This is a genomic window from Dyadobacter sp. CECT 9275, from assembly GCF_907164905.1.
GTDB classification, from domain to species: domain Bacteria; phylum Bacteroidota; class Bacteroidia; order Cytophagales; family Spirosomataceae; genus Dyadobacter; species Dyadobacter helix.
The window spans coordinates 2076174-2191516 of the sequence record NZ_CAJRAF010000002.1; the positions used below are offsets into that span (position 1 = coordinate 2076174).

A 115343-nucleotide genomic window follows, 5' to 3' on the forward strand; every position below is an offset into this window, starting at 1 on the left:
CTGGTAAACTTTTCCACTTCGATATAGTCCATCTGAACTCCTAACCTTAACAAGGATGAAGACAAAATCACCCGATCCATCGGTACCTCTGTACGGTTTAACAAAAGCCGGGTATCCGCAATCAGCCTTGACCGGATGGAACGCAGTGGTACCGGGTCAAATGCAGCAATAAGCCGGGCCACATGGTAAATAATCAGCTCGGAACGGGGGTACTGATGCGCGCATCGGAAAGGTACCCGCAAATAATGCCCTTCTTCAATGATGAAACGGATATATTCCAGACTGTCCCGGTCATTTTCATTAAGCTCAGTGCCGTGTTGATAGATGCAGTAAAGTATATTGCTTAATACGCATGCGTCGAATTCAATATACATGTGCTTTCCAAACCAGGTGGAATAAGCCCGTAGTTTCCTGACCTGCGGAAATGTATTTTTAATCCATTGCTTTTCCCCGTTGGCATGCAGCGAAAGTTTGTTTTTCAGCCAGGCTACTTCTTCTTTCCCGCGAGGGCTCGTCAGGTAGATAAAGGCCGTATCATCTACGTCGTCAGGTATGCGGAAATGTTCAAAATGACGGAATATATAACCATTGGGGAAATGCCGCGAAGGCTTTGTCTTCCAGAAATTATAGGTATCCAGGCCATCCTTATTCCTGAAATCGGGATAATTGCCCGCAACTTCCGAACAGATAGCATCAATAACAGCCTGCTGGTCGGAACTTACATATTTCCTTACACAACTGAGCGTAAAAGAGATAATAGCGGAGAAAAAAATCGTGGTATCAGGTCTGCGGTACCATATAATCGGGTTGGACCGGTGGGCCGGAAAAATACCCGCCGGGAAATATTTGTCTCCCGCCGACTGAAGAGACCTGATTTTCCCCAGCAATATGCCCATCGTATCGTTCATGGAGCACAAACTAATGGATTTAATATAAAAAAAGAAACCCCACCCGGTAAAGGCAGGGTTTCAAAACAAATTCCGGTATACTATACTCCTTCGGCTACCACTTCTTTTACATCGGGTACCATCCGGGTAAGTAAGTTCTCAATGCCCGCTTTCAAAGTCAATGTAGAAGAAGGACAACCGCTGCATGAGCCCTGAAGCAGTACTTTTACAACCCCCGAATCTTCATTGAAAGAATGGAAGTTAATGGCGCCTCCATCGGATTCAACCGCCGGGCGAACATACTGGTCCAGCGCCGCTTTAATTTTCTGAACAGTATCAGAATCCCGTGCGTCCACAATCAACGTATTGCTATCGATCGTTTTTTGTTCAAATACCGGATGATTCTCCTCAAAATAGATTTTAATAAACTGCTTCGTATCCCGTAAAACTTCCTCCCAGGCTATCTCCTCATCTTTGGTGATCGTTATAAAATTACTGGCAATAAAAACTCTCCTGACGTGCGGAAACTGAAAAAGATCCGCAGCCAGCGGGGATACCTTCCCTTCTTCCAGAGCTGCTTCCAGAGAAGGATAATCAAAAGACAAACCCTCCGGTACCAATTCAAAGTTAAGTACAAACTTCATTGAATTGGGGTTGGGACTTAATTCGGTATATACAAAAATGGGACGTGATAACATGTGACTGATTTTTCGGCAATGATGGATAGACTTATCTCTCTGCTTCAACAACAATATCATCATTTTGGTTTGACTCAAACTGATATTAATCCGAAAAATGACCTATTCCCATCTAACCACGGCAAAGCTACCTGGTGAAGGGAAAGTCCCTGGATGAAAAAATATTTAAAGCCGTCCCAACCTTTAACTTGCTGGTTGTAGTTAACGATATATGTAGAGTCCCGCTACCGATCCCTGAAGACGAATTCAAGGATCAGTGAGAAGGAAGTACTTAAAAAGGTGGTGATGATTTCGTCACAGGGCCTTACCCCTTAGACAAAAATTAAACAAGTTGTAAAAGCCATTCAGAGATACTTAATGGCTTTTAACTGATGAATGGATCAACAGCGGGAAATATTAGACGGATGCAGGCGCAATGACCGGAAAAGTCAGGAGGAATTGTACTATGCCTTTTATCCGGCAATGTTTTCATTATGCAAAAAGTTTTTTGCCGACGAACACGAGATTCTTACGGCGCTCAACAATGGAATGATGAGAGTATTTAAAAACATCGACCAGTATGATCCGCGCAGAGGGGAGTTATTTAACTGGATGTACACGGTGATCCGTAACGCGTGCCTGACGATGATCCGGGATAAAAAACCTGAAACTACACAGGAATTAAAGGAAAATATGTCGGATATCTCGCAGTACGACCCTTTCCGCAGTTCCGAATGGGACGATATATTTCATTACCTTGACCAACTTCCTCCTGCTACCAGGGCTGTTTGCAGTTTGTTTTATCTCGAAGGCTTTTCAATAAAGGAAATCACGAAGGAAACAGGCATGAAGGATGGTACTGTTAAATGGCATCTGAATGAAAGCAGAAACAGATTAAAAACCATTTTCGTAAAAAGTAAAGAATTGTAACCCTTTGAAAGATAAAAAACGGCATATTGATCAGAAGCCCGGTGCTTACTATCCCGAACCTGAGGTTTCGGCTGGCACTGCATGGCGTAGGATGAAAGATATGCTGGATAATGAATTGCCTCTCACGGAACCCGCTGCCCCCAGTGCAAACAGTTGGCTGAGCTATCTAAAAGTCATTCTGCCGGGAACAGTAATCCTTGGCGCGATTACCCTTTTTCTTTTGTCGGGGTCAGAAAAGAAAGACACAGGGTTAAAATCAGCAGTTCCACACCTGGGTGTCCTTTCACCGCTTAACGAAGCAATAAAAAAAGGTAATCCTGCGGAGCAGGCCTCCGGTAACAGGGCTGAGTCCCCGGAGTTTCCGGAAAAGAACCAACTGCCTGACATCCGCGCTGCTCTTCCTCCTGCCCGTTTGAAAAAGGCAGCCAGAGTTCCTGATGCGTCCGTGGAGCTATCCGCTTCCAGGCCCGCAAACAAATCGGAAGCTGTAAAAGAGTCTGGCCGGAATTCCTCTGATTCTGAATTTTCGCAAAGCACCGGAGAAAGCAGTAGCAAGGGTGAGAGGAACGATCGCACAGGAAACAGACAGTTTATGAACAAAAAAATCACTTCCCTGCTTCCTGCAGGAGCTTTCGACAGGACGGATATTTCAGCATCCCTTCAAAAGGGTGCAAATTTAGGAAGGGAACATTCGTATATACAAAATACCCCCGAAGCACTGGAACTGGCCGGGAATGGGCCTTTTTTCCGGAATAGATTAAAAGATCAGTTCGAAGCCATCCCAATTTCCGGAAGCAGCCCAAAAGCCATATTTTCCCCGAACGCAGTACGCTCCGAAAATAAGCTGAACCGTATTTTTAATAGCAGGAAACTCCTGAAACAGCTTCATGCAGGGGTACAGCTTACTCCTTCCCTTCCCTTAAACGGTTACAACAGATATTTTACCGGAACGGATGGATCCAAATCATTTTACACCCCGTTCATACCCGGAATTTGGGTAAGCAGGGAATTGAAAAACGGCAGTGAAGTACTGGTAAAGTTCAGTCCGTACAACCAGCATTTTGGCAACGATATACAACTGGCGTCTTTCAGGATCACCAAGCCGGACACTGCGGTAATAAATACCAATCTTTCGAAGATCATTGGAATGAGCGCGGGACTGCAGTACAACTATCAGATCGCCGGCAACTGGTCTGTTGGGATCGGAGCCAATATGGCCTGGCAAAGAAAAGCACTCCTGAATACCCTGACCACCAACGACAGCTCTGCCATTGTTACAAATGCTCTTTACGGCATCAACAAAAATGCAACAGACTGGAAATACCTCAGGTCCATATTGATTACCGGCAACACGGAAGTACTGTATTCCTGGCGGAATATTGCCCTGGGTGCGGGAATGATAATCCCTGTCAGCAGCGTCACAACAGGTCAAAAGAAAAGACCCGTGAACGGACAACTGTTATTGCGGTGGAGGATCCGGTGACAAACCGGGACATTGGTTCCAAGTAAAAGAGCCCGCTGGAAAATTTCCAGCGGGCTCCTTTACTTTAACAAAAAATATTATGCTTCTGCAACTGCCTCAACAGCAGGAGCTGCAACAGGTTCGATATGAACGTAAGAACGATTCGCACGGGTTTTACGGAAAACCACATTACCATCTACCAAAGCAAACAAGGTATGGTCACGGCCAATACCTACGTTATTACCCGGATTGTGTTTTGTTCCACGCTGACGAACGATGATACTTCCGGCTTTTGCCAGCTGACCACCAAATAATTTTACTCCAAGACGCTTACTTTCCGAATCACGTCCGTTTTTCGAGCTACCTACACCTTTCTTATGTGCCATGATATCTTAACTTTTAATGTAATGATCTGAATGAGATTAAGCTACGATTTCGTCAATGCTGATCCTTGTCAGATACTGACGGTGACCATTTTTAACTCTGTAACCTTTACGTCTTTTCTTTTTGAAGACGATCACTTTTTCACCTTTAAGGTGCTCTAAAACGGTTACTTTTACAGAAGCACCAGCTACTGTCGGTACTCCTACCTGTACCGTGCCTCCGTTGTCAACGAGAAGGACTTTGTCAAATACAAGTGCAGCGTTCACGTCACCTTCAAGCCTGTGCGTGAAGACTTCGCGACCCTTTTCAACTTTAAATTGCTGACCTGCGATTTCTACGATTGCGTACATTTTAATGAATTATGGATATATTATTCGAAAATGAGGTGCAAAGCTATTAATTTACTTGCAGATGTACAAGTACTTATCTGTTTTATTTATGAAGAAGAAACCCTAACAACCAATTAATTATTGATCAGGTCATCGTTAAAGTATGGCAACTTATTACCTTTATAACGGATATCTGAAAGGGCAACCTCCGGTTCAATTGAAGAATTAACAAACCTTAACAATACAAACGGTTACCTTTATGATAATTAACGTCCTGACGATAAAATGACTTATCCAGACAAAAAAATGAAAATCTATCTGTGGCTTTCAATTCTTTTTATCTCTACCGGCTTGACGGTTACGGATCATTCAGGCTCGTCCGGGATTTTAGGCGATCAGATCACACCAGGTTATCAGATCGGAGACGCGGTATCAAACTTTAGCCTTAAAAGCACAAAAGGCGGTAATGTTTCACTGAACGATTTTCTTTCAGCCAAAGGTCTTATCGTTGTTTTTACCAGCAACCATTGCCCTTTTTCCAAGGCCTATGAGGACCGCCTGCTTGGATTAAGTAATAAATTTGAATCACAGGGTTTCCGGGTTATAGCGATCAACCCAAGCGATCCGGGTATACATCAGGACGATTCTTTTGAAAAGATGAAGGAGCGCGCCAATACCAAAGCTTTTAATTTCACTTATCTCGCCGACGACAATCAGCAAGTGGCAAAGGCTTTCGGGGCGGCTCGCACACCGCAGGCTTTTGTTTTGCAAAAAAACGGAACGAAATTTATTCTCAGATATACCGGTATGATTGACGATAACCCCCAGGACCCGCAAGGTGTTAAGAAATTCTACGTCGATGAAGCGGTGGGTAACCTGCTGGAAGGGAAACCTGTGGTAACAACGGTCACCAAACCCATGGGATGTCCTATTAAATGGAAGAACTAAGTACTTACGCTCAATAATAATCTCAGATTCATGAAAAATTTCCTGTCCATTGTTTCTCTGCTCATGCTGTATGTCCCTATTGTATCAGGGCAGAGTAAGAACTTTACGGCAGAAGGCGAATTTACCAGTAATTGCGAAGGGCCTGCAGTTGATGCTGAGGGTAATGTGTATGCAGTTAATTTCGCCAGGGACGGTACAATTGCACAGGTATCTAAAAAAGGCAGAACCAGCTTTTTTGTTACACTTCCCAAAGGCAGTACAGGCAACGGCATTAGGTTTGGCGACAAAAACACATTTTACGTCGCAGATTTTACGGGTCATAATGTGCTGAAAGTAGACCTGGTTACAAAAGATATCAGTGTTTTTGCTAATGAGCCTAAAATGAACCAACCAAATGACCTGGCAATTACCAGGAGCGGCCATATCTTCTGTTCGGACCCCAACTGGAAAGAGAGTACCGGGCAGATCTGGCACGTTGGACCGGATGGTAAAACCAGCCTCGCTATCACCGGCCTGGGAACTACGAACGGAATAGAAGTAAGTCCCGACGAAAAAACATTGTATGTAAACGAAAGCGTGCAGAGAAATGTATGGGCTTTTGATCTGGCTCCGGATGGCAAGCTCAACAACAAGCGCCTGCTGCATCAGTTCGAGGATGGCGGCATGGACGGTATGCGTTGTGATATTCACGGAAATCTGTACATAGCAAGGCACGGAAAGGGTGAAGTGGCCGTACTATCGCCTCAGGGAAAGATAACCCATACCTATAAAACGATTGGAAAAAAAGTATCCAATATATGTTTTGGAGGAAAAAATGGCAAAACCGTATACATCACGCTTCAGGATCGTGGCTGCCTGGAAACGTTCAAAGTAAAAACCCCAGGCAGAGAATGGGCTATGATGAAAGCTTTTTCCGCAAAAAAATAATTCCGTGCCATCCAAACATTAAGTCCAACTAGATGAGCCAGCTTTATGAAAATAGGGTTGGTTTTATTTTGATATTTTTATTTACTTTGCAAAACAAAGTACTTTAACAATTCACTTATGAAGCCAAATTATCTTGTTCGCTATTTACAAAATAATCAGAAGGTAGCTTTGCTCGCGTTTGTATCTGCAGCAGCTGTTGCATTATTAATTTTCAGATTTATGCTAACGGGCATTCCTGATTTCATTTTTCTCACCTGGAATCTGTTTCTGGCGTGGGTGCCTTTATTCCTTATCAAATGGGTGTGGGAACAGGACAAATCCAACCGTTTACCTTTATGGCTGCTGACCGTATATCTGTCGGTCTGGCTGCTGTTCTTTCCTAACGCTCCCTATATCATCACGGACTTAAAGCACCTGAAAGCAGTGCCGGAAAATATGTTGTGGTATGACGCCATCATGATTTTCACCTTTGCCGTTGCGGGCTTTTTAACCGGGCTTTATTCCATCCGCATTGTTTTCCGTATTTTGACCTCCCGGTGGAGTCACCTGCTGGCTTGGACATCCATTACCTCGGCAATGGTACTGAGCGGCTTCGGGATATTCCTGGGACGCTACGGACGCTGGAACAGCTGGGATGTAGTGACCCAGCCCAGGGCACTTTTACATGGGATCATTCACAGTATCCAGGATCCTTTTGCAATTAAACACACACTTACCTTTTCGTTCGTGCTGATGTTGTTGTACTTTGCGTTCCATATTTTCGCAGAATTAAAACGCCATGAGTCGTCCCATAAATATTGGTAAAGCCCTGCGGAGTTTCCGTTATGCCGGAGCCGGATTGTACGCCCTGTTTCGTCATGAGAACAATGCACGCATTCATCTCATAGCAGCCCTACTGACGGTCGCGGCAGGCATTTTCTTTAATATATCCTCAACCGAGTGGGTTCTGGTGGTAATCCTGATCGGGCTTGTCTGGTCAGCGGAGGCAATCAATACCTCGCTTGAAAAGCTGGCGGACGTAGTTTCACCCGAATATCACCCCGCCATAAAAACAGTAAAAGATCTGGCAGCAGCTGGTGTGCTCATACTTGCAATAACGGCCGTCGTGGGCGGAGCTATCATTTTTATCCCCAAAGTATGCTTACAATTTAATTTTTAAAAACTCAGGAAACTTCATAATGGCAATTGATTTACAATCTTATTAATCATTTATGTCTTCACAACAGGAATCCTTACATACCCTGAGCGAGATCCGCGATCTCATGGAGCGTTCATCCAAATTCCTATCTCTGAGTGGCCTTAGCGGTGTTTTTGCTGGTATTTTCGCACTGGCAGGAGCGGGAATCGCTTACCTTCACTTCAAGACCAACTGGCTTACTGAGATTCTGATCCCCCTGGGGGCTTATCCCAAAACCTCCCGGAGAGAGATCATTTCCTTTCTGATGGTGGACGGCCTGCTGGTACTCATTCTGTCATTAGCCGTTGGTATTTTATTTACGGTCCGAAAAGCCAGACGCCGCGGACTTTCGGTTTGGAACGGGACCTCCAAAAGATTACTGCTGGCCATGCTCATTCCACTGGCAACCGGCGGGATATTTTGCTTGGCAATGCTCTACTATGGTTTCATCTGGCTTGTTTTTCCAGCCACTTTGCTATTCTATGGCCTGGCCCTGGTCAACGCCAGCAGGTTCACCTACCCCGAAGTTTTTTATCTGGGAATCTCTGAAATCGCGATTGGCTGCATCTCCCTTTTCCTAACCGGTTATTCCATTTTCTTCTGGGCTGCCGGTTTCGGTCTGCTACATATCCTTTACGGACTCACCATGCACAACAAATACGACCGTAAAAAGGGCTTGCCGTCTGGGCTTAAGACACCGCTTAAGATGTTGCTTCTGGGAATTGCGATATCGCTTACAACAAAAACAGCTTCGGCCCAGGTAAATCCGGATAGCCTGAAAAGCAAAGTTACCCGGTTATATGAAAAGGAAACGATTTATATGCTGGGCAGCAATACCTATGTCAAAAACAATATGCTGTATCGCGGGCAAAAAGCCCTGAGAAGTGAGTTTATGATTTCTCCCGGAGGTATGGATTTATACCTGAGGTCCCGGAGGAGTAAAAATATTTCTCTTGTAATATCCGTCGCAGGCTCAGCAGGCTCTGTCATTTCATTGATCAGCGGAGACCGTAATGCTTTGCGGAAATTCTTTTGGGTATCTCTGGGGACAGGTGTTGTATCGTCTGTACTCGGTATCCGTGCAAATAATTTAAGAGATCAGGCAGTTTGGCTTAGGAACCGGGATGCAATGGCTTTTAAAGAAGCCTATCAGTAATTCCCGCCTGAATTTATAACTTGCACCACATAATGGAATGGTTAGAAAAATTTAATAAGGTATTCGAAAGTAAAATAAGGCTGGGGCTGATGTCCGTTCTGGTGGTGAATGATGCTATGAGTTTTAATGAACTTAAAGAGCTCCTTCAGCTAACCGACGGAAATCTTGCATCTCATCTGAAGGCACTCGAGGAGACTGAATATATAGAAGTACAAAAACAATTTTTGGGGCGCAAACCACTCACTACCTACAAAGCTACCGAAACAGGCCATAAGGCATTCAGCGACCACCTGCATGTGCTTGAGAAGATGATCAGGCAAAATATGTGATTGCCCGGGGCAAAAAAAACGGGTAACGAAAGAAATCTCCCGCTACCCGCCTTCAAAAAAACCAGTGCATCAGAATTTGGTTGGCACCGAAAATCCTTCCTTGTCCCACTGAAAATCCAGTGAATTATCCTTTACAGTGAAAGTCATTTTCTCTGCCGAAGATGTATATTTTTTAGCAGGCACCGTTACCTTCAAAACATCCTTGCTTTTATTTTTTTCATAATCATAAGCACCAGACTGCCCCAGAACGCTGTTCAGAATAATAGACCATTCTTTCTCTCCCGGAATGGTGAACAGACTGTATGTACCCGCTTTCACACTTTTTCCAGCAAACTGTCCGTCTTTTTTAAAGGTGATTTCGGTGGAGGCATTCGCGCCGGTTCTCCATATTTTCCCATATTTTTCAAGGCTCTGAGACCCCTCAGGTCCAAATAAAACACGGTCTCTTTTGGATGGTTGCCCATAAGCAATGCTGATGTTTTTCCCATCGGTAGTTACCCTAGGGCTTTGAGAACATGCCCAGCTGAAAGCTGCCAGTGTTAGTAATAATGTCAAAAAAGAGGTTTTCATAGAAAGAATTTAATGAATTGGTTGGGTGAAATTTAACTTAAAATCCAACGAAATAAGAGATAGAAAAGTTGTAAATCAAGTCCGTTAGTTCAAATTTTGTACTTTTGGCTCCATACCTGAGATCACTTAACCCGAGTATCAGCTTGATTTTTTTTGATACAAAAATAGAATTCCTGAAAGGTGTAGGGCCGCAGAAAGCCGCTTTGCTTAACCAGGAGTTAAGTATATTCACTTTCGCAGATCTGCTTCAGCACTATCCCTTCCGGCACGAGGACCGTACCACTTTCCACAGGATATCAGGGCTGAATGAAGAGCTTGCGGCAGCACAGATTAAGGGGAGGCTCAGGGAATGGACCATCGTTGGCGAAGGAGGGAAAAAACGGCTTGTAGCTTACTTTACGGACGGCACCGGTATCCTGGAACTTGTGTGGTTCCAGAGTATATCCTGGTTTGAAAAAAACCTGAGGCCCAACTCAGAGTATATCGTGTACGGCAAACCGGTCTTTTTTGGAGGACGCTGGAGTATCACTCATCCCGAAATTGACCTTTTGACCAACGAAAATGAGGCAGGTGGTTATTGGCAGCCTATTTATCCACTTACAGAAAAACTTCGCAGGAAATTTATTGACAGTAAGGCCCTGGGTAAAATGATCCGCAGCCTGCTTGAAATTGCCCGGCCGCAGATCAGGGAAACACTGCCGGCGAATCTGGTTCAAAAATACCGGCTGATCTCTAAAATGGATGCCCTCTGGCATTTCCATATCCCTCAGAACGCGGCTTGGCTGCATCAGGCACAGCGCCGGTTGAAATTTGAAGAATTATTTTATAACCAGTTCAGGCTTATTAAAAACAAGCTTTTGCATAAAACCGAATTTCCGGGTATGGTATTCGGCAAAACTGCACTGGTGAAGGAATTTTATGACAATCATTTGCCCTTCCAACTGACAGGGGCGCAAGCAAGGGTTTTACGCGAAATCCATGCAGATCTGAAAACGGGCAGGCAAATGAACCGGCTGCTGCAAGGTGATGTGGGCTCGGGTAAAACAATTGTTGCCTTTATCACCATGCTTTTCGCGCTTGATAATGACGCCCAGGCCTGCCTGATGGCTCCCACAGAAATCCTTGCCGACCAGCATTTCCAGGGTCTCAAAAAGTTTGCCGAGCTGCTTGGTATTAATATAGGGAAGCTGACCGGTTCAACCAAAAAGAGAGAACGGGAGGGTATTCATGAACAGCTGCGCAATGGGGACATGCAGATTATCGTGGGCACTCACGCACTTATCGAAGACGTAGTGCAGTTCAACAATCTGGGATTGTGCATTATTGACGAGCAGCACCGGTTTGGAGTAGCGCAACGAGCCAAACTCTGGGCCAAAAATCCACGCATCAGCCCGCATATGCTGGTGATGACAGCCACACCTATCCCGCGTACCCTGGCCATGACGTTATACGGCGATCTGGATATCTCTGCCATTGACGAACTTCCTGCAGGAAGAAAACCGATCAAAACCTTACATCGTTATGACGCGCACCGGGCCTCTGTTTTTGGTTTCCTGAAAGAAGAAATTGCCAAAGGGCGCCAGATATACATGGTATATCCTCTGATTGAGGAATCAGAAAAAATGGACCTGAAGGATCTTATGGATGGTTTTGAAAGTGTATCCAGATCTTTCCCCGGCGTCCCGCTCAGTATCCTGCACGGTAAAATGAAAGCGCAGGACAAAGACTATGAAATGGGGCGTTTTGTGAGAAACGAAACCAAAATCATGGTTGCAACCACGGTTATTGAGGTGGGTGTAAATGTACCGAACGCGTCGGTGATGGTCATTGAAAATGCGGAGAGATTTGGCCTGTCCCAGCTACATCAGCTGCGCGGAAGGGTTGGGCGCGGCGCAGAACAATCGTACTGTATACTGATGACGAGTTTTAAAATCAGCAAGGATACGCGCCTCCGGATTGAAACTATGTGCAGGACAAATGATGGCTTTGAAATCTCGGAGGTAGATCTCCAGCTTCGCGGACCGGGTGACCTTTCGGGAACACAGCAAAGCGGCCTGACAGACCTGCTGGTTGCCAACCTTGCCCAGGACACTGAAATATTAAAAGCAGCGCGATCGTCGGCAGAGGAAATCCTCGATACCGACCCGAACCTGCTTCAGCCTGTTAACGCTCCCATACGCAGCCATCTGGAAAACCTGAGAAAAGAGGAAACAAACTGGAGCAGGATAAGTTGATAGACTAAGGCTTAATTTCCCTTATTTCTCCTTTGAATTCAAATGTCTGAGGCCTGGTCACATGCAACGCGGCTCCCAAGGATGTGGCGTAAGGGAGATCTGTTCCGTAAACTTTATGATTTGGGAAATTACGTGCAATTAAACGTGTAAAGATCTCGCTCCTGGCAAAACCTCCATCTATGTAAATGGATTGGACGTCGTCGATACCTACAAGCTGAAGGGATACCTTTAACAAATCCGTAAGTCCTTTGAGCAAATGATGATAGGCCGACTCTGCCGACGCAAACGCACTGACCTGCCATTCCTGAGGACTTGGCTCGGGAAAAGGGCCGTTTCCGGTCATACAAGCAGGATAAAACGGTGGGGTATCGGCCTTTAGAATTTCAGGATCAAAAGATACCTTTTTGTAAAAATCAGGCGCAACTCTGAAATACTCGGCAATACGCGCCGTCTGATAGTCGTGCTCGCGCCCCAGGAATAACCGCGAAGCAGTAACACCGCTTCCCTCGGGTGTGAGGTAATTCATACAATCCCTCTCCAGCTGATAGGAAGTTAATGGCTTGGCAGAGAAAGAATTGAAATTAATACACCACGTTCCTGTAGACAATAGTACAAAGGGTTTCTTGACAGCCATACGGTAAGGTACCAAAGCAGAGGAACTGTCGTGCAAACCAAAACCAGATTGAATACCTTTGTCCTCGTGCCGGTAAATAAATGAAGAAGAAGCCAGAACCGGCGCCAGCTTTTTATGGATCCCTTCGGCTTTTACCCATTCGTGATAATCCCACATTTCAAAACTCCAGAGTGCCGTGTGGCAGCCCAGTGAGGTGTAATCACTGACCTTTCTTCCTGTAAGCAAAAACAAAATATATTGCGGCAAGTGCAGCGTGGTGGCTATGTGGGCGTAAACCTCTGGGCGGGTGTACTTTAGCCAATACATCTGCATGCCCGAATTAAGCATCCCCATAGACGGTGAGCCAGTTTGCAACGACAACCGCGTAGGATCACCATAGGTACTGTAAAATTGGGTTAAAAGCTCTGCAGGAAAAGGTTTCAGATAAGAGTAGAGCGGGGTTAATGGCTTGTTGGAGGCGTCCAGATGAACCAGACTAGCTCCATAAGCTGCTACGTTTACCGCCTTAATGTCGTATTTTGGATTGTTCAGCAAATCAGCCCAACGGTTCTTTACCCAGTTGGTGAGCAGTTCAATATCTTCTGTGGGAAAACCATCCTCGTCCGTAGTTTCAGGAAGCGACTCGGAAAACTCTTCTATTATTTCGTAGTTTTCATCAAAGAGAACATACTTTTTATTGGTCCGGCCAATATCAAAAACCGCTGTTACTTTCATTATTTATGTACGCTATTCACCTTTTAATCCCAAAATATATTTTTCGGTTAATATAGTGACTTTACTTTACAACCGGCACCCTTATGGTCAATTTTTACTAATTATTACTCTATTTTGATCCAACAACGCACTTATGCCTGATCAAGGACAGGCTTAATCACTTTAATCCAGCGGCGGTATCCCTCTTCGTTCATGTGCAGGCTATCTTTGAGAAAAATACTTCCGTCGGGTCGTCCATCTTTCAGCATCACGGGCCACACATCAATGTACTCATGTTTCTTATCGGTTCTGATAAAATCCCGGATGAGTTTATTCGCTTTTAGTGTTTCATCTTTCCGGTTCCAGCGCGAAGGCGATGGTTTCAGCGAAATACCGTAAATCTTTGCCTGGGGCTCATTTTCATGAATCATTTTAGTCAGGGTAACGTAAGCATCCCTCACTTGTTCAGGTGTTTTTGTTTTTTTACCGAACATATCGTTTTCACAATAAATCACCACTACTCTTGGCTTATATTTAAATATCGTCCGATCTGCATAATGAATAACCTCCGGAAGTGTTGACCCGCCAAAACCACGGTTGATAATCGGCAGCGGAGCCAGGTCCTGCGCAGCGCTCTGCCATTTAGTAAAGGATGAACTTCCGGTAAAAACGATACCTCCCGGTGCCGGCATTTTTTCCGCATCCTGTTTTTCAAAAACTTTAATAGCTGCTTCAAAGCGATCAACAGCATAGTCAGGTTCCCAGGGAGCGTCCAACAAGGTATAATTGGGTTTATGGCAACCCAAGAAGGCAATGAAGGCCAGGAAATAGATATATCTTTTCATCACAAAAAATTGGATATACCTATAAGAAGGCATATCCGCGAGGTTTTTAATGTTGAACAGGGAATTATATTCATCGCTTAACTTCAGTAAATGACCTCATTTACATTTATCCTGGATTTACAGATCACAAAAAAAGAGACGACAACGTGCCGTCTCTAAGTATTACCTATACCAAATTTAACCTAACTAACTATCTTGATCGCGGTACGGGTAGGATTAGAAAACACCTATCCAGCTACCGTTCTGATAATATTGTAAAAGTCTTTGCTGCATCAGAAATGCATATTTTGACTTGATGGCGTTCGCCTGCGCTTTCGCCAGGTTCGCCTTCGCCAGTGCGTATTCGAAAATATTGGCTGTTCCTGCGTTCAGTTTGCTTTCAACGAAAGTGAAACTTGCCGAGAGTGATTCCTCCTGCCCCCTGGCCGAGGCATACTGGTCCCGGGTTGCGTTAAGATCAAGCACGGCTTGTTCGATAGATTGCCTTAAAACCTGCCTGGAAACATCCAGCTGATTTTGTGCCAGTCTTTCCTGTACTTTTGCAGCTTCAACGCGCGGCCGGGTAATCCAGCGGCCCATAATGGGTATGGTAAGGCTCAGGTTCATAGATCCGTTCCTGGTAGCGTTGAGCTGGTTAAAGTAATCCAGAGAATTGTTGGTTGAGGCGTAAAAGGCGCCGATGCCAGCTCCCAGGCTCAGTGACGGATAATTGAGTGCCTTGATGGATTTCACCTGATAGGCAAAACTTTGCCTGTACAGCTCAGCGCTTTTCAGCTCAGGAAAAGTTTTTTGAGCGTTATCGTACAGTTCTCCTGCTGCCATAGTGCTCAATTCGTTCTCCAGCGGCAACAGCGCTTCAAATTCTACCTGATCGTCCGGAGCGAGATTCATGCGCTGAAAAAGGGCCAGTCTGGCGGTGCGGTAGCTGTTCAGAGCCGTTACCTCATCAAACTTGTCATTGGCAAGCTGGGCTTTGATCTCAAACAAAACATTATTGCCCACAACCCCAGCGCTCACCTGTTTCTGAACCCTGTCCACCTGTTGAACGGACGACTCAACCTGCTGCCTGGCTGATTCCAGAAGCGCTTTGGTTGCCAGTACATTCACATACCCCTGCATGAGCAATACGGTCTGCGCATTCAGCACGGCGGTCCGGTTTTCCAATGCCGACTCCTTGAGCAAAACATTCTGCCGAATCTGATTCTGTAATTTCCCGCCCTGATATACAGGTAGGTTAAAACCCGTATTCACACTGCTGTAATTGTAGACCTGATCTATATACGCATTGGTATACTGATCAATACTTCTTCCGAGGTTGATACTGTTGTTGGAGCTGATATTGATCTGAGGTAACATCTGGGACCTCACTTGCCTCAGATTAGCCTCCGCCGACTCCGCTTGTAAACTCCCCTGCTTGTATAAGAGGTTATTCTTCGATAAAAGCTCTACACATTCCCGCAGACTGATTGTTTTTTGTGCCACTACCGAAGCAGGAAGCAGAAAAAAGAATAATAATATTTGTTTCATGACCAATAGATTAAAAAAAGACAGGTGCAGTACTCAGGCCATCCAGCCATCTTTAAGCCTTACTACCCTATGCCCGAACGCGGCGTTCGATTCTGAATGTGTTACCTGAACAATTGTTACTTTATCCTCCTGATTGAGTTTCTGAAAAAGTTCCATAATTTCAACAGCCTGTTCCGAATGCAGATTTCCCGTGGGTTCATCAGCAAATATTACTTTGGGGTTATGTACAATTGCCCTGGCCACTCCCACAAGCTGCTGCTGCCCGCCGGAAAGCTGATGCGGAAAAAGGTCTTTTTTCGCAACCATGTTAAAACGGTCGAGGAGCTCGGCTACTCTGCTTTTACGTTCCGAAGACGAGGTACCTTTATATAACAGCGGCGTTTCAATGTTCTCGTATACTGTCAGCTCATCAATGAGGTGATATGCCTGAAATACAAATCCGATATGATGGCGGTGTAATTCTGTCCGTTTTTTCTCGGATAACTTCTGAACCGGCTCATCCAGAAACAGGTACTCTCCTTCTGAGGGTTCTTCAAGCAACCCGAGAATATGCAAAAGTGTAGACTTCCCGGACCCCGAAGGCCCCATGATGGATACAAATTCACCCTCTTTGATATTAAGGTCAATGTGGCGTAATACGTAGGTTTTCCCAAAACCCGCCGGATAATACTTTGAAATTTTGTCTAGTTTGATCATACAATTTGGTATTGAGTTACAGAACACAAGGATAATCACTATTGATCTGGTTTCTGTATCTTCTTCGGATGTTTGTTTTAAAAAGCCTTGCCACAATCACATTTTATTGATATTCAAATAGTTAATATTTAAATATTCAGCGATGACCGTCCGAATTCGCACAAAAGTGTACGGTTCCGAACGTAGGACAGGCCGTTGCATCCGGATGGCCGGGCACAGATACCTCTTTTAAACGTGGAAAAATGCAGATCTGGTTTGCGTAAATTCAGCACATCATCCTAAATCACGGATATACCTATAAAAAACCAGACATTTATAATAAATAGCAGTATTTATGCCCGCATCCGAACATAATCTGAATGTTAAGATGTTACCTTAGTAAATAAAAGGAAACAACAGCATTTGAAAACCGTATCACAACAGGACCCTTACGCGGCACTCCGTTACTCCGACTTCCGTTTTTTTATCTCCAATACCTTTTTGTTTTCAGCCACCATCCTCATCCAGGAGGTGATCGTTGCCTATGAGTTGTATAAAATGACACACGATCCCCTGGCCTTGGGGCTCATCGGTCTGGCAGAGGTAGTACCTTTTATCATCACGTCATTATTCGGAGGGTATGTGGCCGACCAGAAAAACAAAATTACGATTATGCACATCAGCCTGGTGGTCATTATCTTAGGCTCTGTGATTTTGTATACCGTTTTCCAGCCGGGTATTTATAACGCAATGACACGTGGCGAGCACCTGGCAGCCATTTATGCAGTCTTTGCACTCATCGGTTTTGCCAAAGGTTTCTACTCTCCCGCTTCCAGTTCGCTCAAACCTTTTCTGGTACCTCGTACCATTTACCACAATTCCTCCACCTGGAGCAGCTCATTCTGGCAGGCAGGTTCTATTACCGGTCCGGCCATTGCAGGTTTTCTGTATGCGTACATCGGGCTGACACACACATTATTGCTGGTAATAACCAGTTTCATAGTATGCTGGATATTATTAGGAATGATTAAAACCCGGCCCGAATTCCCAAAAATTACCACGCCCATCCTGGAAAGCCTCAAAGAAGGTTTCCGTTTTGTGTTCAGGACCCGGATTGTGCTTTACGCGATATCTCTTGATTTATTCTCGGTACTCTTTGGCGGAGTGGTGGCTATTCTTCCCGTTTTTGCAGAAGATATTTTAAAGGTGGGCCCCGAGGGCCTGGGTGTTTTACGAGCGGCTCCCTCGGTAGGGTCTTTACTGACCATGTTCCTGATGGCCTACTTCCCTCCTACTCACAACGCCTGGCGCAACATGCTGCTTGCGGTGGCTGGCTTTGGGCTTTTTACAGTCATTTTTGCGATATCTACCAATTTTCTTTTATCCTGTGCCGCACTTTTCGCTACCGGCGCATTTGACAGTGTCAGTGTAATTGTCCGCCAGACCATACTCCAGATATACCCTCCGGATGAGATGCGCGGGCGCGTTGCGGCCGTAAATGGCATGTTTGTAAGCTCATCCAATGAGCTCGGTGCGTTTGAGTCCGGTGTAATGGCCAAAGCATTTGGTACAGTACCTTCCGTAATGGTGGGTGGTGTAGTGACAATGGCTGTGGTAACCTGGATCTATTTAAGGTCTAAAGACTTGTTTTCGGTCAGGTTGAGCTGACGTGACACACCATTTGCCAATAATGTAAGAAAAACTAAATATTTGGTTATTTTTGTTATTATCCATCAAGAGACCATCAGGTAAATGATTTCAACGAAAAAAGAATCATCCCCTCATAACAGGCTGAACGACGTTCAGATAAGCTTATTACGTCTTTTTGATCAAAATATAAGCGAACAGGAAACCTTGGAAGTACGGAAATTACTGATGGATTATTTTGACCGTGCATTGCAGGAAGAACTCAAGGAAGTCTCAAAACAAAAAAAATATTCTGAACAGGATTATTATAAAATGCTGTCCGACGATAAGTTTGTCATTGAGTGATGCGGGTGGTCATTGATACAAATTGCCTGAGAGCCTCCATACCGCCCAAGAGTCCTTTCTATCAGCTTTATCTTGATTTTAGATCCGGAAAATTTGACTGGTATGTAAGCACTGAAATATTACTGGAATACGACGAAATACTGTCCCACACCTACTCTTACAGAACTTCACAGTTTATCCTTCATCAACTTGCCGTTGCACCAAATGTAGTATTTGCCGAACCGGCTTATAAATGGAATTTGATCATCGGCGATCCGGACGACAATAAATTTTCGGATTTGGCGATCAGTTGCAATGCGGATTATTTAGTCAGCAACGATACTGATTTTGATATATTTCAAACAATAGACTTCCCTAGGCTAACTGTTGTCACCCTCCCGAACTTTTCTTAAAATTTCACATGCAGGTGAATAATCTTACAAAATGTTGCAGAATTTAATCATTCCTTGCAGATTTGGTTTCTGGTACCATCAGCGGACGGAATGATCTCAGCCACTAAAAGAAGAATTCACAGCAATCAATATCGTTTGACATGCCTCACATTGGCACTGCTTTTGTCAGGTAATACATCCATTAAGGCTCAGCAAAAAAATAGCCGTGTTCCCGAAATTGAGCGGGCTTTAATCGCAAGAGGGTTAGTAAATATTCAAGAAAGAGATCCTACAATTCTGGTTGAGCTGAAATATTCAACTACGGATAATTTTGTAAAAAAGGATGTGTATGGTGATTTATCCAACGCATACCTCCAGCCCGAAATGGCAAGTCGCCTGGCCAATGCCAGCGCCCGCCTCAGAAAAAGCCATCCGGGTTACAGGCTTCTGGTGTATGACGCAGCACGTCCTAATTCGGTCCAGTATATCTTGTGGGACGCGCTGGATGCCCTGAAGATTCCGGAAAGCAAAAAGCCCATGTACGTGGCCGATCCCCAAAAGGGCTCCAACCATAACTTCGGCTGCGCTGTGGATCTGACCATTGCCGATGAAAACGGCCACCCCTTGGATATGGGTACCAGGTATGACTTTTTCGGCCCCCTGGCTTATCCCCGGGCAGAAGCAGAAATGCTTCGCCAGGGAAAGCTGAGTGTTAAACAGCTGGAGAACCGAAAAATCCTTCGAAAAGTGATGACCGAGGCCGGTTTCAGTACTAACACCACGGAATGGTGGCATTTCGACGGCATGTCAAAAAAACAAGCACGTGAAAAGTTTGGTATGATCAGGTGATCTCTTACTCCCGTTTCACGGTGCTACCTCCTGATACCTCTTTTTGTACCAGCGGATCACCTTTGTAACGAAGGCTGCTGGCCCCACTGACATCCACATCCAGCAGTTTGGTAACCCACACCCTCGCGTCGCTGGCGCCTGACAGGTTCAGCTCCGACTCTTCAACGGGGTAATCCAGGCTATTCAGCCGGGAAGCGCCGGAAAGTTCGCCATCCAGGTATCTTCCCTCTCCTGACAGATAAAGATCGGAAGCCCCCGAGACATCTATGTCTATGGATTTTGCAGTACCGTCGAATTCCAGTTTTGACGCGCCTGTTAATCTGATTTTAAGTTCATTAAGATTTTCAAAATCTTCGATATCCGACTTCACTGCACCGGAAAAATCAACTGCGTAAAGATCGGGCATGGTGATATCTATATCCATTCTCCGGCGATCGCTGAACCAGGTATCCTTGTAGCGCACCACCAGCTCATGATTCTGAACAAAAATATCCAAATCATCCAGATCCTTTTGCTCGCCTGTGGCAGATACCGAAAATTCTGAACCATAATTTACATGCACCCGGTAGGCACTTCCCATTTCCAAACGATCAAAATCCCTGAAGTCGAAAGTGCGGGTGCTGGTACTTCTCGGAGGTACGCCATCGGAATCAACATAGACACAGGACTGGAGACTTGAAATTAAAAGTGCTCCGGCAATCAGATTAGAAAATAACGTTTTCATAGCTAATAAATGTTGTTAGACTCTTACGTCCCTTCTTCGGGATCGCTTTTCTCCCAGACAACCCAGATTAAAAATCCCCCTATGAAAAAAAATATTTTTCTTCATAGGGGGCTATGCGGTTAAGGTTGTCATGGATAAAAACCATTAAGACCGTGACGGCAACCGCTTTTGTGCAACCGGCTATCATATTCGAGCGCGATTTTATACTTTTGCAAAAAAAACAAAAGCATAAGAGCGTGCACGCCACCGATCCGGAAATAGTTCAGGCAATAAGACGAGGCGACGAACCAGCTTTTGAGCGGGTTTTCCGCACTTATTACGAACGTTTATGCCATTATGCCGGGTCGTTATTGAAAGACGAGGATGAAGCTGAAGAGGTAGTACAAACTGTTTTCCTTACGATATGGGAAAAACGCGAAGATCTTGAAATTACGCTGTCTCTCAAATCCTACCTTTACCGGGCGGTTCACAATCACTGTCTCAATCGTTTCAAACATACCTCGGTACGGGAAGCACACCGTGAATATACCCATCATTTTGTACCGCAATCCTACGAGTCGGTTACCGAAGCCATATATGCGGATGAATTGCAGCAAAGGATAGAAAGTGCGGTAAGTGAATTACCGGAACAATGCCAGCTGGCCTTCAGAATGAGCAGGTTTGAGGAATTGAAGTACCAGGAAATTGCGGATCAGCTTGGTATTTCCATCAAGACAGTTGAAAACCAGATTGGTAAAGCGCTCAGGATTCTCAGAACCGCACTGGCCGATTACCTGCCGTCCCTCTTAGCACTGATTTATTTTTTTGTTGAACAGCTAATTCTTCTGATACCATGAAAACACCTCATGAAAATATATCGGACGAGTTGCTGGCAAGGTACCTGGGGCAAACTGCTTCCGAAAGTGAAATAAATCTGGTAACAACCTGGCTAAAGGAATCACCACAAAACCAGGCCGAATTGGAGGGTTACAGGATCATCTGGGAAAGTTCTGCCGCCAAAACATCTGCAACCAGGAAAATAGATACCGACGCTGCCTGGAATAAAATTCATTCCAAAATGAAGTATGTGCCCAACAGTCTGGAGATATCCGTTACGGAGATCCCGGTTACCGCATATCCTTCGTGGACCAGAAATTTCCGCAGCATAGGGATAGCCGCTGCGGTTTCATTGCTGGCAATCGCATGTGGATGGTATTTTATACAAATCACCAAATCCCCGGAAATGGTCCTGGTTTCGACCCAAAACGCAACCCAGGAAACCGTTTTACCGGATGGTACCAAAATATTCCTGAATTACAATTCATCAGTTTCTTATCCCGAAGGGCTCACCGGTGACAGCCGTGCCGTGACACTGAAGGGAGAAGCTTTTTTTGATGTAAAACCGGATGCCTCACGGCCATTTTTAATAGAAGCCAACGGCACTACCGTCCGGGTACTAGGCACTTCCTTTAATGTGAAAGCGTATGCAGATAAACCCGTCCGTGTGGATGTGGCCACCGGGAAAGTTGGGGTAAGTAAAAACGGGCATAAAATAGAACTGACCAAAGGAGAAAGTGCGCAGGTAAGCAACGATACCATCCAAAGCCTGCGGGCCAACAGTAACCTCTTCGGTTACCGCACACAGGTTTATGACTTTAATGCTGTTAATCTTGCAGAGGTGGTCAGCTCCATCCGGGAAGGATACCATGCCGACGTCCGGCTTGCCAAATCCAGCTTATCGGAATGCCGCCTAACCATCCGTTTTGAGAAGGAACCGCTGGACGCTACCCTTGCGGTGATTGCGGAAACGCTCGATTTAGAACTCAGAAAAGAAGGCAACACGTATTGGCTGGAAGGAAACGGCTGCAAATAACAGCAGACGTTCTGGTAAATATCTCCTGCAAATCCACTTATCCGATCACAAACTTTGGGAAAAAGCTATACACTTCTTTGTCTGACGCTGCTGGGATTTTTTATACTTACTTTTCAGAAAGCCCGCGGCCAGCAGTTGATTGAAAAAAGGATTTCAATCAGCATAAACAACGAACCTCTGGACAAGGTTTTACAAAAAATAGCGGAGCTGGGGGGATTTAGTTTTTCTTACAGTCCGGATGCGATTGATATCAGCAAAAGGGTTTCCATTCAGGCCAGCAATGAAAGTATCCGCGAAATCCTGACCGAAATTTTCAAAGGGAAAGTTATTTTCAAAGAAAGACGCCGCTATATCATTCTGCAGAAAAACAGTGTTCAGGAAGAGGAAGCAAAGCCCGAAAACTTTCAGCTCAACGGCTACATCATCAATAAAAAAACGGGTGAAAGGTTACCCAATGCCAGTATTTTTGAATCTGTAACGCTGGCTTCTGCCATCAGCAATGAATACGGATATTACAAAATAAGGCTCCCGGCAGCCCCTTCATCCATCCGCCTGGAAGTTCGAAAGGAAGATTTTATCGGTATATCTTTCCCGGTCACCAACCGCAAGGATACTTACCTGCCCATTGCTCTTTTACCCGACACGCTGAGACCTATCCCTGGAACATCTCCCAAAATTATCCGGCGGACAGACTCCTTGCACCATAAAGTGGCGGTACCACAGTACCAGGCGCCTTTTTACACAGTTACCGAAAATGATACTACCTATTTAAGTCAGTACAACAGGATACGCCAAACTTATAAAAAAGTGCAGAATGAATTCATTAACGCATTTGCTTCTGCCAAACAAACCATACACACCCGAAATATAGACGATACGCTATACCGCACTTTTCAGGCTTCCCTGCTGCCGCTCATTGGGACCAATCATCAGCTCAGCGGAAATGTAATCAACGATTATTCCATTAATCTCATTGCAGGATATTCTCTTGGCGTTAACCGAATGGAAGTGGGCAGTTTGATCAACGTGGTCAGAGGCAACGTAAGAGGTTTCCAGCTGGCCGGCGTCAGTAACATGGTGGGCAACAATGTTTACGGTTTTCAGTATGCCAATTTCCTGAACCTCACCCTGGGCACAGTACACGGTTTCCAGGGAAGCAATTTTATTAATTATGCCGGTAGAAATCTGAAAGGTTTTCAGGTAGCTGGTGCAGGCAATGTGGTGGTGGGGTATCTGGAGGGGTATCAGCTGTCGGCTGGCTACAATTATGCGCATACGGTAAGAAGCGGCCATCAGATCGGAGCAGTCAACTTTGCGGATTCTTCTGCCACGGTACCTTTCGGTTTTTTCAGTTTTGTGAAGCGCAATGGCTATCGCCGATATGAAGTCTCTACCGACGAGTTTAATTATTTCAATACCTCTTTCAAAACCGGTATGACCAGGTTTTACAATATCTTCACTGTAGGCTTCAATGCACTGGCCGCGAGAAAGCCGCTGGCAACAATCGGGTATGGCTTTGGCACGGGGCAGCCGCTTGGAAAAGGCTGGGCGGCCAATGCCGACCTCACCGCGAACGCCGTGTTTATCAAAAACCAAAGGTTGGACGAAATCCCTGCCGGGCTGGTCAGGCTCAGCATTGGTATTGAACGAAAACTGGGCAAAACCGTGGCATTTTTTGCAGGGCCTTCCGTCAATATTTTTATCAGCGATCATGCAGGGCTGATTGACAAAGAAGGGATAGCCATCAAACCAACCCCGCTGGATACCCAGCCGGGTGCCGCCGAAACCAATTATGGATGGATTGGGTTTGTGGCAGCTGTTAGGTTTTGCAACCGCTGACAAAATCAGGAGCCGAAAGAAAAGGAAGGGATTTCTTTAAAATCCCTTGCCCTGTTTTGGGTATCGCAATTTGGCTAAAAGCCGATCCGTTTTCGCCCACCCTGAGCAGCCTTGCCTCCGGCATATTCCCTGAGCTCCTCCAGTTCCTTTTCAAACCCTCCTGAAAGTATCGGAAAACGGCACCAGGACCTGGGATCCAGGTTCAGGTCGTCCACATGAAAAGAAGGGGCATATCTTTCACGTTTCCATTGGTTGCGGCTCCATAGTCTGAAAAACCGCTCGGTCCATGACAGTATCTGATTGTCGCTGTACCGGTTTTTATATTGTACCTGAATACTTTTGTAAGCATCCGTTGGAGATTTTTTATCCCGGATAGCAGCACGTTCCAGATCGTTGAGGAAATCGTAGGGCATCAGATCCGCCTCGTCCGTCTGATTCCTTTCCAAAGGTCTCAGCTCTGCTGTCGGCTGGAGACTGTTTACTTTTTTCAGGCCTTCTATCTGAATATGTTTCCCTTTCACTTCGCAGCCTGTTATTTCCAGCCACCGGAGCCACTGGCGCAGGTAGTGCTTATCAATCCCGGCCAGCGGACTGATACTCCCGGAGGTATCCCCATCCATGGTGGCATAACCAACGGCCACTTCCGAGCGGTTGGAAGTTGCCAGCAGCAGATGGTTATACAGGTTGGTCAGAAGCCATACGCCTGGGGCACGTACCCTCGCCTGAATATTCTGCAAAGCAATGTCATCCTGTTCCCAGGTCAGTTTTCTGCCGATCTGCTCTTCTATCAGTCCAATGTAATTTTCGACCAGGCCATTGATACTGATATTATAAAACGTTGAACCGATAGACTCCGCAAGGGAACGGGCTGATTCAAGGGTATCTTCGGAGCTGTTTTTGGTACCCTGATATATATTTTGGATCAGCACACGGGCTATTTCATCCTCCGTTTGAGCCAGCTGAATACCTTTTATATAAGATAGCTTTTTCTTCATCGCCTCAAGACCTATACTTTCATCGGCCAGGCGGATCATCAATCCGCAGAGTGCCGTACAGGCGCAGGAGTCAGCTCCGCCGGATAGCGAAATTGTGAATCCGTTCGACCGGCTTTTACGCAGGTAATCGAAAAGAGCCAGACATACCGCCCTGGCGAATTCTTCTTCCTTCAATGCTCCTCCTTTTTCAAAAGCTTCCAGTGCTGCTATCTGCTGCGGAACGGGATCTATATCCGGAAAATCAAAACGTGCTTTTACCAGCCACGACCTATCCTTCGATAGCTGAGACCTGTTTTGCACCTGGCTCAAACGTGTGAAATCCGTGTCGATCACGGCAGCGGTAATCAGAAAATCCTGGTAACTGAATCGTGAGCTGGTTACCAGCAGCTCGCCGTTGGAGGCAATCATTGCATCTCCGTCGTATATTGCCCTACCCGCTTCATTCCCCAGCAAATTGGTGTAAATGTAACTGCATGCAAAAGATCTGGATCCGTCTATAACCAGCCTTTCACGCGTCAGAAATTTGTGAAACGCAAAGTGGCTTGCACTGGGGTTCAGGATTATATCAACCCCTCTTTCATAATGCCTGCGCCCCGGCCTGTTGGCTACCCAGGCATCCTCACAGATCTCAAAAGCAAGCCTCACTCCGTCGGATGAATTACCAGCCAGGTCAAAAACAATATCCCCGATCGGGTAACTGATCTGGTTCACCTCAATACTTTCTACTGCCCCTGCGGGCCAGGCATGAAACCAGCGGGCTTCATAGTGAATACCATTATTGGCCAGGTTATGCTTACAGTAAAAACCGGCGATCTGCCGGTTGACGATCAAACAGGCAGCGTTATACAGCCGGTTATTATGCCTCAGCGGAAGCCCCACCGAAACCACCATGCCGCCGGTGACGTGCACAATTTCCGACAAACACTGTAATGCCTGTGCAGCCAGGTCGGGTGCAAAGAAGTAATCCTCACAGCCATAACCTGTTATACAGAGCTCTGGTAGACAAAGCAGTGTAATTTCCTGTTTACGGGCTTCCTCAATGGCATGGATGATATTGGCAGTATTCGTTTCCCACGCCATCGGGGTTTGATTAACAACTCCTGCGGCGGCTTTTATTAAAGGCATAATGAATCACTGGAAAAAATATACTAAATTAAATGATCGCAGCAGTAAAGATAGCAATCTGGCGAATCCGCCCACTTTCTCACAATAATTAAAAAAACATGCAACGGTACGCTTTAATTCCGGTGTCTCATTTTTAGAGTGAGGAAAATCGAAAACCTATACTGAACCAGCCATACTATGAAAAAGTATCTCCTGAATTTATTGCTTTTTTGCTCTTCCGTTGGGATCGTATTAACTTCCTGCCATCAGGATGATACATTACCACTCGAACCGGTTAAAACATATACTGAGCAGGAACTGCGGGTAATACTTACCTCAAGATTATGGCGGGTGGATAAAATATTCAAAAAAACAGGTACTGAAACAGTCGAACTGACCAAGGACCCCCTGTTTAATACGAAGTTTTCCTACCGCAAAGCAATTTTTTTTCAATTCCCGGACAAGTACCTGGTTTTTCAGTCGGGTACAATAATAGAGGATCCGGGATTATTTGCTGACTCTGTTGAAACCTACAGCGTCCTGAATAAGATCGTTTATCCAACCAACATGATCTATGAATGGGATGAAAGCCTTCAAACCATCGTGATCAAATCAGAAGACCGGGAGGATTATTATCTCAAAACTCCCAGAAACCTCACCGGTGTGCTGGACCAGTCATCCATCCGCATTTTTGATACCATGGAAACCGCGAAAAATGCTGGTGTAGTTGAAAATATCAGTTTTACCGTTGCAGTTGATGATCCTGAAGAAGGGAAGTCAACCTACATCTTAAATTTACAACCCACTTGGAAATATGGAACTGACCCAATTGATGCACGCTACTTTTACTATGCGATCTTTTAGCAAATTAAGTTTAGGCCTGAAAGCGGCAATCCTGCTGACAGGACTGGCATTTCTGACCTTTTCCTGCCAGAGTGTCAGCGACTTACAACCACAGGACAATGACGAAATTCCGGAATCGGTATTGAATATTTTAAGGACAGAATTCCCCGAATCAGGGCAAATACGGATCAATGCCATAGAAAAAGATAGAGTCTGGAATGCCCGTCTGCAGCAAAAAGCGGATGAATTTGACGTAGTCGTGGACCGGATCATGGTCCTTACCAATTTCAGGCTTGCCGGTGACGCCGTTCCTGCTGGTTACAGGCGGGTTTTTGATTCTCTCTTTATCGGGGGCGGAGCTTATTCAGATTACAGGGAAACACTGGAATTTTCTACTGTAACCAATTCACGTGATTATTCGGTCAAATACAAATGGAACGACAAGAATTATCTGCTGAAATGGTCGGTATCGGGTGCTATTGTCGGCAGCAGGTACGACATCTATCTCTATCCTGATACGGATATGGAATACCTGACTCCAAAACTTAACGACCTCCCTGATAATATCCAGGCACTTATCAATGCCAGACAAGGTCAGGAATTCCGCTGGGCAAATGTATACATCGGATCGGATCAGAAGAAAACTTATAAAATTCATTTGAGCGCCGGTACCCTGGAACTACGGGAAGACGGCTCCATGATATATTCTACCTTAGGGAAGTTTGACAACAACATTGGTAAGGAAAAATTTCCTGCCACAGCTCTGACAGCGATAGCAAACGATCCGTTTGCGGTAAATTTCCCCAGGTTTTTCGGGGAGAAATTTGAAGACAACGGGTTTATTGGATACAGGGCTCTGTTATGGAACGATTCCCAGCAGTATTATCTATATTTTGATAACAGCGGAAATGTAGTGAAAAAATATTACATGGCTTATCCCGAAATGTAAATACCCCTTCATACCCCTGATGAACTTCTTCCGCTCTAAAAAATACAATTCGTTAACCGAACTGGTACAAGCCTGCCAACAGCAGGATACCAGAGCGCAGACGATGTTGTACGAGCGTTATAAGAATAAACTTACAGGCGTATGCCTTCGTTACGCCAGAACCAAGGCCGAAGCTGAAGACATATTCCAGGAGTCGTTTGTAAAGGTTTTCAGGTATATTAATGAAGTGAAAGATCCCGAATCCATTGATAGCTGGGTAAAAGCAGTGGTGATCAGGACAGCTATTAATTATTACAATCGCACTACCAAGCAACAGGAACTTAATTCTTCCCTTGAAATGCATACGTATGATTGGGAAAATGACGATTATGTAAGAATTATTGACCAGTTGAATATTGAAATACTGCTGAAGGTCATCAATCAGTTGCCGGATGGCTACCGGATGATCCTCAACATGCATCTTATTGACGGCTATACACATACCGAAATTGCCGGTATACTTTCCATTGCGGACAGTACCTCCAGATCGCAGTACCTGCGTGGGCGGAATTTGTTATTGATAAAATTACAGGAATTAGGAATTACGCAAAATGAAATCTTCTGACGAACCAATAGACGAGGCATTGCGGAAAGCCCTGAAACGCAAATTTGATGACTTTGAAGTGGTCCCTCATCCTGATATGCTGGACCGGGTGATGGGTGCAATAAACTCGACCCCCTTCGCCGGTAAAGTGCAAAAACCGGTCATTATCATGCTTGTAGTGGCAATCACCATTACTTCCTTGTTGCTGATCCGCTATGAAAACCTCTCGGAAGAACAAAACCCGCTGATTGTTTCCCTGATAAAACCGGGCAAAACAGATACCGACAGGAAGCAGCCTGCAACAGTAACAGGAAGCAGTGAAAAGCATACCGAAACATTCATCAAAAGCTCCCTTGAAACCCCTGCCCAAAAACTGCCTGCGCATGCTTCTGAAAGTAATGCAGAAAAGAAAGCGATAACGTTAGATACAAAACCTTCGGGTATCTTCATTGCCGGTGGAAACAGAGGAACGATCCAGGCAGCTGCCGATCGCAAGTTTAAAGCCGGGCGGGATACATTACAACCAAAAAGTTCGGCTTCTGCAAAAACGCTTCTAGCCGGCAAAACCACGGATAGTGATCTTACTACATTCCAACCTGAAACAAAACCGGGTGTTTCAACCCAAGCCCCGGTCACTGATGTTTCCGCCCAGGAGGAGAAAATTAAAACCATACCTATTGCCGAATCTTTCAGTATGCAGCAATTGCTCCCGAGACCTTATTACACTGCAGGGTTGGGTAAAGTACCTTATGCAGGACCTGATATTGAAAAACCGGATTTCCCTGATAAACCTGCCCCCTATCATTTTTTGCTGTCTGTTACACCCTTAAATACTTTCCAGAAAGTGACTATTCTGCCGCAGACAGATATTAAATACCAGAATTTCATCCTGCCATCCGCCGTTTCGGCACAAACACTGGGTTTCAAAGTTGATGCAGGAATTGAAAAGAAAGGCTTCCAGCTGCTTGTTGATTACAGTCGTTTCAGCCAGGTGATCCACTACGAAATTGCAACAGAAGAGTACAACGTTGAGCCTGCCAAAGGCGGTGATTTCAACATTGTGAGGCAAGGTATACCTGTCAGCGAGCGCACAAATTTCAACATGCTCGGACTATCCCTGCAAAAAGTGGTTTTCTTTAAGTCCCCGGCCCTGAGAGGGTACTTCGGGAAAGCTGGGGTAACCATGAGCCACGCGCTCTCCTCCTCTCAGAACGCCGCTTCCGGGAATATAGGCATTGGGAAAACCTGGAAATTGAGCCGTAACACGCTACTGGTTGCCGGCCCCGAAATAAGTTACAGCTTCACCAAGCTTAAAACCAACAACGAGGCATTTCTTTTCCGGCCCTATCAGCTGGGCCTGTCGGTGGGATTGAAATTTATCAAACATTGATGTTATACACAACTTCGCTAACTGTTCTGAAAATAAATTTTAAGATAAATACTTTCATTAATGGGTAAGTTACTGAATCCCGACTTGCAGCTGCCGGTCGGGATTTTTGTTGCTTCCCACTTTTTTGAAGACACAAGCATTGAAAATAATTTATCCTATTTTTGCCCTATTTCCCATTAAACGTATTCCCTTTTGCAATTTCCTTCTTTCATAGCCGCTCGTATCCGCCATAATGAGGCCGGTTCTTTCTCCGCCACGGTGTCCAGGATAGGCGTTGCAAGTATTGCTATTGGTGTTGCCGTGGGGATACTTGCTTTTGCTGTTTTATTGGGTTTTAAACAAACCATCCGCCAAAAGGTTTTTCTTTTCGGCGCCCATATCAACATCAGTGCATTTGCATTGGGCAATACCTACGAGGAAGGTCCGCTGCCTGTTAAAAACCCTGTGTCAGAAGAATTGCCAAAAATCCCGGAAATTGATCACTGGCAGGCGGTAGCCCATAAATCGGGCATTCTTAAAACAAAGGAGGAAATTAAAGGAGTTGTTTTAAAGGGAGTAGGTAAGGATTTCAATTGGGATTTATTTAAAACGACGCTGGTGAGCGGAAGGCTTTTGGGCTACAAGGATTCTTCGGCCATCAGGTATGGCTATTCCTCCGAAATCATCATCAGTAAAAAGATAGCTTCCCAGCTCGTATTGAAACCCGGTGATGACGTGATCATGTACTCTCTTCAGAACCCACCCCGCCCACGCAAGCTCACCATTGCCGGAATTTACGATACCCAAATGGAAGAATTTGACAACACACTGATCATCGGAGACCTGGCTCTGGTACAGCGCCTCAATGGCTGGGGTGCCGACTCCGTGGGCACCTATGAGATATACCTCAAGGATTTTTCAAAACTGGATCAGGTCGCTTCCAGGTTAAAAGCTGTGTTACCTCCGGCGGTTTATCTGTCGAAAGTGACCGATTCCTTTCGTCCTTTGTTTGACTGGCTGATACTGCTCGACCGCAATACCGCCGTGTTCATGACCCTCATACTGTTTGTAGCCTGCTTTAATATGGTATCCATCCTGCTGGTTATGATCATGGAACGCACACCGCTGATCGGCCTGCTGAAAACGCTGGGCAGCCCGAACCGCCAGATCAGAATGGTGTTTTTCAGAGTTGGAATTTATATGGTGCGAAACGGATTGCTGATCGGCAACGCCACCGGCCTGCTGTTATGCTGGCTGCAGTACCAGTTCAGATTCATTCCGCTTGATCCGGTCAATTATTATATGGATACCGTTCCCATTGTGTTCGACTGGCCCGTGTTTGGGTTAGTCAATGTGATTACCATGGTGGTTTCAGCACTCATTCTTTCGATCCCTACCCTGATCATCACAACCATCCAGCCGGTGAAGGCGCTTTTATTTAAAAAATAAAGCAGAAAAATAAAGTCCCAGATGCTGCACGGGTATCTGGCTACTGCCAGCTTATTTTCCCAAGCCTTTCAGCGGCTTTTAAAAGTGTATCATCATTTTTGGCAAAGCAGAATCTCAGCACTTTGTAGCTGACCGGCGCAGCATAAAAAGAAGAAACCGGGATTGAGGCTACACCTATCTCCCTGGTGAGCCGCTCGGCAAGAGCCAGATCATTTTCTTCAGATAACCCCGCATAACCCGCATTCTGAAAAAAACTACCCTCAGTTGGCCTGATGTCAAATCCGGTAGCTTTCAGGGCATCGTTAAAAAGATCCCGTTTCCGCTGATAGAAAGCCGACAGCTCCAGATAATGCTCCGGCTCATTCAGAAATTCGGCGATGGCGAACTGAAAAGGAGTAATCACGCTGAATACCATAAACTGGTGTATTTTCCTGAACTCCACCATGAACGCCGCAGTAGCCAGACAATACCCCAGTTTCCAGCCCGTAATATGAAAAGTTTTACCAAAAGAACCGCAGATAAACGAGCGTTCTGCCAGTGATTTAACAGAAGAAACCGATAAATGTTTTCGGCCATCGAAGATGATATGCTCGTAAACCTCATCGCTGATCACAATCAGATCATGCCTGCTGGCCAGGGTATCCAGCTGAAGCAGATCTTCCCGGGTCCACACATACCCAGAAGGATTATTAGGCGTATTGACAATAATCGCACGTGTCCGGGTCGATATGCGGGTACTAACCTGTTCCCAGTCAATTTTCTGAAACCGGGGGTCCAGCGTAACGTACACCGGCACACCTCCGCTCATCCGGATGGCCGGTACATAACTATCATAAGCAGGCTCAAATACAATTACCTCGTCTCCCGGACGGACTACCGCCGAGATAGCAACATACAAGGCCTCGGTTGCCCCGCTGGTGATGGTTATCTCCAGGTCAGGATCATAGGAACAATGGTTGTAAGTATTAATTTTTTGCGTAATGGCTTCCCGCAGCGCGGAAACGCCTGCCATGGGAGCATACTGGTTTTTTCCAAGCTTCATATACTTGCTCACCAAAGCCTGCAGGCCAGGCGCACAATCAAATTCGGGGAAGCCCTGAGCCAGATTAATGGCATCAAACGCTCCCGCAAGTGCTGACATTTTGGTAAAAATGGTGGTACCTACCTCCGGAAGCTTGGAAGTAAAAGAAGTGGCAGAATGCGGCATCTGAAAAAAGTAACTAAAAAGACAAAACCCCTGTATCAAAACTAGCTGATAACAGAGGTTTTATAGATATAGGAATGAAGTTATTTTTTGTTTTTGAAATTATAAATCTTTTCAAGTACCCTTTTAACCTGCGGCTGGCCGTCAAAATTTTCGTCCACAAAAGCATACAAAACCTTTCTGTCGCCTCCCACTACAAAAAGAGCAGGCGTAAAAACTTCTTCGGATATCCCCGCAATACGATCCCAGATCGGAGAGGTTTCCGAAAATACCCCGTATGACCGGGCCACGTTGTGATCCTTGTCATGGAAGAATGTCAATTCTGCATCGAGCTTTTTTGAAAGTCTTTCGATCTGCTTAGGCGACTCCGTCGTTAATACCAGCACCTGCCCGCCCAGCGCTTCCACCTGTGGCGTAATTTCCTGCAAAAAGTTCAGATATTTTGGCGCATAACTCCCCCAGCAGGTACAGTAAAAGGTAATCACCAAAGGTTTGGACTGGATCAAATCCATGAGGTCACGGGTGTCACCCGTGACCGAAAAGCCGGTAAGCGACGTCACGGGAAATCCTTCATCCGATTTCAGATAAAACAAAGGGGCTATATCGCCCTCCCTGAGCGACTCCACCGATTCAGAAATTCTTTCTTTCAGTTGGATCGTAGATACATTACCCAGTTCATCTTCAATTTCGTAGTACATAAGTGCCAGGGGGTTGAATACTATAAAATGCAAATATATTATTAGTCTATATATTCTACAAATTTAATAGATTATTATTCTGAACATTTTTAATCGGTATTTTAAGCTATTTTTTGTTAAAATGAAAACCTATCAGTTCTGTGGGAAAGGCTCTTTTGCTGTCTTAGCTTAAAAAGGAGGCGTTTCCAGTTTCAACCTGGAAAATGTAAAATGCCTTACAGTACCTACGTTGGCCAGCATTTCACGCAGAGGAAGTGGCGGATATAGCGGGATTTCGGACAATGCACTCAGTTCGTGCCATCTGCAAAGCAGCTCGCCGGAATCATCATGTACAATCTTGTCCTCTGTATCTTCCAGGTCGGCTATGTCCATCAGATAATAAAATCCGATTTCGTGGTGATCAATACCCTCGTATTCGAAAAAATTTTCAGCAACAGCGATCAGGCTACCCACTTTTGCCCGTTTCCCCAGCTCCTCTGACATTTCACGCTGCAGGGCTTCAGCAGCAAATTCAAACATTTCGACCCGCCCGCCAGGCAGGCTCCAGTAATTATCGGCAGGAGTTTTGTGTAACAATACTTTTTCCCCGACAGTTGCAATACCTGCAACCCGAAAATTAAATAGTGCATTGCTGACATTTACACTGATCGTCTGTCCTCCGTTCATCTGTTGCAGTTAATCACAGATCAAATTTCTTCTTTTATTTCTCCGGTGGTCGACTGCCGGATATCCAGCCTCGTTTGCAGACACCTGGTTTCAAAACCGGATACTCTTTTAGGATTTTCGATCAGCTGAATTAATAACTCGGTGGCCTGTTGGCCCATATCCAGCGCGGGTTGTACCACGGCACTCAGAGGGGGATTGAAAAGCTGTGCTACCGCAATATTGGTAAACCCGATCATCCCGATTTCCTGCGGAATCCTGATCTTATTTTTGACTAAAACAGCCATACAACCTGTGGTAAGCCGGTCGCTGGCAGCAAATATGGCGTCCGGAGGCTCCGGCATATCCAGCAATTGCTGCACTGCCTCCTCGTTCTCACTGGTTACCATTCCCCCATGGTGACAATATTTCACATACGACTCATCGTATACAATACCGTGGTCTTCCAATGCTTTCCGATAACCTCCCAGCCTTTCGGATGTAATCGACAGATACCTCGGACTGGTAATGTGCGCAATCCGCCTTTTGCCGGTTTCAATCAGATGCGCCGTGGCTTTGTAACTTCCTTCAAAATTGTCTGCAATAATCTTATGGGTATTGTCCGTCTGCGGGACCCGGTCAAAAAACACAATGGGCATACCCTTCTCCATCAATTCCTCAAAGTGATTGATATCCGTGGTCAGGCTGGATAGCGACACCAGCAGGCCGTCTACCTTGCGCGACACCAGGTAATGGGTATTGGCCAGTTCCCGCTCAAAGGATTCGTGGCTTTGGAAAATAACCACGTGGTAACCCAGGTTATAGGCAATGGACTCAATACCGTTGATCAGCTGAGAAAAAAAGTAGTTGGCAATTTCAGGGATGATAACCCCAATGGCTCTGCTCTTGCTATCCTTCAGACTCAGTGCTATGGGATTGGGCCGATAATTCATTTTCTCGGCATATTCCATCACCAGTCTTTTGGTCTCCGGATTAATCTCATAACTATTGCGTAGCGCCCGCGACACCGTCGAGGTTGAGAGGTTCAAAGCCTTTGCAATATCTTTTATGGTAATAGTCTCCAAAACAAATGCAGGTTTATTTCAGCCGGTAAGTTACACTTAAAAACGAAATCTGAACCGCCGATTCGTCCATCCCATTCCTTCAGAAGCCGAAACAAGCGGGTCGGCGTATCTCCAGATAGGAGGACTGATAACGTTCCCGATAACGATTGCACAAAAAAAGACAATTCATTATTTGATTTTTATTATTATCTGATCTAAACTCGTCCCAGTACACTCCGATACCCTTGACGCAATATGTGAGGTTACACCCGGAAAATTAACTTAAATCCTGAATGTATTCCCAGAATATTTTTGATCTCCGTGGTAAAACCGCGCTTGTTACCGGCTGTAATAAAGGTATAGGTAAAGCTATGTCCCTGGCGCTGGCCGAAGCTGGTGCAGACATTATCGGTATATCTTCCTCCATCTGGAAAGGAAGCGAAATTGAAACTGAAATCACAGCTCTGGGCCGAAGCTTCTCTGCTTATCAGGTTGACCTGAGCAGCCGTGATTCTCTTTATGCTTTTATCAGACAGGTCAAACAGGATCACCCGGTTATTGATATCCTGATCAATAACGCAGGGATTATTCTGCGCCAGCCCGCTGCCGAACACCCAGACGAGTACTGGGACAACGTGATGAATATCAACCTTGATGCACCTTTCATACTTTCCCGAGAAATTGGCCGCGATATGGTGGCACGCGGATATGGGAAAATCATCTTCACGGCCTCTTTGCTCACATTTCAGGGGGGCATCAACGTGCCGGGTTACACGGCGTCAAAAAGTGCCATTGGCGGCTTGGTTAAAGCACTCTCCAACGAATGGGCGGGTAAAGGTGTAAACGTAAATGCCATAGCACCAGGTTATATCAATACGGACAACACCGAGCCGCTCAGGAATGATCCTGTCCGGAGCAAATCCATTCTGGAAAGAATCCCCGCCGGGCGCTGGGGCCAGCCAGAGGATTTCATGGGGCCGGTAATTTTTCTGGCGTCCAAAGCATCCGACTACGTCAGCGGTACCGTGGTCACTGTGGATGGCGGATGGATGGGCAGATAATTTTTTGCCACCTCCACAATTTTATCAGGTCCGGCCCTTTGAATACAGTTACTCCAGGATTCGCACCAAACGGAAAATAACCCCTAATTATATGAAAATCAGATTTGAAAGCAGTCCCGGAGAAGTAGCACAGATGAATACTTCGTCATTAAGGGAACATTTTTTAATAGAAAACATATTCCATGACCATGCGATCGACTGGGTGTATTCTCATTACGACAGAGTCATGATCGGAAGTGCAATGCCAATCTCCGGAGCTCTTGTTTTAAATACTTTTGATTCCTTAAAAGCCGATTTTTTCCTGGAAAGAAGGGAGCTTGGCATTATTAACATTGCTGGTGACGGCATTGTTACGGCCGACGGAGTATCCTTCGAAATCAGCAAACTGGACTGTGTATATGTTGGGAGAGGAACAAAAGAAGTGACTTTTGCCAGTCTGGACCCAGCAGCACCAGCGGCATTTTATCTGCTTTCTGCTCCGGCGCACCAGCCTCACCCCACACGCTTGTTCACCAAAGAAGACGCCACACCCGTGACGGTGGGCAGCAGTGAAACCTCCAATCTCCGAACCATTTATAAATATATTCACAGAGAGGGTATTCAAAGTTGCCAGCTGGTAATGGGGCTTACGGTACTCAGTGCCGGAAGCGTCTGGAATACGATGCCAGCACATGTGCACGACCGTAGAATGGAGGCTTACTGTTATTTTGATATCCCTGATAACCAGAAAGTCCTGCATCTGATGGGGCAACCCGCCGAAACCAGACATATCTGGATAGGCGACCGCCAGGCTGTCATTTCTCCTCCCTGGTCGATCCACGCGGGATGTGGCACGGCCAATTATTCTTTTATATGGGGAATGGCGGGAGAAAATAAAGATTATACCGATATGGATTCCGTTGCCATCAACGACTTACGCTAAACATAATTCAACTCAAGATGAACCTGACAACAAAAGGAAATCAATTCATTCAGGATGAAAGTATTACCTGGGAAGACCTGGGAGCGGGATTGAAACGAAAAATGATGGCCTACGATGACAACCTGATGATGGTTAAGGTATCTTTCGAAAAAGGAGGGATTGGCGCACTGCACAGTCACTATCATACGCAGATGAGCTATGTTGAAAGCGGAGCATTTGAAATTACGATAGGAGATAAAAAAGAAATACTGAAGAAAGGAGATGTATACCACATTCCGCCAGATATCCCCCATGGCGCATTGTGCCTGGAGGCAGGTATACTGATTGATATTTTCACACCGCTCCGGGAAGATTTTATAACTCGCTAAAGGAAGCTTGAAAACAAGATACAGTACTTTTCAACAATCTATTTTGCGAAATAACGAGGTAAAATGCCATCCAAATGAATCATTTTTTCAAAACGATTGTACGGATTACTTTCCCCCTGTCGGCGATCCTGCTATCCCTTTCCGGTTTCTCCCAGACCAAACCCTGGTCGGTCCGCATGGCGGAATCCTTTATGACCAATCATAAAGACTCGATCCTTGTGGGCAAGAACACTATTACCCGCTGGGATTACGAACAGGGACTGATGCTGAAAGCATTGGAAAAGGTATGGAACCGTACCGGTGATGGTAAATATTTTGAGTACATCAGAAAAGATATTGATCAGTACGTGCGCGGGGATGGCAGTATCCGGAGTTACAGGTTCGATGATTTTAATATAGACAACATCCCCACCGGAAGAGTACTCTTGACCCTTTACCAGCAAACACTGCCGGATAAGGAAAAATACAAAAAGGCATCGGACCGGCTCTGGCAACAACTGGAGCAACAACCCCGAACCAAAGAAGGCGGCTACTGGCACAAAAAGAAATACCCCTATCAGATGTGGCTCGACGGGCTTTTCATGGGTGAGCCCTTTGCCGCAGAGTACAGCCTGCTCTTTAATCACCCCGAACATTTTGAGGATATAGCTAACCAGTTTGCCCTGATTGAAAAATATGCCGTAGATGAAACGACCGGCCTCATTTACCATGCCTATGACGAAAGCCGGGAGCAAAAATGGGCCGATAAAAAGACGGGGCGTTCACCCAGTTTCTGGGCTCGTGCCATAGGCTGGTATGCCATTGCGCTGGTGGATGTACTCGATTATTTCCCAAAAAACCATCCCAGGAGAACCGAGCTGGTTAAATATCTGCAGCGCCTGGCACCGGTGCTGGTAAGGTATCAGGACGGCAAGTCGGGCCTTTGGTATCAGGTGATTGACCAGGGCAACCGGGCCGGTAATTATTTCGAAGCATCGGCATCCTGCATGTTCGTTTACGCACTGGCCAAAGGTGCAAGGATGGGTTATATCACCGAAAATTACGCAGCCGACGCCCGTCGTGGATACAATGCTATTCTTGCCAATTTTATTGAAGAAGAAGCCAACGGCACCATCAGCCTTAACAAAACGGTAAGTGTGGGCGGCCTGGGCGGCAATCCCTATCGTGACGGCAGTTATGCTTATTACCTGAGCGAACCCATCCGCAAGAATGACCTGAAGGGATTAGGCCCCTTTATTTTTGCCAGTGTGGAAATGGAGATAGCAGCCGAATACGGAATTGGAAAAGGGAAAACCGTGGGGCTGGATTATCACTTCAACCATGAATTCAGAAAGGGGCCGGCCGGTACCGAAGAGGCATTCCACTATACCTGGGAAGACCGGCAGCATTCGGGTTTCTGGCTTTGGGGGAATATTTTCAATGAACTGGGAGCAAAAACGACTTCCATAAAAGCTGCACCAGCAAGGGACAATCTCAAAGGAATTGATGTGTACATCATCGTTGATCCGGATACAAAAAAAGAAACAGCCAATCCTCAGTACATTAGCCCGGGTGATATCAAAGAAATTGAAAAATGGGTGAAAGCCGGAGGTATTCTGGTTCTGATGGCCAATGATACCTCCAACTGCGAGATACCCCATTTTAATAAACTGGCCCAGGCCTTCGGGATCCAATTCAGCAACCGGAACCGGAACATGGTACAGGGTATGCAGTTCGAACAGGGAAAAATAACAGTATCGGCCAGCGCAGGGCAAGTTTTCAAAAACAGCAAAAAACTATATATCAAAGAGTTATCTCCGTTGTCTTTAACAAAACCTGCCATCGCTTTGCTCGAAGACGACGGTGATATTATCATGGCCACTTCCAGGTATGGCAAAGGGGTCGTCTTTGCCGTGGGAGATCCCTGGCTTTACAACGAGTATCTGGACGGCCGCAGGATTGATAGCAGTTTTGAAAATTTTGCGGCAGGAAAAGATCTTGCCGTATGGCTGCTCAACAAAGTTCCCAAACGAAATCAGTAGGCTATGAAATCGCATTTGTTTCGTGAAAACCTGCGGTGTCTCCGCAAACACTCCCCCGTAGAGGTGGCCGATGACAGTATTTTTCATTTGCCCGAAAAAGTACTTCAGTTTGGCGCCGGGGTATTGCTGCGCGGATTGCCTGATTTTTTCATTGACAAAGCCAATCGTCAGGGCATATTTAACGGGAGAATTGTGGTGGTAAAAACCACTTCACCCGGCGATATCCGGTCGTTTGAAAAACAGGACAACCTTTATACCATTTGTACCCGAGACCTGGCTGACGGCAAAACCATTGAAGAAAATATTATTTCATCAGCGATCAGCCGGGTACTTTCAGCCAAAAGCCAGTGGTCGCTGGTACTTGATCTTGCCAAAAATCCCAATATCGCGGTTATCATTTCTAATGCAACCGAGCTCGGCATCAAACTTGTACAGGATGATATCTATCAATGGCCCCCGGTATCATTTCCCGGAAAGATACTTGCTTTCCTGTATGCCCGTTATGTTTCCTTTGGCGGTAGCACGGACAGCGGGCTGATCATCCTGCCAACAGAGCTCATCCCGAACAACGGAGCGCGGCTGGAAGCCATCGTTATGGAACTTGCCCACCGCAACGGGCTCGAGAGCGCTTTTATTGACTGGCTCGAAAAACACAATGATTTCTGCAATTCCCTGGTTGACCGCATTGTGCCCGGACTGCCCGATGAGACTGTTAAAAATGAGATAGAAAGTGTTCTGGGATATACGGACGACCTGATGATCGTCACAGAAAAATATCGGTTGTGGGCCATAGAAGGCGATGAGCGTATCCGCCAGAAATTATCGTTTGAACAGGCCGACTCGGGTGTGGTAATCCAACCTGATATTGAAGTTTTTCGTGAGCTTAAACTTTATCTTCTCAATGGCGCGCATACCGCAGGTGCTGCACTGGCTTATCTGTGCGGTTTTCAAACCGTCTCGGAGGCGATGGAAAACACTTCCTTTTCTACCTTTCTGGTCCATCTGATGGAAGACGAAATTGCCATAGCCATACCGTATCCTGTGGAAAGATCCGTTGTTTTGAATTTCACTCAGATGGTACTGGATCGTTTCCGAAATCCTTTTATGGAACATAAGTGGTCTTCCATCGCTCAAAATTATTCAGCCAAAATAGAAGCCCGCGTGCTGCCTGTTTTCTTTCAATATCTTGAAAAACAAAAAGTTCTTCCGGAATACACCACCTTCGCGATAGCAGCTTACCTGCTGTTTATGAAAGTTGTGAGAAAAAACGGAGATGGCTATTTTGCAAAATCCGGCGATACTTTTTATCAAATTCAGGATCCGCAAGCTCCTCTCTTTTATCAGTACTGGCAAACCGGAAAACTTCCTGGGGTGGTGGGTTCTCTGTTGGGAGAGCAGGCTATCTGGGGACAGAATTTAGGCAGGATCGAGGGATTAACCAGGCAGGTAACCTCTCACGTTGAGCTACTGACCAACAAAGATCCGCTGGAAGCACTCGCTACATTTCTAAGCAAAGCCGAGTATGTATAATACCTCCAGGTACTTTTCCATATTTTTACATTAAAACCCAACCTTCCCTTTTCATGCAAACCGAAATGACCCGATACCGCTGGCGTGTAGTAGCATTGCTGTTTTTTGCCACCACCATTAATTACCTCGACAGACAGGTACTCGGTCTTTTGAAACCGACATTGGAAACAGAATTTGGCTGGACAGAATCCGATTTCAGCCATATTGTAATGGCTTTTCAGGCGGCGTATGCTTTTTCACTGATCGGTTTTGGCGCTATTATTGACCGCATCGGCACCAAGCTCGGATATATTATATCGGTGGTGGTATGGAGTATTGCGGCCTTACTACACGCTTTTGCCAACGGTACCATGAGTTTCGGCCTGATGCGCGCCCTTCTTGGTTTGGGAGAAGCGGGCAACTTCCCGGTTGCTATAAAAGCAACGGCGGAATGGTTCCCTAAAAAAGAAAGAGCATTGGCTACCGGGATTTTTAATTCAGGTGCCAATATTGGAGCCGTGGTCGCGCCCATTATGGTGCCATGGATCCTTGGACTCTATGGCTGGGAGCAGGCTTTCCTGATCACCGGTGCGGTTGGTTTTATCTGGCTTTTCTTCTGGATAAAATACTATGAATTACCTGCCCGGCAACCACGAGCAAACGAGGCCGAAATTAACTATATATTAAGCGATAATGAGCCGGATACCAGCAAAGAAAAACCTGTAAAGTGGCTGGAACTTTTTAAGATACGCCAAACGTGGGCCTTTGTTTTTGGTAAAATGCTCACTGATCCCATCTGGTGGTTTTTCCTGTATTGGCTCCCATCCTATTTTGCAGAGGCTTTTAAACTGAACCTTTCCAAACCCAGCATTGAGCTGGTAATTGTTTACACGGCAACTACCATCGGCAGTATTGGCGGAGGATACCTGTCAGGCTTTCTGATCAATAAAGGATGGCCCGTATTCAGAGCAAGAAAAACGTCCATGCTATTGTTTGCAGTCTGTGTGATGCCCATTATGCTGGCCCAGTATACCACCAATATCTGGCAGGCAGTGGTACTGATAAGCCTGGCGGCGGCGGCCCATCAGGCCTGGAGCGCAAATATTTTCACAACAGCGAGTGATATGTTTCCTAAAAAAGCAGTGAGCTCCGTGGTGGGGATCGGCGGGATGGCGGGCTCTGTTGGCGGCATTCTTTTCCCGATGCTGGTGGGTTATATACTGGATACCTACAAATTTGCCGGTAACATAGGAGCAGGTTATAACCTCATTTTCATTATCTGTGGTTTTGCTTATTTACTTGCCTGGATCGTCATGCACTTTTTTGCTCCCAAAATGGAACAGGTAAAGATTTAGATTTACCCATTATATCCAACCTTTCAATTACTTTTAACAGATATCCATTCCGTTCAGCAAACAGTTTTTACTCTGATGAAAAAAACACTCATATTCGCCGCCCTTTTGCTTCTGACAAACCTGGCCGCTTTTGCTCAAACCAAAGATGAAAAAGAGGTATCGGTTTTCATTGAAAAACTTAAGACTGCTATCCTTGCGGCCAATGAAGCCGACCTTTCAAAACTCACCGCTCCGTCGCTGAGCTACGGACACTCCAACGGGCTTCTTGAAGACAAAAAAGCGTTCATCCAGGCACTGGTAAGCGGTGAATCCAAGTTTACCAAAATCGAACTGACCGAACAGACCATTTCCATTTCGGGTGATGTGGCCATGGTACGCCATAAATTATTTGGAGACACCCACAACAAGGGAAAAGATCCCGCACAGGTAAAACTCGGGGTATTTATGGTTTTACAAAAGGTAAAAGGAAACTGGGTACTCCTCGGCAGACAAGCCTTCAAGCTACTTTAGAATTGCTCAGAAAAGCATGAAAAGCCCGCCACAACAGCGGGTTTTTTCGGTTTATGACGGTGGTTCAGCTAACAGGCAAACCTTCGGCCTCCCTAGGATTTACTTCGGCAGCATTGACCCAACTGCTGTAACCGCGGAATTCCTGGATATTGCTTCTGAAACCAACATATCTGGAATAAAAATTGCGTAACAAAAAAGTTACACATATATTTGCGTAACCAAAAAGTTCCGTGTTATGAAACGAGATGTCAAAGTACAATGGTTTTACCCGCATCCTCCCGAAGTGATCTGGGAATGCCTTACCAATCAGGAGTTACTAAACAAATGGACTTTTATCAAGGATTTTAAGCCCGTGGTAGGACATGAGTTTGAGGCACATGCCAAACCCCGGAAATCGCAAGGGTTTGATGGGATCATGTATCATAAGGTTCTGGAGGTAATACCTTTGAAAAAGCTGTCCTATACCTTCAGGGGCGGACCTCAGAAAGGTGTAATTACCCTGGACACCATCGTAACCTGGACCCTGACACCCAAAAACGGAGGTACCGAGCTAAAGGTTGAACAATCTGGTTTTGAGGGTACTAAAAATTACTTCACCAGCTTTATCATGGAACTGGGATGGAAAAAAATCCTATCCAAAAAAATCACAAAGGCGCTTCAGACATTAGACGCATGACCATGCCCATTTATGACCCGTTTCAGGCACTTGCCGACCCTGGCCGCAGGGAAATACTGATGATGATCGCCAAAGAGAAACGGTCTATCAATGCTATTGCGGAGAATTTTGAGATCAGCCGCCCGGCGGTTTCCAAACATATTAAAATCCTCCACGGCGCAGGTTTCATCGTGATGGAGGAAAAAGGCAGAGAGCGCTTTTGCATTCTTAACCAGGCCGGTTTCAGGGAAATACAACACTGGATGGATTTCTTTGAGGCACATTGGAAAGCTCAGTTATTAAGCCTCGATACGCTCCTGAAAACAAATACGATTGTCCCCGAAAAGGACAATCGTACCTGAGATAGATTCGGGAAATTCCAGGAAAGTACCTGTTCAGATCCGTATCAATGGGACGGCCTGTCCTGTGCAGGGGCTGAGGCATGAAAATCTTCCTGAATGACGCTCGCATATTTATCCAGCAAGGCAATCACCTGATCGTGGGATTTGGAACGCACCACCATGCCCACGTGGTAAGGCTCATTCATTCGCCATACAATTTCAGGATCCTGAAAAACGGCTGCGTCCGGCCATTCCTGCCTGGCCAGGGAAATAATGATCCCCGAGTACTCCTTACGTACCGGAGGAAGTTTATAATTTTCACCATTTGCTTCGGCAGTTTCCATTTTTGCCCATTCCTTCCACAAGTTGATCCCCGAAGACGCTTCAACCATTTCAGACAGGTGTGCTCCGCCGACACGGGAGGAAGTTTCCAGGAAATAATATTTACCATCGTCATAACAGCGTATCACCTCCGTGTGTGATGCACTGTGTTTTAAACCAAAGGCCTTTAACAAATCCACGGCCAGTGTTTCCAGCGCATGCTCCTCCGACGAATCAAAAGGTACCGTCACAGAACGGAAGATACCTCCCTCGTGTGCTACTTCAAATGGCGGCGCCAGGTATTTACTGCACCACAGGAATATTACCCTACCATTGTAGGAAATGGAATCAACATGATAAACATCACCTGGCTTAAACTGCTCCACCAGATAACTGTGCCGTTTATCGCCCAGGCGGTGAATCGTTTCCCACAGATCAGCCACGGTGTGGAGCTTTTTGATACCGGTTGCCGAAGCCTCCGACCTGGGCTTAATCATCCAGGGACCGGGATATTTTTCAATAAATCTGTTGATTTCGGCATCATTAAAAAGCGCCGAAAACCCTGGAACACGAATCCCCGACTCCGCAGCCTTGGTACGCATGGCAAGCTTATCACGGAAATACCGCCCGGTGGTTTGCCCCATCCCCGGTATCCTGAAATACTCCCTGATGTGCGTAGCCTTTTCCACATCAAAATCGTCCAGTGCCACCACCCGGTCAATCGCCCTGCTGCGCATTACATACGCCAGGCCATTGATGATCTGGTTCATATCGTACGTTCCGTCCTCCCCTTCTTGTACATAAAAAAAGTCATCGATACATTCCCTCACCCAAGGTTTACCTTCGAGTTTTTTGGCAGTGAGCAGAAGCACCGTATTACCGGCCTCTTTACACGCCTTGAGAAAATCATTGCCTTTAAAATATGTTGAAATGCAGAGGAAGGTCAGAGATCCCGACATAAAATTGTGTGTTGGTGGAAACTATGAAAATGTGGATGGTTCTTTCCTTTTCAAATAAAGCAAAAAGAAGCAATTTGTCAAGACTACGCCCATTTATATTTCAGACGGCATCGCCCTGCCCGGGATGAAAAAACGGATTGAAACCAATCAGCTTATCTGCTCCAGGTATGCCCTCAGCAAACGGATTCCATAGGCCGTTCCGGCTCTCCCAGGGGCATATTCCGTATCTCCGAAAGCCGTTCCGGCAATATCCAGATGTGCCCAGGAGGTATGTTCGTCCGTGAAAGCTTCCAGGAATTTGGCAGCCACAATGGCACCTGCCATGGGTTTCCCGTGGTAATTTTTAACGTCTGCAATGTCCGACGACAGCTCTTCCCGGTATACATCCCACAACGGTAACCTCCATACTTTTTCCCCTGTGAGATCGGCCGCTTCCGAGATGTCCGCCGCCAGTTGATCGTTGGAGGTAAATAATCCGGCTGCTTCGTATCCCAATGTCTGAATGATACTGCCTGTCAGCGTGGCCAGATCAATGACCACATCCGGTTTAAAATTCCTGACGGCGTACGTCAACCCGTCGGCGAGGATCAGCCTGCCTTCCGCGTCAGTATCTATCACTTCAATCGTCTGCCCCGAATACGACTGAATGACGTCACCTGGCTTGGTGGAAGTTCCGTCCACACAATTTTCCGTGGAAGGAATCACACCAACTACGCGCACAGCAAGTTTCAGCTGTGCGGCCAGTTCTACAGCACCCAGCACAGCTGCGGCCCCACCCATGTCACTCTTCATTAAATGCATATTCCCCGACGGTTTGATAGAGATACCACCGGTATCAAACGTTACGCCTTTGCCTACCAGCGCCACGGTATGCCTGTACGCTTCGGGATGATAGTCCGATACGATCAACACCGGAGGCTCCGCACTTCCCTTGCTCACCGAAAGCAACGCATGCAACCCTTCCTTCTGCAGCATTTCCTTGTCCAGGATACGGACATTGTAATTATTTTCGGCGCCCGATTCTATGGCCCATTCTGCCAGGAGTGTCGGGGATTTATGGTTACCCGGCGCGTTCATCAGGTCCATAATGCGCATCTGAACCACAGCAGTTTTCTGAGCCAACCCTATTCCCTTTAAAATTTCTCCGGATTCCTGGGTTACCCAGATCTTCAGCTTCCCGTTATCTCCAAAAAAAATGCTCATCTTTTTTGGAGAGGTTTTATACAACTGGATGTCATACCCCCCAAGTAAAATTCCATTCACCGCAGCCTCAATCCATTCGGCAGATTTCCCTCTGGCATCCAATATAATTTCCTCCGGCCAGCGGTCTTTCCGTTTATAAAAAAGGGATCTGAATATTTTGATCAGCGCAGATGTTTCCTGCACCTTTCCCAGCCCAAGCCATAATTCCCTTGACGAATACCACCAGCTTTCACCCTTTTCTGCCCGGAACATGTCCTGATTTTCTGGCGCCGAATTTTCGTCGTATACCTTTATCAGAAGAATTTCTTCTGCCATTGCCGTTGTCTGTTGAATGTGCATATTATTTAAAGTCGAATTAAAATCAGAACTAAAAGAGTAACATCGCTCAATAAATTTCTTTTGGGCCAGGCCTGATGTAACAGAAAGACCTGGCCAGCTATGCAAACCCGGCAAATTCCGGATTTCCCTATATATAAACCTGACTAAGAAACCTGACACCATGATACGAATTTTTACCCATATTTCGACTTCCGGAACGGCTCTTGCTATTGCTTACCTGCTGGGATCCGCATCAGGCAGCTTTGCACAGCGTAACGAAACCCGGGCCAACGACTCCAACACCCCGCTTCACTTACTCCAACCCGATTACCCGGTTCCTTACGGCATTGTAAAAAAGGAGAATGTCCTTTCGGACCTGAACCGTATTTATAACTACCTGAACCAGGTGACGCCTACCGCCTTCGTGGACTCCAAAACCGGACAGCCGGTTACGGATCTTACAAAAATTGATCAGCATACTGTTTTGCAAAAAGGGGATTACCGCATTGTGAGTTACGAATGGGGGGTTACCTACTCTGCCATGTTGCTGGCCGCCAAAGTGACCGGAGACAGGAAATTCAGGGAATATGCTGATAAGCGACTGCATTTCATTGCGGAATCGGTGCCCTATTTTAAGAAAACCAGCCAGGAACATGCCGACTGGGGAACGGCTGGGCCGCTTCGGGGGCTGGTGGATCCGCATGCGCTGGACGACTGCGGGGCGATGTGCGCAGCGATGATCAAAGCGACACGTGCCGGAAGTACCGGTAATTTTCGTCCGCTGATCAACAGCCATATTGACTACATCCTTCACAAAGAACATAAGTTAAAGGATGGTAGCCTGGCCCGTAATCGCCCGCAACCCAACACGATATGGCTCGACGACCTCTTTATGGGCGTACCAGCCCTTGCCCAGATGGGGAAATTAACCGGAGACAAAAAATATTACGACGAAGCCGTAAAACAGGTACTGCAGATTTCTGACCGGATGTTTAACAAGGAAAAAGGGCTGTATATGCATGGCTGGGTGGAAGGAATGACCGAACATCCGCAGTTTCACTGGGCCCGTGCCAATGGCTGGGCTATACTGACAAAAGTAGAGCTACTGGATGTGTTACCGGAGAACCATCCGGGCCGCGCAAAAATCCTGCAGCTTCTGAAAGCACATATCAAAGGATTGGCAGCCCGCCAGTCGGGGTCAGGTTTCTGGCACCAGTTGCTCGACAGAAATGACTCCTATCTTGAAACTTCGGCTACGGCCATTTATACCTATGCTATTGCCAAAGCCATTAACAGTGGTTGGGTACAAGGGCTAACTTACGCACCCATGGCGCTCCTGGCGTGGAATGCAGTGTCAACCAAAATCAATCCACAGGGGCAGGTAGAGGGCACCTGTGTCGGAACCGGCATGGCCTTTGATCCCGCATTTTATTACCACCGGCCCATCAGCCCATACGCCGCGCACGGGTATGGTCCGGTAATCATGGCGGGTGCCGAAGTATTGCAATTGCTCAACAATAACGCTTTTGAAATAAACGACAGTTCCGTGCAGCTTTTACAGAAAAAATAACCTGGTCAGCGCCGTGTTTTGATTACCGCCAGCCGGTCCATCAGGTCGGTACGGTTCCCTTCTGGAATGAATATCAGCTGATCATAGTCTTTCAGTTTCAGATGGTTTCTCTCAATTCTTTCGATGTAACTCAGGTTGATCAGCAAAGAACGGGAAACCCTGTAAAAATCAGGACCATTGAGAAACTGTCCCAGGTAGCCGATATTCATGGTAATGAGTCTGGGTTTTTCTTTTCCTGCCTCAAAAATATGAACATACGAACCGTTTAGTACCGAATTAACGTAGAGTATATCCGCCTTTACAACTCTTTCGTAACCTTTTTCATAAGGCAGAAATAAATGATCCGGCACATGCTCCTTTTTGGTAGTCGGCTGGAAGTTGAGATGTGCCAGTTTTAATTGCATCACAAGCTCTGTTTGCCGGAAAGGCTTTAAAAGGTAGGCTCTGGGTGACACCATCTGCGCTCTCTGAAAGGTATGGTCTCGTGAATCCGCCGTCAGGAAAACGATCGGTATCCAGTGATGCCGCAGCAGTTCATTTGCCGTGTAGATACCATCAAAGGAATCTTCCAGCTGAATATCTATCAATGCCATGTCGGGAGGTGAATCCCTGGCTGCCTGCAGCGCTTCTTCATAATTGCGGGCAATCCCCGATACCTGGTACCCGGCTTCTTCAAGATTTCTCCTGATATTGCTTGCAATCAAAAGATCATCCTCGACAACCAGCACATTTAAAGATTTCATATATATCAATTGAGTATTGAAGAAAGTGACCAATGCGTGGCAGTAATTTCTGTACTACGCATTTTTTGCCTTTGACCTATTTTAAAATCCATTTCAAAAACAAGTCCGGCTCCCGAACTGAACTTATGCCGGGCTCTGAGCTGGCTGGCCTGCAGGCGGATCAGCGTAACGCCAAAAGAACGGTTGTCGGCAGGATTTTCATTCAATAAAAAGTGACCTGCACTTACCCCACCTCCATTATCCCCGAACACAAATCTGATCATTCCTTTTTCCAGCTTACAGACCATCCTGATTTCCGGGCAGGTATTACGCGGGAATGCATACTTACACGCATTGGTAACAAGCTCGTTCAGGATAAGCCCCAGATGCAGAGCCTGGTTGGCTGGTATTTGCACAGGGTCAATGGCAATGTTCGTTATTATGTTTTCATACCCGTACGATTGCAGCACACCTTCCATCAGTTCGGTGATGAAGTCGGGCAGAAAGATTTCTCTCCCGTTGTCAACCTCAGCGAGTTTTCGGTTCAGCAGGCCCATTGCTTCAATTCTCAGGCGCCCATCTTCAATGATCCGCTTCGTGGTTTCGTCAGGCAGGATATCAGACTGAAGGCTTAGCATACTCGAAACCGCCTGAAGGTTATTCCTGACCCTATGACTCTGCTCCATCATCAGCTCCTCATTTTTAATTCTCAGTCCGCGGTTTTTCTTATATAGCCTAAAAAACACAATACTGGCGCCAAATGTGGCAATCAGCAGGCAGAGAATTGCGTAAGTCCAGTATTCCTGGTTTTGCAGAGTTTGTGTCCGGAGTTTCAGTTCCGCATCCTTCACTTTGAGAAGCACATCTTTTTGCTCGGTTTCATATTCCTTGCTGAGCCGGGTGATGGCACCGTCGCGGTCAGCGAGGTAATTGACTTTATCCAGCTGATGATAGCGGTTATTATATTCATAAGCACTTTTCCAATCTTGTTTCTGCCGGTAATACTTTTCATAGAACTCTGCCAGTAATTTTTCATCCCAAAGGCTGTTGAACAAATTGTTTTTCTTTAATTCCTCGGCATCTTTTACATACTTCAGGGCTGTCTCCCGATTTTTGTTCAGGTAATAAAAGCCAAAGTCAACCATCAGCTGATAAGCCTCAGTCACTTCCTTTTCCCGCAGAAATATTTCCAGCGCATCTTTCCTGAGTTTTATTCCCCGGTCATCGTAACGATAGTGTATCAACAAATTTCCCAGATTGGACTTGCGTGTGGCGATTTCAACGGGATTGTTCTCCGGACTTTGCAAGATGAGTTTTTCGTTCTTTTTGAGAAAATATCCCAAGCTATCCTTTTGTACGGAGGGAAGCCCTGGCTTACGGCCATTTTCGGACCAGTCGTGAGAATAAAAGTTGGTCATCAGGCCGTAGGCCCTTGAAAGACTTAAGTAAGACTGATCAGCCTCTGCATATTTTAAAGTCAGGAATGCGTATCGTCTGGTTTCAGAATAATTTTGAGCACGAAGTCCGAATCCGGCAAGTTTGCTGTATATCCTACAAAGGTGAAAAGCATCCCCGCACCGCTCCTGAATCCGCATGGATTTCATATACCACCGGCATGCCGTAAGATCATCCCCGGTAGCCTCATAGACCTTTCCATACAGATAGTACGACTCGGCCAGCAGCAGTGAGTCCTGTGTTTTTATGGCTTGCCGATATACCGTATCGGCATACAGTATCTTATGACTTTGCAAGGGCAGCAAATCCCTTTTCTGAGCAAAAGCCGAAAAGATACCCAGCAACAATAACTGCAGCAATAGCAAACCTTGAAATTTCTTATTTCTAAAATTTTTCATTGAACAACGCTGACAAAGGTTATTAAAAGTACTAATTATGCTGATTACCGTAAAAAGATGAAAATCAAATTATAAATGCTGCCCCGCCGGAAATGACGGCCCCTTCACCTTCCTTGAGCACTTCCCTTTCTTCCCGGAACAAAACCTGCACTTCGCAGGACAATAGCATACTTTATTACGCCTGGCATATTCTTTCTTGTCATTTGCAGGAAAGACTCTTTTAAAAGGACCTTTGTCCGGGAGGCCCCACCTGGCATCTGCCGATTTCCCTCTTTAAGGATACATCGAATGATCTCCTTTGCTTGACACTTCCGGCCCTTCCACGAGCAAAATACCTTGTTCCCTGCGCACCTCTAATTTAACGTTGAGACATTTTGCAACTTGGTGGTATTAATAAAAAGAATGCTGAAACAGGGGCTCTTGAGATCTGATCAAACCGCTTCTGCTAATGGCTATTTATCCCCGTAAACGGGGAGCAGGTAATGGTATGATCCTGAATTTTTATCAGAACCATACAGACCAGGCGGAGAAATCTTTAAAATTCATTTAAAACAAAACACAACTTACTGATTTAAAGATATTTAAAACACATATCTCATATTCATATTTAAAGTATTCCAGTAAATTATAACCCCAAATCTATGAGCCGTTTATCCCTTGTTTTGTTTGTATTGTTAATGAGTTCTTTTTATTCATTGGCGCAAACTCCCGCCGGCAAAAAGCCAGCTACTGCCAAACCGACTGCTGCGCCTCAGAAAAGCAAAGCACAACCAGCCAAAAAACCGGTTACTCCTGTAAAGACAGACAAGCTGTACCAACTCGACGGTACCACCATTATTCGAGGCACTATTTTCAAAGTGACCGAAGACTCCGTAAGTTACTACACCGTAGGGACCAAGAGGATAAAGAAGACAGTTGCCAAGGCAAAGCTATCCAAAATTGTATATGCCAACGGCACTACAAAAATCATTGAGCAGCCTGTTGTGCAGAAAGAAGAAGTTGTAAAACAGGAGCAACCGGCAGCTGTGATAGAAACAGTTGAAAAAACCGAGGAACCGGTAAAACAAGATCCGGTACTGGATGAAATTGTCCTGAAAACAGGTGATGTGATCAGCGGGAGAATAACCAGCCAGCAAAAATCCAAAGTAGGTTTCCGCCCGGCTTCTGATCCCGAGTCTGGCGCGGAACAATTTGTAACGACCTCCAAAATATGGAAACTCCGGTATGGTGCTACTGCACAGGAAGTTATATTAAATCCGGTAAAAGAGAAAAAGGAACCGGTTGCCAAAACACAGAAGGTTAAAACTCCGAAGGAACCAAAACCGGTTCGGGAAACCAGCTCAGCTGAGCGTATCTACAAACCCTTTAAAGTGGATGTTACCCTTGGATACCCCCAAATGCTCGATAGCGACGGAGATTTTAACTGGGGATTTGTGCTATCCGTTGAGCCGAAGTACAACATCACCGATAACATTGCAGCAGGGTTAAAAATTGAAGCCGCCGGTTTCGTTTCAAGTGAAATAGATTATGGCGTTTCAGGGTTACTTCTGATGAGTTCCTACATGGCTACCGGTGAATACCAGTTTGGCACCAAAAAAGTCAGGCCATTTGTGGGTATTGCGGCAGGTTTGTTCCAGCCCAAGTTATATCTGATGGCCGATGATGAGGAGACCGTTAGCGTAACAATGGACAACATATTTGGTTTTGCACCTCGGGCGGGTGTCCAGCTTGGACATTTCCGGATCGCTGCGGAATTTAACCTGGCGAAGGATTCCAAAAACGATATCAATTACAACTACTTCTCAATCAAAACCGGTGCTACCATTGGCGGGGGTAAAAAGAGAAGGTAATAGTACGGGGATACTTCCGACTTGGAAGTATCCTCGCCAGAAAATGAAGCATCCCTTACAGATCAATTAGAATTTTACCAGCCTTGGTATCTGAATCCGGTCATCAAAGATTTAATCAAAAAAAAGTTATGAAAAATAATATCCTTATGCTTCGGCTGCTGCTGTTTTTCCTGGTTGTGTCATCCCCCTGCTGGTCTCAGAAAGACCCTAAGGTGACCATGGAAAAAATTGCTGAAAAATGTAAAGACCTGCCCCGCGACAAACGGGTAACGGTAAAAGTAGCCCGTTTTAATGTTTCTACCAGAGCCGCTCAGGCTAATGCAACCTTTGGTGATGAACTGGCCACCATGCTTACCTCCGCCATTCAGCAAACCAACTGTTTCAGGGTATTAGAAATGAACCGCAATATTGGGGACGCAACAGGCGAAATGGCCTTTGCACAGGATGGTTTCACCAATGGCTCGGGACCGGAGGCTGGCCAGCAGCTAGGCGCACAGCTGATTGTTACCGGAGAAGTTACCGATTATTCAGAAGGAAAATCTTCCACCACCGTGGCTGTAGTGAGCGTGGGAGGAAACAAGGCAACCGTAGGTTTCACCCTTAAATTGCTGAATCCGCAGACAGGCGAGGTTCTTTTCAGCAGAGATATCAACATGACGGGCAGCTCCTCAGGGTTCACCGGTTTCAAGTTTGCGGGTATTCAGACGGTAGGTACCACCTAAAACAGAGCTGTGCAGGACGCTATGCAAAAAGCCATTATAAAGTCCGTGGAACTGATGGCAGACGAGAAGGACAAGATCGATATTCCTGAGCCGCTGAAACCGAAGGTAAAAAAACAATACAACGCACAGAACTGCACTTTACTGCGCAGCGGATCACCGAAGGTAATTATCCTGGTAACCGAAGCTACAACCGCAGGTACTGCCCGTGACAATACAACAACGACGGATATGAACCGTCGCGAGAGGGAGATGGCGCTGCGAGAGCGGGAAGCGACCGTTGAAATCGTAAAGGGAATTTTTGGAAGAAGAAACGATAACAGCAATAAAACTGAAAATCAGGCAAGCCGTCAGACAAGTGCGTCGGCAGTATACAAACCTGTGGTGATTGAACAGTCGGCCACCGAAACGGAACTCACACGGCATTTTGTTGAAGCTGGTTTCAGGGTGGTGGATCCCAAGGTGTACAGTCGGTTACGGCAGGTAGCCGATTCCACCGGCGATGTTGGCGACATGGCTGCCATGGGTCTTAAAATGGGCGCGCAGATGATCATCACCGGACAGACCATATCAGAACGTACGAATGTTCAGGGAGGGATGACTTCCTGCCGGGCACGTCTGGAAATAAAAGCAATTGCTACCGAAGACGGGTCCATTTTAGCTACTAACGCGATAGCGGGTGGCGGGATTGACGTATCCGAGGCGGTAGCCAATAAAATCGCTATTAAAAATGCTTCCGAAAACATGGCGCAATACCTGATGGAGAGATTATGTTCCATGAATATACAACTGGCCGGAACCGAAAGAGGCGGCAGTTCCGCTGCTGCTAAAACCCAGGGAGCTACTGGTACTACAATGACGGAAATAACGGTTTCAAATGTCAACTATGCAAAGCTGACTGCAGTTGCGAATGCTATTTCCAAAAATTCAAAGGTTAAAAATGTCCAGAAAAAATTACCAGCAGGTAGTACCGAAGGGAAGTTGCAGGTAGAACATACCGGCAGTACCGACGAGTTGATTGATGCCCTTGGCAAAGCGCCTGCACTGAAATTTGAAGTGACCGGAGTGGACAACGGAATCGCCAGTATCACCATGTAAAGATATACGCCCGCCTCTATACACATTTCAACTTGCCCCTAAAACCAGGGGCAAGTTTTTGTTTTTGTTTCTATTCCTCCTTTTACAATACAGCTCATTTAAACATCTTATATTATCCAGAAATAAAGAAATCACCACAACGCTTTTTTCTCCTGTTTTTTTCGCTTGCTTGTTTAATCCTTTCTTGCCAGAAAAGTGAAGACGACCCCGCTCCCGGAGCTGGAAACCTGGTAACAGGCAACCCGGTAATCAATGGAATTTCCGGAGGAACGGCCGTCAAAAATTAGTCCAACCCTCCCCTGCGCGTAGCCTTTCCCTGCGTTGGCCAGGTACCTGGCTCACCTTTGGAATTCAGCGGAAGTATGCTTTTTTCCCGTGACGTTCTGACAGGATCTTCACTGGCCTGATATGCCAGAACAGCCGTAAGAATGGCGTTGCTCCGCACGTCATCAAAGACAATCTTGTCGTAGGTATCCAGATTGGTATGCCAGGTATAAGTTCCGTACGACCAGCTGAGCGAACTCAGTGAAAACGCCGGGGCTCCCACCGCCACAAAAGACGCGAAGTCGGAACCACCGCCACCCGGTATACCCGGAAAGCTCGTTTCCACATTTTTGCGTATATCCTGCGGAACTTTCGAAAGCCAGCGTCCCAGATAGTCGTATGCATTCAGAAAACCCTGACCAGCCAGGTTCACCACCCTTCCTGTTCCATTGTCCTGGTTAAATACTACCTGTATATTATTGACAATTTCCGGGTGATCCTCCACAAAAGCACGCGAACCGTTAAGTCCCTGTTCCTCACTGCCCCAATGTCCCACCAGAATCGTCCGTTTCGGATGGGGGAAAACCTTTTTGAGAATCCGGGCTGCTTCCATCATGGTAATCGTACCGGTTCCGTTATCCGTTGCGCCGGATCCGCCGTCCCAGGAGTCAAAATGCGCGGAAAGGATCACATATTCTTCCGGTTTTTCAGAGCCCCTGATTTCGGCGATGGTATTAAAAGTGGGTACCACACCTGTCTCTTTTGAATCTGCCCGCAAGCTGATCTTTGGCGTATGCCCCGATTCCGCCAGCCTGTACAGCAACCCGTAATCTTCCAGCGCCATGTCTACGGAAGGTATCTTTTTGGTAACTGCACCAAATATCTTATTTGCACCAAAACCCTTTGACCAGTAGGAATTGAGGATTCCCGCCGCTCCGGCTTTCTCCAGTGCCGCCTGTAAGCTGCGTGAAGTATAACCGGTTTTCGTAATTCTTCTGCCCCAGGCAATCGTCAGAGCGTCCCGGTCCTTTTTCATTTTCTCAACAGATTCTTTGGTACCAAACTCATCCCAGTTATAGTCCGGGCGCCCTGTTGGCTGGAGCATTGATAACATCACAAATTTACCTCTTACAGATGGCAGCCATTTTTGAAAAGCCACCGAATCGGGTACATCAGGAATGATCACTACGTCACCGGTAACGGTTTTCCCAGCCATTCCAGGGCTCCACGCCAGCTGCATGCCCTGCAGGGACTTCACCCTGGGTGCAACCATATCAATATGCGTGATACCCCTTTCCCAGCCGCGCCACTCACCCCATTTTTCGTTTCTGGCGCTGATACCCCAGGATTTATATTTCTCCACTGCCCACTCATGCGCCTGTAGCATTTGCGGAGTACCCACAAGCCGCGGGCCTATCACATCCATCAGTTCATGTCCCAGTTTCTCGAGTTGCGAATTTTCAGTCGCTTCCTTTACGATAGCATCAACAACGGGGTCTTTGGTTTGGGCCTGAGCGATTACCGAAACTCCGAGGGTTAATCCCAGCAAAAAACCTGATATTCTTTTCATCATTAGTACCTGTTAGCTTACACTTTCCTGTTTTTAATTTAAGGAATGCCGGGTAAAACCTCCACTGCATTTCCGGAATGTTTCAAATATACTATCAAAATTGTGTCATATTTCTGCTTACCAACCGGATCAATAATTTAAAAACTGTTAATTTTTCCCTAAAATGTGCGCATCATGCCACAAAAATCTGTTAAAACAGGTACTGTTAATTGATCGGAAAATGTCGGAGTACCCCACATTATCATCCATACTAAAACGGAGCGGGCAGCAGCAGATATGAAATGAATTTTACAGGAAAAATTTCCTTTATTCATCCTTTAACCAAAAATAATTTTCATATGAACGAGCAAATCAGAGCCTTGCTGGCTGTTAATTCAGGCCTGCCGTTTACAGCCATTACCGACGAAGCAAACCTTTCCAGAGACCTGGGTTTTGATAGCCTGGATACGGTGGATCTCGTTTTGCAAATGGAGGACCTCTTTCATATCGCTATTCCTGACGAAGATTATCAGCAGCTGCAAACTGTGAAACAGTTTTGCGAATACCTGGAAAACAAAATGGCAGCAGCGGCCTGAGTAATTCCCTAAAAACCCTCAGCGCCTCCGACAACCCGCCGGAGGCGTATTTATATCATTGGCACTGGCTTTCATCCATCCCCGAAACGCTTACATTTGTGAACCGCCACTTGCATGTAAAAATGGGGACAAGAACTGTACAGTTTATTTTTTTCGCTAACTACTTTGTCGGCATTCTCGCAATTGCCCTGTCCGTAGAAACTGTCTTCCAGCTTTCTCTGCCGCTCAATTCACCTGCTTATTACCTGTTGTTATTTTCGGGCACCGTTCTGTATTACACTTATGCCTATGCCGGCCCCGTCAGGGATACTGTTTCTTCTAATCCCCGCACCGAATGGTATCGCACACATCATCATTTTGTACAAAGAAGTCAGCAATTCCTTTTGCTCGTCTGTTGCACGGTTGGTGCGTGGTTTTTCATCAATCATTTCAAGGGTATCGTGGCACTACCCGCGGTATATTGGCTCCTGATCGTACTGATACCTCTATCTGCTGCTTTGTATTATGGCCTGCTCCCGAAGTCACTTTACAGCCTCAACTTAAGGAACACAGGCTGGCTGAAAGCGTTTGTTATTGGTTTTGTGTGGGCAGGTTGCGTGAACATACTACCAGTTGCCATGGCCAGGATCGAATATGGAATCGAAATTGCGGATCCGGGTTTTATGCTCTGGCTTTTTATCAAAAACTGGATGTTCTGTACGGTCAATGCCATTATGTTTGATATCAAAGATTATGACGACGATAATAACCGGCAGCTGAAAACCTTTGTTGTGCGGTTTGGCCTTAACAAAACCATATCCTTGATCCTGATCCCCCTGCTGCTCATTGGCCTGGTTTCGCTCATTACTTTCACTACTTACCGCCACTTCGGGCCAGTCCCTATCCTTCTCAACACCATCCCCTTCCTGTGCCTGCTGGCCGTTGCCTTTTCGCTACATACGCCCAAGCGCATTTTGTACTACCTGATTGTCATTGACGGCCTGCTGCTTGTGAAGGCTCTTTGCGGGATCGGCGGAATATTGTATATCAATCATTTTCAATAGGTTATATGCCAAACAATTATGACAATATCGCAAGTACCTACGATTTCCTGAGCCAGCTGGTTTTCGGGCAGGCACTGAGGAATAGCCAAAAAGTGTTACTGCATCACATTCCTCCCTGCGCCAAAGTATTAATTGTGGGTGGCGGTACTGGCTGGATTCTGGAAGAAATTACGAAAATTCATACGAGCGGACTCGATATTACCTATGTCGAAATTTCAGAAAAAATGATCGCTTTGTCCAGGCAAAAAAATGCTGGCAGCAATGTGGTGAAATTTGTCAACGTACCAGTAGAAAATTTCCGGGCCGGCCAGCACTACGATATCATCTTCACCGCATTTTTGTTCGATAATTTCCAGGTATCACGCATCCAAAACGTTTTCCGGCAGCTTGACCGGCTGCTGGAACCCGGCGGCAAATGGCTGTTTGCCGATTTCCATATCGATCATTATAACGGCAGTTTATGGAAAATCGTGCTTTTAAAAACGATGCTTGTCTTTTTCAAAATCGTGTGCGGTATTGAAGCAGAAAAACTAACAGATATGGCGCCTTATTTTACGGGGAGCGGCTACCTGGTTTTACAGGAAAGTTACCACTTCTCTAGGTTTATCAAAGGGCTCGCTTATCACAAGCCGGTTACAGCGGATATACTTTCATGATCCGGTTGATCCTCTCAAATCACACCTTTTTCCCGTCTAACACAACGAGGCCGGTGGTATCTCAACAGGAACTGAGCCGCCACATATTTCCATTTGCAGGTAAAAAAACGACTTAGGCAAAAGGAGATTCCGACAATCCTGTTTTCCGTTTCATGCTGTGGCCCTTACATCGGCCGATAAACACCGTTCGCTCAAAATTTACAGAGTAAACAGAAATCCATACCGTAAATAGCTCAAATTAACGCTATACATTTGCCTTAACGTAGTGACAAAAACCCATGAAAGCCATAATTATCCAGACACCGGGTGGAGCAGAAAATCTCATCCACACCGAAATAACCGTTCCCGCCATTCAGGACGGAGAAGTACTTGTTAAGGTAAAAGCCATCAGTATCAACCCGATTGACGCCAAAACCAGGTCAGGAAAAGGCATGTACGGGAAATTAACGGGCCAGGATCCTATCATAATTGGCTGGGATATTTCAGGCGAAGTTACTGCTACAAAGTCCGACCTCTTTAAAGTAGGAGATGCCGTTTTCGGGATGGTGAATTTTCCCGGGCACGGAAAAGCTTACGCGGAATACGTTGCCGCACCAGCTTCTCAACTGGCCTTAAAACCCGCCAATATCTCGCATACCCAGGCAGCGGCCACCACCCTGGCCGCTTTAACGGCCTGGCAGGCTTTGATCACACATGGTAAAATTAAAACAAACGACAGGGTATTGATCCACTCGGCTGCGGGCGGGGTAGGTCATTTTGCGGTTCAGATTGCGAAAAATGCCGGAGCATACGTCGTAGGAACTTCATCCGCCGAAAACAAGGATTTTGTACTGGGACTGGGTGCGGACGAACATATCGACTACAAAGCCCGGAACCTGAAAGACGCCACCCGGGATATTGATTTTGTACTAGATCCTCTCGGAGGCGACAATATCGACAAATCTCTCCAAGTCATGAAGAAAGGAGGAACCATCATCAGCCTGCCAACCGGCCTGCGCGAGCTGGTAGGCGAAAAGGCCGAAGCGGCAGGTATGACCGGGTTCTTTATCATGGTTACTTCCAACGGTAAGGACATGAACTCCCTGGCTTCCCTCCTGGAAAAAGGAATTGTAAAAGCGCATGTCTCTCAGGAATTCGGTTTCGATGATATGGCCAAGGCCCATCGGCAGATCGAAAGCGGAAAAACCCGGGGAAAGATCGTTGTAACGTTATAAAACTTTTCAATCTCCGTTTGATTTTCGTAACTTTGATCCATGGAAAAGATGCAAAGCCTGGAAGATTTTTACTTACAGAAATTCAACTGGATGCCTGATAACCTTAAAAAAGAAATCGGGCATTTCAATGTTTTCAAACTGGAAGACTGTTTCCGTCCCGGGGCAGAGCCGGTTCAGTACTCCCGCCGTGATTTTTACAAGATCAGCCTGATCAGGGGAAGGAATATTTATCACTATGCAGATAAAAGTGTTGAAATCTCAGGATCAACACTCATTTTTTTTAACCCGCAGGTACCTTATACCTGGGAATCGGTTTCAGATGACAAAACCGGTTTCTTCTGTATTTTCCGTGAGGCATTTATTACGGAAAAGATCCGCGAAAATCTGTCGGAACTGCCTATGTTCGCACCCGGAAGTAAGCCTTCCTATGTATTGTCCGAGGAACAGGACCACCACGTAAGCGAGCTATTCTCCAAAATGATAGATGAGATCAATTCGGATTACCGGTATAAATACGACCTAATCCGCAACTATACCATGGAGCTCATTCACTACGCCCTGAAAATGCAGCCTTCCGAAGCACTCTATCAGCATACAGACGCCAACACCCGCATTACCTCTGTCTTTACCGAATTACTGGAACGCCAGTTTCCCATAGAATCCCCCGCACAACGGTTTGCACTGCGTTCGGCCAATGATTTTGCGCAACAGCTTTCCGTCCATGTGAACCACCTGAACCGCGCCATTCGTCAAACCACAGGTAAAACCACCACACACCATATCTCCGAAAGAATTATATCGGAAGCAAAAGCATTGCTGAAACATACCAACTGGAATATCTCTGAAATCAGTTACAGCCTCGGTTTTGAAGAACCTGCTCATTTCAATAATTTTTTCAAGAAACAAACCAGCCTAACTCCTTCCTCTTTCCGGACTGTTTGAATTTCGCAATCATCTGTTTGAGTACCGCAATAAGCCATTTGCCCCAAGGCCCTACTTTTGTGTTACTCATTTAAACAACAGAAAGATGAAAAATCAAAAAGTATGGTTTGTTACAGGCGCTTCCAAAGGCCTGGGACTTTCCCTCGTAAAAAAATTACTTCAAGAAGGCTATCACGTTGCGGCAACTTCCAGAAATAAGGATGAGCTTTCGGCGGCCGTCGGTGATTACCATCACTTCCTGCCACTAGAGGTGGATCTAACCAGTGAAGAAAGCATAAACAAAGCCGTGCAGCAGACAACAGAAGCCTTTGGCACGCTGGATGTACTGGTCAATAATGCAGGATACGGCTTACTGGGAAGCCTGGAGGAGCTTTCGGATGAGGAAAGCCGCAAAAATTTTGATATTAATGTTTTCGGCCTGCTGAACGTGATACGCGCCGTAATGCCGGTGATGAGAGAAAACAGGAACGGGCATATCTTCAATATATCTTCCATTGGCGGATATTTCGCCGGCTTTCCAGGATGGGGTATCTACTGTGCAACCAAATTCGCCGTAGCAGGTTTAACGGAGGCACTTGCGGCAGAAATCCGCCCATTTAATGTTCACGCTACGGTGGTATACCCCGGTTATTTCCGTACCGAATTCCTTTCCGGATCCATAGCCGTTTCCAGCCATACCGTTGACGGTTACACGGAGGTACGCAACAGCCAGGAACTGCACAAAAATGAGATCAATGGCAACCAGCCGGGCGATCCCGACAAAGCGGCAGATGCGCTCATCCAACTATCGCTGGAAGAAAATCCCGTTGTACATCTGTTCCTTGGACAAGACGCATTCGACCTTGCCAAAGAAAAAATCAGACAGATAGAAAAGGACATGGAAACGGCAAAAGATATCTCAGTATCCACCGGCTTTGAAGTATCTGGTCTGAGATCAGCGGGATGATCTACACCAGCAAGTGCAGGCACCTCGACAAACGGAGAAACGGACAGCAGTCCTTTCTCCGTTTTTTTATGAGCTTGAGAGCGACAGGGAATTACGGCTCATTGGCATTGGAATTACGACATTAAAACGCAGATAGCGCCGTCCATTACCGTACAACCACGCTCCTTTTTCTCCCAAAAAGATACTGCTCATTAAATACCAGAATAGAAATTATAATCAGCGAATAAGCGACGATCTGATATTGATTAATGGGCTCATGAAAATACAACAAGGCTATTGTAAAGTTAATCAACGGATTGATATACAATAAAATGCCCATCGTGGAAGAATTGACCCCATTTAAAGCATAAAGGTTGAGAAACAAAGGTACAATCGTAAAAAGGACAGCTGTTACCAGTATCAGACCATAAAATACCCCTTCTGTGGGAACGGAGGCGGCGTAGGAAGGGTAAAAGGGTAACAGTATCAAAGCCGAAAATATAAGCTGAAAGGTAAGCACAAGGAACTTGTCAAAACCCGCATTCCGGCGCTGGCTCACCAGATAAAACGCATAGGATGCAGCCACGATCAGACTATAGGCAATATCTGCAATGTTGTTGAACGACAACAGCAAACAGCTCAACACACTGAGGCCCACCGCCACCCACTGCCATTTGCTGAGTTTTTCATGCAAAACAAAAAAAGCGATGACGGTAGTCATTACAGGACAAACCAGATAAGCAAAGGAAGCTGCCTTTACACTGACATTGTTCATTACATAAATAAAAAAGAACCAGTTCGCAGTCAGCAGAACTCCGCCGCTAAATGTCAGGAGCAACATCCGCTGCCTTACCGAAGACGGAAGTTTTTTATACATCTCAACATTTTCCCTTAATACCCTTCTGCGCACAAAAAGACTAATAACAGACATAATCACAGCGCACATAAATACCCGGTAAAATAGAATATCAAGCGAGGCATAACCGTGTAACTGTTTCAGAACCAAACTGAAAAAACCCCAGAGAACGAATGAAGCAACAGCAGAAATGTAGTATTTAGAAAATTGCATGCGTAATGACAGAACTTTAATTAAACTAACAGTGCAGAGAGGATGCGGGTTCAATACGAATATCCAAAATCTGAAATTTGGGCCATTACACCGAAAAGAAAGCTATTTTTGCAGACTTGGCGCCAGAAAATAATTTTTTTATATATGCATTTTTCCAATATCCGCCTCATTGCAACCGACATGGACGGTACGCTCCTGAACTCCCGACATGAGCTAAACGAATCTTTCTATCCGGTTTTTCAACAGTTAAAAAACAGGGGGATCCGGTTTGTTGCGGCAAGCGGAAGGCAGTATTTTAACCTGGAAAAAAAGCTGGAGAATGTGAAGGACGACGTCATTTTTGCAGCCGAGAACGGGAGTTATGTTGTTTTTCGTGATCAGGAATTGCATGTGCAGGCCATTGACCGTTCCATTGTTTTTGACCTCATCACCACCGCGCGTAACATACCGGATACCTATGCCATTATATGCGGTAAGAAAAAGGCCTATGTGGAAAGTACCGTACCCGCTTTTCTGGAACACCTCAGGCTCTACTTCGAAAGATATGAAATTGTGGAGGATCTGCTCGAAGTAAAAAATGATGACTTTCTGAAATTTACCCTTTGCGATCTGGCCGGTTCGGAAAAGAACAGCTATCCGCATTTCAAACATCTGAAAGAGCAGCTGCAGGTGAAAGTTTCCGGCCCGATATGGCTCGACATATCACACAAGCTGGCAAACAAGGGCCGGGCTATGGAAGTACTTCAGGCATTGTTCGGGATATCAGAAAAGGAAACCATGGTATTTGGCGATTATTTTAACGACCTTGAAATGCTCCAGAAAGCTTATTATTCCTACGCCATGGCCAATGCACATCCGGAAGTGAAAAAGGTTTCCAGATTTACAGCCGGCAGTAATGATGAGAATGGAGTGGTGGCGGTATTGCAGGAATTCCTGAACTCAACTGAAGCATTTCATTCTGATTTGTAAATTGATATACCAATTGGTATATTTGCCAAATGGAATTTGTACCCCGATCAGAAAAAACCCGTCAGCTCATTATTGAAGCTACCGCCGGTATCTTCAATAAAAAGGGATATGCAGGTACTTCCATATCCGACCTTACCGAAGCCACCCATCTTACCAAAGGAAGTATCTACGGAAATTTCAGAAATAAAGAGGAAGTAGCCCTGGCGGCATTTGATTACAACCTGAAACTCTGGCAAAGCATCATCCGGTCAAAAATCCGGAAAGCGAGCACGCAGAAAGAAGCCTTGATTATCCTTGCAGATATCTTTAGAAGTAATGCAAAAGACACCTTGCCAGAAGGAGGCTGCCCTTTTCTGAATACCATTACCGAAGCCGACGATACCCATGAGGAATTGAGAAAAAGAGCGGCAGCTGGCCTGCTCCGCTGGAAGGATGAGATTGCCGGAATGATTCGGAAAGGAATTGATACGGGTGAATTTGTACCCGGCACGGATGTTGACAAACTTGCTTTTTCGATCATAGCACTGGTGGAAGGAGCCATACTCATTGGTTCCGGAACCCAGAATCCTGCCTACTGTGATGCCATTTTAAGTACCATCAAAGATCTTATCAGAAATATAGAAACTAACAGCATATAATTTTTTGTTCACTCATATACCAATTGGTATATATTATTAATTTGGAATTTACGATAATCATATGAAAAGAGTAGTAGTTACAGGACTTGGTGCCATTACCCCACTGGGTAACACCGTTGATGAATTTTGGGCAAATATTGTTGCCGGTAACAGCGGTGCAGGACCTCTTACCAAATTCGATGCGACAAAGTTCAAAACCCGTTTTGCCTGTGAGGTAAAAGGCTTTCAGGGTGAAGATTTTATAGATAAAAAGGAATTAAAAAAATATGACCTCTTTACGCAGTATGGCATTGTAGCAAGTGACCAGGCCATTGCCGACGCGGGGCTGGATTTCACGGCCATGTCCGAATCGGAACGGTACGAGGTAGGGGTGATTTGGGCAACGGGAAATGGCGGTATCGGCACCTTTGAGGAACAACTTCGGGAATTCCACGGCGGAGATGGCACCCCCAGGTTTAACCCCTATTTCATTCCAAAGATGATTGTGGACATTGCCGCCGGAGTGATATCCATACGCCACAAATTACACGGACCAAACTATTGCACTGTTTCTGCCTGTGCTTCTTCCAATACGGCAATCATCAGCGCATTTGATACCATCAGACTGGGAAAAGCTAACATCATGATCGCCGGCGGGTCCGAAGCTGCCATTACACATTCCTCCATTGGAGGATTCAGTTCGGCTCAGGCACTTTCCAAAAGGAACGAAGACCCGCAAGGTGCATCCAGGCCTTTTGATGTAGAGCGCGACGGCTTCGTAATGGGTGAAGGAGCGGGTGCTCTGGTGCTTGAAGAACTGGAACACGCACTCCGCCGAGGAGCACATATCTATGCTGAACTGATGGGCGGCGGCATGGCGGCAGATGCGTATCACCTGACGGGCACCCCACCTGACGGCCTGGGCGCGGCTTTGGGAATTTCAAAAGCATTAAAAGACGCTGGACTGCAACCGGAGCAGATTGACTATGTAAATGCCCACGCGACCTCCACGCACCAGGGAGATATCAGCGAGCTGATCGGTATCAGAAAAGTATTTGGAGAACATCCTGTGGCCGTCACAGCAACCAAATCCATGACGGGGCATCTGCTTGGGGCAGCGGGCGCCGCCGAAAGTATTATCAGCATTCTTTCGATAAAGGATGGCGTGATACCGGCCACCATCAATACGCGAGTGCTGGACCCCGAATTACCTGAGGGGATGAAAATCGTAACGGGCAAATCTGTCCACACGCCTGTCAGGTATGTGGTGAACAATACCTTTGGATTTGGTGGCCACACGGCTACTTCCATTTTTGGAAAATACGAATAACCCGATATCAAAAACGGCCTGGCTATAAAACCAGGCCGCTATCTTATCTCTCAAAGCTAAATTCACTGTGCGCTCACGCGCCATATTGTCCCGCCGGAATCGTCGTTCACCAGCAGAGAGCCATCTTCCAGCACGGCAATCCCTACGGGCCTGCCATATACCTTTCCTTCGTCTTCTACAAACCCTGTTAAAAAGTCTTCGGGTTTGCCAACCGGTTTACCGTTTTTAAAAGGCACAAAAACTACTTTATAGCCTGCCAGTTTCGAACGGTTCCAGCTTCCATGCTGTCCTATAAATGCTCCGTTACGGTACTTCTCCGGGAATTTCGTTTTGTCGTAAAATGCCAGTCCGAGCGACGCAGTATGTGCCCCCAGCGGAACATCCGGAACAATGGCCCGAGCCACCAGCTCTTTACCCTGTCCTTTCATGCGTGGGTCTTCATGCTGCCCGAAGTACGAATAGGGCCAGCCGTAAAAACCGCCTTCCTTAACACTGGTAATGTAATCAGGAACAAGTTCGTCGCCCAGTTTATCCCGCTCATTCACGGCAGTCCATAACACGTTGGTACCGGGCGCCCAGTCCATTCCTACGGGATTCCTAAGACCACTCGCAAATATTTTTTCGCCCGAGCCGTCCGGATTTATTTCCAGAATGTTGGCACGTCGCCTTTCCTCATCCATTCCATGCTCGGCCACATTGCTTGCCGAACCCACCGATATATATATTTTGGACCCGTCGGCATTGGCCAGCAAATTTCGTGTCCAGTGGTTATTATAACCTCCAGCAGGTAATTCCAGTATCTTTTGGGCTTTCCCAGTAATTTTGGTCTCCCCGGACTTGTAGGGGTAGCGGTAAACGCCATCTGTATTTGCGACGTAGAAATAATCATGCAGGACCAGCATACCAAATGGCTGCTTGAGCTTTTCTATAAATATTTCTCTTAGCTCCGGCACGCCGTCTTTATTGGTATCCCGCAGGACCGTAATGCGGTCAGCGCTGTTTTTGGTACCTGATTCCGCCACGAATACATCTCCATTAGGCGCAATGTAACAGTAACGGGGATTTTTAAGCTGATCGGCATATTTGGTAACCACAAACCCTGTGGGCGCCTTAGGTACCCTCCCATCCGACCAGCCCACCTCCTTCGGTCTGTTGGTAACCGATTCCGTTGCAAAAGGAGCAGGTAGCAATAAACTATCCGTCTCCGTCACTACGGAGTCAGGCCCCCTATTCACAGCCTCCTGCTTTTCTTCCTGATTACCGCAACCTAGCAGGATAACGGCCGCAACGCAGCAAGTAAGTATCAAGTTTTTCTCCTTCATAGCATTCCCATTATTTCGTTGAGATTGTAGCGCTACTACGCCTTTCAAACAGTCAAAATAATAATGCCAGCTACCTGATCTGTTTTCTTTCAGAGTACCTTGTTCATCCAGAGATATAAAACCAACTCGATTTTACCCTACGCCCCTTCCCATAAAAAAGGTTCTTGCGCATAGTTTCCCTTTTGAAAAGAAAAATATGTCGCAAAAACCTTCTGCAAATACTATTAATACATTCAGAATCTGAACGGAACTTCCACCAGCGTGGAGGCCCAGCCCATCATCAGGATAGCGCCAGCCGGAGCCGGTTTGAACTGGATCGAGAAGTTTTCCACCGGCGAACTTGCCTTGGAAACAGGAGCCGTAACGCGGATCACATCATTTGCTTCCTTGTACTTGTATGCACCCCAGTAGTCCAGGTCCGAATTGATGATAATGGTCCATTCGGTTTCACCGGGAATGGCGAATAGCGAATAAGTACCTGCCTTTACCTTCTTTCCGCCAATGGTGACATCCTGATATAACTTAATTTCGGTGGATTCATCCGCGCCAGCCCGCCATACTTTACCATACGGTACCAGCTTGCCGAATATTTCCCGTCCGTTCGCAAAAGGGCGGCTGTAAGAAATTTTAACAAGTGCCTTGTCGCCTTCCTTGCGGTCGTGTGCGAAATGGTCAGGAAAATAGGCAATGTCTCTTGGACTTTTATCCAGGCCACGAAACTGTGCCTGAGCAGCAAAAGACAACAACAAAGTGAGGATCAGCAGGCAGGAGATTTTTTTCATTGGAAGTTAATGATAAGTTGAGATTTGATTTAAAAGATATGATTCCGAAGACCGGATTACGAGTACAAAACTCCTTTCAGCACGGGCCTTGCATCTTTTGTATTTCCCAAAATAGCCAGACTCCTTTTGAATTCAACCGAAAGAGAAGTCCCGTCAAAGGTACACTTCACTTTTTCATAATGGGCTGTTTCGATGAAACGAAGGGTCATTTCAAAAGTATTTTCATTGAGCCAGGTACCACTAGCGGCAATTTTTGACTTTGTTTCACCCGGCACCGGCGTCAACACAAGCTTCAAAGGCATCACAGGCATATCCGTCATTCCTTCCTTCCATTTATTAATTCCGGCATGGATGGCATGTTCGCCCGCGTTGTCCTTTATTGTCAGCGAGGCCAGCTCTTTGGAAAAATGAAGAGATACATCACTGATACCAAGCGCATTTTCTGCCATTTTAAAATGTTTTCCGCTTATTTCTGACACCAGAGATGAGGAGGCATTTCCTGCCTCAGGCGACAATACCAGCCGGGATAGTCTTGTTTCCAATGAGTTCTGCAAGGTTTTGTCAACCGTTTTATCATCAGCCTGAGGAAGAATATGATTCCATATCTGATCCATAATTCCCTGCATGTCGGAAGTTTCACTCGTAATTGCTACCACCATATTTTTATCGGGTATTACAATACAGTATTGCCCGTAAGCACCGTCACCACGATAAGCACCATGCCGGCACCGCCAGAACTGATAGCCATATCCCTGAAGCCAATCGTTATCAGCCTTGGGTCGGGAGCCCCCCTTAGACTGAATATGGGCAGTGGTAGCCTCTTCAATCCAGGCTTGCGGCAATATCTGCTTGCCCTTCCAGCTCCCTTTTTGTAAATATAACTGCCCAAATTTAGCGATATCTTCGGTTTTTAACCTAAGTCCCCAGCCGCCTGTATTGATTCCGTTGGGATCCACCTCCCAATCCATTCCGGAGATTCCGAGCGGTGCAAATAAACGTGGGGTAAGATACTCCAGCAGTGTTTTACCTGTGAGTTTTTGTATGATCGCAGACAACATGTAGGTTGCTCCGCTGTTGTAGACAAAATGCGTACCGGGCTGATGTTCCACAGGTTGCGCCAGAAACGTTTTAACCCAGTTAGGATCTTTGGCCTCCCTCACCGCTGGTGTGGTATCCTTATCGTGGCCCGTTGCCATGGTCAGCAGATCTTTCACCCGCATGGCAGCCAGGTTATTACTGATCATCGCCGGTACTTCGGCTGGGAAAAGAGCAACTACCTTGTCCTCGACACTTAGTCTCTTCTCGGAAACGGCGAATCCAATTGCGCTGGAAGTAAAGCTTTTACTCAAAGAATAAAGCGTATGTTTAAGGTCAGGTGCATACGGAGCCCACCATCCCTCCGCAACTACATTTCCATGACGGAGTACCATCAGGCTATGAAGATTAAGGTTGGCTTTCTCTACTGCATTGATAAAAGCAAGCAAACTCCCGGACTGTATCCCCTGGGATTCAGGGGTTGACCGGGGAAGTTGACCGGCCATTAATGGGGAACCGAGTCCTTTAAGTGGTATTTGGTTTAGCAAGCCCAACTCCAGGGCACCAATCCCCGCCTGCTTCAAAAATGACCTCCGGTTATATTCCATGTAGATAAATTTGCTGACTCTCACTTTCAAAGTAAGCAGACCCAAATTCTTACCCATTGAAAAACCACCCGACCAAAAAAGTCAGGGGGATGTCAGGAATTACAGAAAATAACCAGGCTATTTTGCTTCTTCTGAAGCTTTCCTAACGATGTCAGCTTTTGATCCTTTCCAAAAAGCAACCTTTTGCCGATTCCAGGTATAGGTAACGGCCACTGAGTCTCCCCAGCTGATCACAGCCGGATAGGAAAATTCGTCATCCTTGTCGCCTGCTTCCAGTTTGAACTTATCATTCCAGTTTTTACCGTCATCATAAGACAGCGCCAACATAAGAGGATAGCGTGAGCCCCAGTTTCGTCCATCAGGATTGTAAGCAAGGGCCAGGGTACCATCTTCCAGTTTGGCAAGGTCAATCCCACTATTGGGATTTGGAAGTGCGGTGGCGTAAATTGGAGACCATGTTTTACCATTGTCTTCTGAATCGCTGCGTCCGATCACACCTCCTGTGGTACGCACCAGCATATGAATCTTGCCAGGCTCCGACTCCCATAAAGTAGGCTGGATAGCTCCTTTTCCCTTGATCTGCATGGTATCTACTTTGAAAAACTGAGATGCTTTCCAGGTCTTGCCGCTGTCCTCGCTGCGATCCACAAAAATTTCCCAACGGCCCACCTCGTTGGACGATCCCGCCAGCCAGGTTCCGTCGGCAAGTTCTATCAGTTTATTTTTCACAGGCCCTCTTCCTCCTTTATCCCCTTTCATGAGTTCGTACGCTTCGGACCAGGTATTTCCGCCATCCTTCGATGTTTTCACCCACGTTTCCCATTGCGCAATTTCTTTGCCCACCTTAAAATAAAGATAAATGGTACCATCCGGTCCTTTCTGCAAAACCGGATTCCAATGAGCGTCTTCCCTTATTTTAGCTACCTCGACCGGTGCGCTCCAGTGTCCTTCATTTCCTTTGGATAGCCAGATTCCCACATCAGGATTTTTTTCTTCTGTCCCCCCAAACCAAGCAACTAAAAACTGCCCGTTATCCAGCCGTACCAACGTGGAGGCGTGGCACTGCGCAAAGGGTCTTTCGTCCCCGAAAACGAAAGTCCGGCCAGACGATTGATCTGCGGACTGGGAAGTATCCTTTTTATCAGTTCCGCAGCCTGTTAAATAAAAGACAGTGGTTAAAACAAGAATAGAAGCGATGGATTTTTTGAACTGGAACATATCTGTTTTAAAATTGAAAGCGTTTTTCACTGTGATTACATCTATTTACCCCAATCGGGCCATCAGTTTAGCTGCTTTTTCAAATCTTCCATCACATGAACCGGAGACAGATCCTCGTATAAAATCCGGTATACCGAATTAGTCACCGGAAGGTTAACTAAATATTTCTTATTCATTTCACATATACTTTTGGTAGCATAATATCCTTCAGCTATCATTTTCATTTCAAGCTGTGCGGCTTTCACACTATATCCCCGCCCAACCATGTTCCCGAATAACCTGTTGCGGCTAAACTGGGAATAGGCCGTAACCAGCAAGTCTCCCAAATAAGCCGAAGAACTCATTTCTCTTTCTCTCGGATCAAGGGCCGTTACAAACCTCCCTATTTCCTGCATGGCGTTAGATACCAGCACAGCCTGAAAATTATCCCCATACCCCAGGCCATGGGTGATTCCGCACGCCAGGGCTACAATATTTTTCATTACCGCGGCGTATTCCACACCATACAGATCATCCAGTGGCTTGGCCGTTACAAATCGGCAGGTCATCAGTCCCGAAAAATCTTTGGCGGTATCACCGTTGGTAGAAGCGATGGTAAGGTACGACTGCTTTTCAAGAGCCACTTCCTCAGCATGGCAAGGGCCGGCAATTACGCAGGTGTCAGCCAGTGCTACCTGAAACTTGTCAGCAATCCAGTCGGTTACCAGCGCATTTTCACCTGGTATCATTCCTTTTATGGCTGATACAACCCTTTTAGCCTTGAAGTGTTTGTGCTGAAGTCCGTGCAGCGACTCCTCAACAAAAGCAGCAGGAACGGCTAGTATGACATATTCGGCACCTTTTATCGCGTCGTTCATCTGGTCGCAAACCTTCACCTTCTTAGGAGAAAGGTAAACATCACTCAGGTAACTCGGATTATGATGGAACTTACGAATGTGCTCAATATCTGTTTTGCTCCTGAGCCACCAGCGGATCTGTACATTGGGCTGTTCACATAATATTTTGATAATCGCGGTAGCCCAGCTCCCTCCCCCTATGACGGCTATCTTTCTGCTGTTCAGAAAACTCATGTATCTCAAATTAGGTGATGACAGGCAGTACATACCTGCCAACCGGTTAGTATCTCCAAAACACCAAACTACTATTTAGAATAGAGATTGAATATTATTTTTAAATAAAATGCAGAAAATAATTTGAATTATACCAAAATATTCTAATTTTAGCAAAAACAGATAAAATTAACCGGGGAAACAGGCGGCCAAAGTGACGCGGATTTGAAAAATAATGCAGCAAAGTCCGATCAGCAGCGTCTCTGCCACCGCCTGGATCAAATACAAAAACCAAACTATTTTGACCATACGACATAAAAAATCCTTGCAGCAAAGCCGCAAGGATTTCTCTTTTAACCTAAACTAAATCGAACTTATTACGCTAGAACAACGCAGTAATCTTTAATTTAATTTGATTTTTTCTGATCTTTTTTCACCTCATCCTTCTTTCTCTCCACTAAGTCACCGTTGTTCAGGTTTTTAGATACAGCAATATAGGGACCTGCAATAATGGTCTCTCCTTCTTTAAGACCGGAGAGTATCTGAATATTCTCGAAATCACTGATCCCGGTTTTCACCTCTTTCATCTCTGCTTTGCCTTTCACATCCACAAATACTACTTCCTTGATCACCTCTTCTTTTTTAGGTTTCTCTGGACCCTGCGCATTCTGATTTTCTCCATCCTTAGGTACTTCCGGCTTGTTATTACGTGTTGTTACGGAAGCAATCGGGACAGATAAAACCTGATTTTTCCTTTCGGTAATAATATCCACGGAAGCGGTCATTCCCGGTTTGAAAGGATACGATTTTTTAGACCGGTTCAGCATCAGATCACTGAACGACTCGTTCAGTATCTTCACTTTTACCTCAAATTCCGTTACCGCGTCTGCTGTTGCACTACTGGCCGTGGTGGTTGAGGCAAGTCCCGCCGCCGTATTGGCAATTTCCTTCACAATCCCTTTGAATTTCCTACCCGATGCACTGTATGCATCCACGTCAATTTCGGCTGTATCTCCCAACGATACCCTCACGATATCATTCTCGTTTACATTCACCCGCACTTCCATATTGGCGAGGTTGGCAATACGCATCATTTCAGTTCCTGCCATTTGAGAGGTACCCACTACCCGCTCACCTGCCTCCACATTCAGTAATGAAATGATACCGCTGACAGGAGCAAAAATGTTGGTCTTCCGAAGATTCTCTGCTGCGTCCTTTAAGCCTGCCTCCGCACTTTTAATATTGAACAAAGCAGCCGAAACATTCGCTTTGGTGGAGGCCAGATCCTGCTGCGCCACTCCGTAGGTTGATTCAAACTGTTCAAAATCCGCCGCCGAAATCACCTTGTCCTGATACAATTTCCGGTTTCTTTCGAAATTGGCTTTTGCCTGTATCAAACGCGCTTCCGCCTGGGCCACCATGGCTTTGGTCTGCTCGTAATTAGCCTTGCTAGAGTTGACCGTTGCCTGAGCTCGCGCCATGAGTGATTCATAGTTATCGGGCCTTATCCTCAGCAGTAACTGCCCTTTGACTACCGAATCCCCCTCGGCAACATTCAGGCTGATGATCTCCCCCGAAACATCAGGGCTCAGTTTCACTTCCACTTCCGGCTGGACTTTACCAGAAGCACTTACCCGCTCGATAATATCTGCTCTTTTTACTGTAGTATATTCTACCTCAGTTGTTTTCGGCTTTCCGATCAGGCCTGCCTGTTTGGCACCAAACAGACCAGCGGTAAGCAAAATAACCGCGCCTCCTGCTATCCACCATATTCGTTTTGAAGATTTCCGGGCCATATAATTTGTATTGATTTCTATTGTATTTGGGTAAATATTTTCTGTTACTTTTTGGATCTGCACCTGCATGTCAAACAAATACTCTAAATCCTAGAAATCCGACAGTGGCCTGTTCATGTAAAAATCGAGGATTTTGGTACGAAACACATAGTCGTATTTCGTCTGAATCAGGTTGGCATTCGCTCTGTCCAGATTTGCTTTGGCAATATTATATTCGACCGAGTTGATGGCACCCACATCAAACCTCACCTGCGATACACGGAAAGTCTCCTGCAAGGCACGCACCTGGTTGGCTGTGGCGCTGTATTTCTTTGCGGCGTTATTCATATTAATGTAGGCCTGTTCAACATTCTGTCGGATGGTGAGCTGTACCTGCTGAGACTGGAATTCTGCCGTTTTTTGCTGAATTTTTGCATTGGCCACATTGTATTTTACCTGAAACTGAGAGAAAATCGGTATTCTGAGGCTCAGATTCAGAGACGCGCTCCGGTTCCCGTCCAGCTGGTTCAGGTAACCAAAACTTTGAATGGAACCATTGGGTATCGTTACCCGGTCTATGACGGGCAACATCTGGTCATTATACCGGATAAAACTTGTTGTAGACTCCACCTCCCTAACGGTACTGCCGGTTCCGTCAGAGATAAAACGCTGCCTGGGTGCCACACTTGAATACGCAGTCCCAAATCCTCCGTTCAGTACAAGTGAAGGCATGCCCGCTCCCCTTGCAATTTCCACAGACCTCCTGGCCGACTCTATTCTCAAATTTGCCGCTTTCATTTGGGGCAGGTTCCCCAGAGCCGTATCAAAAACCTCCTGTATGGTGGCATCATACGCCTGAAGTGAAGGATCTTTTACCGGGATTTTAACCACATTCACCGGCTCGCTGCCGGGCATGTTCATGAATTGTTTCAGACTTAGCTTGGCAGTTTCCAGATTATTCTGCGCATTGACCAGCGTAAGCTCGTCATTGGCAAGCTGCGCCCGAAGGTCCAGCAAATTACTTTCTGCCAACGTACCCGCTGCCACCAGCTTGGCGGTTCGCTCTACCTGAAGCTGCGAAGCGTTTACCTGAAGGCGTGCCACTTCAATGAGTTCCTCATTGGAAATTACCTGCAGATAGGCCAGCGCCACATTGAGCATCAGGTCATTCCGGGCGGCTTCAAGATCTTTCTGGCTAGCTTTCAGGTTCACGTCATTCCGGCGGACAGCGTTCTGAAGCTGAAACCCGTTGAACAGTACTACTGACGAGCTTAACTGAAAGTTGTTCGAATTGACGCTCTGCTGTACGTAGTTGTTGGTATAGGGGTCAATATTACGCCCTGAACTGAATCCCTGCCCGGCACTGAAACCCAGGCTTGGCCAGCGCTGCCAGCGCGATTGCCGGTAAAAGTTATCATTGGTTTTTACCTGCAGCTCAGAAATCTTCACCTGAGGGTTTGTTTCAAGGGCCAGGCGGATACAATCTTCCAGTGAATAGGTATTTGCCGGTTGCTGCACGTCATTTTGCCCGTACGCCATTTCAACCGAGACAACCCCCGTCAGGATCAATGCAAAAAACAAGGATTTGGGTAACCAATTAAACATAGTCATGTATAAGTTAGATGACCAATATTAACTGATGTAATAAAAAACAACCATCCATTTTGGACGGACGGTTGCATGAGCAGGTTAAAAGGGTGATTTGGAAAGTGGCCCTTTCAATGAAAGAATAAATAACCGAGCCAGATACCCGCTATAACGCCTACCATGTCTGCAATGAGCCCGGCAACGATGGCATATCTCGTATTTTTAATTCCGACGGAGCCAAAGTACAGTGCAACAATGTATAACGTCGTATCTGCCGATCCCTGGAAAATACAAACCAGCCGACCTACAAAGGAATCGGGCCCGAATTCCTTCATTGCGTCAATCATCAGGGCGCGTGCACCGCTACCGCTGAGGGGCTTCATCAGTGCCACCGGTAAGGCATCGGTGAAGTCAGTATTGAGGCCTGTGAATGAGAAAAGGAATTTCAACCCGTCTATCAGGTAATCCATCGCACCACAATTACGAAAAGCGCTGATCGCCACCAATAAACCCACCAGATAAGGGATCACGGTAACCGTGGTGGCAAATCCACCTTTGGCACCTTCAATAAAAGCCTCAAAAACATTTACCTTTTTATACAAACCACCGAGCAAAAATCCGGATACGACCAAAAGTAAGATCGAGTTTCCTGTCAGGATCGATATCGTTTCGATCTGCTCTTTGGGCAGACCGGCCAGGTACCACAATGCCAGGGCCATCAGACCGGTTACCGAACCCAGTCCGACCAGAACCGTCCGGTTCCAAAGATTGATACGCTGCCAGAAAGCGGTGATGATCAACGCTACAACTGTGGTGATATACGTTCCTACAACACAGGGTATGAAAACATCAGACGGGCTGGTCGCTCCCAGGATGGCCCGTTGCGCTATAATCGTCAGCGGGATGATCTGAAGGCCGGAAGTATGCAATACCAAAAACATGATCTGTGCATTGGACGCAGTATCTTTGCTGGGATTGAGATCCTGCAAACTTTGCATAGCTTTCAGCCCAAAAGGTGTGGCTGCGTTATCCAGCCCCAGCATGTTGGCAGAAAAGTTCATGATCATCTGTCCGTTGGCCGGGTGATCCTTCGGGACTTCCGGAAATAACTTGTTAAAAAATGGTCCGATCAACCGTGCCAGTACATTAATAAACCCTGCTTTTTCTCCGATATTGAGTATCCCCAAAAAAAATGTCATTACACCGGTAAGCGGCAGGGCAATGTCCATCACCGCAGTTTCAGACATATCCAGCATACCTTCCACAATGGCTTTAAACGTGGTAACATCTCCGGTAAGGACAAATTTGAGGGTGGCAACAAGAAAGGCAATTACAAAAAAAGCAACGAAAATATAATTTAATGCCATTCGAAAAAGTAGGGTTTAGGGTAAAAATCCGGCATTTTGAAAGAGTTGTTTAAAGGTAGAAACGCAGATTCAATAAAACCAGTGATTTCTTCTTGCAGAGATAAAGAATGAGGAAAAAACTAAACCTATATTGCAGTTGTAACCAATGTTAATAAAATCAACAAAATCTATGAAACGCTATGCTCCGGCCATTCTTTGCTTATTGATTTTTGCCTGCAATCAACAAAAGGATACCTCAGGAAAAGATGCCGCATCACCAGAAATTGCAAATGATACCATACCCGAAATCAGGACGCATATCAAAAAGGAGGCCGTTGCCAGTTATAGCGAAAAGGTTGTTGACAAGGATAAACTGAACAACTGGAAATTTTCGGTGGATGCCTACGAAACTCCCGAAACGTTTCGTTACCTGTTAAAAATCAGATACAAAGAACTCGACGTAACTGATACCCTCACGATTCCCAATTTCGGGATCTATCCGGTTGTTGAATTAAAAAAGGGCCGGGACGACTTATCCTGTATCGTTGGTTTTCAGGATAAAAAGAAAGAATTTAAAGATTTCAAAATGGTGGAAGTGGTGGATGGCCAACTCAAAATCAGGTCCCTGAAAAGCTACAGACGGGCTTTGTACAGGAAAAAGCAATAGTCCTGATTTTCATTTTACGGGAAAAGCCAGGAACGAATCCTGGCTTTTCCCGTAAACCCGTAAAATAGTATCTGAAGCTACCTCCGGTAATTTCCTGTCTATGCTTTAAAAATAGCATCCATTTTTTCACGGATGGTGAGTAACCTGGTTCGGTCCCCACCGGATACCTCCGCTGATGCCCAACCCGAATATCCTACTTTTTTAAGCGCTTTATTTACTTCCGGCCAGTTGCAGTCTCCGTCAAAGAACTCGACATCAAAACCTTTCCAAAGGCCCAGTTCATTTTGTTTCTTAAAACTGAACTCTTTCAGATCAAGCTTAAGAATACGTTTGTCTAACGCTTCGATCCACGAAACCGGCCAGCTGTAACGAAGGACGTTGCCCACGTCAAAGTACCAGCCCACCATCGGGTGCTTAAACTCGTCCACATAACGGGCCGCTTCTATCGGGCTAAGCAGAAACTGGTTCCAAACGTTCTCGAAAGCAATTTTTACACCGGTTTCCTCCGCTACGGGTAGTACTTTACGGATTTCAGCCTGCGAACGTTCATACGCTTCCTCATAGGTAACATTTGCGTTAACCACACCGGGAACCACCAGAACCGTTGTTCCGCCATATTTTTTTGTATCTCGCAGCGCCTTTTCAATAGACTTGGTGCATTCCGCTCTTTTCGCAGGATCAGGATCAGACAAAGGCAGTTTCCAGTGGTACGAATTGACCGTGCCCGGGATAAGTAAACCTGTTTTGTCCCTTGCCGCCAGAACTTCTTTCATATCCAGGTCATTGGGAGAATCCAGCTCCACGCCGTCATATCCCAAATCCTTGAGTAGCTTGAACTTGTCCATTACAGACAGGTTCTCTTTCACCATTCCCCATTTAAGGCTTTTGCGGATCATCGGCTGGGCTGCCGTTATTCCCTCTGTTACCGAAGAATTAACAACCGAAACAGCAGGCGCAGCAGATGCGACAGAAGACGTCAGCGCAGCCGTTCCGGTTGCCGCCAACGCTCCTTTGATAAGAAAATCTCTTCTTTGCATACCTGATCAGGAGAATGCAGTGATACCAGGCTTCGCTACTTCAACCACCGGTGGTACCATCTGGAAGCTGTATGTATCAGGCCCCAGTTTTTCCGTTGAGTTAAGTGCTTGTTCCCAGGTAATTCTCTTTCCGGTATAGGCCGCCATTCTTCCCATGATGGCCAGCAATGTGCTTTGAGCCATAAACTCTCCATCGTTGATCAGCTTACCGCTACGGATGGAGGCAAAAAGTTCGTTATGTTCCGTCTGGTACATATCATTTTGAGCACCTTCGTATTTCCATGGATTCTGTCCATATATCTCATGCACATTCCGTGCGCAGTTTACCATAGCACGCCCTTTGGTACCGATGGTCTCTACAAGATAGCTGTTTTCACAGTTAGCCTGCTGGCGGGAATGGTGGAAACCTTTCACGCCGTTTTCGTATTCATAAGTTACTGCAAAGTGGTCGAAGATATTCCCGAACAGTGAATCTGTACGAACCTGACGGCCACCTGTTCCTACTGCTGACAAAGGAAGCTTACCTCCCATGGCCCACGACATCATGTCGATACTGTGAACAGCCTGTTCAACAATATGATCTCCTGCAAGCCAGGTATAGTAGGTCCAGTTGCGTAAAACATATTCGGCATCTGTCCAACCTGGCTGCCTTGGGAACGACCACAGCGTTCCGGTGTCATAAGTATTGTAAATGGCTGAGATATCACCTACAGCGCCATCCAGTATTCTTGAAAAACTTGCACGCTTTGGCTCATGATACCTCCAGCAGAAGCCCGACATCAACGATACATTTTTTTGCTTGGCCAGCTTGGCTGCATCCAGTACTTTGCGGACACCGGGCGCATCCACCGCAACCGGTTTTTCACAAAACACGTGTTTTCCTGCATTGATCGCGGCCGTAAGGTGTTCTGGACGGAAATGAGGAGGCGTGGCCAAAAGCACAACATCTACACCCGAGTCAATAACTTTTTTGAAAGCGTCGAAACCTATAAACTTATGTCCTTCATCAACCTGCACCTTCGCTCCGTGAACTTTTGTAAGGTTTTCCAGAGATGAGTCCATTTTATCCTTGAAGATATCTCCCATCGCATGGAGTACCACGTTAGGATCTGCCTTGAGTGCCTGATTGGCAGCTCCCGAACCACGACCGCCGCAACCGATCAAACCAATTTTTAATGTGTCGCTGTTAACACCGGCAAACGCACGGTTTGGATTAAGAATGGCTATTGTTGGAAGCGCACTACTTGCCACTGCCATACCCGCCATCTTTAAAACATCTCTGCGAGAAGTATTCATTTGAAACTAAGGATTAGGTGGAATTGGATTACAAAACATGTATATCGCTTCAGCCAGTAATGCCCGAAGCGATATTACGAAGCAATAAAGATAAAAAAATATATTGGATGTTTTTTCAGAAATAACAAAAAATACATGTGGTGTGCTCGTTACCGCATGCATTTTTGCAAGTGAAAGTGGGTTTTATCCCTTTTTTATACTTCCAGTATCTGTTGCAAATCAGTCCCATTCTACTTCTATCACGTATTCCCTGAGATCTATCGTCGTGAATTTTTCTCCGTTCTGACGTTTCAGTGACACCTTCCCGTTCTGCACTTTGGCAACCTGCTGAGAAATAACATCCTTGGAACTCTTCTTACGGTAAATGGCAACCAGTTGCTCTTCACTGGTAACGTCCACATCAAAATTCCGGCCTTTGGCTGTTACCAGTTTCGAATTACTCGGCAGATAGGGAGCCCGTGCGAGAGCAAGGGCCCGGGAAGCCAGCGGTACGCCATAGCCCACGAAGTTATTCCCGTAAGGATACAGGTGTGCCGACTTTTCTATAAGTCCTATCAGCTCTTTATTCGTCAGTTTGGGGTTAACCTGTAACAGACAGGCGGCAAACCCCGTAATAACAGGGGCCGACAAGGAAGTACCGTACAAAGAAAAACAGGAGACATTGGGCTTTACATAAGGCAGGAACTCCGGCCCGATGCTGCTGTATCCTATCCTGTTCCATAATTTTCCATTGGTTGCACCAATAGAAAGTACACCTTTGGCGTCAGCCGGAGCAGATACAATACCCCAGCTTTTATCGTCGCCTTCATTACCTGCCGAGACAATAAGTGTGATACCTTTTCTGTCTGAAGCGATCTGTGCAGCCTTTGAAATTGCGCTCGTTTTTCCATCCATCTGGGAAGGCACATAATTTTCACTCGGGTCGGAAAAGCCCTTGGCATAACCCAGCGAAGTATTGATCAAACGGACGCCAAGACTATCCATCCACTCCATTGCTGCGATCCAGTTATCTTCTTCTCCGCGATATTCCCGCATGGAATAATCCGTACGGGCCAGATAAAATTTAGCGTTTGTAGCAACGCCATACTGCATTTGGTCTTTGTAATCTATCCCCGAAATAGCGGCCAGTACCTCCGTCCCGTGCATGTCGGAAAACGATTCAGCAGTACTGAAAAGCAAATCCCCAGGGCGACCTCTTTTCACATAGTCTCTGATCCCGAGTATCCTGTTATTACTAAAAATATGATGAAGAGAAAAAGACGAATCAGCACCGTAAAAGCCTGCGTCAATTACTCCAATGGTCACGCCCTTGGCTGTGATATCATTTTTCAGGAAAGCTTCGGCCTGCACCTGCGACATTACCGGGGCCATCTGTGCTTTTTCAACCGGACGCGTTTGTGCAATGTAAAAACCCGGATCAATGGGAACGATATGGCTCACAAAATCAAGCTGCTGCAGACGCTCCGCCTGCTCTCCGCTCAGGTTTGCCGAAACAGCATTCAGCCATTTGGAACGATTGATGATATTGACATGATTTTGTTTCAGTACTGCTTCGTATGCAGCGCTCACCGGCAGGTCCGTATCGTCGTAAGGAAGAAGTCCCAGCTTCTGACGATTTTCCAAGGTCAAAGAAGATACTGCGGGCGCCGATTTCAAATCCTTGTTTTTCAGATAAATCCAGTATTTGGGATGTGCTGATAAAAACAGCGGAATAAAAAAGAATAGCAGCAGAAATAGTCTTTTCATGAATAACCGGTCAGTTAGGGATTATGGTATAGATAGCTTGCTGATGGATTCACTCTAAATGACAGTGCCCGCCGGGCAGTACACTATTCTTTTGTTACATTCATCATCAATTATGCAAGATAAACGTAATTTTGCAGATTAAATTACAGTTACAAAATTTTCCGGTTATGCGTTATTCCCCTATTGACCCATCGCTTTTCATTGGAAACCGCCGGCGCCTTGCCGAACTTCTCAAGCCGAAATCCATGGTGGTACTGAATGCCAATGATATACTGCCCACCAATGCAGACGGCACGCTGGCTTTCAAACAAAATACCGATCTGTTCTATCTTACAGGGGTTGACCAGGAAGAAACCATACTGGTGCTTTCGCCGCAACATCCCGACGAAAAACTGCGCGAGGTACTTTTTGTGCGGGAAACCAATGAAACCATCGCCATTTGGGAGGGAGAAAAACTCAGTAAGAAACAGGCCCGGGAAGTAACCGGAATTGAGACGGTTTTCTGGACACATCAATTCGAAAATGTTTTCAGGAATATCGTTTTTGAAGCTGAAACAGTATATCTCAACACCAACGAACATACCCGTAACGACTCACTCACCCAAACCAGGGAGGCACGGTTTGTCAGAGATTTCAAAGAAAAATATCCGCTGCATCGGCTGGACCGGCTCGCTCCGCTCATGCATTCCCTGCGGGCCATTAAGCAGCCTTTGGAAGTAATACTTATGCAGAAAGCCTGTGATATTACTAAACTAGGCTTCGACAGACTGCTGAAATTTGTAAAACCGGGAGTGCAGGAATATGAGATTGAGGCAGAGCTGCTGCACGAATTTATCCGGAACCGGTCAAAAGGCTTTGCCTATCAGCCAATCATCGCTTCGGGTGCGAATGCCTGCGTACTTCATTACATTCAGAATGACAAGCCCTGTCGGGATGGCGATATCCTTTTGCTGGACGTAGCAGCAGAATATGCCAATTACAATTCGGACCTTACCCGTAGTATACCGGTAAACGGCCGTTTCACAAAAAGGCAGCGCGATGTTTACGATGCTGTCCTGAATGTTTTCAAAGCGGCGAAAGGAATGCTGGTAACCGGCAATCTGTGGGACGAATACCACAGGGAAGTTGGGAAAATAATGGAAAGTGAGTTGCTTGGCCTGGGCCTCATCAGCAAAACGGACATTGAAAAGCAGGATCCGGAATGGCCCGCTTATCGCAAGTATTTTCCTCACGGTACCTCTCATTTTTTAGGATTGGACGTCCACGATGTGGGCAATAAGTACAGGCGTTTTGAGCCAGGAATGGTATTTACCTGTGAACCGGGAATTTATATCCGGGAGGAAGGACTGGGAATAAGACTGGAAAATAATATTCTGATCACGCAGGAAGGCAATATTGACCTGATGGGGCACATCCCCATTGAAGCGGAGGAAATTGAGGAAATCATGAACAGTTAATATGCATTCTTCGGATTTTTAGCTAATTCGGTTAACGATTATTTTAGGACCCAATAACACACTTGTATAAAATGAAAAGTATAACAGAAGCAAAACGGTATCTTGATAAAGCAAAAGAAATCCTTACGGAAAAAGCATTAAAAGAGGATGGATACTACCAGGACTCCAAATATGTAAAGATGGCTGGCCATACTGCGTACGCCGGAGTTCTGCTTGCACTGGATGCTTTTCTAGGCAAAAAGAGTAAAGGACGTAAAGATGTGGACTGGTACATACAGCATCTTGCCAAAACAGATAAGAAAATCCTTAACGCCTTCCTGACCGCCTATCAGGTACTCCATCTCGACATGGCCTACGACGGAGCAAAAAGCGCGAAACTCGCTGCAACAGGATTAGAGGAAGCGGAAAAGATCATCGACTGGCTCCAAAAGCGAAGCGTAGTAACAGCGGGATCATAAACCTATTGATTACATGAATTTTTTACCTGACGACGTCTATAAATTGCTACTGTCCTTTTTCCTGGGCATGATCATCGGCTTGGAAAGGGAATACCGCAGCAAGTCGGCGGGGCTGAGAACCATGATCCTCATTGCCGTAGGATCAACACTTTTTACCATTATCTCCATCAAGATAAGTTCTGACGCGGGACGGATAGCGGCCAACATCGTAACAGGTATCGGGTTCATAGGTGCAGGAATTATTTTCAGAGAAAATAGCCGGGTCGTTGGCATCACGACTGCTGCCATTGTGTGGGTAACCGCAGCACTGGGTATGGGAATAGGGGCTGGATTTTATGTACTTTCCATTGCCTGTTTTGTGATATCAGGTATGTCTCTGGTGATCCTGTCTCCGGTACAAAACTGGGTACGAAAACAAAGTCAGATCAGAAATTACCGACTGATGTGCATTTATGAGAAAAAGACGTTAAAAAAATATGAAGAACAGTTCAGAGAATATGACCTTAAAATCCTGAGAGCCGAACAAAACCGGTCGGGAAGCCATATAACCGGGACCTGGATCCTGCAGGGAACCGAAAAAGCACACGAGGAGTTAACCAAACGGTTACTTAACGATTCAGAGATTCTGGAATTTGATTTTTAACCTTTGAATCAATTCAATGAAAACTGTCCGAACGGCAACTTCATTTGCCTGTAATGCGTTATAAATTTGTTGCAAAATGCTTTTGAAATAAACAATGCGCAGAATCAGTATTTTGTATAACCCATTACAAGTTTATTTACAAAAGGGAAATATCACTTTTGTAAATTAAAAGTAAAACCCACTATGTCTAGTACTATTCCGAAGCTGCTATGGGAGCTTATTGAAAAAAATACAACACCGCAGGAAGCGGACTGGCTGAAAGAAAAGGGGTCCGCCGGAGCCATGGAACTAATGACCGCCTTTGTTGCCGCACCACGGTTTCTAGCCAAAAAATCAATTTATACGGACCTATCCGACCACTCGGAAATACCCGGATTCAGCGTGCACTGCTGGACGCTGGTGCGACTTGCACGTGTGTGGCTGCTGACCCAACTGGATGACTCGGATCAGAACGCATATATCCACAACATAGAAACGCTCTTTGATACCGCTGAAATGAATGAACTGGTGGCCTTGTATTCAGCGCTGCCGGTACTATCTTTTCCAGAAAAATGGCTTTTCAGAGCAACAGATGCCGTACGCTCCAATATGGGACTGGTTTTCGATGCTATTGCGCTTCATAACCCCTACCCCGAGAAGTACTTTACTGAACTTGCATGGAACCAGCTGGTACTCAAAACGATCTTCAATGACAAGCCTATCCACTACATCGTTGGATTAAAAAACAGGGAAAATCCTGCGCTGGCCTATACGCTGTCGGACTTTGCTCATGAACGCTGGGCAGCGGGACGATCCGTTGCACCAGAAGTATGGAGGTTGGTAAGCAGCTATATGAACGAAGACCTGGTATCCGATATGCGCCGACTGTTTCAGTCGGATCAACCGTCCAATCAGAAAGCCGCTGCACTGGCATGCCATGAATCCGGATATGTTTCTGCTTTGCATCTGCTGGCAGAATACCCCGAATTTGAACAATTAATAGCGTCCGGAGAATTAACCTGGGCCAATCTAGAAATCACTGACCTGAATACCTATGTGCCTCAACCATAACGAAAACTCCCCAAACCCATCGCATTTTGAGGAAAGTGAAGAAATTGCAACTGTAGAAAACCCTGATCACCGCGACATCGCCTGGAATGATTACCGCGATCTGATCAAAGGAATGCGTTTTTTTGATCCGCATATTCACATGGTTTCCCGCACAACCGACGATTATCAGGCAATGCACCAGGCAGGTATAGTAGCACTGATAGAACCTGCTTTCTGGGTTGGACAACCCCGGACAGGCCTGTCCAGTTTCAAGGACTATTACAGTAGCCTTGTGGGCTGGGAAAGGTTCCGTTCTTCACAATTCGGTATCAAACATTATTGCACCATGGGTTTAAATTCCCGTGAAGCAAACAATGAGCCGCTGGCAGAGCAGGTAATGGAAATTTTGCCGCTGTACATTTATAAAGAAGGTGTGGTAGGCGTAGGTGAAATTGGCTTCGACGACCAGACCGCTGCCGAAGAAAAATACTATCGCCTTCAGCTGGAACTCGCAAAAAAAGCCAATCTTCCGGTGCAGATCCATACACCTCACCGCGACAAAAAGAAAGGGACTGAACGGAGCATGGCCATAGCGCTGGAACACGGCATTGACCCTTCCTGGGTGATTGTGGACCACAATAATGAAGAAACGGTCAAAAGCGTGCTTGACAAAGGCTTTTGGGCTGCTTTTACAATTTATCCATTTACCAAAATGGGGAATGAAAGAATGGTAAAAGTGGTTGAAGCCTATGGCCCGGAAAGGATTATGGTTAACTCCGCGGCAGACTGGGGCATTTCCGATCCCCTGGCGATCCCTAAAACGGCTGCGTTAATGAAAATGAGAGGTATCCCGGAGGAGGCCATTAAAATGGTAACTTTTCAGAATGCAATTGATGCTTTCGGAAAAAGCGGACAGATAGATGTAACGGATTTTGAATCGGGTGTGGCAAGTGACCCCGCCGACAAATTTCATGGAAATTCCATTTTACGTGGCGGACAGCAACTGAATCCCGCCAAAGATTCCCTCGTCATTCAATAACGTGAGCAGTATCAAACCCTATTTACAGCTGACCCGCCCGGCCAATCTCGTCACTGCTGTGGCAGATATCCTGGCGGGTCTGGCTATAGCACAGTTTACATTTTCCGACTTCTCTCCTGCCTGCCTGGTACTCGCTACCCTCGGTTTATATGGAGGAGGCGTGGTCATGAACGATGTTTTCGATGCCAAACTGGATGCAATAGAGCGGCCCGAACGTGCCATTCCCTCGGGAAAGGTATCCTTGCAAGCTGCCACGTTCCTGGGTATTACCCTTTTGTTTGCAGGAGTATTGTTTGCCGCACTTTTTAGTTTTGAAAGCGGCGTCATTGCCATGATCATCGCCGTGCTTACCGTTGTATACAACCGTTTTGCCAAGCATCATGTATTTTTCGGTCCGTTGGTCATGGGCATGTGCCGGGGCGGAAACCTGATACTGGGAATGAGCGTTTTCCCCGAATCCGTTCAGCAATATGGCTGGATTGCCCTCGTACCGATTGCCTACATCGGTGCCATCACACTTATCAGCCAGGATGAGGTACATGGAGGGAAAAAACGTACGCTTTACATTGCCGCGCTTTTGTACTTCGCCGTGCTTTCGGTACAGATTACCGTGGCGTCGGACAAAGGGAATCTGGTTCCCGCTCTGCCTTTTATACTCCTGCATACCTGGCTGATTGGCCGGCCACTGTGGAATGCCATTCAGAACCCTGTTGGCCCTTTGATTGGGAAAGCGGTAAAGGCCGGAGTGATATCGCTTATCGTCATGAACGCCTCCTGGTGCATGGCATTTGGGCTGTGGCCGGTTGCCCTGGCTGTACTGGCATTACTGCCGCTGTCAATACTTCTGGCCAAAGTATTTGCCGTAACTTAGAACAAAAATAAAGTTACAACACCAACTAATGGTTTTTCTCTAATTGGAAGTCAGTATTAAAATTGAATTAGAAATAGAGATAATCAGGCTAAGCTGACGTAAGTTTGTCCTATAAATTCGTTTCTAAAACAGATAATACATTGTAATTGCTTTTTTTGCCGGACAGAGATGCAGCCAATTAAACAAAAATTTCAGATAGAATATACATATTCGGTTTTTTTCACCCGGAATCTGTTTGAAATATCCAATACCTCCCTGAAAGATTTTTTTCTTGATTATCAGGAGTTGGGGTTTCAGCGAAAAGCACTTATTGTTATAGATCAGGGTTTTTCCGCTTTTTACCCCCAGCTTGAAAAACAGATAAAGCTCTATTTCAAACAGGCTGTTCCTCATATTCAGCTCGCTCCGGAGATCATATATGTCCCGGGTGGCGAGGCCTCCAAAAATGACCCGGTGCTTTTTGATAAGCTGGCCGAAGCCGTGGACATCTATGGTATTGACAGGCATTCGTTTGTGATCGGGATTGGCGGAGGCGCGGTTTTGGATCTGGTTGGTTACGCAGCGGCGGTATCTCATCGCGGCATCAAACTGATCAGGATTCCTACCACCGTTTTATCTCAGAACGACTCGGGAGTTGGCGTTAAAAACGGTATCAATTTCCATGGCAAAAAGAATTTTCTCGGCACCTTTGCCCCTCCCGTAGCCGTTTTCAACGACCTTACGCTGCTGAACAGTCTGGACGACCGTGACTGGCGTGCAGGAATTGCGGAGGCCATCAAAGTGGCACTGATAAAGGATGCCCGTTTTTTTGAATGGATTGAACAAAATGTAGTTTCGCTCGCCAACCGGGACGAAACCAATATGGCATATCTCATCCACAGATGTGCCGAAATGCATACCGATCATATTGCCGGGGGCGATCCTTTTGAATTTGGCTCGTCCCGTCCTTTGGATTTTGGGCACTGGGCTGCACATAAGCTGGAATTCCTTACCAATTTCGAGGTTCGGCACGGAGAAGCGGTTGCCATAGGCATCGCCCTCGACTGCATCTATGCCAGGAGAATAGGGATGCTTGCTGAAAATGACCTGAACCGGATTCTGGACGTTTTAACCGCACTGGGATTTGACCTGTACCATCCGAAACTTTCTGAAAACGATAAAATCAACCTGCGTAATGGTATTCAGGAATTCAGGGAACATCTGGGCGGGCGGCTCACCATTATGCTTCTGGAAGAAATAGGGAAAGGAGTGGAAGTGCATGAACTGGATGCTGATTTGATCTCGCTGTCGGTAGATGACCTTGAAAACGTTCAGCTGCACAGTGCAGGAGCGAAGGTTTCTCAATAATTCAGTAATTTTGGTCATCCAGACCTGTGCCAAATCCGACCCAGTTAATGAATACTATCTACGGACATCTTACCTATTGCAGCAATATCCACCCAGGCGAAAAATGGGAAGACCATTTTAGAGCCCTTCGCGAAAATCTGCCCTATATCAAATCCAGACTGGCCCCTGACCAGCCTTTCGGACTGGGCCTAAGAATAGCGAACGAAGCCTCCCTGGCGTTAAGTAAGCCGGAAAATCTGGCCGAATTCAAAACCTGGCTGGATCAGCAAGGCATCTATGTGTTTGTAATCAATGGATTCCCGTTCGGCGGCTTTCATAATACGGTGGTGAAAGATCATGTTCACACACCGGATTGGACTACGGCAGACAGAAAAGATTATACCATCAGGTTATTCCGGATTCTGAGCCAGCTTCTTCCCGAGGGGATGGAAGGTGGCGTTTCCACCCCGCCATTATCCTACCGGTTATGGTGGAAAAACGCTGATGAAAGATTTCATGCCTCTCAAAAAGCAACGGAAAATATTCTTTTTGTTTTGGACGAGGTACTAGCTATAAAGGAACAAACCGGCAAAACGCTGCATCTTGATATTGAACCTGAACCGGATGGTATTCTGGATAACACCGCTGATTTTGTAAACTGGTACAAAAATGAACTGCTGCCAGCCGGGTCTGCTTACCTGGTATCAAAATATGATTTCAGTGAAGCCAAAGCCAGAGAAACGATTCGGGAGCACATTCGCCTGTGTTACGACATCTGTCATGCCGCAGTAGGTTTTGAAAAGCCTGAGGATATTTTAGCCAGTCTGGCGGAAGCAGGCATTAAGGTGGGCAGAATACAGGTAAGCTCTGCATTGAAAGTAGACTTCTCGTCGCAGCCAGAGGCGAAATTAGAGGCAATTGCTGCATTTGATGAACCTGTCTATCTTCATCAGGTGGTTGCCAGAACTTCAGGAAATAATTTTGCCCATTTTGGCGACTTACCCCAAGCACTGGATCAGTACAGCGGGGACCATCAAGAATGGCGGGTTCATTTTCACGTGCCGTTATTTATAGCATCCTACGGCCTGCTGGACTCCACCCAGGCCGATATTGTAAGAACGCTGGCACTCCACAAAAACGCCCCGTTCACAAATTACCTGGAGGTAGAAACTTATACGTGGGGGGTACTTCCCGCAGACATGCAAAAACCCATAGGCGATTCCATCGTACGCGAACTGGAATGGGTAAAAGAAATACTGACCCGCTAAGCAATAAAAGTACCGGCAGAACCTGAAATTATGAATAAAACTGTTGTCATAGATATCGTTGGCCTGAGTGCCAATCTGATCGGGGAACATACACCGTTTCTGAAAAAATACTTACAGGAGAGGTACCTCACACCCATCAGGCCGGTATTGCCCGCAGTCACCACCACATCGCAAAGTACTTATGTTACCGGCAGGTGGCCCCAATCTCATGGTATTGTAGCAAACGGCTGGTACGACCGGGTGGATTCCGAAGTGAAGTTCTGGAAACAGTCGAACAAACTGGTAGGCGGTGAGAAAATTTGGGATGCCGCAAAAAAAGCGGATCCTTCATTTACCTGTTCCAAGATGTTCTGGTGGTACAATATGTATTCAACCGCAGACTTTTCAGTAACGCCCCGGCCGCAATATCATGCAGACGGCGTAAAAGCCCCGGATTGCTATGCCCATCCGGCAGCGCTGCGCGACCAGCTTCAAAAAGAATTGGGGCAGTTCCCGTTGTTCAGTTTCTGGGGACCCAATGCAAATATTAAATCGACTAAATGGATTGCGGATGCTTCAATGTGGGTGGATAACCAGCATAATCCTACGCTGACGCTGATTTACCTCCCGCATCTTGATTACTGCCTCCAGAAGTTTGGCCCTGATTTTAGCAAGATCAGTAAGGAGTTAGGAGAGATAGACAAAATCGTGGAGGAACTGGTTATTTTTTATGAAGCCAAACAGGCAAAAATCATCCTTCTGTCTGAATATGGCATCAATCCTGTCAACAACCCGATCCACATCAACAGAATCCTCAGGAATGAAGGGCTGATATCCGTCAGAACAGAACGCTGGTACGAACTGCTTGACCCTGGAGCTTCAAAAGCCTTTGCAGCTTCCGACCACCAGATTGCACATATCTATCTGAATGACCCGAGTGTGAAAGAGCAGGTTATTCGTATTTTGAAGCAGACTCCAGGTATTGATCTGGTTTTGGATCGGGAAGAACAAAAGGAATATCATCTTGATCACGAACGCTCGGGAGATATCGTAGCCGTTGCGGATGCCGCCAGCTGGTTTACTTATTATTACTGGCTTGAAGACGCCAAGGCACCAGACTATGCACATTTGGTGGACATTCACAGGAAACCGGGTTATGACCCCGTTGAAATGTTTATGGATCCTAAAAACCCATTGATCAAATTACGGGCAGGCTACAAACTCGCACGCAAACTACTGGGATTCAGATACCTCATGGATGTAATACCTCTTGACGCTACCCTGATAAAAGGATCACATGGCGGAATAAATATGGGAAAAGAGTACTATCCAATCTGCATTACCAACACGCCTCTAGATAAAAATGAGATTGAAGCGATTGATGTATATGATGTAATCTGGAAACATTTGATGTGATTTTTGCGATTAGCAAATCGCGAATTAACCGGAAGGAATTCCGAAGAATGTGACTGTCACTCCTTTCAGAATTTTCCCCACATCGCTGCCACAGCATAACCTATCATCACCAGGCAAAGCAGGACTTTCATCGCGATTCCTGTTACAAAACCAACAAAGGAACCCAAAGCCGACTTAAAGGCATCTTTCGCACCAAAGCCTCCTAATAATTCACCAATCAGGGCGCCTGCAAAAGTACCTGCGAAGATCCCTATGCCAGGCAGGATAAAGAAGCCGACTAATAATCCTATCGTTGCTCCAACTGCACCATACCTGGTCCCTCCAAATTTTTTTGTTCCCCAGATAGGTATGTAATAATCAAGTACTGCTATAACAGCCGTAAAGATACCCAGCGTGATCAATACCGGCTTGCTGAATTCCGCAAATTTGCTGATGTGCAAAAGAATAAGTCCTGCATAACTAAGCGGAGGACCGGGCAATGGCAACACAGCGCCCGCCAAACCAACGAGCAGACAAACGATACCTGCTAAAAGAAGAAGAATATCCATTTCGGCATGACAAATTAATGATGAATTAACAAAAAAACAGTGGGTCGTCCTATCTTTGCCGGAAATATCAAAACCAAGGTATAGTTGTTGTATATATTATCCCTTCGTGCGGTTGTTCCATTATTCAAATTCATAAAATGTCAAAAGTTCTTATTATCGGTGCCGGGGGTGTTGGCAGTGTTGTTGCCCATAAATGTGCAATGAACAGTCAGGTTTTTTCTGAAATTATGCTGGCCAGCCGTACCAAGGCCAAGTGTGATAAAATAGCTGCCGAAATCCAGGAAATGCACGGAGTTACGATCCAGACTGCACAGGTTGACGCTGATATTGTGGCAGAAACGGTACTTCTGATCAAAAAATTTCAACCAAAGATGCTGATCAACGTAGCACTTCCCTACCAGGATCTTACGTTGATGGAGGCTTGTCTCGCCACTGGTATACATTACCTGGATACTGCCAATTACGAACCGAAGGACGTTGCCAAATTTGAATACAGCTGGCAATGGGCCTATCAGGAGCGCTTCCGTGAAGCAGGCCTGATGGCACTTCTGGGCTGCGGTTTTGATCCGGGCGTTACCCAGGTTTACACGGCCTATGCCAACAAGCACCATTTTGACGAAATGCATTACCTTGATATCATTGATTGCAACGCAGGAGATCATGGTAAAGCATTTGCGACCAATTTTAATCCTGAGATCAATATCCGGGAAATTACACAGCCGGGACGTTACTGGGAAAATGGTGAGTGGGTAGAAATAGAAGCGATGTCCATCCATAAACCGATAGATTACCCGGGAATCGGGCCCAAAGAAAGTTACGTGTTGTACCACGAAGAACTGGAATCACTGGTCAAAAATTTCCCGACGCTTAAACGTGCCAGGTTCTGGATGACTTTCGGCCAGCAGTATATTACGCACCTGAATGTCCTTGAAAATGTGGGGATGACGAGTATCAAACCCATTAAATTTCAGGGAATGGATATTGTACCCCTGGAATTCCTTAAAGCGGTGTTACCTGCGCCCGATTCCCTTGGCGAAAACTACTCTGGCCAAACTTCCATTGGCTGCCAGATAAAAGGTATCCAGGACGGCCAGGAAAAGACTTATTATGTCTGGAACAACTGTGACCATGCCGAATGTTACCGAGAGGTACGTGCCCAGGCAGTGAGTTATACCACAGGTGTACCTGCCATGATCGGTGCTATGCTGATGCTTACCAACGAAGAATGGCTGAAACCAGGTGTGTGGAACTGTGAAGAACTTAATCCGGATCCGTTTATGGATCTGCTCAACCAGCATGGATTGCCCTGGAATGAAAAAGTGAATGTGGAATTACCGCATGAATACCCAGCCTGATTTTTGTAAAAGAACAAAGGAGATCCCAGGATTCAGGTCCGGTTTCCCTTTGTTTTTTCCAGGATATAATCCAGAATACCCTCAAAGTTGTCAGGATGAAACCATTGAAAAATAGCCTGATGCCGGAACCAGGTCAGTTGTCGCTTGGCATATCTTCTTGAATTTTGCTTTAAAAGTCTTACCATTTCCGGCTCGTTATACTGCCCATCCAAAAAACCGTAAACTTCCTTGTAACCAACAGTCTGCAAAGCATGATGCGCCCTGTACGCGATCAAATCCCTTGCTTCCTGCACCAGGCCGTTTTCGAGCATTAAGTCCATCCGTTCATCAATCCGGCTGTATAATTCCTGCCTGTCCCGGTCCAGTCCTATCATAATGGGCTGAAAAGGGCGTTCCTTTTTCATTTTTTGCTGAAATCTTGAGATAGGTATACCGCTGGTCATAAATACTTCCAGCGCCCTGACCACCCGCTGAGGATTCTGCCATTCACGGGTACCGGCAAAGTCGGGGTCTGCCCTGGCAATCTCAGCTTGTAGGGTTGTCAATCCTTCCTTTTCAAGCCTTTCAGTTAGTGATTCCCGCAGGCCCGGGAGCGGTGCGGGTAGGTCGTCTAGCCCTTCCAAAACAGCCTTCACGTAAAACCCGGATCCACCAGCCATGATTACATAGTTGCTTTTCCTGAATAATTCCTCCAGCAGCTGCAGCGCATCTCTTTCAAAATCTCCTGCGCTATAGGATTCTGCAATGGAATGGGAATTGATAAAATAATGGGGTACCAAGGCTAGCTCTTCCTCCGAAGGCTTGGCAGTGCCAACGTTCAACTCTTTAAAAAACTGCCTGGAATCCGCTGAAATAATTTCTGCTTTCAGGGCCATGGCGATCCTGATAGCCAGAGAGGTTTTCCCAACCGCCGTGGGACCGGCAATAATAATCAGGTATTTATTCGAAGTGTTTGGCATTCTGGTGTTTTTATTTCAACTTTATTCATTACAAAAGTAAGATCATGAACGCCAGCACACTACTATTCTTCCTAATTTCTCTTACGCTGGGTACTGGTATAGGTGCCGTGGCCTACAAGTGGTTTTTTGTAAAAAAGTCAAACGAAGAAACATCCAAAACCGAATCCACAGTACTCCTTGAAAGTATCGAAAAGGTATTCAAGGTGGTAATGGCAGAAGGGTATTTCACCGAAATATACAATTATGAGAACCACAGGAATTTCTGGAACCTGATAAGCGACAAGAAAAAAGCGCTTATCATTGCCAAAGCCAAAGTACTTGTGGGGTACGACTTCGGCAAAATGCGCTTTCATTTTTCTCATTCCGACCGAAAAATGATCATTGAATATTTCCCGGAGCCAGAGGTATTGTCCATGGATACGGATTATAAATTTTATGACATAGAACAAGGCTGGCTGAACCGTTTTCAGACAGACGACTACACTGCCATTCTAAATGAAGCAAAAAAGACGATGAACGAAAAAGCTCTTCAGAGCGACCTCCCCAGAATTGCCTCTAATCAGGTACAGTTGATGATGTTTCAGCTTGCCGCAACCATGAGCTGGAAAATAGATCTTCTATTACCCGAAATCAACAAAAAACAACTTGATGAATTTTCAAAATATCGTCCCACGGATGCGAATATCGATTCGCTTAAAATTGATGACAATCCCTAATATTTAATTATTTTATAATGAAATAACTTTTCTGCTCATCATTTATCTCTTTCTTCGCGTAGATATGTTAAATTACAAAAGTCTTTACTACTTATTCATTCTTAAACTTTAGCGATATGTTGAAAAAACTATCTTTGATGCTCTTTCTTGGTATGGTATTACTCTTTGCAGGCTGTAAGGGAGATCAGGGCGATGTCGGTCCTCAGGGAGAAAAAGGAGACAAGGGAGATACTGGCGCACAAGGTCCAGCTGGTCCTGCCGGTCAGGACGGAGAGGACGGCACAGGGTCCGGATCACTTCCTTTGCTATTATCCGTTGGAAAAGATACCACCTATGCAGAAACAGGCGGGTATATAGTGGCACTCGATGAACTTACTGACGAAGCACTTGCTCTTTTAGACAAGTCTGCAATCCTGGTTTATATTAAATCGCAGGGTGTGTATTGGCCGCTGCCCGGTTTGGTCGCTTTTGAAGAAGGTGTAAGCAATTTTACTTTTGTTCATGGTGTAGACGAAACGGACAAATACTTCTTCGTAGAGTTGCTGGCCGTCAACTGGTCAGAAGATCAGGAAACTGCACCTCGCAGGGTTTTTGAAGACCTCCGCATCATTATCATGCCGACCGAAGAACTTACCAGAAAACGCCAGGATATCAATTACAAAGATTACAACGACGTAGTAAGCAAACTCGGCCTTACCGACAAAGATCTGAAAATTGTAAGCGGTAATAAACAACTCGCTTTTAAGAAAAAATAACAAGCCGGATTGATATAAAAAAAGCGGAGCCGAAAACTCCGCTTTTTTTATATGCCTGGATTCTTAAACATTAAATCTAAAGTGCATGATATCTCCGTCGGCCACAACATATTCCTTTCCTTCGACTGCCATTTTACCGGCTTCCTTTACGCCCGCTTCATTCTTGAACTGCTGAAAATCAGCTATTTTAATTACCTCAGCACGAATAAACCCTTTCTCAAAATCACTGTGAATGACGCCGGCGGCCTGTGGCGCTTTCCATCCCCTCACAATGGTCCATGCCCTCACCTCCTTCACACCGGCCGTAAAATACGTAATCAGGTTCAGCAAGGAATACGATGCTTTAATCAGTTTGCTCAGCCCTGATTCTTTCAGTCCGTATTCAGCAAGAAACATTTCATGCTCCTCCGGATCTTCAATTTCGGATATCTGTGACTCAATCGCAGCACATAAAACAATTACTTCCGCACCTTCCTGTTTGACAGTTTCACGAAGTTTCTCGGAATACTCGTTTCCAGCAAGCATGGACTGCTCATCTACATTGGCAACATACAAAACAGGTTTTGCGGTCAGTAGCTGAAGATCTCCGATTGCCGCTTGCTTTGCTTCCTCGTCAACAATGAGGCTTCGGGCATTTTTGCCAGCTTCCAGCGTGGCTTTATACTGCTTCAGCAATTCAAGTTCAGCCTTGGCTTTGGCGTCACCGGCTCTTGCAGCTTTTTCGACTTTCTGTATTTTTTTATCTACCGATTCAAGGTCTTTCAGCTGAAGTTCGGCATCTATAATTTCTTTGTCAAAAACCGGGTCCACGCGACCCTCCACATGGACAACGTTCTCATCCTGAAAACAACGTACCACATGCACAATAGCATCAACCTCCCGGATGTTGGCCAAAAATTTATTTCCCAGACCAGCTCCCTGGCTTGCGCCTTTAACCAATCCTGCAATGTCGACGAACTCAATGATCGTCGGGATAACTTTTTGAGGATTAACCAGGCCCGTGAGAATATCAAGGCGCTCATCGGGTACCGTTACTACCCCCACATTGGGTTCAATCGTACAAAACGGGTAGTTGGCGGCTTCCGCCTTACCAGTTGAAATGGCATTAAAAAGTGTGGACTTCCCTACATTAGGCAATCCTACGATTCCACATTGAAGACTCATTTATTTCTAAAAATAGGTAATACGATTATATGACAGCGGCTGGATACCAAACTTGCCGCAAAATTAGGAATTGTAATTATGAAAACCATTCCGTTGAGGAAAGTAAATGTATCCGCAAAACGAAAAGCCTTCGGAAACGCTTCCAAAGGCCGGGGCATTTTCTAAAACGTTCAGTGCACTACTCCCACTTCAGGTCCGACTCTCCTATTACGACGTCCACTTCGTCTGATTTGGATTCGAACTGAGAAAAATCAACTTCCGGCATCAATTCCGTTTTCACGTGATCCACGGCATCTTTCAAAGCATCAACAAACTTATCGAAATCCTCTTTGTACAAAAACATTTTGTGTTTTTCGTACGTAAAACCATCCCCTTGCGGATGACGACGGCTTTCAGTGATCGTTAAATAATAATCGTTAGATCGTGTTGAGCGAACATCGAAGAAGTAAGTCCGTTTTCCTGCCCTAACCCTTTTGGAGTAGATTTGCTCTCTGTCTTCCACTATTTTGTGTTTGTTAAATAGGTTTTCGAACGCTAAAATAGAAAGTTTATTGCTCCGAACAAAAAATCCAAAAGATATTAAGCATAAGGAGTATTCTAAAACTGCAATTTGTTCACATCCGGTTCTAATTTCCGGGCAGGATATACTTTTTCTCAGCGAATTATGTTACATTTGAAGGATTCATAAACCGGACAATCGTCTGATTATGAATTTATGAAGTAATAATAAGATACTGGCTTTCTTAGCTATGTCCCACTAAACCCTCAGATATGACTTATCATCGGATTCTGATTTTCGCACTTCTCCTGATCGTCGGTTCAACTCAAAGTTCTTTTGCACAGGCAGTTCTGGGCAAGACCGAAAAAGGAAAGGCGTCCTACTATGCCTCCAGATTTCACGGAAAAAAAACTGCCTTCGGTGAAGTCCACAGTGGTACCGAATTTTCGGCCGCACACAGGAGCTACCCGCTCAATACGATGCTTGAAGTGACTAATCTGGACAACAACGAGAAGGTCGTCGTCCGGGTTAATGACCGGGGACCGTATTCGCATCACCGTATTATTGACGTGAGCAAGGAGGCTGCCAAAATCCTGGGCCTTATGGCCATGGGAGTTGCCAATGTATCGGTAAGAGTGGTGGGTATGGAAGGCATGGTATTATTGGGCGAAGACGAAGAAATGGATGCCAGATCCGGCAAAATCGTTTCGATGCATTCCAAAAAGTAAAACCCCGAAATGAGTATCAGACAGGTAGATTTAGCAAAAGTACGGGAGTTTGGAAATCTTGAATTCCTTGCTAAACAACTTGTTGAAGGATTTATTACCGGGCTCCATAAGTCCCCCTTCCATGGCTTTTCGGTTGAGTTTGCCGAGCATCAGCTTTACAATACCGGAGAATCCACAAGAAATATTGACTGGAAGGTTTTTGCTAAAACAGACCGCCTTTACGTGAAACGTTATGAGGAAGAAACCAATCTCCGCTGCCACATTTTACTGGACACATCTTCGTCCATGTACTATCCGGATATCTCTTATGGCAAAATGACATTCAGCGTGATGGCCGCAGCGAGCTTGACCTATCTCCTGCAGCGTCAGAAAGATGCCGTAAGCCTGTGCACGTTTTCGGAAAATATAGAAATACAGACTGCCGTTAAATCTACGCCGTCACACGTGCACAAAATTATGCTGGACCTGGAAAATCTCCTGAAAACCAGCAGGCCATTGGTTAAAACATCAGTCGCAAAAGTTTTGCACCAGATTGCTGAAAAAATCCATAAACGGTCTCTGGTGGTCATTTTCAGTGATATGTTTGAGAATCTGGAGGAAGCAGAACTGATATTTTCGGCATTACAGCACTTGCGCCACAATCTTCATGAGGTACTGCTCTTTCATGTAACGGATCGGAATACTGAGGAAAATTTCGCCTTCGAAAATAGGCCGTACGAATTTATTGATCTGGAATCAGGTGAAAAAATAAAAGTACAGCCCGATCAGGTGAGAGAATCGTACCAAAGGTTTGTCGGAGATTTTTACCAGAAGCTTAAACTAAAATGCGGCCAGTATAAGATCGATTTTATTGAAGCCGACATTGCACAGGGCTTTGATCCCATCCTGATGGCCTACTTGGTAAAGCATTCAAAAATGAGGTAATTTTTTCGCACCTTTGCGCACAAAATCCTATCATTATTGTGCTTGTCCCGTGAAAAAACGCTCCCTGATCTTCGTTCTGTTAATCGCTTTTTTGGGCCTGTGCCAAGGCTGCAAGTCTGCCAAGAAGTCCCTAAAGAAAGGAGATTTTGATGACTCTGTACTTCGTGCTGTTTCCAAACTGAAAGATAATCCCAACCATGCCAGCTCACTGGAAATTCTAAAAAAGGCCTATCCGGCGGCACTGGACCAACATCTGGAAGATATCAGATACAACAGGACCACATCGGATATTTTCAGATGGGAAAAAGAACTTGATTCCTATTACAAACTGAATAAACTTTATAACGCTATAATATCCTGCTCTTCATGCAGAAAAGCGGTGGAAGCCCGTAACTATGAAAATGAAGAAAAAGCGGCACGGAGCAATGCAGCCGCGGTGAGATACAAAGAAGGCGAGCGGTTCCTCACAATCGGTGACAGGGAAAACGCCAGACAAGCCTATCTGAACTTTGAAAAAACAGAGGAGATTTTCCCTGACTACCCTGGCAACCGAAAAAAGCTGGAGGTATCTTACGAACTGGCTTCTTTTAAGGTAGTGATAGAACATGTGCTTGTAACGTCAAAGGTATATCAGCTGAGTAATGAGTACTTTCAGGGCAGGGTGAACGAATTTCTTCAGACAAATAAAACCCTGAACAAATTTGTGCGATTTTACACCTCCGAAGAAGCCGAAGAAATACGTCTCCGTCCAGACCAGGTGATTACCTTGCAGTTCGACGATTTTGTTGTGGGGCAAACCGTTATTGACAGAAACACCGAGACGTTTGTCAGCAAAGATTCTGTCAAGACAGGAGAGCAAACAATAGGCAAAACAAAAGTACCAGTATACGACAAAGTAAAAGCAAAACTGACACGGAACAAAAAACTGGTGAGATCCTCAGGCCTGCTGGACATGCAGATAAGGGATTTTAAAACAAAACGGATGGTGAGCCAGGAAAAATTCAATGGGGAATACAACTGGATATGCGAATGGGCCTTTTTCAACGGCGATGAAAGGGCACTCACCCCGGAACAATTGAGGCTTTGCAAAAGCCAGGAACTACCTCCGCCACCGCCTCAGCAACTTTTTGTTGAGTTCAGTAAGCCAATTTATGACAGGCTTACCAGCAGGCTTCGTTCCTTTTACGCAAATTACTGAAACAAGGCCTTCCACCGACTAGACTTTCCAAGTCTTGAAGACTTGGAAAGTCTAAAGCCTTCCATCACCTGAAAAGCTCCATAAACAACTGGTCAAGGTGTGCCACCGGCGCTACCTCTATCTTTAACCTTCCGGTATCCAGCCCCTTGCTGTTGTATTTGGATATATATATTTTCTTAAAACCTAGCTTTTCCGCTTCCGACACTCTGCTTTCAATCCTGTTAACAGCACGCACTTCCCCTCCCAGGCCTACTTCCGCCGCAAAGCAAACCGAAGGAGGGATAAATCTGTCTTCATAAGAAGAAACCAATGAAGATATTACCGATAAGTCAATCGCAGGATCCTCCACCCGAAGTCCACCAGCAACATTCAGGAAAACATCCTGTACACCCAGCCTGAAACCACCCCGTTTTTCCAGTACTGCCAGCAACATCTGGAGCCTTTTGGCGTCAAATCCTGTACTGCTCCGCTGAGGAGTACCGTAGTTCGCAACACTGACGAGCGACTGTATCTCGATCAGCAACGGCCGGTTTCCTTCCATCATTGAACCGATTGCAATACCACTCACAGGTTCGTCACGCTGCGAGATCAGTATCTCCGAAGGATTACTCACCTGCCTGAGGCCGCTGCCATGCATTTCATATATCCCCAGCTCCGACGTGCTTCCGAATCTGTTTTTAATCGTCCTCAAAATCCTGTAAGTAGTATGCCGGTCTCCTTCAAACTGAAGTACCGTATCCACCATATGTTCCAGCACCTTGGGGCCCGCCAGTGAGCCATCCTTGGTAATATGACCAATGAGGAAAACCGGCACACCAGTTTCCTTTGCATACTTCATAAACTCGGCAGTACACTCTCTCACCTGCGACACGCTCCCTGCACCGGATTCGATATAAGCCGACTGCATGGTCTGGATAGAGTCCACCACCAGTACATCCGGCTTAAAATCCTCGATCTGCCGGAAGATACTCGAAGTCTGCGTTTCTGTAAGTATGAAACAATTGCTGCTTTTGGAGCTCATGCGCTCTGCCCGCATCTTGATCTGCTGTTCCGACTCTTCTCCCGAAACATACAAAACGCGCTTTTCGGAAAGGGTAAGCGCAATCTGCAGCATCAGGGTCGACTTCCCTATCCCAGGTTCGCCCCCGATCAGGATCAGTGAGCCCTGAACAATTCCTCCTCCCAAAACCCTGTTGAGTTCTTCGTCCAGTGTGAGGATTCTTGGCTCATCTTCGTATTCTATCTCCGCTATTGCTTTGGGCCTGCTTACCAGGCTGACAGATTTCCAGGATACCGTGGTCTTTTTGTCTTCCTTTTCAATAACTTCCTGAACAAATGTATTCCACTCACCGCAGGAAGGACATCGCCCAACCCACTTTGGAGAGTTGTATCCGCATTCCTGACAGAAGTAAGCCGTTTTTACTTTGGCCATAAATTTTAAAATTAAGTGGTTCCCGGAAAGAAACCTGTCTGGACAAATTTCGCCCAAATATGCAACGCTTTGATACGTTAAATCAAAAATAGATCGCTTTGGGTATAATTTTTTAACATCTGTCGTTATTATCCCGTTTTACTTAACATTTTTAGCCTGATGAACATCCTGACAAAAGTTATTCTTACATGCCTTCTTGGTGCAATTACTTTGACTTCGGTACGGGCGCAGAAAAAAGGTTTTGCGTTTGGTATAAAAGGAGGTGTTAACCTGTCTAAGCTTAGTATGGGAGATGTTTTTACCACCCGATATGACGACAGTGGTAACCCTTACCTTGGCTACGATGGGAAGGAAGTAAAGGATAATCTAAAAAAAAGCTTTGATACACGTACGGGTTTCGCGGGAGGCATTTATGCGCGGTTCGGGAAGGTACTTTTTATTCAGCCGGAAGTGTTGCTTTCCACCAAAGGCGGATCTTTTGATATCGTGAAAACAGACGGTGATGCTCCCGTTACAGAAACCGTGAAAGTCAAATACAGCAACATCGATGTTCCCCTCCTGATTGGTATTAAAGGCGGCCCTATCCGTTTTCTGGCAGGACCAGTAACCTCATTCCGAATCGGTGACAACCAAAAACTCGCCGATGCCTTTCGCTATTATACCTCTGACCTGAGCAACTCTCTTTCTGAGGCAACCTTTGGCTACCAGCTGGGCGTAGGGCTTGATCTGGGAAGTATCAGCATTGACGTAAGGAAGGAAGGCTCTTTCACCAATCTGGCCACCTTTGAATTAAACGGGGTACCGGCCAGCGGAAGTTCTACCGTTCGGCAGAAAATCAACTCATGGCAGGTAACGCTCGGATTAAAATTATTTTAACAAAAACTTTTGGCTTAAAAAAGAAACAAGCAGCCTTCGATCGAAGCGATGGCTGCTGTTTTATGAATAACCCACTAATTTAATTCACCAAAATATCAGGCGCTGATTCTCAATGAATGATGATCGAGAATCCCCGCAATTTCTTTTGTTTTCCTGCGAGAGACCATAACTTCTTTTCCACAGGCCATTTTCAGCAAACGATCGTCGTCCATTCTGGCCACCACGTACTCAGAGTTCACCAGGTACGATTTATGTACCCTAATAAAGTTATCGTTCAAGTGCTCCGACAACGACTTTAAAGTCTTGGAAACAAGATACTTTTTGCCGTTGTTGGTATATATAAATGTATAATTTCCTTCACCTTCCAAAAAGGTAATGACATCGGGAGTCAAAAAAATGGTACGGCCCATGGATTGAACCGAAATGAGCGCTGAGGTTTTAGTAACAGGAGTGTCAACCTGACCTGATCTTGTAAAGGATTGAAAATTTTTCATAACTAATAATAAGAATTTCGTTGTTCTGATTTATGATTCAAATTTACTACCGAACTTTGAATCTGGAAAGTAAGTAAAACTACGTATATGGTAATAACTATTTGATTATAAGTTTATTAAGTTTTTGTAAAAACCAAAATGACGTAACCAAACTTAGTAAAACACGTAATTTTACGTGGTCCTTTTTTAAGGGTCATGGGGCGCAATTGTGGTTAAAAAATATGAATCGGTTAAAATCACCTGTCCGGGTACTTAACTTTATTATCTTTGCATCCAGTTTTGCAGCCCATACCCTATGGTTAAAGGCCTGCTTTATTTTTTAAAACTCAAGGAAAGGTTAACTGCCTTCCCAAAACCAAAGTAATGATGATTACCGAGCGGGTTAAAGAGCTGATAGCTGAAATAGAACAAAGCCAGGTTGCGAACAAAGAGCAACTGGAAGCATTCAGGATGCGATATATCAGTAAAAAAGGAGTTGTGACCGAGTTGTTCGACGGGCTTAAAAACATACCTCAGGAAGAGAGGCGTGCGGTCGGCCAGGAATTGAACACCCTCAAGAACTTTGCTCAGAACCGCTTTCAGGCCTTTAACGACATACTTGAGAATGCCTCAGATGCTCACCCTGAACTGGTATTTGATCTGACACTGCCTGCCGTCCCTCATGAACAAGGCAGCCTGCACCCGCTTACCATTGTAAGAAAGAGAATCATTGAAATATTCGAAAGGATGGGTTTCAACGTTTCCTACGGGCCCGAAATTGAAAAGGACTGGTATAATTTCAGTGCGCTCAACTTTGCAGACAATCACCCGGCCCGCGAAATGCAGGATACTTTTTTTATTTCCAAAAGTGATGGGGAAGTAAAAGACGATGTACTGCTGCGTACGCATACCTCTAACGTGCAGGTGCGGCTGATGGAACGACAGAAACCGCCGATCAGGTCAATTATGCCTGGACGGGTTTTCAGGAATGAAGCCATTTCTGCCAGAGCTCATTGCGTTTTTCATCAGGTGGAAGGCCTTTATGTTGACAAAAACGTATCCTTCAAAGATCTGAAAGATACCCTCTATCACTTTGCCAAGGAAATGTTCGGCAAGGATTCCAAGATTCGCCTCCGCCCGTCGTATTTCCCGTTTACGGAGCCGAGTGCTGAGATTGACGTGACCTGCTTTATATGCAAAGGCAAAGGCTGCAACGTGTGTAAGCATACAGGGTGGGTGGAAATTGCCGGCTCAGGAATGGTTGACCCCAATGTCCTTGAAAACTGCGGAATTGACAGCAACGAATTCACAGGCTTTGCCTTTGGCATGGGTATAGAACGGATTACCATGCTCCGGTACGGGATCAATGACCTGAGGTTATTTACTGAAAATGATGTGCGGTTCCTGCGTCAGTTTGAAGGCGCTTAGGTGATATCCCGGGTACACCAGCACAAATGGTTTTCCCTCTTCAGAATCTTGTTTCCAGGTAATAGGGAAGCATACGGTGCCATGCCCACCAGTCATGGTCGATATCAGCGCCCCAGATATCCAGTTCATGGGGTACGTCCTTAGAAGAGAGAATGGCAGAAATATGTCTGGAATAATCAGGTACTTCATAGGCTCCTGAGCCAGTTACAAAATGGATATGCCTGCTATTTCTGTAAAGGGAAAGATGCCACTCTGCCTTAAGCTGAGGAAGGTAGTGCACCGGAGAGTTGAAATATACATTCTCGTCATAATATCCATCAGTATACACGCTCAGGTCATAGCAACCGCTCATGGCTATAATTCCATTGATGACGTCCGGATATTTGAAAAACAAATTAGCAGCGTGCAAAGCTCCGAATGCAGCTCCGCACGCAATAATTTCATTTTTGGGACTGCTTGTATCCTTGATAAACGGGATAACCTCCTTTAAGACATATTCATTATAGGCCTGATGCCTTACAGCCTTGTCGTACCCATGCATATATGGATTAAGCCAGCTTTCCGAGTTAATGGTATTAATACAGTATACCTTTACTTTCCCCGAATCAATATAAGGCCTGATACTGTTTAACAGGCCCTTTTCTTCGTATTCCAGGAATCCGGAAGCAGCCGTGGGAATCATGAGTAATGCAAAACCGTAATGACCATACACAGCCACTTCCATTTGTTTATTCAATGACGGACTAAACCATTCCCTTATCTCCCGTTGCATAATTCTGACACGCTTTATCTTTCTGTTTTCATCAATATAATACCCAGGTGTCCTTTCCACCACCACCTTGTGAGGAATTCACCACCAGGGATCCTTTACGGAGCGCAACACGTGTGAGCCCTCCCGGAATTACGCTTATTTCATCCCCGTATAAAATATACGGACGCAAATCTACATGCCTTCCCTCCGCGTGCCCGTCCACCATACACGGTACCCTTGACAAAGATATCGTAGGCTGGGCTACATAGTTACGCGGGTTATCACGTATCTTCTGCCTGAATAGTTCATGCTCTTCTTTGGTTGCCTTTGGCCCGATCAGCATCCCATACCCCCCCGCTTCGTTCGCTTCTTTCACCACCAGTTGCTCGATGTTTTCAAGTACATAGTTAAAATCATCTTCCTCCCGGCAGATGTAGGTCTTCACATTAGGGATGATCGCCTCTTCGCCCAGGTAATACTTTATAATTCTGGGGACATAGGCGTACACCACCTTATCATCAGCAACTCCCGTGCCAGGTGCATTTGCCAGTGCCACTCTACCCTTCTTATATACTTCAAAAATTCCGGGTATGCCTATCAGCGAATCGGGATTAAAGGCTTCTGCATCCAGAAAAGTATCATCAATCCGGCGGTAAATTACATCTACAATCTGAAGCCCGGTGGTTGTGCGCATTTTTACATACCCATCAGACACCACAAGGTCACGGGCATCAACCAACTCCACACCCATCTGCTGGGCCAGGTAAGAGTGTTCGAAATAGGCCGAATTATAAATACCTGGGGTAAGTACCGCGATGGTCGGGTTGGGCCTGTCGGCCAAATGCTGAAGCATCTGCAACAGCCTGGTGGGATAGTCAGACACCGGCCGCACGCCGGTCCGCGCCAGCACATCAGGAAATATCTGCTTAGACAACTCCCTGTTTTCCAGCATATAAGATACTCCTGACGGACAGCGAAGGTTGTCTTCCAGTACCATAAAGGTACCATCATCTCCTTTGATAAGGTCCGTTCCAGTAATATGGCACCAAATCCCCTTGGGAGGTTTCAGGCCCAGGCAAGGTTTTAAAAAACACTTACTGGACTCGATCAGATCCCGGGGGACAACGCCATCGTTGAGTATGTTCTGATCATTGTAAACATCATCGATAAACATGTTGAGGGCTTTGATCCGTTGTTTAAGCCCCTTTTCCAACCATTCCCATTCCGAATTCGCCAAAACTCTCGGAATGATATCAATCGGCATAATTCTTTCGGTCCCCTCCCCTTCGGAATAGACGTTAAAAGTAATCCCCATAGACAGCAACGCTCGCTCCGTCGCTAACTGCCTGTTGGTCAGATCGTCGTTCGTCAGATTTTCGAATTTATTTTTTAAATGCTCATAACCCGGACGGATCTCTCCCGTTGGAGTAAACATTTCATCAAAGAAATTTTCGGTGTTGTAGTCAGAGAATGAGAAATTCATACAATACAAAATTTGAATAAGTATATTTCAAAAATTTACAGAACAATATATGGGCATTGTTTTAATTAACAAAATATTTTAGAGCATTGCATATAACCAATACCCACCCCGATCCTGATTTAAGCTTATATTTAAGCAAGATATGTTTATTTGAAATAACTTAGTGATCCTTACAAGTGATAATTTCCTGAAAACTGGAAGCAGCCAGACTGCCCGTAATAAACATACAGGGAGTACCTGCATTTACATTAGTAATCCTATCCTGCCTTTCGCTCATTTCATGCCCGGTTTAATTCGGTTTTCTTTATATTTAACCCGCTTGCAATAGTTATCCGTAATTATTTCGTTGTTAGTTTTACAATTGCAAGTACGTTGGCTTCCCCCTTTATTTGTAATGTAAAACAATTGCCACTGGACCCCGGTTATCTTTCGCATAATGGATAGATCTTTCTACATTTTGTTGATACTTTATGTGAGCGTGCCCTTGATCAGCCAGTCCCAGCACTTACCCGGTGTAGCCATGGGTAACTATGCCGGCACCAATGCCCTTTACCACAACCCTGCTTTTGTGGCCGATAACCGCTACGGCGTTTCCATCAACCTGGTGGGTACGCAATTTTATACAGCCAACAACCACGTGAAATGGGATGCTCCTTTTTCATTTCTTAGCCTCATTACCAATACCGTTTCTGATGAGTACCGTACCGACCGGGGAGCGCTGATTTTCCCCCGCAGGTACCTGGACGAAAAACTGAACGGCAAGAGCAATAAATATCTCAATGCCGGGGGAGATACGCGGCTGCCATCCTTTATGTTTAATTTATTCAAGGGAAGGGTCGGTGTAGGGTTTTCCACCAGAGCACGGTATATACTTAATACCACAGGCCTCACCGAACCGTTGGCAAGGCTGATCAGCAAAACCACCAAACTGGAAGAATTGCAGGGGCGCGTATTTTCTGGTCAGGCAGGCCAGCTTCATCTGAATGGTCTGGGAGAATTTGCGCTGACGCTGGGAGGCGTTGTGATGGATAACGAAACCGACTTTGTGAAAGTGGGTTTTACCATTAAAAGACTTCTGGGGTTGTATAACGTACATGCTATTATCGAAAATTCAGCTTTTACCGTTCTGCCAGATGCTTCCTGGTCCTATCGGAGAGAGCTGATCGGTGTAGACGAAATAAATGTACGTTACGCCATCACCCGCGACGAGGGTTATTCAAATATCAAACCGACAATTCCATGGCTATTTGGGAACGCACCTCCGGGAAGCGGCTGGGGATTTGACCTTGGCGCAGTTTATGAATACCGCCCAGACATCAACAAATTCGGTTATACCGCCAAAGGCATCCGGCAGTATGATGCAACAAAGAATAAATACCTGTACCGGATCTCTGCCTCTCTGACGGATATCGGGAGAGTCCATTTTAAAAACCCAGCCTACATTCTTCAGCAGGAAACCCATACGGCTAATAAAGAATTCAGGTATGATGATTTTCATAATCTCAAGGGCTCCGAGGCCTTTTACACAGCTATTAACGAATCGCTGGAAGGCGGGGAGCCATTGGCTCCTAATTTCCGCTCCGTTTTACCCATGGCTTTTCAGGCCAGTATCGATTACCATCTGAAACCTGACATATATGTAAATACTCTTTGGGTGCAGAATCTGATTCCGCAAAGTGCATTCGGAATGAAAGCCGAATCAATAATCGCGGTTACGCCACGTTATGAACACAAATGGTACGAAGTGTCGGTACCCCTTGTTTTAATGAACAGATACCGTTCCCCTGCGATTGGCCTTGCAGGAAGAATAGGGCCGTTATGGCTGGGAACCGACCATCTTACAGGTTTATTAAATATCGGAAAACCCAAGGCTTTTAACCTTTATTTCGGAATATCGGGCGGCTTGTTCCGAAAACCACCGGAAGAACAAAACCAGTGCTGGCCCCCGCGAAAATCGTTCTTTAAACGGGTGTTTTCCAAACGATAGTTTGCACAGAATTGTTGAATAGATAACTGGCATTATTTTTAGAACATAATACCGGTGACCGGCAACTTTCGCTGCCGGTGATTTAATAGCTAATCATTGATACACATGAGAGAGGTAGAAAAAACCAAAGAAGAATGGCAACAGGAGCTTTCAAGCCAGCAATGTTTTGTATTGTTCGAAAAAGGTACCGAACGGCCCTTCTCACACCCCTACAACGACAATAAGGAAGAAGGTGTGTATGCCTGCGCTGCATGCGGCACACCACTCTTCAGTTCCGACCATAAGTTTGATTCGGGAACAGGATGGCCCAGCTTTTTCAAACCAGTGAATGATCAGAACGTTGAAGAAATAGTAGACCGCAGCCATGGCATGGTCCGGACCGAAGTGGTTTGCAAAACCTGCGGTGGACATCTTGGCCACGTTTTCAGTGACGGTCCACGCCCTACGGGCCTCAGGTACTGTATGAATGGAGCTGCCTTAAAATTTGTTAAATCAGTTTAGCATAAGTTTTACAAAAGCCGGATATACCCATTAATATCCGGCTTTTCTTATCTTTGACATCCTTACGAATCTTAACGTTTGATGGAAGTTATTAGGACGTGGTACAATAAAGTCAGAGTTATTTTCCAACATGCTGGAAATCAACTCAAATCGTTCGTCAATATTATATTTTACAAACTGGCCGTACTGGTAGCCGGAAAAGCCCGGACCGACAGCCTCATACTTTCTTTTGATAAAAACAAAAAAGCCTTCTACGAATGGTGGGAAGAGAAATTTGACAGAGAATCAGTTTATTACAAACCTATTCTGACCATCTGGAAAGTTTTTGTGTATGGCTTTGTCGGAAGCGCCGTATACATATTCTGCGTGGAAACAAATTTTCTCTGGCTTATGGGCAGTATGCCAAGCGTGGAAGACCTTCAGAATCCTAAATTTGCCCAATCCTCAGAGATATATACATCCGACAGCGTAATGATCGGTAAATTCTACACCGAAAACAGAACGCCCGTAACCGCCGATAGGATTTCCCCTTATCTCACAAAGGCACTCGTTGCTACGGAAGACATCCGGTTTTACAAGCATTCCGGGATTGACTATAAAGCCATGATGAGTGTGGCTTTGGGGATAGCGACAGGTGCCACAGACCGCGGAGGAGGAAGCACCATAACCCAGCAGCTTGCTAAAAAACTTTTTAAGACAAGAAAAAGAGAGGCGCGCGGCCTGTTGGGATACATTCCAGGTTTCAGTACGCTTATTTACAAAACCAAAGAATGGCTCACCGCCATCAAGCTCGAAAGGAATTTCACCAAGGAGGAAATCCTGACAATGTATTTCAACACGGTTGATTACGGCAACAATACCTACGGAATCAATACCGCGGCAAAATCCTATTTCAGTAAATCACCGGATAGCCTCAATGTACAGGAAGCCGCCGTACTGGTGGGCTTACAAAAAGCCACGACAACCTACAACCCTATCCGCAATATGAAGCGTTCACTGGAACGCAGGAATGTGGTGATCGGGCAGATGGAGAAATACGGATACCTGAGCAAACATGATGCTGACTCTATCAGTGCCTTGCCGATTGTCCTCAAAACCAAATTTGAAACCCCCTACGACGGCAATGCCAATTATTTTAAGAATGCCGTCGTTGATTTTGTAAAAAAATGGGGTGACAAAAACGGATATGACCTCTACACCGATGGTTTGAAGATCTATACTACCATTGACTCACGCATGCAGGCGGATGCGGAAGAGGCCATGACCCAGAAAATGAAGCAGCTTCAGCGGGTATTTGAAGATCACTGGAGCAAAAAGAACCCATGGGTGGATGAACACGGTAATGAAATTCCCGACTTTCTGATAAACGTAGTGAAGAGGACGAGCAGGTATAGGTCGCTCGCTGCCAAGTTTCCCAGCAATCCGGACAGCGTGCTTTTTTATCTCAATAAAAAGGATACGATGAGTGTTTACGACTGGAAAACAAGCGGGGAAATAAAGAAATACTGGAGTTCGATGGATTCGCTTGATTACTACAAGCGTATCCTGCGTGCAGGTATGATGGCGATGAACCCCTACACAGGACAAATAAAAGCATGGGTAGGCGGGCTGGACTACAATTATTTCAAATACGATGCCGTTAAACAGGGAAAAAGGCAGCCGGGTTCTACCTTTAAACCTTTTGTATATACCACGGCCATTGACGATTCTTCATTTAATATGTCGCCATGTGATGAAATTGAAGACAAACCTTTTTCAAAACTCTACATGGAAGACGGTGAAGAAAAAGAATGGAAACCCAGAAATGCCACAGGTACCTGGTCCTATGCAAACATGACACTGCGGAGGGCGTTGGGGCAATCCATCAACTCCGTCACAGCAGAACTTACAGACCGCGTGGGCCCGGCTAACGTAGCGCGCTATGCCAAAAAAATGGGCATCACCACCCCACTGAAGCCCCTGCCTTCCATAGGCCTGGGTCCGTTTGATGTTTCGCTTTATGATATGGTAGCTGCTTACTGTGTTTTTGTAAATAATGGTACCTACACGGAGCCCATCCTGGTCACCAAGATTGAGGACAGCAACGGCAAAGTAATTGAGGAATTTCAGCCGGAACACCGCCAGGCAATCAGCCCCGAATCGGCATTCCTGATGGTTAGTATGCTGCGTGGAGGTGTAGAAGACCCGGGAGGTACCTCAGGAAGTATCAGGTGGCGGTTTGATGTCACCAAAAATAACAATGAAATTGGCGGCAAAACCGGAACCACTTCTAATAACTCCGACGGATGGTTCATGTGTATCACCCGCGACCTGGTAGTAGGAGCCTGGGTAGGCGGCGACGACCGAAGTATTCACTTCCGTTCAACGGACCTTGGCGAGGGCGCAAAAACCGCCTTACCTATTGTGGGTAGCTTTCTGGAGAAGATTTACCGCCGTAAATCCATAGGTATTGAACCGGGTCCTTTTCCGAAACCAAGTTTTAAAGTTTCCAAAACATACCAATGCCCCACCTCCTGGCAGCCCGCTCAAAGCGACTCCCTCGAAACGGAATCGGACAGTACACCCGTGCGGAAAAATGAAGAGGATGACCTGCTCATAGGGCCGCCCCCTATTCCGTTGGATACTGGAAGAAGAAATTAAAGATGTATGGTTCAGGGAGGCGTAAGCAGAAACTTGCGCCTCCTTTTTTGCGCTAAGTTCCAGTTGTTTTTTCTGTCATCGCAAACACATTGTTGGCCCGGATGAAGCTAACGAGCGCGCCGTAACCTTTCAATCCCAATTTCTTGCCAATCCGATTTTTATAATTGTCAACGCTTTTGGGACGCACATCCAGCCGGACAGCAATGGCCTTAGAATTAAGTCCCATAGCGATCAGCCATAAAACCTGTTTTTCTTTCTCGGTAAGCCAGTTCAGATTAGCCTGTAATGATGAAGGATTGTGTAAAGTAGTTTCCACCTTTTGTAAAATAAGTTATGATACGAGAATTGTACATAAGCATTTCACAAGTTGAGAAAAATGAAGTATTAACAAGATTACACCATAAATCCGACTTAATCAAGTTTAGGCATGCTCAATGGAAAATATCTGTTATAGAAATACTTAAACCCCGGAATGTAAATACACATCTCCGACCTGCATCGAAACAATTAAATGACATCCCGGTACTGATTCAGAAAATAGTTCGATTTTTTGAACGGTTCAATAGCACAATGGGCCAAACAAAGCAGGTTTTGTTTGGCCCATCATGGGTACTATGTAAAGAGGTTCATATCTGCTTCCCGTCCTGCTGCTATTCCCAGCCCCCTCCAAGCGACCGATACAGCTCAATTAACGCAAAGTATTGCTGTTTCTGCACGTTTGTCAGGGTGAGCTCAGCTTCCAGTACGCTTTTTTGAGCCATTACAATTTCGAGATAGGAAGCATATCCGCCCAGAAAAAGGTCCTGTGAGGTAGCAACTGCCTGCTGTAAAACCTCCACTTCCTGCTTTTTAAGGTCACTCAGCTTTTTAGTGTTCTCAATTTTTTTCAAACTGGTACTGACTTCCTGAAAGCCCGTTAGCACTGTTTTATTATAGGCGTAAAGAGATTCAAGGCTCGCCGCCTCGCTCCGCCTGCTTGCTGCTTTTAAAGGTTTTCTGTTAAAAACAGGTGCCGTCAGCCCCCCCAGCGCGTTATACGCAAGCGATCCTGTGGAGAACAACAAATTACCTTTAAAGGCATTAAAACCTAACAGCGCGGTGATGTTCAGAGAGGGCAGAAAAGCCAGCTGTGCCGACTGTTGCTCGGCATAATTGGCTGCCAGTTCCTGCTGCGCCTGCTGCACATCCGGACGGCGGCGTAACATTTGCGAGGGAATTCCTGCTTCTGTCTCTTGAGGAAGAATTTGTTCAAGACTCGTACCCCTGTTGATTGGCTGTGGAAAACGGCCAAGCAGAACATTCAGCGCATTTTCAGTCTCAACAATACTTTGGAGAATTTCTATTTCCAGGCTTTTGGTATTTAACAGCTGTGCCGTAAATTGCCTCACACCCAATTCATTGGCTCTCCCGCCTTCTTTTTGAATGGTGATGGTACTTACCGCAGTTTCCTGCAGAGCGATATTCTTTCTGATAATGTCCAGCTCTGTATCCAGATACACCAGGGCGTAATACAAATTGGCAACCTGAGCAACCAAACCGGTGACGATCGCCTGTCTGGCTTTTTCGCTGGCCAGAAAACGATGATACGCCGCTTTTCGCTGGTTTTTCAGCTTTCCCCAGATATCAATTTCCCAGCTGCTCCTGAACCCTGCAAAGTAATCAGGCAGAAAGGGTGAAGGCAACTTTCGGTCCGCATCCAGATTATCCGAAAAATTAGTATCGTAATTACCGACCCCGTCCATCGTATAATCTCCAAATTTCCTGCCACCGCCTGATATCTCCGCATCCACTCTGGGCAACATCAGCCCGCGACTCAGCATAATATTGGTTCTTGACATCTCAATCCGCTGAACTGCCATTTTCAGGTCAAGATTATTCTGCAAAGCGGTGTCAATAAGCGCGGTCAGATGCTTGTCAGAAAAAAATACTTTCCAGGAAACCGATCCGATACCAGTGGAATCCGGCTGGCCTTCAAATTTGTCCGGTGTGTTGACCACCGCAGTCTGAGAAACGGGCTTCAGGAGCTTGCAGCCACCCAAGGTTAACATCAATGCGGCAGTCAGCAGAGGCAGGTATATATTTTTATTGGTTTTCATTAACATTCAATATCTGTTTAGAGGAATTCCCGGCGATTTTTCCGGGCATCCGTTATGGGTACGGCACTGCCGGTCAGTGATCAAGCAGCATCTCTTTGTTCTCTTCGACGGACTTATCATTCTTTTTTGACTTGGAGGACCCTGCAAAAAGAACGTACAAGCCAGGAATGAGAATGACGCCGAAAAGTGTCCCGATTAACATACCTCCCGCAGCTGAGGTACCGATGGACCGGTTACCGATGGCTCCGGCGCCCGACGCGACACATAAAGGGATCAGCCCGGCAATGAAGGCAAAGGAGGTCATCAGAATGGGCCTTAAACGTTCAGTGGCTCCTTCCAGCGCCGCCTGAAAAACAGTTCGTCCTTCTTTCTGGCGGATAATTGCATATTCTACAATCAGGATCGCATTTTTCCCTAATAACCCTATGAGCATGACAAGTGAAACCTGTGCATAGATGTTATTCTCCAACCCTAATAGCTTTAGTGCCAGAAATGCTCCAAAAATCCCCGTCGGCAGCGAAAGTATTACCGGCAACGGCAACAAAAAACTTTCGTATTGTGCCGAAAGTAGAAGATATACGAATACCAGACAGATGATAAAAATATAGATTGCCTGATTTCCAGAAAGAATTTCTTCCCGCGTCATACCCGACCAGTCGTAACTGAAACCTCTGGGCAGCTTCTCTTTGGCAACGCGTTCCACCGCTTTGATGGCGTCTCCACTACTGTATCCCGGTGCGGCGTCTCCATTGATCATGGCCGACGTGAACATATTGTAGCGTGTCAGCAACTCGGGGCCATATACCCTTTCTAACCGGATAAAGGTTGAGAACGGTACCATTTCGTCCCGATTATTCTTTACGTACAATTTCAGGATATCCTCCGGGTTCCTTCTGAAGCTTGGATCAGCCTGAACCATTACCTTGTAGAGCTGTCCAAATCTGATAAAGTTGGAAGCATAAAAGCTACCGATCAATGTCTGCAAGGTACTCATCGCCAGGTCCACAGATACTCCTTTTTTAGCTGCAATATCAGCATCCACATGAATCATATATTGCGGAAAACTTGCATCGAAACTACTGAAGGCACTGGCAATTTCGGGTGCATCCTGAAGGTCCTTAATAAACTGATTGGTGATTGCTGCCGTTTTCTGCAGATCGTCACTGCCGGTGCGGTCCTGCACCCTTAGCTCAAAGCCGCTTGAATTACCAAAACCGGGAACCGTTGGGGGAGGAAAAAACTGGATATCGGCATCCGTTATATGTTTCGTTTTCCGCTCCATTTCAGCAATGATATCTTTCACGGATGCTTTTCTCTGATCCCAGGGTTTCAGGTTGATCATGGCCATACCGTAGGAAGATCCCGCAGATTCTGTAAGCAAACTATATCCCGACATACTCGAAACCGACTCCACTGTTTCCAACGCCTGAGCCACCTTCTGTACTTCGTCTAGCACAGCCTCCGTCCTTTCAACCGTAGCACCTGCTGGTGTTGTAACGTTTACATTGATTACACCCTGATCTTCCGTTGGTATAAATCCAGTCGGCAGGATAGTGTTAATCCCGTAAGTACCCATGCAGAATGCCAGTAACAACCCCACTGTAATGGCCCGTCTGTTGATGATCAACGACAACAATTTTCTGTATCTGGCCGAAATACCATCATATCCATTATTGAATGCTCTGAAAAACCGGTTAAGTGGCGTATTCTTGACGGGTTGCCCATGCGTATTCTTCAGCATCAGAGCACACAGCGCCGGTGTTAGGGTGAGTGCGTTAATTCCCGAAATCACAATGGAAATAGCAAGGGTTATAGAGAACTGGCGATAGAAAATACCCACCGGCCCCGACATAAAAGCCACCGGAACAAACACCGCCGACATTACCAGCGTAATCGCTACAATAGCTCCACTCATTTCCTTCATGGCTTCAACTGTTGCTTCTTTGGCTCCGAGGTGTTTTTCGGCCATTTTTGCATGGACGGCCTCCACCACTACAATGGCGTTGTCAACCACAATCCCGATGGCAAGCACCAGGGCAAACAAAGTGAGCAGGTTAATAGAGAATCCAAACAGTTGCATAAAGGCGAACGTACCTACTAACGCCACAGGAACCGCCAGTGCCGGAATCAGCGTGGAACGGAAATCCTGGAGAAATAAAAAGACGATGATAATCACCAATACAAAGGCCTCGATCAGCGTACGTACTACTTCATGGATGGAGGCATCAAGGAAGCGGGAAACATCGTACGACACAAAATATTCCATTCCGGGCGGGAAAGTGGCCTCCTTCAATTCAGCTACTTTGGCCTTCACATTGGCAATTACCTCCTGTGCATTGGACCCCGGCCGCTGCTTAAGCATAATAGAGGCGGAAGGTTTACCGTTAGACTTGGAAGCCATATCATACTCCAGTGTCCCGAATTCAACATCAGCAA

At 45.9% G+C, this 115343-nt stretch carries 107 protein-coding genes (2 of these 107 cut by a window edge); 64 read left to right on the plus strand and 43 right to left on the minus strand.

The features are described 5' to 3' along the window. Positions 1-908, minus strand: the 5' portion of a protein-coding gene (locus KOE27_RS16410; protein ID WP_229252797.1) for a hypothetical protein. The gene continues 199 nt to the left of window position 1, outside the view; the window shows 908 of its 1107 coding nt (coding positions 1-908); it begins with the start codon at positions 906-908; the stop codon falls past the left edge of the window. An 80-nt stretch (positions 909-988) separates the two neighbouring features. Beyond that, positions 989-1585: a NifU family protein gene (locus KOE27_RS16415; RefSeq protein WP_215239930.1), complete on the minus strand. Its 597-nt coding sequence runs from the start codon at positions 1583-1585 to the stop codon at positions 989-991. A gap of 375 nt (positions 1586-1960) precedes the next feature. Between KOE27_RS16415 and KOE27_RS16420 the strand changes: the two genes are divergently transcribed. Both KOE27_RS16420 and KOE27_RS16425 read left to right on the plus strand, forming a co-directional pair. Continuing rightward, entirely contained in the window at positions 1961-2494 is a 534-nt protein-coding gene (locus tag KOE27_RS16420; protein WP_215239931.1) for an RNA polymerase sigma factor, read from the plus strand. Positions 2495-2498: 4 nt separating this feature from the next. Then, positions 2499-3977 carry a hypothetical protein gene (locus tag KOE27_RS16425; RefSeq protein ID WP_215239932.1) on the plus strand — a complete coding sequence of 493 codons (1479 nt, stop codon included), beginning with the start codon at positions 2499-2501 and terminating at the stop codon, positions 3975-3977. A gap of 77 nt (positions 3978-4054) precedes the next feature. Here KOE27_RS16425 and rpmA read toward each other — a convergent pair whose 3' ends face one another. After that, a complete protein-coding gene (gene rpmA, locus KOE27_RS16430) occupies positions 4055-4342 on the minus strand; it encodes a 50S ribosomal protein L27 (protein ID WP_215239933.1) in 288 nt (95 codons plus the stop codon). Between the two features lie 36 nt (positions 4343-4378). Then, complete coding sequence (rplU, locus tag KOE27_RS16435; RefSeq protein WP_215239934.1) at positions 4379-4690, minus strand: 50S ribosomal protein L21; 312 nt, start codon at positions 4688-4690, stop codon at positions 4379-4381. A 285-nt stretch (positions 4691-4975) separates the two neighbouring features. On the opposite strand from rplU, the gene KOE27_RS16440 reads away from it, so the two are divergent. The 6 genes from KOE27_RS16440 (at position 4976) to KOE27_RS16465 (ending at position 9206) form a co-directional block, all read left to right on the plus strand. Beyond that, the gene (locus tag KOE27_RS16440) at positions 4976-5617 is read left to right on the plus strand and encodes a thioredoxin family protein (RefSeq protein WP_215239935.1); all 642 of its coding nucleotides are present in this window, start codon (positions 4976-4978) and stop codon (positions 5615-5617) included. Positions 5618-5647: 30 nt separating this feature from the next. Further along, complete coding sequence (locus KOE27_RS16445; protein ID WP_215239936.1) at positions 5648-6544, plus strand: SMP-30/gluconolactonase/LRE family protein; 897 nt, start codon at positions 5648-5650, stop codon at positions 6542-6544. Between the two features lie 117 nt (positions 6545-6661). Next, positions 6662-7348: a DUF1361 domain-containing protein gene (locus KOE27_RS16450; protein ID WP_215239937.1), complete on the plus strand. Its 687-nt coding sequence runs from the start codon at positions 6662-6664 to the stop codon at positions 7346-7348. Further along, entirely contained in the window at positions 7323-7703 is a 381-nt protein-coding gene (locus KOE27_RS16455) for a diacylglycerol kinase family protein (RefSeq protein WP_215239938.1), read from the plus strand. The genes KOE27_RS16450 and KOE27_RS16455 overlap by 26 nt, the downstream gene beginning before the upstream one ends. Before the next feature lie 52 nt (positions 7704-7755). After that, entirely contained in the window at positions 7756-8877 is a 1122-nt protein-coding gene (locus KOE27_RS29965; protein WP_215239939.1) for a hypothetical protein, read from the plus strand. A 32-nt stretch (positions 8878-8909) separates the two neighbouring features. Further along, positions 8910-9206, plus strand: a complete 297-nt coding sequence (locus KOE27_RS16465; protein ID WP_215239940.1) for a winged helix-turn-helix domain-containing protein — start codon at positions 8910-8912, stop codon at positions 9204-9206. Positions 9207-9275: 69 nt separating this feature from the next. On the opposite strand, the gene KOE27_RS16470 is transcribed toward KOE27_RS16465, so the two are convergent. Continuing rightward, entirely contained in the window at positions 9276-9776 is a 501-nt protein-coding gene (locus KOE27_RS16470) for a DUF2911 domain-containing protein (RefSeq protein WP_215239941.1), read from the minus strand. A 143-nt stretch (positions 9777-9919) separates the two neighbouring features. Between KOE27_RS16470 and recG the strand changes: the two genes are divergently transcribed. Further along, positions 9920-12010, plus strand: a complete 2091-nt coding sequence (gene recG / locus KOE27_RS16475) for an ATP-dependent DNA helicase RecG (protein ID WP_229252798.1) — start codon at positions 9920-9922, stop codon at positions 12008-12010. Between the two features lie 4 nt (positions 12011-12014). Here the strand turns inward: recG and KOE27_RS16480 are convergent, their stop codons facing one another. From KOE27_RS16480 to KOE27_RS16495, 4 genes are all read right to left on the minus strand, one after another. Continuing rightward, positions 12015-13358 (minus strand): FGGY-family carbohydrate kinase, encoded by a 1344-nt coding sequence (locus KOE27_RS16480; RefSeq protein ID WP_215239942.1) that lies wholly within the window; start codon positions 13356-13358, stop codon positions 12015-12017. Between the two features lie 131 nt (positions 13359-13489). After that, positions 13490-14182, minus strand: a complete 693-nt coding sequence (locus tag KOE27_RS16485; protein ID WP_215239943.1) for a GDSL-type esterase/lipase family protein — start codon at positions 14180-14182, stop codon at positions 13490-13492. Positions 14183-14398: 216 nt separating this feature from the next. Then, positions 14399-15709 (minus strand): TolC family protein, encoded by a 1311-nt coding sequence (locus KOE27_RS16490; protein ID WP_215239944.1) that lies wholly within the window; start codon positions 15707-15709, stop codon positions 14399-14401. 33 nt (positions 15710-15742) lie between these two features. Beyond that, positions 15743-16405, minus strand: a complete 663-nt coding sequence (locus KOE27_RS16495) for an ABC transporter ATP-binding protein (protein WP_215239945.1) — start codon at positions 16403-16405, stop codon at positions 15743-15745. A gap of 402 nt (positions 16406-16807) precedes the next feature. Here KOE27_RS16495 and KOE27_RS16500 point away from each other — a divergent pair, with 402 nt between their 5' ends. From KOE27_RS16500 to KOE27_RS16515, 4 genes are all read left to right on the plus strand, one after another. Continuing rightward, positions 16808-18052 (plus strand): MFS transporter, encoded by a 1245-nt coding sequence (locus tag KOE27_RS16500; protein WP_215239946.1) that lies wholly within the window; start codon positions 16808-16810, stop codon positions 18050-18052. A gap of 84 nt (positions 18053-18136) precedes the next feature. Further along, positions 18137-18376, plus strand: a complete 240-nt coding sequence (locus KOE27_RS16505; protein ID WP_215239947.1) for a hypothetical protein — start codon at positions 18137-18139, stop codon at positions 18374-18376. Beyond that, a complete protein-coding gene (locus KOE27_RS16510) occupies positions 18376-18768 on the plus strand; it encodes a putative toxin-antitoxin system toxin component, PIN family (protein ID WP_215239948.1) in 393 nt (130 codons plus the stop codon). Before KOE27_RS16505 ends, KOE27_RS16510 begins: the two co-directional genes overlap by 1 nt. Positions 18769-18858: 90 nt before the next feature. Further along, positions 18859-19596 carry a M15 family metallopeptidase gene (locus tag KOE27_RS16515; RefSeq protein WP_215239949.1) on the plus strand — a complete coding sequence of 246 codons (738 nt, stop codon included), beginning with the start codon at positions 18859-18861 and terminating at the stop codon, positions 19594-19596. A 4-nt stretch (positions 19597-19600) separates the two neighbouring features. On the opposite strand, the gene KOE27_RS16520 is transcribed toward KOE27_RS16515, so the two are convergent. Next, positions 19601-20320 carry a head GIN domain-containing protein gene (locus KOE27_RS16520; RefSeq protein WP_215239950.1) on the minus strand — a complete coding sequence of 240 codons (720 nt, stop codon included), beginning with the start codon at positions 20318-20320 and terminating at the stop codon, positions 19601-19603. A 236-nt stretch (positions 20321-20556) separates the two neighbouring features. On the opposite strand from KOE27_RS16520, the gene KOE27_RS16525 reads away from it, so the two are divergent. Genes KOE27_RS16525 through KOE27_RS16535 form a run of 3 tightly spaced genes read left to right on the plus strand, consistent with a single transcriptional unit; the run spans position 20557 to position 24011 of the window. Next, positions 20557-21156, plus strand: a complete 600-nt coding sequence (locus KOE27_RS16525) for an RNA polymerase sigma-70 factor (protein WP_406566870.1) — start codon at positions 20557-20559, stop codon at positions 21154-21156. Then, positions 21153-22172, plus strand: a complete 1020-nt coding sequence (locus KOE27_RS16530; RefSeq protein ID WP_215239952.1) for a FecR family protein — start codon at positions 21153-21155, stop codon at positions 22170-22172. The genes KOE27_RS16525 and KOE27_RS16530 overlap by 4 nt, the downstream gene beginning before the upstream one ends. Before the next feature lie 54 nt (positions 22173-22226). Next, positions 22227-24011: an STN and carboxypeptidase regulatory-like domain-containing protein gene (locus KOE27_RS16535; protein ID WP_229252799.1), complete on the plus strand. Its 1785-nt coding sequence runs from the start codon at positions 22227-22229 to the stop codon at positions 24009-24011. Between the two features lie 74 nt (positions 24012-24085). Here KOE27_RS16535 and nadE read toward each other — a convergent pair whose 3' ends face one another. Then, positions 24086-26131, minus strand: coding sequence for an NAD(+) synthase (gene nadE / locus KOE27_RS16540; protein WP_215239953.1), 2046 nt, complete (start codon positions 26129-26131; stop codon positions 24086-24088). Between the two features lie 177 nt (positions 26132-26308). On the opposite strand from nadE, the gene KOE27_RS16545 reads away from it, so the two are divergent. The 5 genes from KOE27_RS16545 to KOE27_RS16565 all read left to right on the plus strand — a co-directional run bounded on the left by KOE27_RS16545 (position 26309) and on the right by KOE27_RS16565 (position 31303). Beyond that, positions 26309-26974: a hypothetical protein gene (locus KOE27_RS16545; RefSeq protein WP_215239954.1), complete on the plus strand. Its 666-nt coding sequence runs from the start codon at positions 26309-26311 to the stop codon at positions 26972-26974. After that, the gene (locus KOE27_RS16550) at positions 26961-27902 is read left to right on the plus strand and encodes a hypothetical protein (protein WP_215239955.1); all 942 of its coding nucleotides are present in this window, start codon (positions 26961-26963) and stop codon (positions 27900-27902) included. The genes KOE27_RS16545 and KOE27_RS16550 overlap by 14 nt, the downstream gene beginning before the upstream one ends. Before the next feature lie 19 nt (positions 27903-27921). Then, positions 27922-28506 (plus strand): RNA polymerase sigma factor, encoded by a 585-nt coding sequence (locus KOE27_RS16555; protein WP_215239956.1) that lies wholly within the window; start codon positions 27922-27924, stop codon positions 28504-28506. Next, positions 28493-29875 (plus strand): hypothetical protein, encoded by a 1383-nt coding sequence (locus tag KOE27_RS16560; RefSeq protein WP_215239957.1) that lies wholly within the window; start codon positions 28493-28495, stop codon positions 29873-29875. The genes KOE27_RS16555 and KOE27_RS16560 overlap by 14 nt, the downstream gene beginning before the upstream one ends. Before the next feature lie 192 nt (positions 29876-30067). Further along, entirely contained in the window at positions 30068-31303 is a 1236-nt protein-coding gene (locus KOE27_RS16565) for an ABC transporter permease (protein WP_215239958.1), read from the plus strand. A gap of 40 nt (positions 31304-31343) precedes the next feature. On the opposite strand, the gene KOE27_RS16570 is transcribed toward KOE27_RS16565, so the two are convergent. The 4 genes from KOE27_RS16570 to KOE27_RS16585 all read right to left on the minus strand — a co-directional run bounded on the left by KOE27_RS16570 (position 31344) and on the right by KOE27_RS16585 (position 34932). Further along, complete coding sequence (locus KOE27_RS16570) at positions 31344-32510, minus strand: methionine aminotransferase (protein WP_215239959.1); 1167 nt, start codon at positions 32508-32510, stop codon at positions 31344-31346. A gap of 80 nt (positions 32511-32590) precedes the next feature. Further along, entirely contained in the window at positions 32591-33205 is a 615-nt protein-coding gene (locus KOE27_RS16575; protein WP_215239960.1) for a peroxiredoxin family protein, read from the minus strand. 168 nt (positions 33206-33373) lie between these two features. After that, positions 33374-33871, minus strand: coding sequence for an NUDIX hydrolase (locus KOE27_RS16580; RefSeq protein WP_215239961.1), 498 nt, complete (start codon positions 33869-33871; stop codon positions 33374-33376). Positions 33872-33891: 20 nt separating this feature from the next. Continuing rightward, the gene (locus tag KOE27_RS16585) at positions 33892-34932 is read right to left on the minus strand and encodes a LacI family DNA-binding transcriptional regulator (protein WP_215239962.1); all 1041 of its coding nucleotides are present in this window, start codon (positions 34930-34932) and stop codon (positions 33892-33894) included. A gap of 272 nt (positions 34933-35204) precedes the next feature. Between KOE27_RS16585 and kduD the strand changes: the two genes are divergently transcribed. From kduD to KOE27_RS16630, 9 genes are all read left to right on the plus strand, one after another. Further along, positions 35205-35972, plus strand: a complete 768-nt coding sequence (kduD, locus tag KOE27_RS16590; protein ID WP_215239963.1) for a 2-dehydro-3-deoxy-D-gluconate 5-dehydrogenase KduD — start codon at positions 35205-35207, stop codon at positions 35970-35972. A gap of 91 nt (positions 35973-36063) precedes the next feature. Further along, the gene (gene kduI / locus KOE27_RS16595) at positions 36064-36894 is read left to right on the plus strand and encodes a 5-dehydro-4-deoxy-D-glucuronate isomerase (protein WP_215239964.1); all 831 of its coding nucleotides are present in this window, start codon (positions 36064-36066) and stop codon (positions 36892-36894) included. 17 nt (positions 36895-36911) lie between these two features. Next, on the plus strand, positions 36912-37262 hold the full coding sequence (locus tag KOE27_RS16600) for a cupin domain-containing protein (protein WP_215239965.1): 351 nt from the start codon (positions 36912-36914) through the stop codon (positions 37260-37262). Positions 37263-37438: 176 nt separating this feature from the next. Beyond that, positions 37439-39283 carry a glycoside hydrolase family 88 protein gene (locus tag KOE27_RS16605; RefSeq protein ID WP_215241643.1) on the plus strand — a complete coding sequence of 615 codons (1845 nt, stop codon included), beginning with the start codon at positions 37439-37441 and terminating at the stop codon, positions 39281-39283. A gap of 3 nt (positions 39284-39286) precedes the next feature. After that, positions 39287-40813: a tagaturonate reductase gene (locus tag KOE27_RS16610; protein ID WP_215239966.1), complete on the plus strand. Its 1527-nt coding sequence runs from the start codon at positions 39287-39289 to the stop codon at positions 40811-40813. A gap of 53 nt (positions 40814-40866) precedes the next feature. Continuing rightward, positions 40867-42147: an MFS transporter gene (locus tag KOE27_RS16615; protein WP_215239967.1), complete on the plus strand. Its 1281-nt coding sequence runs from the start codon at positions 40867-40869 to the stop codon at positions 42145-42147. Positions 42148-42222: 75 nt separating this feature from the next. Beyond that, a complete protein-coding gene (locus tag KOE27_RS16620; RefSeq protein WP_215239968.1) occupies positions 42223-42657 on the plus strand; it encodes a nuclear transport factor 2 family protein in 435 nt (144 codons plus the stop codon). A 235-nt stretch (positions 42658-42892) separates the two neighbouring features. Next, positions 42893-43333, plus strand: a complete 441-nt coding sequence (locus KOE27_RS16625; protein WP_215239969.1) for an SRPBCC family protein — start codon at positions 42893-42895, stop codon at positions 43331-43333. Beyond that, positions 43330-43674, plus strand: coding sequence for an ArsR/SmtB family transcription factor (locus tag KOE27_RS16630; RefSeq protein WP_215239970.1), 345 nt, complete (start codon positions 43330-43332; stop codon positions 43672-43674). Before KOE27_RS16625 ends, KOE27_RS16630 begins: the two co-directional genes overlap by 4 nt. 44 nt (positions 43675-43718) lie before the next feature. Here KOE27_RS16630 and KOE27_RS16635 read toward each other — a convergent pair whose 3' ends face one another. Beyond that, positions 43719-44933: an ATP-grasp domain-containing protein gene (locus KOE27_RS16635; protein ID WP_215239971.1), complete on the minus strand. Its 1215-nt coding sequence runs from the start codon at positions 44931-44933 to the stop codon at positions 43719-43721. Positions 44934-45080: 147 nt separating this feature from the next. After that, the gene (locus tag KOE27_RS16640; RefSeq protein ID WP_229252801.1) at positions 45081-46451 is read right to left on the minus strand and encodes a leucyl aminopeptidase family protein; all 1371 of its coding nucleotides are present in this window, start codon (positions 46449-46451) and stop codon (positions 45081-45083) included. A 184-nt stretch (positions 46452-46635) separates the two neighbouring features. On the opposite strand from KOE27_RS16640, the gene KOE27_RS16645 reads away from it, so the two are divergent. Further along, positions 46636-48024 carry a glycoside hydrolase family 88/105 protein gene (locus KOE27_RS16645; protein ID WP_215239973.1) on the plus strand — a complete coding sequence of 463 codons (1389 nt, stop codon included), beginning with the start codon at positions 46636-46638 and terminating at the stop codon, positions 48022-48024. A 5-nt stretch (positions 48025-48029) separates the two neighbouring features. Here KOE27_RS16645 and KOE27_RS16650 read toward each other — a convergent pair whose 3' ends face one another. Beyond that, positions 48030-48767, minus strand: coding sequence for a response regulator (locus KOE27_RS16650; protein ID WP_215239974.1), 738 nt, complete (start codon positions 48765-48767; stop codon positions 48030-48032). A gap of 5 nt (positions 48768-48772) precedes the next feature. Continuing rightward, positions 48773-50599 carry a sensor histidine kinase gene (locus tag KOE27_RS16655; protein ID WP_215239975.1) on the minus strand — a complete coding sequence of 609 codons (1827 nt, stop codon included), beginning with the start codon at positions 50597-50599 and terminating at the stop codon, positions 48773-48775. Between the two features lie 641 nt (positions 50600-51240). Here KOE27_RS16655 and KOE27_RS16660 point away from each other — a divergent pair. From KOE27_RS16660 to KOE27_RS16670, 3 genes are all read left to right on the plus strand, one after another. Then, on the plus strand, positions 51241-52449 hold the full coding sequence (locus tag KOE27_RS16660) for a porin family protein (protein WP_215239976.1): 1209 nt from the start codon (positions 51241-51243) through the stop codon (positions 52447-52449). Between the two features lie 128 nt (positions 52450-52577). Continuing rightward, the gene (locus KOE27_RS16665) at positions 52578-53171 is read left to right on the plus strand and encodes a CsgG/HfaB family protein (protein WP_215239977.1); all 594 of its coding nucleotides are present in this window, start codon (positions 52578-52580) and stop codon (positions 53169-53171) included. Between the two features lie 21 nt (positions 53172-53192). Further along, positions 53193-54266, plus strand: a complete 1074-nt coding sequence (locus KOE27_RS16670; protein WP_215239978.1) for a hypothetical protein — start codon at positions 53193-53195, stop codon at positions 54264-54266. Positions 54267-54549: 283 nt separating this feature from the next. Here KOE27_RS16670 and KOE27_RS16675 read toward each other — a convergent pair whose 3' ends face one another. Further along, positions 54550-56103 carry a M20/M25/M40 family metallo-hydrolase gene (locus KOE27_RS16675; protein WP_310590069.1) on the minus strand — a complete coding sequence of 518 codons (1554 nt, stop codon included), beginning with the start codon at positions 56101-56103 and terminating at the stop codon, positions 54550-54552. Positions 56104-56438: 335 nt separating this feature from the next. Here KOE27_RS16675 and KOE27_RS16680 point away from each other — a divergent pair, with 335 nt between their 5' ends. The 6 genes from KOE27_RS16680 to KOE27_RS16705 all read left to right on the plus strand — a co-directional run bounded on the left by KOE27_RS16680 (position 56439) and on the right by KOE27_RS16705 (position 61476). Then, positions 56439-56675 carry an acyl carrier protein gene (locus tag KOE27_RS16680; RefSeq protein WP_215239979.1) on the plus strand — a complete coding sequence of 79 codons (237 nt, stop codon included), beginning with the start codon at positions 56439-56441 and terminating at the stop codon, positions 56673-56675. Further along, positions 56636-57718 (plus strand): UbiA family prenyltransferase, encoded by a 1083-nt coding sequence (locus tag KOE27_RS16685; RefSeq protein ID WP_229252802.1) that lies wholly within the window; start codon positions 56636-56638, stop codon positions 57716-57718. Before KOE27_RS16680 ends, KOE27_RS16685 begins: the two co-directional genes overlap by 40 nt. Positions 57719-57723: 5 nt before the next feature. Beyond that, complete coding sequence (locus KOE27_RS16690; RefSeq protein WP_215239980.1) at positions 57724-58374, plus strand: class I SAM-dependent methyltransferase; 651 nt, start codon at positions 57724-57726, stop codon at positions 58372-58374. A 278-nt stretch (positions 58375-58652) separates the two neighbouring features. Then, positions 58653-59588: an NADP-dependent oxidoreductase gene (locus tag KOE27_RS16695; protein WP_215239981.1), complete on the plus strand. Its 936-nt coding sequence runs from the start codon at positions 58653-58655 to the stop codon at positions 59586-59588. Between the two features lie 39 nt (positions 59589-59627). Continuing rightward, on the plus strand, positions 59628-60530 hold the full coding sequence (locus KOE27_RS16700; protein ID WP_215239982.1) for a helix-turn-helix domain-containing protein: 903 nt from the start codon (positions 59628-59630) through the stop codon (positions 60528-60530). Positions 60531-60615: 85 nt separating this feature from the next. Beyond that, positions 60616-61476, plus strand: a complete 861-nt coding sequence (locus KOE27_RS16705) for an oxidoreductase (RefSeq protein ID WP_215239983.1) — start codon at positions 60616-60618, stop codon at positions 61474-61476. A 145-nt stretch (positions 61477-61621) separates the two neighbouring features. Here the strand turns inward: KOE27_RS16705 and KOE27_RS16710 are convergent, their stop codons facing one another. Next, on the minus strand, positions 61622-62524 hold the full coding sequence (locus tag KOE27_RS16710; protein WP_215239984.1) for an EamA family transporter: 903 nt from the start codon (positions 62522-62524) through the stop codon (positions 61622-61624). 144 nt (positions 62525-62668) lie between these two features. On the opposite strand from KOE27_RS16710, the gene KOE27_RS16715 reads away from it, so the two are divergent. From KOE27_RS16715 to fabF, 3 genes are all read left to right on the plus strand, one after another. Continuing rightward, on the plus strand, positions 62669-63493 hold the full coding sequence (locus KOE27_RS16715) for an HAD family hydrolase (protein WP_215239985.1): 825 nt from the start codon (positions 62669-62671) through the stop codon (positions 63491-63493). A gap of 29 nt (positions 63494-63522) precedes the next feature. Further along, positions 63523-64131, plus strand: a complete 609-nt coding sequence (locus KOE27_RS16720) for a TetR/AcrR family transcriptional regulator (protein WP_215239986.1) — start codon at positions 63523-63525, stop codon at positions 64129-64131. A gap of 61 nt (positions 64132-64192) precedes the next feature. Further along, a complete protein-coding gene (gene fabF / locus KOE27_RS16725) occupies positions 64193-65440 on the plus strand; it encodes a beta-ketoacyl-ACP synthase II (protein WP_215239987.1) in 1248 nt (415 codons plus the stop codon). 62 nt (positions 65441-65502) lie between these two features. Here fabF and KOE27_RS16730 read toward each other — a convergent pair whose 3' ends face one another. The 8 genes from KOE27_RS16730 to KOE27_RS16765 all read right to left on the minus strand — a co-directional run bounded on the left by KOE27_RS16730 (position 65503) and on the right by KOE27_RS16765 (position 76183). Beyond that, the gene (locus tag KOE27_RS16730) at positions 65503-66762 is read right to left on the minus strand and encodes a PQQ-dependent sugar dehydrogenase (protein WP_215239988.1); all 1260 of its coding nucleotides are present in this window, start codon (positions 66760-66762) and stop codon (positions 65503-65505) included. Between the two features lie 233 nt (positions 66763-66995). Continuing rightward, positions 66996-67544, minus strand: coding sequence for a DUF2911 domain-containing protein (locus KOE27_RS16735; protein WP_215239989.1), 549 nt, complete (start codon positions 67542-67544; stop codon positions 66996-66998). 56 nt (positions 67545-67600) lie between these two features. Beyond that, positions 67601-69187, minus strand: coding sequence for a serine hydrolase domain-containing protein (locus KOE27_RS16740; protein ID WP_215239990.1), 1587 nt, complete (start codon positions 69185-69187; stop codon positions 67601-67603). A gap of 117 nt (positions 69188-69304) precedes the next feature. Then, on the minus strand, positions 69305-70405 hold the full coding sequence (locus KOE27_RS16745) for a sialidase family protein (RefSeq protein ID WP_215239991.1): 1101 nt from the start codon (positions 70403-70405) through the stop codon (positions 69305-69307). Positions 70406-70467: 62 nt separating this feature from the next. Beyond that, a complete protein-coding gene (locus tag KOE27_RS16750) occupies positions 70468-71475 on the minus strand; it encodes an NAD(P)H-dependent glycerol-3-phosphate dehydrogenase (RefSeq protein ID WP_215239992.1) in 1008 nt (335 codons plus the stop codon). A 386-nt stretch (positions 71476-71861) separates the two neighbouring features. Continuing rightward, entirely contained in the window at positions 71862-73250 is a 1389-nt protein-coding gene (locus KOE27_RS16755) for an efflux RND transporter periplasmic adaptor subunit (protein WP_215239993.1), read from the minus strand. Positions 73251-73340: 90 nt separating this feature from the next. Next, on the minus strand, positions 73341-74834 hold the full coding sequence (locus KOE27_RS16760) for a TolC family protein (RefSeq protein ID WP_229252803.1): 1494 nt from the start codon (positions 74832-74834) through the stop codon (positions 73341-73343). Between the two features lie 113 nt (positions 74835-74947). Then, a complete protein-coding gene (locus KOE27_RS16765; protein ID WP_215239994.1) occupies positions 74948-76183 on the minus strand; it encodes a nucleoside recognition domain-containing protein in 1236 nt (411 codons plus the stop codon). 169 nt (positions 76184-76352) lie between these two features. Between KOE27_RS16765 and KOE27_RS16770 the strand changes: the two genes are divergently transcribed. Beyond that, positions 76353-76829, plus strand: coding sequence for a hypothetical protein (locus KOE27_RS16770; RefSeq protein WP_215239995.1), 477 nt, complete (start codon positions 76353-76355; stop codon positions 76827-76829). Between the two features lie 98 nt (positions 76830-76927). Here KOE27_RS16770 and KOE27_RS16775 read toward each other — a convergent pair whose 3' ends face one another. From KOE27_RS16775 to KOE27_RS16785, 3 genes are all read right to left on the minus strand, one after another. Beyond that, positions 76928-77866, minus strand: a complete 939-nt coding sequence (locus KOE27_RS16775) for a sugar phosphate isomerase/epimerase family protein (RefSeq protein ID WP_215239996.1) — start codon at positions 77864-77866, stop codon at positions 76928-76930. Between the two features lie 6 nt (positions 77867-77872). Continuing rightward, entirely contained in the window at positions 77873-79132 is a 1260-nt protein-coding gene (locus KOE27_RS16780; RefSeq protein ID WP_215241647.1) for a Gfo/Idh/MocA family protein, read from the minus strand. 249 nt (positions 79133-79381) lie between these two features. After that, on the minus strand, positions 79382-80908 hold the full coding sequence (locus KOE27_RS16785; protein WP_215239997.1) for a S8 family serine peptidase: 1527 nt from the start codon (positions 80906-80908) through the stop codon (positions 79382-79384). A 167-nt stretch (positions 80909-81075) separates the two neighbouring features. Here KOE27_RS16785 and KOE27_RS16790 point away from each other — a divergent pair, with 167 nt between their 5' ends. The 9 genes from KOE27_RS16790 to KOE27_RS16830 all read left to right on the plus strand — a co-directional run bounded on the left by KOE27_RS16790 (position 81076) and on the right by KOE27_RS16830 (position 90394). Beyond that, positions 81076-82365 carry an aminopeptidase P family protein gene (locus KOE27_RS16790; RefSeq protein ID WP_215239998.1) on the plus strand — a complete coding sequence of 430 codons (1290 nt, stop codon included), beginning with the start codon at positions 81076-81078 and terminating at the stop codon, positions 82363-82365. Between the two features lie 71 nt (positions 82366-82436). Beyond that, positions 82437-82823, plus strand: coding sequence for a DUF5618 family protein (locus KOE27_RS16795; protein WP_215239999.1), 387 nt, complete (start codon positions 82437-82439; stop codon positions 82821-82823). 13 nt (positions 82824-82836) lie between these two features. Next, complete coding sequence (locus KOE27_RS16800) at positions 82837-83466, plus strand: MgtC/SapB family protein (protein ID WP_215240000.1); 630 nt, start codon at positions 82837-82839, stop codon at positions 83464-83466. A 183-nt stretch (positions 83467-83649) separates the two neighbouring features. Continuing rightward, entirely contained in the window at positions 83650-84516 is an 867-nt protein-coding gene (locus KOE27_RS16805) for an EboA domain-containing protein (protein WP_215240001.1), read from the plus strand. Continuing rightward, positions 84500-85534 carry a TatD family hydrolase gene (locus KOE27_RS16810; RefSeq protein ID WP_215240002.1) on the plus strand — a complete coding sequence of 345 codons (1035 nt, stop codon included), beginning with the start codon at positions 84500-84502 and terminating at the stop codon, positions 85532-85534. Before KOE27_RS16805 ends, KOE27_RS16810 begins: the two co-directional genes overlap by 17 nt. Before the next feature lies 1 nt (position 85535). Then, complete coding sequence (gene eboC, locus KOE27_RS16815) at positions 85536-86405, plus strand: UbiA-like protein EboC (RefSeq protein ID WP_215240003.1); 870 nt, start codon at positions 85536-85538, stop codon at positions 86403-86405. A 168-nt stretch (positions 86406-86573) separates the two neighbouring features. After that, on the plus strand, positions 86574-87752 hold the full coding sequence (locus tag KOE27_RS16820; protein WP_215240004.1) for a 3-dehydroquinate synthase: 1179 nt from the start codon (positions 86574-86576) through the stop codon (positions 87750-87752). A 47-nt stretch (positions 87753-87799) separates the two neighbouring features. Continuing rightward, entirely contained in the window at positions 87800-88999 is a 1200-nt protein-coding gene (gene eboE / locus KOE27_RS16825) for a metabolite traffic protein EboE (protein ID WP_215240005.1), read from the plus strand. Positions 89000-89029: 30 nt separating this feature from the next. After that, positions 89030-90394 carry an alkaline phosphatase family protein gene (locus tag KOE27_RS16830; RefSeq protein ID WP_215240006.1) on the plus strand — a complete coding sequence of 455 codons (1365 nt, stop codon included), beginning with the start codon at positions 89030-89032 and terminating at the stop codon, positions 90392-90394. Between the two features lie 65 nt (positions 90395-90459). Here the strand turns inward: KOE27_RS16830 and KOE27_RS16835 are convergent, their stop codons facing one another. Beyond that, the gene (locus tag KOE27_RS16835) at positions 90460-90942 is read right to left on the minus strand and encodes a DUF456 domain-containing protein (protein ID WP_215240007.1); all 483 of its coding nucleotides are present in this window, start codon (positions 90940-90942) and stop codon (positions 90460-90462) included. Between the two features lie 137 nt (positions 90943-91079). On the opposite strand from KOE27_RS16835, the gene KOE27_RS16840 reads away from it, so the two are divergent. Continuing rightward, positions 91080-92297 (plus strand): saccharopine dehydrogenase family protein, encoded by a 1218-nt coding sequence (locus KOE27_RS16840; RefSeq protein ID WP_215240008.1) that lies wholly within the window; start codon positions 91080-91082, stop codon positions 92295-92297. Positions 92298-92329: 32 nt separating this feature from the next. Here the strand turns inward: KOE27_RS16840 and miaA are convergent, their stop codons facing one another. After that, entirely contained in the window at positions 92330-93256 is a 927-nt protein-coding gene (gene miaA / locus KOE27_RS16845; protein WP_215240009.1) for a tRNA (adenosine(37)-N6)-dimethylallyltransferase MiaA, read from the minus strand. Between the two features lie 44 nt (positions 93257-93300). Here miaA and KOE27_RS16850 point away from each other — a divergent pair, with 44 nt between their 5' ends. Beyond that, complete coding sequence (locus tag KOE27_RS16850) at positions 93301-93972, plus strand: DUF4230 domain-containing protein (protein WP_215240010.1); 672 nt, start codon at positions 93301-93303, stop codon at positions 93970-93972. Positions 93973-94088: 116 nt separating this feature from the next. Then, positions 94089-94727 carry a collagen-like triple helix repeat-containing protein gene (locus KOE27_RS16855; RefSeq protein WP_215240011.1) on the plus strand — a complete coding sequence of 213 codons (639 nt, stop codon included), beginning with the start codon at positions 94089-94091 and terminating at the stop codon, positions 94725-94727. 63 nt (positions 94728-94790) lie between these two features. Here the strand turns inward: KOE27_RS16855 and ychF are convergent, their stop codons facing one another. Both ychF and KOE27_RS16865 read right to left on the minus strand, forming a co-directional pair. After that, the gene (gene ychF / locus KOE27_RS16860) at positions 94791-95891 is read right to left on the minus strand and encodes a redox-regulated ATPase YchF (RefSeq protein ID WP_215240012.1); all 1101 of its coding nucleotides are present in this window, start codon (positions 95889-95891) and stop codon (positions 94791-94793) included. 178 nt (positions 95892-96069) lie between these two features. Then, on the minus strand, positions 96070-96393 hold the full coding sequence (locus KOE27_RS16865) for a DUF3276 family protein (RefSeq protein WP_406566857.1): 324 nt from the start codon (positions 96391-96393) through the stop codon (positions 96070-96072). Positions 96394-96662: 269 nt separating this feature from the next. Between KOE27_RS16865 and KOE27_RS16870 the strand changes: the two genes are divergently transcribed. From KOE27_RS16870 to KOE27_RS16880, 3 genes are read left to right on the plus strand one after another with little or no spacing between them, the layout of a single operon-like run. After that, complete coding sequence (locus KOE27_RS16870) at positions 96663-97118, plus strand: septal ring lytic transglycosylase RlpA family protein (protein ID WP_215240013.1); 456 nt, start codon at positions 96663-96665, stop codon at positions 97116-97118. 9 nt (positions 97119-97127) lie between these two features. Further along, complete coding sequence (locus tag KOE27_RS16875) at positions 97128-98042, plus strand: DUF58 domain-containing protein (protein WP_215240014.1); 915 nt, start codon at positions 97128-97130, stop codon at positions 98040-98042. A 49-nt stretch (positions 98043-98091) separates the two neighbouring features. After that, the gene (locus KOE27_RS16880) at positions 98092-99240 is read left to right on the plus strand and encodes a hypothetical protein (RefSeq protein ID WP_215240015.1); all 1149 of its coding nucleotides are present in this window, start codon (positions 98092-98094) and stop codon (positions 99238-99240) included. Between the two features lie 64 nt (positions 99241-99304). Here the strand turns inward: KOE27_RS16880 and radA are convergent, their stop codons facing one another. Beyond that, entirely contained in the window at positions 99305-100672 is a 1368-nt protein-coding gene (gene radA, locus KOE27_RS16885) for a DNA repair protein RadA (protein WP_215240016.1), read from the minus strand. Between the two features lie 159 nt (positions 100673-100831). Between radA and KOE27_RS16890 the strand changes: the two genes are divergently transcribed. Then, positions 100832-101548 carry a porin family protein gene (locus tag KOE27_RS16890; RefSeq protein WP_215240017.1) on the plus strand — a complete coding sequence of 239 codons (717 nt, stop codon included), beginning with the start codon at positions 100832-100834 and terminating at the stop codon, positions 101546-101548. Positions 101549-101643: 95 nt separating this feature from the next. On the opposite strand, the gene KOE27_RS16895 is transcribed toward KOE27_RS16890, so the two are convergent. After that, positions 101644-102042 carry a LytR/AlgR family response regulator transcription factor gene (locus KOE27_RS16895; protein WP_229252804.1) on the minus strand — a complete coding sequence of 133 codons (399 nt, stop codon included), beginning with the start codon at positions 102040-102042 and terminating at the stop codon, positions 101644-101646. Positions 102043-102408: 366 nt separating this feature from the next. Here KOE27_RS16895 and pheS point away from each other — a divergent pair, with 366 nt between their 5' ends. Then, positions 102409-103449, plus strand: a complete 1041-nt coding sequence (gene pheS / locus KOE27_RS16900) for a phenylalanine--tRNA ligase subunit alpha (protein WP_215241650.1) — start codon at positions 102409-102411, stop codon at positions 103447-103449. 40 nt (positions 103450-103489) lie between these two features. Here pheS and KOE27_RS16905 read toward each other — a convergent pair whose 3' ends face one another. Both KOE27_RS16905 and KOE27_RS16910 read right to left on the minus strand, forming a co-directional pair. Beyond that, positions 103490-104221, minus strand: a complete 732-nt coding sequence (locus KOE27_RS16905; RefSeq protein ID WP_215240018.1) for an esterase family protein — start codon at positions 104219-104221, stop codon at positions 103490-103492. A gap of 31 nt (positions 104222-104252) precedes the next feature. Further along, positions 104253-105683, minus strand: a complete 1431-nt coding sequence (locus KOE27_RS16910) for a circularly permuted type 2 ATP-grasp protein (protein ID WP_215240019.1) — start codon at positions 105681-105683, stop codon at positions 104253-104255. 436 nt (positions 105684-106119) lie between these two features. Here KOE27_RS16910 and KOE27_RS16915 point away from each other — a divergent pair, with 436 nt between their 5' ends. From KOE27_RS16915 to KOE27_RS16925, 3 genes are all read left to right on the plus strand, one after another. Beyond that, positions 106120-107670, plus strand: a complete 1551-nt coding sequence (locus KOE27_RS16915; protein WP_215240020.1) for a DUF5723 family protein — start codon at positions 106120-106122, stop codon at positions 107668-107670. Between the two features lie 105 nt (positions 107671-107775). Next, on the plus strand, positions 107776-108171 hold the full coding sequence (gene msrB, locus KOE27_RS16920; protein ID WP_215240021.1) for a peptide-methionine (R)-S-oxide reductase MsrB: 396 nt from the start codon (positions 107776-107778) through the stop codon (positions 108169-108171). Positions 108172-108252: 81 nt separating this feature from the next. Then, a complete protein-coding gene (locus tag KOE27_RS16925; protein ID WP_215240022.1) occupies positions 108253-110811 on the plus strand; it encodes a penicillin-binding protein 1A in 2559 nt (852 codons plus the stop codon). Positions 110812-110863: 52 nt separating this feature from the next. Here KOE27_RS16925 and KOE27_RS16930 read toward each other — a convergent pair whose 3' ends face one another. From KOE27_RS16930 to KOE27_RS16940, 3 genes are all read right to left on the minus strand, one after another. Beyond that, positions 110864-111127, minus strand: a complete 264-nt coding sequence (locus KOE27_RS16930; protein ID WP_215240023.1) for a helix-turn-helix transcriptional regulator — start codon at positions 111125-111127, stop codon at positions 110864-110866. Between the two features lie 334 nt (positions 111128-111461). Next, a complete protein-coding gene (locus tag KOE27_RS16935) occupies positions 111462-112907 on the minus strand; it encodes a TolC family protein (RefSeq protein ID WP_215240024.1) in 1446 nt (481 codons plus the stop codon). Between the two features lie 73 nt (positions 112908-112980). Next, on the minus strand, positions 112981-115343 hold the 3' portion of the coding sequence (locus KOE27_RS16940; RefSeq protein ID WP_215240025.1) for an efflux RND transporter permease subunit. Its footprint extends 796 nt past the window's final position; only the last 2363 of its 3159 coding nucleotides appear in the window; its start codon lies beyond the right edge, outside the window; its stop codon occupies positions 112981-112983.

What these genes read in the sequence shown, in the direction of transcription:
- KOE27_RS16605 (WP_215241643.1), top strand. Translation starts at nt 37,439, where the DNA reads ATGGCGGAATCCTTTATGACCAATCATAAAGACTCGATCCTTGTGGGC.
- KOE27_RS16740 (WP_215239990.1), bottom strand. Translation starts at nt 69,187, where the DNA reads ATGGAATATAACCGGAGGTCATTTTTGAAGCAGGCGGGGATTGGTGCC.
- kduD (WP_215239963.1), top strand. Translation starts at nt 35,205, where the DNA reads ATGTATTCCCAGAATATTTTTGATCTCCGTGGTAAAACCGCGCTTGTT.
- KOE27_RS16890 (WP_215240017.1), top strand. Translation starts at nt 100,832, where the DNA reads ATGAACATCCTGACAAAAGTTATTCTTACATGCCTTCTTGGTGCAATT.
- KOE27_RS16445 (WP_215239936.1), top strand. Translation starts at nt 5,648, where the DNA reads ATGAAAAATTTCCTGTCCATTGTTTCTCTGCTCATGCTGTATGTCCCT.
- ychF (WP_215240012.1), bottom strand. Translation starts at nt 95,891, where the DNA reads ATGAGTCTTCAATGTGGAATCGTAGGATTGCCTAATGTAGGGAAGTCC.
- KOE27_RS16510 (WP_215239948.1), top strand. Translation starts at nt 18,376, where the DNA reads ATGCGGGTGGTCATTGATACAAATTGCCTGAGAGCCTCCATACCGCCC.
- KOE27_RS16635 (WP_215239971.1), bottom strand. Translation starts at nt 44,933, where the DNA reads ATGTCGGGATCTCTGACCTTCCTCTGCATTTCAACATATTTTAAAGGC.
- KOE27_RS16485 (WP_215239943.1), bottom strand. Translation starts at nt 14,182, where the DNA reads ATGAAAAGATATATCTATTTCCTGGCCTTCATTGCCTTCTTGGGTTGC.
- KOE27_RS16840 (WP_215240008.1), top strand. Translation starts at nt 91,080, where the DNA reads ATGTCAAAAGTTCTTATTATCGGTGCCGGGGGTGTTGGCAGTGTTGTT.
- KOE27_RS16905 (WP_215240018.1), bottom strand. Translation starts at nt 104,221, where the DNA reads ATGCAACGGGAGATAAGGGAATGGTTTAGTCCGTCATTGAATAAACAA.
- KOE27_RS16715 (WP_215239985.1), top strand. Translation starts at nt 62,669, where the DNA reads ATGCATTTTTCCAATATCCGCCTCATTGCAACCGACATGGACGGTACG.
- KOE27_RS16710 (WP_215239984.1), bottom strand. Translation starts at nt 62,524, where the DNA reads ATGCAATTTTCTAAATACTACATTTCTGCTGTTGCTTCATTCGTTCTC.
- pheS (WP_215241650.1), top strand. Translation starts at nt 102,409, where the DNA reads ATGATTACCGAGCGGGTTAAAGAGCTGATAGCTGAAATAGAACAAAGC.
- KOE27_RS16765 (WP_215239994.1), bottom strand. Translation starts at nt 76,183, where the DNA reads ATGGCATTAAATTATATTTTCGTTGCTTTTTTTGTAATTGCCTTTCTT.
- KOE27_RS16620 (WP_215239968.1), top strand. Translation starts at nt 42,223, where the DNA reads ATGAAAAAAACACTCATATTCGCCGCCCTTTTGCTTCTGACAAACCTG.
- KOE27_RS16745 (WP_215239991.1), bottom strand. Translation starts at nt 70,405, where the DNA reads ATGTTCCAGTTCAAAAAATCCATCGCTTCTATTCTTGTTTTAACCACT.
- KOE27_RS16760 (WP_229252803.1), bottom strand. Translation starts at nt 74,834, where the DNA reads ATGTTTAATTGGTTACCCAAATCCTTGTTTTTTGCATTGATCCTGACG.
- KOE27_RS16850 (WP_215240010.1), top strand. Translation starts at nt 93,301, where the DNA reads ATGAACGCCAGCACACTACTATTCTTCCTAATTTCTCTTACGCTGGGT.
- KOE27_RS16470 (WP_215239941.1), bottom strand. Translation starts at nt 9,776, where the DNA reads ATGAAAACCTCTTTTTTGACATTATTACTAACACTGGCAGCTTTCAGC.
- KOE27_RS16625 (WP_215239969.1), top strand. Translation starts at nt 42,893, where the DNA reads ATGAAACGAGATGTCAAAGTACAATGGTTTTACCCGCATCCTCCCGAA.
- KOE27_RS16800 (WP_215240000.1), top strand. Translation starts at nt 82,837, where the DNA reads ATGAATTTTTTACCTGACGACGTCTATAAATTGCTACTGTCCTTTTTC.
- KOE27_RS16420 (WP_215239931.1), top strand. Translation starts at nt 1,961, where the DNA reads ATGGATCAACAGCGGGAAATATTAGACGGATGCAGGCGCAATGACCGG.
- KOE27_RS16785 (WP_215239997.1), bottom strand. Translation starts at nt 80,908, where the DNA reads ATGAAAAGACTATTTCTGCTGCTATTCTTTTTTATTCCGCTGTTTTTA.
- KOE27_RS16660 (WP_215239976.1), top strand. Translation starts at nt 51,241, where the DNA reads ATGAGCCGTTTATCCCTTGTTTTGTTTGTATTGTTAATGAGTTCTTTT.
- KOE27_RS16465 (WP_215239940.1), top strand. Translation starts at nt 8,910, where the DNA reads ATGGAATGGTTAGAAAAATTTAATAAGGTATTCGAAAGTAAAATAAGG.
- KOE27_RS16555 (WP_215239956.1), top strand. Translation starts at nt 27,922, where the DNA reads ATGAACTTCTTCCGCTCTAAAAAATACAATTCGTTAACCGAACTGGTA.
- KOE27_RS16910 (WP_215240019.1), bottom strand. Translation starts at nt 105,683, where the DNA reads ATGAATTTCTCATTCTCTGACTACAACACCGAAAATTTCTTTGATGAA.
- KOE27_RS16830 (WP_215240006.1), top strand. Translation starts at nt 89,030, where the DNA reads ATGAATAAAACTGTTGTCATAGATATCGTTGGCCTGAGTGCCAATCTG.
- KOE27_RS16915 (WP_215240020.1), top strand. Translation starts at nt 106,120, where the DNA reads ATGGATAGATCTTTCTACATTTTGTTGATACTTTATGTGAGCGTGCCC.
- KOE27_RS16545 (WP_215239954.1), top strand. Translation starts at nt 26,309, where the DNA reads ATGAAAAAGTATCTCCTGAATTTATTGCTTTTTTGCTCTTCCGTTGGG.
- KOE27_RS16875 (WP_215240014.1), top strand. Translation starts at nt 97,128, where the DNA reads ATGAGTATCAGACAGGTAGATTTAGCAAAAGTACGGGAGTTTGGAAAT.
- KOE27_RS16560 (WP_215239957.1), top strand. Translation starts at nt 28,493, where the DNA reads ATGAAATCTTCTGACGAACCAATAGACGAGGCATTGCGGAAAGCCCTG.
- eboE (WP_215240005.1), top strand. Translation starts at nt 87,800, where the DNA reads ATGAATACTATCTACGGACATCTTACCTATTGCAGCAATATCCACCCA.
- KOE27_RS16580 (WP_215239961.1), bottom strand. Translation starts at nt 33,871, where the DNA reads ATGAACGGAGGACAGACGATCAGTGTAAATGTCAGCAATGCACTATTT.
- KOE27_RS16935 (WP_215240024.1), bottom strand. Translation starts at nt 112,907, where the DNA reads ATGAAAACCAATAAAAATATATACCTGCCTCTGCTGACTGCCGCATTG.
- KOE27_RS16870 (WP_215240013.1), top strand. Translation starts at nt 96,663, where the DNA reads ATGACTTATCATCGGATTCTGATTTTCGCACTTCTCCTGATCGTCGGT.
- KOE27_RS16805 (WP_215240001.1), top strand. Translation starts at nt 83,650, where the DNA reads ATGTCTAGTACTATTCCGAAGCTGCTATGGGAGCTTATTGAAAAAAAT.
- KOE27_RS16455 (WP_215239938.1), top strand. Translation starts at nt 7,323, where the DNA reads ATGAGTCGTCCCATAAATATTGGTAAAGCCCTGCGGAGTTTCCGTTAT.
- KOE27_RS16755 (WP_215239993.1), bottom strand. Translation starts at nt 73,250, where the DNA reads ATGGCCCGGAAATCTTCAAAACGAATATGGTGGATAGCAGGAGGCGCG.
- kduI (WP_215239964.1), top strand. Translation starts at nt 36,064, where the DNA reads ATGAAAATCAGATTTGAAAGCAGTCCCGGAGAAGTAGCACAGATGAAT.
- KOE27_RS16505 (WP_215239947.1), top strand. Translation starts at nt 18,137, where the DNA reads ATGATTTCAACGAAAAAAGAATCATCCCCTCATAACAGGCTGAACGAC.
- radA (WP_215240016.1), bottom strand. Translation starts at nt 100,672, where the DNA reads ATGGCCAAAGTAAAAACGGCTTACTTCTGTCAGGAATGCGGATACAAC.
- KOE27_RS16770 (WP_215239995.1), top strand. Translation starts at nt 76,353, where the DNA reads ATGAAACGCTATGCTCCGGCCATTCTTTGCTTATTGATTTTTGCCTGC.
- KOE27_RS16515 (WP_215239949.1), top strand. Translation starts at nt 18,859, where the DNA reads ATGATCTCAGCCACTAAAAGAAGAATTCACAGCAATCAATATCGTTTG.
- KOE27_RS16600 (WP_215239965.1), top strand. Translation starts at nt 36,912, where the DNA reads ATGAACCTGACAACAAAAGGAAATCAATTCATTCAGGATGAAAGTATT.
- KOE27_RS16610 (WP_215239966.1), top strand. Translation starts at nt 39,287, where the DNA reads ATGAAATCGCATTTGTTTCGTGAAAACCTGCGGTGTCTCCGCAAACAC.
- KOE27_RS16750 (WP_215239992.1), bottom strand. Translation starts at nt 71,475, where the DNA reads ATGAGTTTTCTGAACAGCAGAAAGATAGCCGTCATAGGGGGAGGGAGC.
- KOE27_RS16775 (WP_215239996.1), bottom strand. Translation starts at nt 77,866, where the DNA reads ATGCAAAGAAGAGATTTTCTTATCAAAGGAGCGTTGGCGGCAACCGGA.
- msrB (WP_215240021.1), top strand. Translation starts at nt 107,776, where the DNA reads ATGAGAGAGGTAGAAAAAACCAAAGAAGAATGGCAACAGGAGCTTTCA.
- KOE27_RS16835 (WP_215240007.1), bottom strand. Translation starts at nt 90,942, where the DNA reads ATGGATATTCTTCTTCTTTTAGCAGGTATCGTTTGTCTGCTCGTTGGT.
- KOE27_RS16490 (WP_215239944.1), bottom strand. Translation starts at nt 15,709, where the DNA reads ATGAAACAAATATTATTATTCTTTTTTCTGCTTCCTGCTTCGGTAGTG.
- KOE27_RS16735 (WP_215239989.1), bottom strand. Translation starts at nt 67,544, where the DNA reads ATGAAAAAAATCTCCTGCCTGCTGATCCTCACTTTGTTGTTGTCTTTT.
- KOE27_RS16615 (WP_215239967.1), top strand. Translation starts at nt 40,867, where the DNA reads ATGCAAACCGAAATGACCCGATACCGCTGGCGTGTAGTAGCATTGCTG.
- KOE27_RS16645 (WP_215239973.1), top strand. Translation starts at nt 46,636, where the DNA reads ATGATACGAATTTTTACCCATATTTCGACTTCCGGAACGGCTCTTGCT.
- KOE27_RS16705 (WP_215239983.1), top strand. Translation starts at nt 60,616, where the DNA reads ATGAAAAATCAAAAAGTATGGTTTGTTACAGGCGCTTCCAAAGGCCTG.
- KOE27_RS16855 (WP_215240011.1), top strand. Translation starts at nt 94,089, where the DNA reads ATGTTGAAAAAACTATCTTTGATGCTCTTTCTTGGTATGGTATTACTC.
- KOE27_RS16790 (WP_215239998.1), top strand. Translation starts at nt 81,076, where the DNA reads ATGCGTTATTCCCCTATTGACCCATCGCTTTTCATTGGAAACCGCCGG.
- nadE (WP_215239953.1), bottom strand. Translation starts at nt 26,131, where the DNA reads ATGCCTTTAATAAAAGCCGCCGCAGGAGTTGTTAATCAAACCCCGATG.
- KOE27_RS16665 (WP_215239977.1), top strand. Translation starts at nt 52,578, where the DNA reads ATGAAAAATAATATCCTTATGCTTCGGCTGCTGCTGTTTTTCCTGGTT.
- KOE27_RS16650 (WP_215239974.1), bottom strand. Translation starts at nt 48,767, where the DNA reads ATGAAATCTTTAAATGTGCTGGTTGTCGAGGATGATCTTTTGATTGCA.
- rpmA (WP_215239933.1), bottom strand. Translation starts at nt 4,342, where the DNA reads ATGGCACATAAGAAAGGTGTAGGTAGCTCGAAAAACGGACGTGATTCG.
- miaA (WP_215240009.1), bottom strand. Translation starts at nt 93,256, where the DNA reads ATGCCAAACACTTCGAATAAATACCTGATTATTATTGCCGGTCCCACG.
- fabF (WP_215239987.1), top strand. Translation starts at nt 64,193, where the DNA reads ATGAAAAGAGTAGTAGTTACAGGACTTGGTGCCATTACCCCACTGGGT.
- KOE27_RS16795 (WP_215239999.1), top strand. Translation starts at nt 82,437, where the DNA reads ATGAAAAGTATAACAGAAGCAAAACGGTATCTTGATAAAGCAAAAGAA.
- KOE27_RS16630 (WP_215239970.1), top strand. Translation starts at nt 43,330, where the DNA reads ATGACCATGCCCATTTATGACCCGTTTCAGGCACTTGCCGACCCTGGC.
- KOE27_RS16730 (WP_215239988.1), bottom strand. Translation starts at nt 66,762, where the DNA reads ATGAAGGAGAAAAACTTGATACTTACTTGCTGCGTTGCGGCCGTTATC.
- KOE27_RS16675 (WP_310590069.1), bottom strand. Translation starts at nt 56,103, where the DNA reads ATGATGAAAAGAATATCAGGTTTTTTGCTGGGATTAACCCTCGGAGTT.
- KOE27_RS16415 (WP_215239930.1), bottom strand. Translation starts at nt 1,585, where the DNA reads ATGTTATCACGTCCCATTTTTGTATATACCGAATTAAGTCCCAACCCC.
- KOE27_RS29965 (WP_215239939.1), top strand. Translation starts at nt 7,756, where the DNA reads ATGTCTTCACAACAGGAATCCTTACATACCCTGAGCGAGATCCGCGAT.
- KOE27_RS16700 (WP_215239982.1), top strand. Translation starts at nt 59,628, where the DNA reads ATGGAAAAGATGCAAAGCCTGGAAGATTTTTACTTACAGAAATTCAAC.
- KOE27_RS16440 (WP_215239935.1), top strand. Translation starts at nt 4,976, where the DNA reads ATGAAAATCTATCTGTGGCTTTCAATTCTTTTTATCTCTACCGGCTTG.
- KOE27_RS16530 (WP_215239952.1), top strand. Translation starts at nt 21,153, where the DNA reads ATGAAAACACCTCATGAAAATATATCGGACGAGTTGCTGGCAAGGTAC.
- KOE27_RS16450 (WP_215239937.1), top strand. Translation starts at nt 6,662, where the DNA reads ATGAAGCCAAATTATCTTGTTCGCTATTTACAAAATAATCAGAAGGTA.
- KOE27_RS16495 (WP_215239945.1), bottom strand. Translation starts at nt 16,405, where the DNA reads ATGATCAAACTAGACAAAATTTCAAAGTATTATCCGGCGGGTTTTGGG.
- KOE27_RS16655 (WP_215239975.1), bottom strand. Translation starts at nt 50,599, where the DNA reads ATGAAAAATTTTAGAAATAAGAAATTTCAAGGTTTGCTATTGCTGCAG.
- KOE27_RS16550 (WP_215239955.1), top strand. Translation starts at nt 26,961, where the DNA reads ATGCGATCTTTTAGCAAATTAAGTTTAGGCCTGAAAGCGGCAATCCTG.
- KOE27_RS16570 (WP_215239959.1), bottom strand. Translation starts at nt 32,510, where the DNA reads ATGCCGCATTCTGCCACTTCTTTTACTTCCAAGCTTCCGGAGGTAGGT.
- KOE27_RS16925 (WP_215240022.1), top strand. Translation starts at nt 108,253, where the DNA reads ATGGAAGTTATTAGGACGTGGTACAATAAAGTCAGAGTTATTTTCCAA.
- KOE27_RS16520 (WP_215239950.1), bottom strand. Translation starts at nt 20,320, where the DNA reads ATGAAAACGTTATTTTCTAATCTGATTGCCGGAGCACTTTTAATTTCA.
- KOE27_RS16695 (WP_215239981.1), top strand. Translation starts at nt 58,653, where the DNA reads ATGAAAGCCATAATTATCCAGACACCGGGTGGAGCAGAAAATCTCATC.
- KOE27_RS16690 (WP_215239980.1), top strand. Translation starts at nt 57,724, where the DNA reads ATGCCAAACAATTATGACAATATCGCAAGTACCTACGATTTCCTGAGC.
- KOE27_RS16780 (WP_215241647.1), bottom strand. Translation starts at nt 79,132, where the DNA reads ATGGCGGGTATGGCAGTGGCAAGTAGTGCGCTTCCAACAATAGCCATT.
- KOE27_RS16480 (WP_215239942.1), bottom strand. Translation starts at nt 13,358, where the DNA reads ATGAAAGTAACAGCGGTTTTTGATATTGGCCGGACCAATAAAAAGTAT.
- KOE27_RS16575 (WP_215239960.1), bottom strand. Translation starts at nt 33,205, where the DNA reads ATGTACTACGAAATTGAAGATGAACTGGGTAATGTATCTACGATCCAA.
- KOE27_RS16680 (WP_215239979.1), top strand. Translation starts at nt 56,439, where the DNA reads ATGAACGAGCAAATCAGAGCCTTGCTGGCTGTTAATTCAGGCCTGCCG.
- KOE27_RS16895 (WP_229252804.1), bottom strand. Translation starts at nt 102,042, where the DNA reads ATGAAAAATTTTCAATCCTTTACAAGATCAGGTCAGGTTGACACTCCT.
- KOE27_RS16720 (WP_215239986.1), top strand. Translation starts at nt 63,523, where the DNA reads ATGGAATTTGTACCCCGATCAGAAAAAACCCGTCAGCTCATTATTGAA.
- KOE27_RS16820 (WP_215240004.1), top strand. Translation starts at nt 86,574, where the DNA reads ATGCAGCCAATTAAACAAAAATTTCAGATAGAATATACATATTCGGTT.
- KOE27_RS16670 (WP_215239978.1), top strand. Translation starts at nt 53,193, where the DNA reads ATGCAAAAAGCCATTATAAAGTCCGTGGAACTGATGGCAGACGAGAAG.
- KOE27_RS16640 (WP_229252801.1), bottom strand. Translation starts at nt 46,451, where the DNA reads ATGGCAGAAGAAATTCTTCTGATAAAGGTATACGACGAAAATTCGGCG.
- rplU (WP_215239934.1), bottom strand. Translation starts at nt 4,690, where the DNA reads ATGTACGCAATCGTAGAAATCGCAGGTCAGCAATTTAAAGTTGAAAAG.
- KOE27_RS16810 (WP_215240002.1), top strand. Translation starts at nt 84,500, where the DNA reads ATGTGCCTCAACCATAACGAAAACTCCCCAAACCCATCGCATTTTGAG.